Genomic DNA, 113655 nt, shown 5'->3' with positions numbered 1-113655 from the left:
CCATGCCTTCGGGACCAGCGAAGATGAAGGCCGCGCGCCGTTTCGGTTGCAGGCCCAGTGGCCTGGCGCCTGCCAGCTCACCGATCTTGTCGGCCCAGGCGCCTGCGGCGTTGATGATGATCGGGGCGCTGAACGTCTGGCCGTTGGTTTGCACCTGCCACATGCCTTCGGCATCACGGGTCAGACTCAGGACTTCGCAATCGGTATGCACCTCACCCTGATTGCGGCGGATACCGCGCAGGTACCCCTGGTGCAAGGCATCGGTGTCGATATCGCTGGCGGTCGGGTCGTAGATCGCGCCGTGGACTTTTTCCCGGCGCAGGATCGGCAGGCACGCGCAGGCTTCGTCGGCGTTGAGCAGTTGCATCTCCGGCACTGTAGCTTTGGCACTGAGGTATTGCTTGTTCAGTTCAGCCGGATCACCAGTGAAATCCACGGTCATCTCGCCGCGCGGGGTCAGCAGCGGGTGTTCGCAGAAACCGGCGGGTGGGGCGTCGAAGAACTCACGGCTGGCCTGGGTCAACGCTCGGACTTGAGGTGTGCCATAGGCTGCGGTGAACAAGGCAGCCGAGCGTCCGGTGGAATGGTAGGCCGGATGGGATTCGCGCTCGAGCACAATCACCCGGGCTTGCCGGGACAGCCAGAAGCCGGTGGAAGCGCCGGCAATCCCGCCGCCGATGATGATGTAGTCTGCCTGGCTCATGAACGTCTCCTGTCGAGCGCAAATGCCGATGGTGTCGGTGCCCCCTGTAGGAGCCGGCTTGCTGGCGATGCAGGCGCCGCGGTTTCCAGGTTAACCGCGGTGATGCTATCGCCAGCAAGCCGGCTCCTACAGGGGTTGGTGGTGTTAGGGATGCAGGTGGTAGATGGCGTTAGCCAGCGCAATGTCTTCCAGGCCCAGGCCAATGGAGCGGAAGAACACATGCCGGTCGTAGTCCGGGCGCTGGACTTTTCCGCTGAGCAGATCGGGCAGGTCGCCGACAATCGCGCGCTTGTCCCAGCCATGCCGTTCACCGGCAATCAGCATCTCGCCGGCAGCCCCCGGCGTGGTCAGGCGATAGTCGCAGAACACTTGCATGTCATTGAGGCTCTGCGGCGGCACTTCGTGCGCGCGTGGGGCGTTGGTGCTGATCGAAGTGATCAGCGCCGGCTTGCTCAACTCGCCAGGATCGATCACCGGACCTGCAGACGAGGTGCAGAGCAGGATGACATCGGCGTCCCGGACGGCCGCTTCGCGACTGTCGACGACAGTCAGCCGCGGGTCGAGGGCGCGCAGCGATGCCAATGCTTCGGCGTTCTTGCCGCCCAGGCTCGGCGAGTAGAGGCTGATGCTCTGCCAGTCGCGCAGGCCCTTGACGTAGTGCAGATGCGCCTGGGCCACCTTGCCGCTGCCGATAATCGCCAGGCGCTGCGCCTTGGGCGGCGCGAGGGCATCAACCGCCACGGCTGTCGTCGCCGCAGTGCGGGCAGTGGTCAGTTCGCCGGCATCGCACAGCAGCAATGGCTGGCCGGTCTGCATCGACATCAACAGTGTCCAGGCTGTCACCAGCGGACCTTGTTCACGCACGATGTAAGGCGAAGTCTTGACCCCGTAAACGCTATCTTCCGCCAGCACGCCCAGATAGTTGATGAAGTCGCCGGCACCCTGGGGAAACTCCACCAGTTGCTGCGCCGGCTGCACCGCTTGCCCGGCGGCCAGGTCGCGAAACAATTTACGCAGGATCTGTGGCACGTCGACCTGTGCCAGCAGTTCGCGGGCCTGATGTTGGGTGATCACGTAAGGCGTACTAGACATGGCAGGCTCCGCAGTGGATAAACTAATTTGTCCATTATGGACTTTTAGTTGTATCGAGCAAGCGCCTTTTGTAGGAGCGAGCTTGCTCGCGAAAAACTCAAGGACGCGGAGGGGCATCTGGTTTTACGCGTTATCGTTCACGACCATCGTCGGAACGCCGCCCGGAGCAAGCTCGCTCCTACAGTGATTTCGGGACGAAAAAAAAGCGCAGTCCGTTTCCGGCTGCGCCTTTTTTCAATGCGCCGCAGTTACTGACGCTTGCGCTCTACCGCTCGCAGCAGATGCGTCGGTGGCGTTTCACAGCTGATCTTGCGGCCCAGCAGCGCCTCGATGGACGGCAGCTGGTAGGAGTCGTCTTCACCGGCAAAACTGATGGAGACACCCTCGGCGCCGGCCCGACCGGTACGGCCGATGCGGTGCACGTAGTCGTCCGGGACTTCCGGCAAGGTGAAGTTGATCACATGGCTGATGCCGTCGATGTGAATGCCGCGACCGGCCACGTCGGTGGCGACCAGCACGCGGATCTTGCCTTCGCGGAAGCCTTCCAGGGTCTTGATGCGCTTGTGCTGCGGCACATCGCCGGACAACTGCGCGGCATTGACGCCATCGCGCACCAGGCGCTCTTCGATGCGTCGCACTTCATCCTTGCGGTTGGCGAACACCATCACCCGCTCCCAACCGTTGTCGTTGACCAGGTTGTAGAGCAGTTTGTACTTGTCGGCACCGGCTACGGCGTAGATGTGCTGTTCGACGTTTTCGCTGGCCACGTTCTGCGACTCGATCTCGACGATCGATGGGTCGGTGGTCCATTGCTTGGCCAGGTTCATCACGTCTTCGGTGAAGGTCGCGGAGAACAGCAGCGTCTGGCGTTCGTTCTTCGGCGGAGTCTGGCGAATGATCTGACGCACTTGTGGGATGAAACCCATGTCGAGCATCCGGTCGGCTTCATCCAGGACCATGACTTCGACCATGTCCAGGTGCACGTCGCCGCGCTGGTTGAAGTCCAGCAAACGGCCCGGAGTGGCGACGAGGATGTCGCAATGACGGGCTTCGAGATGCTTGAGCTGCTTGTCGAAGTCCATGCCGCCCACGAACGTCATGACGTTGAGGCCGGTGTATTTGGTCAGGTCGGCTGCGTCCTTGGCGATCTGCACCACCAGTTCCCGGGTCGGCGCGATGATCAGCGCCCGCGGCTCACCCATGTAGCGCTCTTTCGGCGGCGGGGTCTGCAGCAACTGGGTGATGATCGAAATCAGGAACGCGGCGGTTTTGCCTGTGCCGGTCTGGGCGCGACCGATGGCGTCTTTGCCTGCGAGGGTAAAGCCCAGTACCTGCGCCTGGATCGGCGTGCAATACGGGAAGCCCAGGTCCTGGATGGCATGCATCAGTTCGGGGGCGAGTTTGAAATCGTGGAAGCGGGTTTTGCCTTCCTGGGGTTCGACGGCGAAGTCTTCGAGTTTCCAGGGGATGACCGGTGCTTTCGGCTTGGGTTCGCGACGTGGTTTTGCAGGTTTCGCGGCTTCGCTGAGCGGTTCTTCGGCATCGACGGCCGGGGCGGGTTGGACGGCCGGCGTGGGCATCGGCGCGTGCTTCGGTACCGCTGCGGCTGCGGTCCGGCCAGGCTGATGACCGTCGGTGCGGTGGCTGGGGAGGTGAGACGGAGCGCTGGAGACTGGCGCGAGTTGCTCAGTCTCGCTTTTACCGAACATTTTCTTGAGTGCTTTGAGCACGGTCATCTCATCAATTGATTAAGGAATATACGCCGGCCAGTGTAATGCAAGAATCAGGCGCGGCGTAGGGGGATGGATCAATGGGCTGCTTTTCACATGAACGGTTAACGCAAACGCCCGGCGAGCCACACGCCGATGTCGCGAATCTCTTCGGGTAACACTTCGTGACCCATTGGGTATTCCTGCCATGTCACGGTGACACCACGCTGTTTCAAATGCTCGTAGGCGGTCCGGCCCATGGAATTCTGCACCACGTCATCGTACTGGCCATGCAAGGACAGCACGGGAATGCGCTGCTGGCTGGCGGAAAGCTCCAGTTCGTCGTTGAAGGTCGGTGCATAGGTCGAGAGGGCGAGTACGCCACCCAACGGCCCCTGCCATTTCACAAACGCGGTGTGCAAGACCACGGCACCGCCTTGGGAAAATCCGGCCAGAAAGATACGCGAGGCGTCTATTCCGCCAGCCTTCTGCTCTTCGATCAAATCAAAAACCCGTTGCGCGGACACTTCCAGCTGCTCGCGGCTGATCGCGCGCGCCGGGCTCATGGCCAATATGTCGTACCAGCTCGGCATCTCGTAACCGCCATTGATGGTGACGGCGCGGGTCGGTGCCTGGGGCAGAACGAAGCGGGTGCTCAGCAGTACTTCCTGAAGCGCTTCGGCCACCGGCAGGAAGTCATAGCGGTCGGCGCCCAGGCCGTGCAGCCAGATAACGCACGCGTCTGCGGGCTTGACGGGTTCAAGAATCAAGGGCTCGGTCATGGGTGCTCCATATATGTGCGTGCGCTCTCGATCAGTGCGAGATCCGGGGGCGCGTCTGGTTGATCAGTTAAGAAGATGTCGCAAGGCTACAAGTTTTGCTATTGACCTGTCGCTGAAGCGCTTTCTCGAGCGCTCTGGTACGGGCTTTGCTATGGGGAACCGGTGCAACCGATCCCGCGCCTGGCGGTAACACTATCAGTGTACTGCTGGCTGTGGGAGAGCAAAAAATCCGGTGATGGATGTTCGCCAGTGGCCGCTACGGGCTTCGCGAACGTGAAAGGGCTACAGCCCGTTCGGCCGATTGGTGAGAAGTGAGAGGTCCATGATGTGGATTTTCTCCTACTAGACTCATGGCGCAGGTCCGACGTCGCTTGACCCCAAAAAAAGCCAACACGGGTCTACAACGCCTCACAAGGGTGCGACAGGACTTACGCTCCGACACAACAAGAGCAAAACTGGAGGTTTGAATGAAGATGTTGAAATCCACCCTGGCCGTCGTGACTGCAGCCGCAGTGCTCGGCGTCAGTGGGTTCGCTCAGGCGGGTGCGACCCTGGATGCAGTGCAGAAAAAAGGTTTTGTACAGTGCGGTGTCAGTGACGGTCTGCCGGGCTTCTCGGTTCCAGACTCCACTGGCAAGATCATCGGGATCGACGCCGACGTCTGCCGTGCTGTGGCCGCTGCCGTATTCGGCGACGCGACCAAGGTCAAATTCAGCCAACTGAACGCCAAGGAGCGCTTCACCGCGCTGCAGTCCGGCGAAATCGACGTGCTGTCGCGCAACACCACCTGGACCAGCTCCCGTGATTCGGGCATGGGCCTGGTGTTTGCCGGCGTGACTTACTACGACGGCATCGGCTTCCTGGTGAACAACAAGCTGGGCGTGAAAAGTGCCAAAGAGCTCGACGGCGCCACCATCTGCATTCAAGCCGGTACCACCACTGAACTCAACGTTTCCGACTACTTCCGCGGCAACGGTCTGAAATACACCCCGATCACCTTCGACACCTCCGATGAAAGCGCCAAGTCGCTGGAATCCGGTCGTTGCGACGTGCTGACGTCCGACAAATCCCAGCTCTACGCACAACGCAGCAAGCTGGGCACGCCGACCGACTACGTCGTTCTGCCGGAAACCATCTCCAAGGAGCCTCTGGGCCCCGTCGTGCGTAAAGGCGACGAAGAATGGTTCAGCATTGTGAAGTGGACCCTGTTCGCCATGCTCAACGCTGAAGAAATGGGCATCACCCAGAAAAACGTCGAAGCGGAAGCCAAAGCCACCAAGAACCCGGACGTCGCTCGTCTGCTGGGCGCTGACGGTGAATACGGCAAAGACCTGAAAGTGAAGAAAGACTGGGTCGTGCAAATCGTCAAGCAAGTGGGCAACTACGGTGAAGTGTTCGAGAAAAACCTCGGCAAGAGCACGCCACTGGCCATCGACCGCGGGCTGAACGCCCTGTGGAACAACGGCGGCATTCAATACGCACCACCAGTGCGCTGATGGTTCTATCACCCGGTGGGCCAACCGCCGGGTGATGTTCTGTTCCATTCTTTGCGGGGCACTTCATGCAAAATTCAATCGGCGCACCAAAGCAGAGGCTGAGCCTCAGCGATCCAAAAGTGCGTGCGTGGCTATTTCAGATCATCACCATTGTGGCGGTGGTCTCGATGGGCTGGTACCTGTTCGACAATACGCAGACCAACCTTGAGCACCGGGGCATTACCTCCGGTTTCAGCTTCCTGGAGCGCAGTGCCGGTTTCGGTATCGCTCAACACCTGATCGACTACACCGAATCGGACAGCTATGCCCGGGTGTTTGTCATCGGCCTGCTCAATACGCTGCTGGTGACCTTCATCGGCGTGATCCTGGCGACGATCCTCGGGTTCATCGTCGGTGTGTCGCGGCTGTCGAAAAACTGGATCATTGCCAAGCTGGCGACGGTGTATGTCGAAGTTTTCCGTAACATTCCGCCGCTGCTGCAGATCCTGTTCTGGTACTTCGCGGTCTTCCTGACCATGCCGGGGCCGCGCAACAGCCATAACTTCGGCGACACCTTCTTTGTCAGCAGTCGCGGCCTGAACATGCCGGCGGCATTGGCGGCGGACGGTTTCTGGCCATTTGTGGCGAGCATTGGCGTGGCCATTGTCGCCATCGTGCTTGTGAACCGATGGGCCACCAAACGCTTCGAAGCGACCGGCGTGCCATTCCACAAGTTCTGGGCCAGCCTGGCGCTGTTTCTGCTGATCCCGGCGCTGTGCGCATTGATCTTCGGTGCGCCGGTGCATTGGGAAATGCCGCAGCTCAAGGGCTTCAACTTCGTCGGCGGCTGGGTGCTGATCCCGGAACTGCTGGCGCTGACCCTGGCCCTGACCGTATACACCGCGGCGTTCATCGCCGAGATCGTGCGTTCGGGCATCAAGTCGGTCAGCCACGGCCAGACCGAAGCGGCGCACTCGCTGGGTCTGCGCAACGGTCCGACCCTGCGCAAAGTGATCATCCCGCAAGCCCTGCGCGTGATCATTCCGCCGCTGACCAGCCAATACCTGAACCTGGCGAAGAACTCCTCGCTGGCGGCCGGTATCGGTTATCCGGAGATGGTCTCGCTGTTTGCCGGCACGGTACTGAACCAGACCGGGCAGGCGATCGAGGTGATTGCGATCACCATGAGTGTGTACCTGGCGATCAGTATCAGCATTTCCCTGCTGATGAACTGGTACAACAAGCGCATTGCGCTGATCGAGCGGTAAGGAAAAGCGCATGACGACTCATACTTTCAAACCTGACATGCCACCGCCGAACCGCAGTATCGGCGTGGTGGCGTGGATGCGCGCCAACATGTTCTCCAGTTGGCTCAACACCCTGTTGACCCTGTTCGCCTTCTATCTGATCTACCTGGTGGTCCCGCCGATCCTGGGCTGGGCGATTCTCGACGCCAACTGGGTCGGCACCAGCCAGGCCGACTGCACCAAGGACGGCGCTTGCTGGGTGTTCATCCAGCAACGCTTCGGCCAATTCATGTATGGCTACTACCCGGTGGACTTGCGCTGGCGCGTGGACCTGACCGTGTGGCTGGCGGTGATCGGCGTGGCCCCGTTGTTCATCTCGCGCTTCCCGCGTAAAGCGGTGTACGGGCTGAGCTTTCTGGTGCTGTACCCGATCATTGCCTGGTGCCTGCTGCACGGCGGCGTGTTCGGCCTTACCCAGGTGGCGACCAGCCAGTGGGGCGGCCTGATGCTGACCCTGGTGATCGCCACCGTAGGCATTGCCGGTGCATTGCCGCTGGGGATTGTGTTGGCGCTGGGGCGGCGTTCGAACATGCCGGCGATTCGGGTGGTCTGCGTGACTTTCATCGAATTCTGGCGCGGCGTGCCGTTGATCACGGTGCTGTTCATGTCCTCGGTGATGCTGCCGTTGTTCCTGCCCGAAGGCATGAACTTCGACAAACTGCTGCGGGCGCTGATCGGCGTGATCCTGTTCCAGTCGGCCTACGTGGCCGAAGTGGTGCGCGGCGGTCTGCAAGCGATTCCCAAAGGTCAGTACGAAGCGGCCGCGGCAATGGGCCTGGGTTACTGGCGCAGCATGGGCCTGGTGATCCTGCCGCAAGCCCTGAAGCTGGTGATCCCCGGCATCGTCAACACCTTCATCGCGCTGTTCAAGGACACCAGCCTGGTGATCATCATCGGCCTGTTCGACTTGCTCAACAGCGTCAAACAAGCCGCCGCCGACCCGAAATGGTTGGGCATGGCCACCGAAGGCTATGTGTTCGCGGCCCTGGTGTTCTGGATTTTCTGTTTTGGCATGTCCCGCTACTCCATGCATTTGGAACGTAAGCTGGACACTGGTCACAAGCGTTAGGAGCGTAGTTTATGAGTGAAGCGATCAAACAGCCTGTGAGCCCTGAAGGCATTATTCAGATGCAGGGCGTGAACAAGTGGTATGGCCAGTTCCATGTGTTGAAAGACATCAACCTCAACGTCAAGCAGGGCGAGCGAATCGTGCTGTGCGGACCGTCGGGCTCCGGCAAATCCACCACCATCCGCTGCCTCAACCGCCTGGAAGAACACCAGCAGGGCCGTATCGTGGTCGATGGCGTGGAACTGACCAACGATCTCAAGCAGATCGAATCGGTGCGCCGTGAAGTCGGTATGGTGTTCCAGCACTTCAACCTGTTCCCGCACCTGACCATCCTGCAGAACTGCACCCTGGCGCCGATGTGGGTACGCAAGATGCCCAAGCGCAAGGCCGAGGAAATCGCCATGCACTACCTGGAGCGCGTGCGCATTCCGGAGCAGGCGCATAAATACCCGGGGCAACTGTCCGGTGGTCAGCAGCAACGCGTGGCGATTGCCCGGGCGCTGTGCATGAAACCGAAAATCATGCTGTTCGACGAACCGACCTCGGCGCTCGACCCGGAAATGGTGAAAGAGGTACTGGACACCATGATCGGTTTGGCCGAAGACGGCATGACCATGCTCTGCGTGACCCACGAAATGGGCTTCGCCCGCACTGTGGCCAATCGCGTGATCTTCATGGACAAGGGTGAGATCGTCGAACAAGCGGCGCCGAACGACTTCTTCGATAACCCGCAGAATGACCGGACCAAGTTGTTCCTGAGCCAGATCCTGCATTGATCGGCGCTTGGCGGTGAAATAAACCCGGACCTGTTCCGGGTTTATTTTTGCCCGCAGAAACACGCATTTCCCCTTGTAGGAGCTGGCTTGCCAGCGAAGGCGATATTCCATCCAGCATCAACGGTGACTGATACACCGCTTTCACTGGCAAGCCAGCTCCTACAGGGGCCATGAAGCGCCGGGTTGCCCGAACGGGCAAAGCTGACTAACATGTCAGAAAATTCATCCTATGATTGGATGAAAGGGCGAATTCCATGTCAGACATGTCTCCATTAATCAAACGGTCCCTGGTCGATCAGGCGCTGGACCAGTTGCGTCAGCGCATCAATGCTGGCACCTGGACCATCGGCCAGCGCCTGCCCACCGAACCTGAGCTGTCTGCCGAACTGGGCATCAGCCGCAACACCGTGCGCGAAGCCATGCGTGTGTTGGCGTTTTCCGGTCTGATCGAGATCCGTCAGGGCGACGGCAGTTACCTGCGGGCAGTCATTGACCCGCTGGACACCATGAAAGCCCTGTCCCGCTGCTCCCCCGAGCAGGCGCGGGAGACCCGGCACATCCTGGAAGTCGAAGCCATTGGCCTGGCGGCGTTGCGCCGCACCGATGAAGACCTGGTGGCATTGCGCGATGCGCTAGGCGTCAGCGGCAGTCACTACCACGGTGATCTCGACACCTACATCGCCTGCGATCTGGTGTTCCACCGGCGTCTGGTGGATGCCGCCCACAACCCGACCCTCAGCGAGCTGTATCGCTATTTCTCCAGCATCGTCGGCGCGCAGTTGCGCCAGACCCTGAACATCTCACCCCGACGCCAGGCGGTGTTCGACCTTCATGTCGAACTGCTCGATGCCGTCGAGCAACGCGACCCGGAACGGGCCAAAGCCCTGTCGAGGCAGTTGATCAATGAACCTTGAAACCGAGAAACCCATGTCCTCCCGCCAGACCGGCAAAAGCAGTATTACCGAGCGCAAGCGTACGGCGGAGCTCGAAGAGCTGTTGATCGACGCCGAGGTCGATGACGAACAGGTTCAGCAAACACATCCTGTCCTGCGGCGGCCAGGGTTGTTGTTGCTCGGCCTGATTCTGGTGGCGCTGAATTTACGTCCAGCGTTGTCGAGCATGGCGCCGATGCTCAGCGAGGTCTCGAAAACCCTCGGGTTATCGGCTGCCCAGGCCGGTTTGCTGACGACCTTGCCAGTACTTTGCCTCGGTCTGTTCGCGCCCTTGGCGCCGCTGCTGGCACGACGTTTTGGTGCCGAGCGAGTGGTGCTGGGGATTCTTCTGATGCTGGCCGGCGGGATCATTTTGCGCAGCTCGTTCGGTGAAGTCGGTTTGTTCGCCGGCAGCGTGCTGGCCGGCGCCAGCATCGGGGTGATCGGCGTGCTGCTGCCCGGTATTGTCAAGCGCGACTTTCCGAAACAGGCCGGCACCATGACCGGCGTCTACACCATGGCTCTGTGCCTGGGCGCGGCCATGGCGGCTGGCGCGACCGTGCCCTTGAGCGAACATTTCGACAAAAGCTGGGCCTTGGGCCTCGGCTTCTGGGTAGTTCCAGCGTTGGTCGCGGCGATTTTCTGGCTGCCGCAAGTCGGTCAGAAACATGGCGCGCATCATGTTGCCTATCGGGTCCGAGGGTTGTTGCGGGATCCGCTGGCCTGGCAAGTGACCTTTTACATGGGCCTGCAATCGTCTTTGGCCTACATCGTGTTTGGCTGGCTGCCGTCGATACTGATCGGGCGCGGTCTGACGCCAACCCAGGCCGGTCTGGTGTTGTCGGGTTCGGTGCTTATCCAGTTGATCAGCTCGCTGGCAGCACCCTGGCTGGCAACGCGTGGCAAGGATCAGCGACTGGCGATCGTGATCGTGATGACCATGACCCTCGGCGGTTTGTTCGGTTGCCTGTATGCACCGCTCGATGGCTTGTGGGGCTGGGCAATCCTGCTGGGGTTGGGGCAAGGCGCTACGTTCAGCCTGGCATTGACCCTGATCGTGTTGCGTTCGCGGGACGCCCATGTCGCCGCCAACCTGTCGAGCATGGCCCAGGGCTTCGGTTACACCCTGGCTTCCATGGGGCCGTTCGCGGTGGGCATCGTGCATGACTGGACCGGCGGCTGGACCGCCCTGGGCTGGATTTTCGGCGTGATCGGCCTCGGCGCGATCATTGCCGGTCTCGGTGCCGGGCGTTCATTGTACGTCGGGGTGGTCAGCGAGAAGGTCTGACGCCCCGCGCACTATCGGTATTCGGCCCGCGAATGCCAATAGTGTTCTGCCCCCTGGCAGACTATGGTGCAGGCAATCTAACGTCGTCATCCTGCGAACCCGGGGAGCCTGCCCATGAGTGATGCCCATAACGCATTGATCACCCAGTTCTACCAAGCCTTTCAGCGGCTCGATGCCGAGGCCATGAGTGCCTGCTACACCGATGACGTGGTGTTCAGCGATCCGGCGTTCGGTGAGTTGCGCGGCCGTGATGCCGGTGACATGTGGCGCATGCTCACCACCCGGGCCAAGGATTTCTCCCTGACATTCGACAATGTCCGCAGCGATGAACTCACCGGCAACGCGCACTGGGTGGCGACCTACCTGTTCAGCCAGACCGGCAATACCGTGGTCAATGACATTCAGGCGCGTTTCGTGTTTCGCGACGGCAAGATTTGCGAGCATCACGACAGTTTCGATATATGGGCCTGGTCCCGACAGGCGCTGGGTTTCAAAGGACTGCTGCTGGGTTGGACGCCCGCGGTGAGAAACGCTGTTCGTGCGCAGGCGTTGAAGGGGCTGAAGGCATTCCAGGCCAGTCGCTGATAAGATCACTGCTTGTTTACTTTCCAGCCTTGATCGTTACATGACCAGCCTCAGCGAAAATCCTGTCGACGCCGATACCCCGGTGAGCAAATCCTGGTTCGTTTACCTCGTGCGCGCGGCCAACGGTTCGCTTTACTGCGGGGTCAGCGACGATCCGGTCCGCCGTTTTGCCACTCACCAGCGTGGCAAAGGCGCGCGGTTTTTCCTGTCCAGTCCGGCCGTGGCATTGGTGTACACCGAAGTATGCCGCGACAAAAGCGACGCTCTGCGGCAGGAGCGACTGATCAAAAAACTCAGGAAAAGCGCCAAGGAATGCCTGGTGGCGAGTGCCGCACGCGTACCCCTGTAGGAGCTGGCTTGTCGGATCCGACAAGCCGGCTCCTACAGGTCATCAATCTGACTGATAAGTTCTCATCAGGCAGATGGGTGGGCTGCGTGTGGATTGCGCGCTAAGCTGCGGACTCCATACCCGTGCGGCGGAGCCGAGCATGTCCGAGTTGATTCTTCATCATTACCCGACGTCCCCATTTTCCGAAAAGGCCCGCTTGTTGCTGGGCTTCAAGGGGCTGTCCTGGCGCTCGGTGAAGATTTCGCCGGTGATGCCGAAACCTGATCTGACGGCGTTGACCGGTGGCTATCGCAAGACGCCGGTGTTGCAGGTCGGCGCTGATATTTATTGCGACACTGCCCTGATCGCCCGCCGTCTGGAGCAGGAAAAAGCCTTGCCGGCGTTCTTTCCGGAAGGTCAGGAAATGATTGCCGCGACATTCGCGGCCTGGGCTGATTCGGTAGTATTCCAGCATGCGGTCAGCCTGGTGTTTCAACCGGAATCGATCGCCGTACGCTTCGGCAGCATGCCGCCGGAAGCGATCAAGGCATTCATCGCCGATCGCGCCGGGTTGTTCAGCGGTGGCAGCGCCACACGCTTGTCGGCCGAACAGGCCCGTCATCAATGGCCAACGATCATGGCGCGCCTGGAGCAGCAGCTGCAGCGCGAGCAGGGCGACTTCCTGTTCGGTGAGCCATCGATCGCCGACTTTGCCCTGGCGCATCCGTTGTGGTTCCTCAAGGCGACGCCCGTCACGTCACCCCTGGTCGATGCTTATCCGGTGGTCTCGGCGTGGCTGGGGCGCGTGCTGGGCTTCGGCCATGGTGCGTTCAGCGAGATGACGTCCGGGGAGGCATTGGAGATCGCGCGCAATGCCACGCCGGCGGCGTTGCCGGATGAGCAGTTTGATGAGCCGAACGGATTCGAGGCTGGCCAACAGGTCGTGATTGCCGCAACCGATTACGGCGTTGACCCGGTGGCCGGTGAATTGATGTTTGCGGGCTGCGAAGAATTGATCGTGCGTCGGGAAGATGACCGTGGCGGTGTGGTGCATGTGCACTTTCCACGGTTTGGATTCCGTATCGAAGCGCAGTAAGCGCCAACGCGGATCTCCGGCCCTGCACCGACCCCCTGTAGGAGCTGGCTTGCCAGCGAAGGCGTCCGTCCAGGCGATACATGTATCGACTGACCCACCGCTTTCGCTGGCAAGCCAGCTCCTACAGGGGGGGGCGGTGTCGTTCTTGAGGGTTATTTCAAGGCAGCAAGAATGGCATCCGGGTCATACCCGCGAATCAACGTCCCGTTCACATCGAGGATCGGAATCCCGCCGCCGCCCAGCGCCTCATAGGCCTTGCGCGCCTCGGCGTCCTTCTCGATATCGAATGCCTGGTATGGAATGCCTTTCTGATCGAGAAAGCGCCGGCTCAGCTTGCAGTAGCCACACCATTCGGTGGCATAGAGCACGACCTGGGCCTTGGCCTGAGTCTGCTCGGATACCACTTGTGACGGGTTGAACAGCCGCTCGATCTTGCCCGAGTGTTGGTACACCACAACCACCAGCAGGATCAGCAAACATTTCTTCAGGACCCCGGCCAGCATCAATTGCGGCGCTTGAGCTGGTCGGTGAGTTGGGTCGGCAGGCCTTTGATGATCAGCGTGCCGGCTTCTTCGTCGTATTCGATCTTCGAGCCCAGCAGGTGGGCTTCGAAGCTGATCGACAGGCCTTCGGCACGGCCCGTGAAGCGGCGGAACTGGTTCAGGGTGCGTTTATCCGCCGGGATTTCCGGGGACAGGCCGTAGTCCTTGTTGCGGATGTGATCGTAGAAGGCTTTCGGCCTTTCTTCGTCAATCAGCTCCGAGAGCTCTTCCAGGCCCATGGGTTCGCCCATTTTGGCCTGGCTGCTGGCGTAATCGACCAGGGTTTTGGTCTTCTCGCGAGCGGACTCTTCCGGCAGGTCTTCGCTTTCGACGAAGTCGCTGAACGCCTTGAGCAAGGTGCGGGTTTCGCCCGGACCGTCGACGCCTTCCTGGCAGCCGATGAAGTCGCGGAAATACTCCGAAACCTTTTTCCCGTTCTTGCCTTTGATGAACGAAATGTACTGCCTTGACTGCTTGTTGTTCTGCCACTCGGAGACGTTGATCCTCGCCGCCAGGTGCAACTGGCCCAGATCCAGGTGCCGGGACGGGGTCACGTCCAGCTGTTCGGTCACTGCGACGCCTTCACTGTGGTGCAGCAAGGCGATCGCCAGGTAATCGGTCATGCCTTGCTGGTAATGCGCGAACAGCACGTGGCCGCCCACGGAGAGGTTCGACTCTTCCATCAGCTTTTGCAGATGTTCCACCGCCACCCGGCTGAACGTCGTGAAATCCTTGCCGCCATCGAGGTACTCCTTCAGCCAGCCGCTGAACGGATGAGCCCCGGACTCGGCATGGAACAAACCCCAGGCCTTGCCTTGTTTGGCGTTGTAGCTCTCGTTGAGGTCGGCAAGCATGTTCTCGATGGCGCTCGACTCGGGCAGTTCTTCATTGCGGGCGTGGAGAACTGCAGGTGTGCCGTCGGGTTTTTTGTCGATCAGGTGGACGATGCAATGACGGATCGGCATGGGCTTCTCGGCTGATTGAAGAGGGGAGGGCGTGCTCCCCGAAAAAGCGCCCAGTGTACCGCAATCTCTGGTTTTGGCGCTGATACCCTGCCATGGCGCGCCCCCCTGCAGGAGCTGCCGAAGGCTGCGCCTACAGGGGGATGGAGGGCAATTGCGGGTCGTGGAACGGTGCTTATGCAGTTTTTTGCAGTTTTAGTGTAATAAAGCTGACCAAATGGGTAGCAAGAGGCGGATATTTCCCCGTCTCTGTGCTAGTTTTGCCCGGTCTTGCGCGAAGTCACTGCGTTAAGCGTGCATTCAGCATTTGTCAGGTCGAACCAAACCCTGATTTCGGTATCTATAACCCCGATCCCGTGGTTATTGGCCGAGGGTGCCAGATCCAGAAGATCGGGCTCGATGGCTGACACTGCACTCTGCAATCCATATGAATTTGATAGGGAAGGAACACTACATGGCTCTTACTAAAGACCAACTGATCGCCGACATCGCTGAAGCTATCGACGCGCCAAAAACCACCGCGCGTAACGCTCTGGACCAACTGGGCCAAATCGTTGCCGATCAGCTGGAAAACGGCGGCGAAATCACCTTGCCAGGTATCGGCAAGCTGAAAGTGACCGAGCGTCCTGCCCGTACTGGCCGCAACCCTTCGACTGGCGCTGCCATCGAAATCGCTGCCAAGAAAGTGATCAAGCTGGTTGTGGCCAAAGGCCTGACCGACGCTGTCAACAAGTAAGACTTGTTAAAAAACCGTGCATCGGAGCAATCCGGGCACGGTTTTTTTGTGTCTGCGATTTACGACTCACTCGCAAACACCTCCAAACCCACTGTGGGAGCGAGCCTGCTCGCGAAAGCGGTCTGACATTCAACAATGATTTTGAATGTTATGTCCCCTTCGCGAGCAGGCTCGCTCCCACAGTTGATCTGCGTCGATCTGTTGATCAGCTTTTGCGCGCCCAGCGTTCGCGCCAGACCTGTTGCTCGGATTTGGTCTGGAAGGTCCAGGCGACAAAGCGGCTTTGCTTCTGTCCCTGGGACATTTCCACCACCTGGCTTTCCAGTACGCCGGCCTTTTTCAGCGCGGTCTGGATCGCAGGCAGGTTTGAAGCCTTCGACACCAGTGTGCTGAACCAAAGCACTTTGTGCTGGAAGTGCGCGCTTTCGGCGATCAGTTGCGTCACGAAGCGTGCTTCGCCGCCTTCACACCACAATTCAGCCGACTGACCGCCAAAGTTCAGCACCGGCAACTTGCGTTTTGGATCGGCCCGGCCCAGCGCGCGCCATTTACGCTCGCTGCCCTTGGTAGCCTCGTCCATGGACGCGTGAAACGGTGGATTACACATCGTCAGGTCGAAGCGCTCGCCCGGCTCCAGCAGCCCCAGCAGAATGTGCTTTGGATTGCTTTGCTGACGCAGCTGGATAGCTTTGTTGAGCCCGTTCGATTGCACAATGGCCTTGGCGGCGGCTACGGCAGTCGGATCGATTTCCGAGCCGAGGAAGTGCCAGCGATAGTCGCTGTAGCCGATCAACGGATAGACGCAGTTGGCGCCCATGCCGATATCGAGCACCTTGACCGGCGCACCCCGAGGGATCTCGCCATCGTTGACGCTGGCCAACAGGTCGGCCAGGAAGTGTACATAGTCCGCGCGACCCGGAACCGGGGGGCAGAGGTAGTCGGCCGGGATGTCCCAATGGGCAATGCCGTAGAACGATTTGAGCAGCGCCCGGTTGAACACCCGCACCGCGTCGGGGCTGGCGAAGTCGATGCTTTCCTTGCCATACGGATTGATGATCACGAACTGCGCCAGTTCCGGCGTGGTCTTGATCAACGCCGGGAAGTCGTAACGACCCTGATGGCGGTTGCGCGGATGCAGGCTGGCCTTCTCGCGCGGTTCCACGGCTTTGGCTGGAGTCGCGGATTTGGGCTTGGTGCGCGGGGCTTTGGGTTTGCTAGGGGCGGTCATGGGATGTCGATTCAGGATTTGCTCAAATTGGCGGGTATTGTCCCACATATGAGCTCGTGGCGCGGTGGATCGAATTCACCCACACCAGGATAAGCGGCTTCCCCTGGCATTGTCAGGGCTCAATAGGTGGTACCTGAAAAGGGCTGACTACCGCAACTTTCGTTTGATGTCAGCCCTCGACATGTTGACAGAATTGTTGTGAAGATAAGCGATTGTTGTTTTACAGAGGTCTGTCAGATTTCATCTGGATGACTCAGGTAAGGCACATTGCGCTCCAGAATCTTCAGCTCAAAACGTAAGATACGTTGCCCTTCGAGCATGACTCTCTTGGGTTCGTTCCCCCAGACAAACTCGGTTTTCAATACTTTTCCGCTTCGGGTTTGCAGGCCTATCATTTCATTGTCTGTATCAAGATCATCAAGTGTCAGAATTTTTCCGTTTTCGTCGATGATATTGAAAGTCGTCGTATCGCTTGTAGTACTGGTTGTGAAAAAGTTATCGATTCGATCGATTGTTCTTCCGAAATGATCACCTTCAGAGCGTATATAGAGGGTGTAAGTGCTGCCTTCGCATCGGAAATACAAAACGTCTGCTACGCCATTGTTAGCTTGACCCCAAACCGGAACTGTATTGCCGGACCGTGAAATGATCGCCGCCGGTTTTCCGTAAAAGGTCAATGTTGCGAGAAATGATTTCTGTCGATTGGTGCTCATACTGTCAGTCCCTTGTCAGTGTTTTTCATATGCGTGTGGTTTTAACGTTGTTGCGGTAGACAGGCTATCGCTTTTAAATGAGAGGGTGGATATCCAATTGTTATTAGTTGTTTATAGCGAACGGCCTCAAGGTCAAATGTGATGCAGGTGTTGAAAACCAATCAATATTCAAACGTCAAATGAATATCCAAAAAAAACGCCCCGTTAATCGGAGCGTTTTGGTTTGCAACTAATTTTCAAGATTATTACAAGCTGGCAATCCGCGCATGTTGCTCGGCCAGTTTGCCCAAAGCCTGTTCCGCTTCAGCCAGTTTGGCGCGTTCCTTCTCAATGACTTCGGCCGGCGCCTTGTCAACGAAGCCGGCGTTGGACAGCTTGCCGCCGACGCGCTGAACTTCACCCTGCAGACGCAGGATTTCCTTGTCCAGACGAGCCAGTTCGGCGTCTTTGTCGATCAGGCCGGCCATCGGCACCAGCACTTCCATCTCGCCCACCAGTGCGGTGGCGGACAGCGGTGCTTCTTCGCCAGCCTTGAGAACGGTGATCGACTCCAGGCGCGCCAGCTTCTTCAGCAGCGCTTCGTTCTCGGTGAGGCGACGCTGATCTTCGGCACTGACGTTCTTCAGGAACAGGTTCAGCGGCTTGCCCGGACCGATGTTCATTTCGCCACGGATGTTACGCGTGCCGAGCATCAGGCCCTTGAGCCATTCGATGTCGTCTTCGGCGCCCTGGTCGATGCGTGCTTCGTTAGCCACTGGCCACGGTTGCAGCATGATCGTCTTGCCTTCGATACCGGCCAGCGGCGCGACGCGCTGCCAGATTTCCTCGGTAATGAACGGCATGAACGGGTGCGCCAGACGCAACGCGACTTCCAGTACGCGAACCAGCGTGCGGCGAGTGCCGCGCTGACGTTCGACCGGTGCATTTTCATCCCACAGCACAGGCTTGGACAATTCCAGGTACCAGTCGCAATACTGGTTCCAGATGAACTCGTACAAGGCTTGTGCCGCCAGGTCGAAGCGGAACTGGTCCAGCTGACGAGTCACTTCGGCTTCGGTACGTTGCAGCTGCGAAATGATCCAGCGATCCGCCAACGACAGCTCGTAGGCTTCGCCGTTCTGGCCGCAGTCTTCGCCCTTGTCCAGCACGTAGCGTGCAGCGTTCCAGATCTTGTTGCAGAAGTTGCGATAGCCTTCGACGCGGCCCATGTCGAACTTGATGTCGCGACCGGTGGAGGCCAGCGAGCAGAAGGTGAAACGCAGGGCGTCGGTGCCGTAGCTGGCGATGCCGTCGGCGAACTCGTCGCGGGTCTGCTTCTCGATCTTCTTCGCCAGCTTCGGCTGCATCATGCCGGAGGTGCGTTTCTGCACCAGCTCTTCCAGCTCGATGCCGTCGATGATGTCCAGCGGGTCAAGGACGTTGCCCTTGGACTTGGACATCTTCTGACCCTGGCCGTCGCGTACCAGGCCGTGCACGTAAACGGTCTTGAACGGAACCTGCGGCGTGCCGTCTTCGTTCTTCACCAGGTGCATGGTGAGCATGATCATCCGGGCAACCCAGAAGAAAATGATGTCGAAACCGGTCACCAGCACGTCGGTGGAGTGGAATTTCTTCAGGAATTCGGTCTGCTCCGGCCAGCCGAGGGTGGAGAAGGTCCACAGGCCCGAACTGAACCAGGTGTCGAGAACGTCATTGTCCTGTTGCAGCGCAACGTCCGGGCCGAGGTTGTTCTTGGCCCGTACTTCGGCTTCGTCGCGACCGACGTAGACCTTGCCCGACTCGTCGTACCACGCCGGAATCCGGTGGCCCCACCACAGCTGACGGCTGATGCACCAGTCCTGGATGTCGCGCATCCACGAGAAGTACATGTTTTCGTACTGTTTTGGCACGAACTGGATGCGGCCGTCTTCGACCGCTGCGATGGCCGGCTCGGCCAGTGGCTTGGTGGACACGTACCACTGGTCGGTCAGCCACGGCTCGATGATGGTGCCGGAGCGATCGCCTTTGGGCACTTTCAGGCCGTGATCGTCGACACTGACCAGCAGGCCGGCGGCTTCGAATGCTGCAACGATCTGTTTGCGTGCTTCGAAACGGTCCAGACCGGCGTATTCGGCCGGAAGCTTGCCGTCGACGTCGGTGTTCAGCGTGCCGTCCAGGTTGAACACCTGGGCTGCAGGCAGAACGTTGGCGTTCTTGTCGAAGATGTTCAGCAGCGGCAGGTTGTGGCGCTTGCCGACTTCGTAGTCGTTGAAATCGTGGGCCGGGGTGATTTTCACGCAGCCGGTGCCGAATTCGGGGTCGCAGTAATCGTCGGCGATGATCGGGATGCGGCGGCCAACCAGCGGCAGCTCGACAAATTGGCCGATCAGGGCCTTGTAGCGTTCATCGTTCGGGTTAACGGCCACGGCGGCGTCGCCGAGCATGGTTTCCGGGCGAGTGGTCGCGACGATCAGGTAATCATTGCCTTCAGCGGTCTTGGCGCCGTCGGCCAGCGGGTACTTCAGGTTCCACAGGAAGCCTTTCTCATCGTGGTTTTCCACTTCGAGGTCGGAAATCGCCGTGTGCAACTTGGTGTCCCAGTTGACCAGGCGCTTGCCGCGATAGATCAGGCCGTCTTCGTGCAGGCGCACGAACGCTTCTTTAACCGCTTCCGAGAGACCGTCGTCCATGGTGAAGCGCTCACGGCTCCAGTCCACCGACGAGCCGAGGCGGCGGATCTGACGGCTGATGTTGCCGCCGGACTGATCCTTCCATTCCCAGACTTTCTCGAGGAATTTCTCGCGGCCGAGGTCGTGACGGTTCTGGCCCTGGGCTTCGAGTTGACGCTCCACCAGCATTTGCGTGGCGATACCGGCGTGGTCGGTGCCCGGCTGCCACAGGGTGTTGCGACCCTGCATGCGGCGGAAGCGGATCAGGGCGTCCATGATCGCGTTGTTGAAGCCGTGACCCATGTGCAGGCTGCCGGTGACGTTCGGCGGCGGGATCATGATGGTGTAGGACTCGCCCGCGCCTTGCGGGGCGAAGTAATTTTCTGACTCCCAGGTGTTGTACCAGGAAGTTTCAATGGCGTGCGGCTGGTAGGTCTTATCCATGCGCGGCGGGACCCTATTGGCATTTATTCAGGAAAAGCCGGCAAGTATAGCGGGGCATGGGGCAGAGGGCGAGTTGATCACGGGGTGAGCTGACTATCAGCCATTGCACAAAAACAATGTGGGAGCCGGGCTTGCTCGCGAAGGCAGCCTGTCATCCAACACAAATGTTGAATGTCACTGCCTCTTCGCGAGCAAGTCGAATCGTCGCACCGCCGCTCCCACATTGGAATGGTGGTGTCTATTCGTATTGGCTGAGCAACCGATCCATCCGCGCAGCGAGCCGCCGTTTGATTTCGGTTTCGATGTGCGGGGCGAAGTCGTCGATCACGTCTTGCATGATCAGCATGGCGGCGGAGCGCAGTTCGCCATCCAGATGCAGCAGGGCGTCCTGGCCTTTATCGGCCGCAGGTGAGGGCTCGGCGGCCGGGGTGGGTGGTGTCGGTTCGGCCGCAGGCTGGGACGCGCTGACCGCATCGAACAACATCGGAATCTGTTCCCGGTCATCGTCCTCGACCGTATCGGTCAGCAGGGGCGGTTGTAGGTTGTCGTCGCCCAGCAGTTGCCGGATCGACTCGAGGTCGTCCAGCAGGTGCGCGGACTGTTGCTGTTTTGGAGTGTCCATCGGAATGCTCAGAGTCGCTGTAGACGGTGATCTTGCAGAGGATAGCCCTGTTCGCGGTAGAAGCGGAAACTCTCCCGCGCGGCCTGACGAATCGTCGGATCTTCAACCACCACTTCCGCCACGCGAGCGAATTGCCCGGCGAAGGTCGGGACTGTCAGGTCGAGGTTGAGCAGCAGATCCTGGTGCGGACCGCAGTCATCGCCCAGGCCCAGCACGATCACACCATCCGGCTCGCTTTCGGCGGGGCCGTGCGGCACGAAGCTTTCGCCCTTGAAAGCCCACAGGCGCGCATCGAGATCGTCACGCTGGGCGGCATCGCTGCAGTGCAGGTAGATGCGGTGGCCCATGCGCCAGGCTTTCTCGGTGAGCTTGCAGGCGAAATCCAGGCGCGCCGACGGATCGGCGCTGGGCAGGATATAGAAGTCGACTTTGGTCATTGCGGTTCCTGGAATCAACTTCCGCGGAATCTGCAGGAGCGAGCTTGCTCGCGAAGGTCGTCAACGATTACGCGGGAAACCAGGTTCATCGCGGTGATCTTGAGTTTTTCGCGAGCAAGCTCGCTCCTACAGTGGTCAGTGAGCGATATTCAGGCTTTGGCGCGGTCCAGCAGGTATTGGGTCAGCAGGGGAACCGGACGACCAGTGGCGCCCTTGTCCTTGCCGCCGCTGGTCCAGGCCGTGCCGGCGATGTCCAGGTGCGCCCAGTTCAGGTTCTTGGTGAAACGCGACAGGAAGCAGGCCGCGGTGATGGTGCCGGCTTTCGGACCGCCAATGTTGGCGATGTCAGCGAACGGGCTGTCCAGCTGTTCCTGGTACTCATCGAACAACGGCAGTTGCCAGGCGCGGTCGTCGGCGGACTGGCCGGCGCGCAATAGTTGGCCGATCAATTCGTCGTTGTTGCCCAGCAGGCCCGAGGTATGGGAGCCCAGAGCGACGACGCAGGCGCCGGTCAGGGTGGCGATGTCGATGACCGCTTGCGGCTTGAAACGCTCGGAGTAGGTCAGGGCATCGCACAGCACCAGACGGCCTTCGGCGTCGGTGTTGAGGATTTCCACGGTCTGGCCGCTCATAGTGGTGACGATGTCGCCAGGACGCGCAGCGTTGCCGCTCGGCATGTTCTCGGCGCAGGCCAGGATGCACACCAGGTTGATCGGCAGCTTCAGTTCGAGCACGGCACGCAGGGTGCCGAAGACGCTGGCGGCGCCGCCCATGTCGTACTTCATTTCATCCATGCCGGCACCGGGTTTCAGGCTGATGCCGCCGGTGTCGAAGGTGATGCCCTTGCCGACCAGTGCGTACGGTTTCTCGGATTTCTTTCCGCCGTTGTACTGCATGACGATCAGGCGCGGTGGCTGGGCACTGCCCTGGCCAACGGCATAGAACGAGCCCATGCCCAGGTCCTTGATCTTCTTCTCATCGAGGACTTCGACTTTCAGGCTCTTGAATTCCTTGCCCAGGCTCTTCGCCTGTTCACCGAGGAAGGTCGGGTGGCAAATGTTCGGCGGCAAGTTGCCCAGGTTGCGGGTAAACGCCATGCCATTGGCGATGGCGGTGGCATGGGCCACGGCGCGCTCGACTTCGGCCTGGGCTGCCTTGATGGTCACCAGGGTGACTTTCTTCAGGGCGCGGGGCTCGGCTTTCTGGCTCTTGAACTGATCGAAGGTATATTCGCCGTCCACCAGGGTTTCGGCCAGCAGGCGGGTCTTGCCATAGCTGTCGCGGCCCTTGACCACGATTTCATCCAGGGCGAGCACGGCATCGTTGCCGCCCAGGCCCTTGAGGGTGTTGAGAATGCCGGCGACGATTTTGCGGAACGGGCGGTCGCCCAGCTCTTCGTCCTTGCCCACGCCCACCAGCAACACACGCTCGGCCTTGAGGTTCGGCACGCTGTGCAACAACAGGCTCTGACCGACCTTGCCGGCCAGGTCGCCACGCTTGAGCACCGCGCTGATGGTGCCGCCGCTCAGTTCGTCGAGTTGGCGGGCGGTGGCGCCGAGCTTGCGGTCTTCGCCGACGGCGACCACCAGAGTGGCGGTCTTCAACGTTTCTGGGCTAACGCTTTTTACAACCAGTTCCATGTCCGGGTCCCTGAATGATGGGTCAACAACGCAAGCGTATGAACTTGCTTATAAATAGAAAGACGCAAGACGCGGTCTGCGACAAAGGCCGCAGTTTGAACCTCGCTACGGGCGCCTGACAACCCTTGGCCCTACGATTGTAGGAGCGAGCCTGCTCGCGAAAAAACCAAGACCGCCGTGGGGGGCCAGGAGGCCCGCGTTATCGTTGATGTCCATCGCGAGCGAGCTCGCTCCTACACGCACGACCGCACCATTGCGCCGTGACAGGCGCACCCAATCACAGGATAATGCGCCAACTTTTTCGGCGGCTCTGCCCTGCGGGCCGTCTGATACGTTTGCTTGTTTGGCCGCCTTAGCCTGACAACCCTGGAGTGTCTGGTTTGATTGTCTTTCGTTATCTGTCTCGAGAAGTCCTGTTGACCTTGAGCGCCGTCAGTGCGGTGCTGCTGGTCATCATCATGAGTGGACGCTTCATCAAATACCTCGCCCAGGCGGCTGCCGGCCTTCTGGATCCAGGCTCGCTGTTTCTGATCATGGGTTTTCGCCTGCCGGGTTTTTTGCAGTTGATTCTGCCGTTGGGCCTGTTCCTGGGGATTCTGCTGTCTTACGGTCGTTTGTACCTTGAAAGCGAAATGACCGTACTGTCGGCCACCGGCATGAGCCAGCAGCGGCTGTTGGCAATGACGTTGTTTCCGGCGACCCTGGTGGCATTGGTGGTGGCGTGGCTCAGCCTGAGCCTGGCGCCGCAAGGGGCCAATCAGTTCCAGTTGCTGCTGAACAAGCAGGATGCCCTGACCGAGTTCGATACCCTCGAGCCCGGCCGTTTCCAGGCGTTGCGCGACGGAACGCGGGTGACCTACACCGAAACGCTGTCGGATGACCGCATCAACCTCGGCGGCGTCTTCATTTCGCAGAAGAACATCTCGACGGAGAACAAGAAGGATCGCGGCATTTCCGTGCTGGTGGCCGAGAACGGGCGCCAGGAAATCCGCGCCGACGGCAACCGCTACCTGATTCTCGAAAACGGCTATCGCTATGACGGTAATCCGGGTCAGGCCGACTACCGGGCGATCAAGTATGACGAGTACGGCGTATTGCTGCCCAAGCCGGACGTCAGCGATGAAGTCACCGACCGTGACGCGATGCCCACCGGCTCCCTGCTGGGCAGCGACGACATTCGTTCCCGCACCGAATTGCAGTGGCGTCTGTCGTTGCCGTTGCTGGTGTTCATCGTGACCCTGATGGCCGTGCCGCTGTCCCGGGTCAATCCGCGCCAGGGGCGTTTCCTCAAGCTGCTGCCGGCGATTCTTCTTTATATGGCCTACCTGTCGATCCTGATTGCCGCTCGCGGCGCCCTCGAGAAGGGCAAGATACCGCCGGCGCTGGGGTTGTGGTGGGTGCATGCGATTTTCCTGGTCATCGGCCTGGGCCTGCTCTATTGGGAGCCACTGCGCTTGAAAATGGCAAGTCGCCGCAGCGCGCTGGAGGTGGCCCGTGGTTAAGCTCGATCGCTACATCGGCAGCAGTGTGTTCATGGCAATCCTGGCCGTGCTGGGGATCATTCTCGGCCTGGCGACGCTGTTCGCCTTTATCGACGAGATGAGTGACGTCAGCGATACCTACACTCTGGTCGATGTCTTGAGCTACGTGCTGCTGACCGCGCCGCGCCGTCTTTACGACATGTTGCCGATGGCGGCGTTGATCGGATGCCTGATCGGCCTCGGCAGCCTGGCCAGTCACAGCGAACTGACGATCATGCGCGCGGCGGGGGTGTCGGTCGGGCGGATCGTCTGGGCGGTCATGAAGCCGATGCTGGTGCTGATGGTCGTGGGACTGCTGATTGGCGAGTACGTCGCTCCGGCGACGGAAGTCACTGCCCAGGCCAATCGTTCCCTGGCCCAGGGCAGCGGCGATGCGCAAAGCGCCAAGCACGGCCTGTGGCACCGCCAGGGTGACGAGTTCATTCATGTCAACTCGGTGCAGCCCAACGGCCTGCTGTATGGCGTGACCCGTTATCGCTTCGATGATCAACGCCACATCCTGTCTTCGAGCTTCGCCAAGCGCGCGGAATTCGACAAGGATCACTGGCAGCTGAGCGACGTCACGACCACGTTGTTCCATGAAAAGAGCACCGAAGTGGTGACGGCCCCGGTCGAGCGCTGGAACGTGGCACTCAGCCCGCAATTGCTCAGCACGGTGGTGATGTCCCCCGATTCGCTGTCGATCACCGGCCTGTGGGGTTACATCCACTACCTGGCTGACCAGGGCCTGAACAATGGTCGTTATTGGCTGGCTTTTTGGGTCAAGGTATTGCAGCCGCTGGTCACCGCGGCCCTGGTGCTGATGGCGATTTCCTTCATCTTCGGTCCATTGCGTTCGGTGACCCTCGGTCAGCGGGTGTTCACCGGTGTGCTGGTGGGCTTTACCTTCCGCATCGTCCAGGATCTGCTGGGGCCTTCGAGCCTGGTGTTCGGTTTTCCGCCGCTCCTTGCGGTGCTGTTGCCGGCCAGTATTTGCGCCCTGGCCGGGCTCTGGCTGCTGCGCCGGGCCGGCTGATTGCGGGTATTTCCCGCGCTGGTCGATGACAAAAAAACGCCCCTGCCGCAAAGCCGGGGCGTTTTTGTACATGCCGTCCGACCTGCAAACGTGACGCTTGCGCCGTGGATCAGGTACAATTCCCGGCTATTTTTCGGCGGGCTATGCCTGCAGCCTTTTTGAGTGTTGATCCGTGAGTGATTTGAGTCATATCCGCAATTTCTCCATCATCGCCCACATTGACCATGGCAAGTCGACGCTGGCCGATCGCTTCATCCAGATGTGCGGCGGCCTTGCCGAGCGCGAAATGGAAGCCCAGGTACTGGACTCCATGGACCTGGAACGTGAACGCGGGATCACCATCAAGGCCCACAGCGTCACCCTGTACTACACCGCTCGCGATGGCATCAAGTATCAGCTGAACTTCATCGACACCCCGGGCCACGTCGACTTCACCTACGAAGTCAGCCGCTCGCTGGCGGCCTGTGAAGGTGCGTTGCTGGTGGTCGATGCCGGCCAGGGCGTGGAAGCGCAGTCGGTTGCCAACTGCTACACGGCGATCGAGCAGGGCCTGGAAGTCATGCCCGTGCTGAACAAGATCGACCTGCCGCAGGCCGACCCGGACCGCGTCAAGGAAGAAATCGAGAAGATCATCGGCATCGATGCCACCGATGCGGTCGAGTGCAGCGCCAAGACCGGCCTAGGCGTCGACGAAGTGCTCGAACGTCTGGTTCACACCATTCCCGCGCCGACCGGCAACTACGAAGATCCGCTGCAAGCGTTGATCATCGACTCCTGGTTCGACAACTACCTGGGCGTTGTGTCCCTGGTACGCGTGCGTCATGGCCGTGTGAAAAAGGGCGACAAGATTCTGGTCAAGTCCACCGGCAAGATCCACCTGGTGGACAGCGTCGGTGTGTTCAACCCGAAACACACCGCCACCGTCGACCTGAAGGCTGGCGAAGTGGGCTTCATCATCGCCGGCATCAAGGACATTCACGGTGCGCCGGTGGGTGACACCCTGACCTTGAGCTCCACCCCCGATGTTGACGTGCTGCCCGGCTTCAAACGCATTCAGCCGCAGGTTTACGCCGGCCTGTTCCCGGTCAGCTCCGACGACTTCGAAGACTTCCGCGAAGCCCTGCAAAAGCTCACGCTCAACGACTCGTCCCTGCAGTACACCCCGGAAAGCTCCGACGCCCTGGGCTTCGGCTTCCGTTGCGGGTTCCTCGGCATGTTGCACATGGAGATCATCCAGGAGCGCCTGGAGCGCGAGTACGACCTGGACCTGATCACCACGGCGCCGACGGTGATTTTCGAGCTGTTGCTGAAAACCGGTGAAACGATTTACGTCGATAACCCGTCCAAGCTCCCGGACCTGTCCTCGATCGAAGACATGCGTGAGCCGATCGTGCGGGCCAATATTCTTGTGCCGCAAGAGCACCTGGGCAACGTCATTACCCTGTGTATCGAAAAGCGTGGCGTGCAGCACGACATGCTGTTCCTCGGTACCCAGGTCCAGGTGACCTACGATCTGCCGATGAACGAAGTGGTGCTGGACTTCTTCGACCGTCTGAAATCCACCAGCCGCGGCTATGCTTCGCTGGACTACCATTTCGACCGTTATCAATCGGCTAATCTGGTGAAACTGGATGTGCTGATCAACGGTGACAAGGTCGACGCCCTGGCGCTGATCGTGCACAAGGATAACGCGCACTACAAAGGTCGCCAGTTGACCGAGAAGATGAAAGAACTGATTCCGCGCCAGATGTTCGACGTCGCGATCCAGGCCGCCATTGGTGGGCAGATCATTGCGCGGACATCGGTCAAGGCACTCAGAAAGAACGTATTGGCCAAATGCTACGGCGGTGACGTTAGCCGTAAGAAAAAACTGCTGGAGAAGCAGAAGGCCGGTAAGAAACGCATGAAGCAAGTCGGCAACGTGGAAATTCCACAAGAAGCCTTCCTTGCAGTGCTCAGGTTGGATAGTTAGGTCCTATGTCACTAAATTTCCCGCTGTTGCTGGTCATCGCCGTGTTCGTCTGCGGCCTGTTGGCGTTGCTCGATCTGGTTTTCCTGGCGCCGCGTCGGCGTGCGGCCATTGCCTCCTATCAGGGCAGCGTCAGCCAGCCTGACGGGTTGGTGGTCGAGAAACTGAACAAAGAGCCGCTGCTGGTCGAATACGGCAAGTCGTTCTTCCCGGTGTTGTTCATCGTGCTGGTACTGCGTTCGTTCCTGGTGGAACCGTTCCAGATTCCTTCCGGCTCGATGAAACCGACCCTGGACGTTGGCGACTTCATTCTGGTGAACAAGTTTTCCTACGGGATCCGCTTGCCGGTGATCGACAGGAAAATCATCGATGTCGGTGATCCGCAGCGCGGCGATGTGATGGTGTTCCGCTACCCTAGCGATCCGAACGTCAACTACATCAAGCGTGTCGTGGGCCTGCCGGGTGACCAGATTCGCTATACCGCCGACAAGCGCCTGTTCGTCAACGGCGAATCGATTGCCGAACAACTGGTCGGCTCCGAGCCGGGAACGCTGGGCAGCGCCGAGCTCTACAAGGAAAAACTCGGTGTCGCCGAGCATTTGATCCGCAAGGAGATGAGCCGCTACCGCGCTGCTCCGGACCATTCGTGGACCGTGCCCGCCGGCCACTACTTCATGATGGGCGACAACCGCGACAACTCGAACGACAGTCGCTTCTGGGATGATCCGAGCATTCCCAAGGATCTGCTGGGCATGGTTCCCGACAAGAATATCGTCGGCAAGGCCTTCGCGGTCTGGATGAGCTGGCCGGAACCCAAACTCAGTCACCTGCCGAATTTCTCGCGGGTCGGGCTGATCAAGTAATCACACACGGCGCTGTTGAACACAGCGCCGAATGCATTTCTGGAACCGGTACAATCGGCCCCCGAAGCATGAAAACAATGATATTCAGGACGTAATTTTTGAACACAGCGTTAATTGTCCCAAGCCTGCGCCGCACCCTGGCGATGGCGGTGGAATCCAGCCACGAACTCAGCGTGGGTACACCGTGAGCGTCTCCTTAAGCCGTCTCGAGCGTCAGCTCGGCTACACCTTCAAGGACCAGGAACTGATGGTCCTGGCCCTGACTCACCGCAGCTTTGCCGGGCGCAACAACGAACGTCTGGAATTCCTCGGTGATGCCATCCTCAACTTCGTCGCCGGCGAGGCGCTGTTCGATCGCTTCCCGCTGGCCCGCGAAGGCCAGCTGTCGCGTTTGCGCGCCCGCCTGGTGAAAGGCGAGACCCTGGCCGTGCTGGCCCGCGGTTTCGATCTGGGCGAGTACCTGCGCCTGGGTTCCGGCGAGTTGAAAAGCGGCGGATTCCGTCGTGAGTCGATTCTGGCCGATGCCCTGGAAGCGCTGATTGGCGCGATCTACCTGGACGCCGGCATGGAGATGGCGCGCGAGCGCGTACTGGCCTGGCTGGCCGGGGAGTTCGAAGGCCTGACGCTGGTCGATACCAACAAAGATCCGAAAACCCGCCTGCAGGAATTTCTGCAGTCCCGGGGTTGTGAGCTGCCGCGTTACGAAGTGGTGGATATCCAGGGTGAGCCGCATTGCCGGACGTTCTTCGTCGAATGTGAAATCACCTTACTGAATGAAAAAAGCCGAGGTCAGGGTGTGAGTCGTCGTATTGCCGAACAGGTAGCGGCCGCCGCAGCACTGATTGCCCTGGGTGTGGAGAATGGCAATGACTGATTCAAATGCAACTCGCTGTGGCTATGTTGCCATCGTCGGCCGTCCCAACGTGGGCAAGTCCACGCTGCTGAACCACATCCTCGGCCAGAAGCTCGCGATCACCTCGCGCAAGCCGCAGACCACCCGCCACAACATGCTCGGGATCAAGACCGAAGGCGACGTGCAAGCGATCTACGTTGACACCCCGGGCATGCACAAGGGTGGCGAAAAGGCGCTGAACCGCTACATGAACAAGACCGCTTCGGCGGCGTTGAAAGACGTTGACGTGGTGATCTTCGTGGTTGACCGCACCAAGTGGACCGATGAAGACCAGATGGTCCTCGAGCGCGTGCAGTACGTCACCGGCCCGCTGATCGTTGCGTTGAACAAGACCGATCGCATCGAAGACAAATCCGAGCTGATGCCGCACCTGACCTGGTTGCAGGAACAGCTGCCGAACGCGCAGATCATGCCGATCTCGGCCCAGCACGGGCACAATCTCGACGCGCTGGAGCGGGTGATTGCCGGTTACCTGCCGGAAAACGATCACTTCTTCCCGGAAGACCAGATCACCGACCGCAGCAGCCGCTTCCTTGCCGCCGAGCTGGTGCGCGAGAAAATCATGCGCCAGTTGGGCGCCGAGCTGCCGTACCAGATCACCGTGGAAATCGAAGAGTTCAAACAGCAGGGGAAAACCCTGCATATCCACGCGTTGATCCTCGTCGAACGTGACGGCCAGAAGAAGATCATCATTGGCGACAAGGGCGAGCGCATCAAGCGCATCGGCACCGAGGCGCGCAAGGACATGGAGCTGCTGTTCGACTCCAAGATCATGCTCAACCTGTGGGTCAAGGTTAAGGGCGGCTGGTCCGACGACGAGCGCGCTTTGCGTTCGCTGGGTTATGGCGACCTGTAACACCGGTTCCTGATACACCGAAGTACCCCTGTGGGAGCGAGCCTGCTCGCGATAGCGGCCTGACAGTCGACAGATATGTTGAATGTGGAGGCCTCATCGCGAGCAGGCTCGCTCCCACATTGGTTTTGGGTGGTTTATAAATCTGTGCTGACTCATTGAGAACGCTGACTTCCATGTCCCAAACCCCTCCCATCGGCCAACCCGCCTACGTCCTCCATAGCCGCGCCTACCGCGAAAGCAGCGCGCTGGTGGACTTCCTCACGCCGCAAGGTCGGCTGCGGGCGGTGTTGCGTAGCGCACGGGGCAAGGCCGGGACATTGGCGCGGCCTTTCGTGCCGCTGGAAGTCGAGTTCCGTGGCCGGGGCGAGTTGAAAAACGTCGGCCGCATGGAAAGCGCCGGTGTTTCCACCTGGCTCAACGGCGAGGCGCTGTTCAGCGGTCTCTACCTCAACGAATTGCTGATCCGTCTGCTGCCCGCTGAAGACCCTCATCCCGCGGTTTTCGATCACTACGCCGCGACCTTGCTCGCCCTGGCCGAAGGCCGTCCATTGGAGCCTTTGCTGCGCTCCTTCGAATGGCGTTTGCTCGACGACCTCGGTTATGGCTTTGCATTGAGCACCGACATCCACGGTGACCCCATCGCGCCGGATGGCCTCTACCGCTTGCAAGTGGATGCGGGCCTGGAGCGGGTCTACCTGCTACAACCGGGCCTGTTCAACGGCACTGAGTTGCTGGCCATGGCCGATGCCGACTGGTCCGCACCTGGTGCGCTGTCCGCTGCCAAGCGCTTGATGCGCCAGGCACTGGCCGTTCATCTGGGTGGTCGTCCGCTGGTCAGTCGTGAGTTGTTTCGCAAGCCGTAGGGTCTGTTGGCGCTCGATGGTGACCGCGACGGCGCCCGGCATGTCCACCACCAAACGTCAACAGACCCTGGCTCCCCGTGTATGCTGTGCACCGAACTTTCCCTTCTTCAGGAGCGCTTCCGTGACCACCAGCAATCGCATTCTTCTCGGCGTGAACATCGACCACGTTGCCACCCTGCGCCAGGCCCGGGGCACTCGTTATCCGGATCCGGTCAAGGCAGCACTCGACGCCGAAGAGGCGGGCGCTGACGGCATCACCGTGCACCTGCGCGAAGACCGCCGGCACATCCAGGAGCGCGACGTGCTGCTGCTCAAGGACGTGCTGCAAACCCGCATGAACTTCGAAATGGGCGTCACCGAAGAAATGATGGCGTTCGCCGAGCGCATCCGCCCGGCGCACATTTGCCTGGTTCCGGAAACCCGCCAGGAACTGACTACCGAGGGCGGTCTGGACGTAGCGGGGCAGGAAGCACGAATCAAGGCGGCGGTGGATCGCCTGGCGAAGATCGGCTGTGAAGTGTCGCTGTTCATCGATGCGGACGAGCGGCAGATCGAAGCGTCCCGTCGTGTGGGGGCGCCTGCCGTCGAGTTGCACACCGGTCGTTACGCGGATGCCGAGACGCCGACGCAAGTGGCTGAAGAATTGAAGCGCGTGGCCGATGGCGTTGCGTTTGGCCTGGCCCAGGGCCTGATCGTCAATGCCGGCCACGGTTTGCATTATCACAACGTCGAAGCGGTCGCGGCGATCAAGGGCATCAACGAACTGAACATCGGCCATGCGCTGGTGGCCCATGCGTTGTTCGTCGGGTTCAAGTCGGCGGTGTCGGAAATGAAAGCGCTGATCCTGGCTGCCGCAAAAGCTTAAACCGAGCAAAAAACCCTGTGGGAGCGAGCCTGCTCGCGAAAGCGGTGCAACAGTCAACGGAAATGTTGAATGTTGAACCGTATTCGCGAGCAGGCTCGCTCCCACATTGGTTTGTGGTGGCTTTTAGAGCGGCGGGGTTTCCTGGTTGGGCTTGGTCTTGTCGACCCCCGGCACATGCAGGCTGCCCTCGGCGACCTGGTCGCCTTCAAGCTGCGGCTGAGTGACCCAGGTCAGGATGTCGTAGTAGCGACGAATGTTCGCCACAAAGTGCACCGGCTCGCCACCCCTGGCGTAGCCGTAGCGGGTTTTGCTGTACCACTTCTTCTCGGACAGCCGCGGCAGGATCTTCTTCACGTCCAGCCACTTGTCGGGATTGAGCCCTTCCTTCGCCGCCAGTTTGCGCGCGTCATCCAGATGACCGCTGCCAACGTTATAGGCCGCCAGGGCAAACCAGGTGCGATCCGGCTCCTGGATCGAGCCGTCCAGCTGTTCCTTCATGTAGGCCAGGTACTTGGCGCCACCCATGATGCTCTGCTTGGGGTCGAGGCGATTGGATACCCCCATGGCCTGTGCGGTGTTCTGGGTCAGCATCATCAGCCCGCGCACACCGGTCTTGGAGGTGACGGCCGCCTGCCACAGCGATTCCTGGTAACCGACCGCGGCCAGCAGGCGCCAATCGACTTTCTCTTCCTTGGCGTAGGCCTTGAAGTGCTTCTCGTACTTGGGCAACCGTTGCTGCAAGTGCTGGGCGAAGGTGTAGGCGCCCACATAGCCGAGCACATCGACGTGCCCGTAATAGCGGTCCTTGAGACGTTGCAGGGTGCCGTTCTTCTTGACCTTGTCGAGGTAGCTGTTGATCTCGTTCAGCAGGCTGTTGTCGTCGCCAGCCGCTACGGCCCAGCTCTGGTTGCTGGCATTGCCGAGATCGAAGGCCACTCGCACGTTGGGGAAATAGACCTGGTTCATCGCGACTTCGTTGGAGTCGACCAGGGTCAGGTCGATCTGATCTTCGTCCACCATGCGTAGCAGGTCGACGACTTCAACGGCGTCGGACTCTTCGTATTCGATGCGGGGGTACTTCTTTTTCAGTTCCGCCAGCTGCTCGGCGTGGGTGCTGCCCTTGAGCACCATGATCTTCTTGCCCACCAGATCCTTCGCATCGGTTGGCCGCGATTGGCCGTTGCGGTAGATGATCTGAGGGGTGACTTCCAGGTAGGAGTGGGAAAACCGCACCTGTTTCTTGCGCTGCTCGCTGGCGACCAGGCCGGCGGCAGCCAGCACCGGGCCATTGGGCTTGCCCACCTGGTTGAACAGGTCGTCGAGGTTGTCGGCGGTTTCGATCTTGAGCTCCACCCCCAGATCGTCGGCGAAGCGCTTCACCAGCTCGTATTCGAAGCCGGTTTCACCGTTGCGATCCTGGAAGTAGGTGGCCGGGCTGTTTCGGGTAACCACCCGCAGCACGCCATCCTCCTTTACGCGCTCGAGTGTGTTGGGTTTATCAACACAGCCACTGAGCATCAGGAAGAGTCCGGTTGCGATCAGCCATTTGGCGTACCGCGGACGCAAAGCCGTTGGGGAAAACATCTGCGCAGTATACGCAAAGGACCACGAGCGCCATATCTCGACAGCGAAGGGCTAGTCTGCTAGAGGGTGAAAAACTCGCCATGAGCCCGCAGGAACGGGCTTTCTCGGCACTTCATGACACAAAAAATAACCCCTGGCGCCCCTCCCGGAGCGCCAGGGTTGCGGCGCCATGGAGGCGGCCCGACGTCCGGGTACGGCCGTGCGTACCGTTTCGAGTGATGTCGCGGCCTGTTTAGGCTAGAATGCACGGCCTCAAAGCACACCCCTTCCCGAGGCTGTCCCGAAGATGTTGATCCTGCGCGGCGCTCCTGCCCTTTCTGCCTTTCGCCACAGCAAACTCCTTGAGCAACTGAGCCAGAAAGTCCCGGCTGTCAGCGGCCTGTATGCTGAATTCGCTCACTTCGCCGAAGTTGCCGGCGTCCTGACCGGCGACGAACAGCAGGTGCTTGCGCGCCTTCTGAAGTACGGCCCAAGTGTTCCAGTACAGGAACCGACCGGTCGTCTGTTCCTGGTGTTGCCGCGTTTCGGCACCATTTCGCCATGGTCCAGTAAAGCCAGCGACATCGCTCGCAACTGTGGCCTGGGCAAGATCCAGCGCCTGGAGCGCGGCATCGCGTTCTACGTTGCCGGCCAGTTCAGCGATGCTGAAGCACAGCTGATCTCTGACGCATTGCACGACCGTATGACCCAGATCGTCCTCGCCAGCCTGGAACAGGCCGCCGGTCTGTTCAGCCACGCCGAGCCCAAGCCCCTGACCGCGATCGACGTGCTGGGTGGCGGCCGCGCCGCGCTGGAGAAAGCCAACACCGAGCTGGGCCTGGCCCTGGCCGAAGACGAGATCGACTACCTGGTCAACGCCTTCGTCGGCTTGAAGCGCAACCCGCACGACATCGAACTGATGATGTTTGCCCAGGCGAACTCCGAGCATTGCCGTCACAAGATCTTCAACGCCAGTTGGGATATCGACGGTCAGAGCCAGGAAAAAAGCCTGTTCGGCATGATCAAGAACACATACCAGATGCACAGCGAAGGCGTGCTGTCCGCTTACAAGGACAACGCTTCGGTGATCGTCGGCAACGTCGCCGGCCGTTTCTTCCCGGACCCTGAAACCCGCCAGTACGGTGCGGTGCAGGAACCGGTGCACATCCTGATGAAGGTCGAAACCCACAACCACCCGACCGCGATTGCCCCGTTCCCGGGCGCATCCACCGGCAGTGGTGGCGAGATTCGCGACGAAGGCGCAACCGGTCGCGGTGCCAAGCCAAAGGCTGGCCTGACCGGTTTCACCGTGTCCAACCTGCAAATCCCGGGCTTCGAACAGCCGTGGGAAGTGCCGTACGGCAAGCCTGAGCGCATCGTCACCGCGCTGGACATCATGATCGAAGGCCCACTGGGTGGTGCCGCGTTCAACAACGAATTCGGTCGTCCGGCCCTGACCGGTTACTTCCGTACCTTCGAACAGTCGATCACCACGCCCCGTGGCGACGAAGTTCGCGGTTACCACAAGCCGATCATGCTCGCCGGCGGCATGGGTAACATCCGTGCCGAACACGTGCAGAAAGGCGAGATCACCGTCGGCTCCAAGCTGATCGTGCTCGGCGGCCCGGCGATGTTGATCGGCCTGGGCGGCGGCGCGGCTTCCTCCATGGCCACCGGCACCAGCTCGGCCGACCTGGACTTCGCATCGGTACAGCGCGAAAACCCGGAAATGGAACGCCGCTGCCAGGAAGTCATCGACCGTTGCTGGCAGCTGGGCGACAAAAACCCGATCAGCTTCATTCACGACGTCGGCGCGGGCGGTCTGTCCAACGCCTTCCCGGAACTGGTCAACGACGGCAACCGTGGCGGTCGCTTCGAACTGCGCAATATTCCAAACGACGAGCCGGGCATGGCCCCGCACGAAATCTGGAGCAACGAATCCCAGGAACGCTACGTTCTGGCAGTCGGTCCTGCGGATTTCGAGCGCTTCCAGGCGATCTGCGAACGTGAGCGCTGCCCGTTTGCCGTGGTCGGCGAAGCCACTGCCGAACCGCAGCTGACGGTCACCGACAGCCACTTCGGTAACAGCCCGGTGGACATGCCCTTGGAAGTGCTGCTGGGCAAAGCTCCGCGCATGCACCGTTCGGCCGTTCGCGAAAACGAACTGGGCGACGATTTCGATCCGTCGACCCTGGAGATCGCAGACTGCGTCGAACGCGTCCTGCATCACCCGGCCGTGGCCAGCAAAAGTTTCCTGATCACCATTGGCGACCGCACCATCACCGGCCTCGTGGCCCGTGACCAGATGGTCGGCCCATGGCAGGTTCCGGTGGCCGACGTTGCCGTCACCGCCACCAGCTTCGACGTCTACACCGGTGAAGCCATGGCCATGGGCGAGCGCACTCCGCTGGCCCTGCTGGACGCTCCGGCGTCGGGCCGCATGGCCATCGGCGAAACCCTGACCAACATCGCCGCGTCTCGCATCAACAAGATCTCCGACATCAAGCTGTCGGCGAACTGGATGTCCGCGGCGGGTCACCCGGGTGAAGACGCCCGGCTGTACGACACCGTGAAAGCGGTCGGCATGGAGTTGTGCCCGGACCTGGGAATTACCATTCCGGTGGGCAAGGACTCCATGTCCATGGCCACGCGCTGGAACGATAACGGCGAAGACAAGACCGTGACCTCGCCGATGTCCCTGATCGTGACCGGTTTTGCGCCTGTGGCTGACATCCGTCAGACCCTGACCCCGGAACTGCGCATGGACAAGGGCACCACCGACCTGATCCTGATCGACCTGGGCCGTGGCCAGAACCGCATGGGGGCTTCGATCCTGGCCCAGGTTCACGGCAAGCTCGGCTCGCAAGCGCCGGACGTTGACGATGCCGAAGACCTCAAAGCCTTCTTCGCGGTGATCCAGGGCCTCAACGCCGATGGTCACCTGCTGGCGTACCACGACCGTTCCGACGGCGGTCTGCTGACCAGCGTGGTGGAAATGGCCTTCGCCGGCCACTGCGGCCTGAGCCTGAACCTCGACGGCCTGGCGGAAACCTTTGCCGACATCGCCGCGATCCTGTTCAACGAAGAACTGGGCGCGGTGATCCAGGTTCGCCAGGACGCCACCCCGGACATCCTCGCGCAGTTCAGTGCTGCCGGTCTGGGCGAGTGCGTGTCGGTAATCGGTCAGCCGATGAACAACGGCCAGATCAACATCACCTTCAACGGCGAAACCGTATTCGAAGGTCAGCGTCGTCTGCTGCAACGCCAGTGGGCTGAAACCAGTTACCAGATCCAGCGTCTGCGTGACAACGCCGATTGCGCCGAACAAGAGTTCGACGTGCTGCTGGAAGAAGACAACCCGGGCCTGAGCGTCAAGCTCAGCTACGACGTCAATCAGGACGTCGCCGCGCCTTACATCAAGAAAGGCATCCGCCCACAGGTTGCCGTGCTGCGTGAGCAGGGCGTCAATGGTCAGGTGGAAATGGCGGCAGCGTTCGACCGCGCCGGTTTCAACGCGATCGACGTGCACATGAGCGACATTCTGGCTGGCCGTGTCGACCTGAACGAGTTCAAGGGCCTGGTGGCCTGCGGTGGTTTCTCCTACGGCGACGTATTGGGTGCCGGTGAAGGCTGGGCCAAGTCCGCGTTGTTCAACAGCCGTGCGCGCGATGCCTTCCAGGGCTTCTTCGAACGCAACGACAGCTTCACCCTCGGCGTGTGCAACGGTTGCCAGATGATGTCCAACCTGCACGAGCTGATCCCGGGCAGCGAATTCTGGCCGCACTTCGTGCGTAACCGCTCCGAGCAGTTCGAAGCGCGCGTGGCGATGGTTCAGGTCCAGGAGTCGAATTCGATCTTCCTGCAAGGCATGGCCGGTTCGCGCATGCCGATCGCCATCGCCCACGGTGAAGGTCATGCCGAGTTCGCCAGCGAAGAAGCGTTGCTGGAAGCCGATCTGTCCGGTTGCGTGGCGATGCGTTTCGTCGACAACCACGGCAAGGTCACCGAAAACTACCCGGCCAACCCGAATGGCTCGCCGCGTGGCATTACCGGGCTGACCAGCCGTGACGGTCGCGTGACCATCATGATGCCGCACCCGGAGCGAGTATTCCGCGCCGTGCAGAACTCGTGGCGTTCGGAAGACTGGAACGAAGATGCACCGTGGATGCGCATGTTCCGTAATGCTCGGGTTTGGGTAAATTAAGAGCGGGTTAACTAAGCGCCGTGTACAAGCTCAGCTTTTTTGTTCCCGACAGTCATGTCGAGGGGGTCAAGAGCGCCGTATTCGCCGCCGGTGGCGGACGGATCGGGGCTTATGACCACTGCGCCTGGCAAGTGCTGGGCCTTGGCCAGTTTCGACCGTTGGATGGCAGTCAGCCATTTATTGGCGAAGCGGGGCATGTCGAGCAGGTTGAGGAATGGAAGGTTGAGCTGGTGGTGGCAGATGAGTTGATCGTGGCCGTGGTGGCTGCGTTGAAACTCAGCCATCCCTATGAGACGCCGGCTTATGAGGTGTGGCGGTTGGAGGATTTCTGATCTTCCTGGCCGCCGAAATGAAAAACCCGTTGATTCGTCAACGGGTTTTTTATTGCCTTTGGAATGTCATCTGGCCTTGCGGGTTTCGGTGTTTGTGGGCCCTCTTCGCGAGCAAGCCCGCTCCCACAGGGGCTCTGCGGCGAACGCAAATTCCGTGCGCGACAGTGATCAAATGTGGGAGCGGGCTTGCTCGCGAAGGCGGGCTACCGGGCGCCATCTCTCTAAACCTTTGCACTCACCTCACTGCAATTGACCAACCCCTCCTTCGCCACAAAAAGCCCCTGTTGCCAGAAGAGGATCGCTACGGACGGATTTCGATCATCGTGCCGTCCGGCACCAGGCCCCAGACTTCGCGCATGTCCATGTTGCGCATGGCGATGCAGCCGTCGGTCCAGTCCAGGGTGTGGAACAGGTCTTCGGGGTTGTCTTCGGTGTCCGGAGTACCGTGGATCATGATCATGCCGCCGGGTTCGACCCCTTCGCGCCGGGCGCGGGCGGCGTCGCTGATGTTCGGGTAGGAAATGTGCATCGACAGGTTGAAGCGGTCGCTGGTCTTGCGCCAGTCCAGCCAGTAGAAACCTTCAGGTGTGCGTTTGTCGCCTTCCATGAGTTTCGGACCGACGGGTCTTTTTCCCAAAGAAATGCGATAGGTCCTGAGCGGCTTGCCGTCGTTGATCAATTGCAGTTGGTGAGCGGATTTGAGAACCAGAACTTTTTCGACGACTTTGCCGTCCAGGGTTTCCGCTGTGGAAGCCTGGGAAACAGTGAGGAACGACAGACAAAACACGGCTAGCAACCAGCGCATTGAAACGATATCCCTGAAAGGTGTCGCGACTAATTTATTTATAGAAGGTTTTTTAACGGATGGCAGGCTGAACGAGCGGCGGGACCGATTCGGACCGTACGGGATAGCGCTCGATCCGCCGGTCTGCGAAGAAACATTCCAGGGTACGGCCTACCGTGCGAAAAGCCAGCTCGGACCAAGGGATGTCGGCCTCTTCGAACAGTGCCACTTCCAGGCTTTCCGGACCGGCGGAAAAATCCAGATCCGCCAGCTCCGCACGAAAGAATACATGCACCTGACTGATGTGCGGCACATCGATCAGCGTATAGATGCTCAAATTGCGCACCCGGGCACACGCCTCTTCAGCAGTCTCGCGAATCGCCGCCTGCTCGATGGTTTCGCCGTTCTCCATGAAGCCTGCGGGCAGCGTCCAGTAACCTAGACGTGGCTCGATGGCGCGTCGGCACAACAACACCTTCGTGCCCCAGACCGGCACGCAACCGGCGACGATATTGGGGTTCTGGTAATGAATCGTGTGACAGCTGTCGCAGACATATCGCAGGCGCGAATCGCCTTCTGGAATGCGCTGGGTCACCGGGTTGCCGCACTGACTGCAAAATTTCATGCTTGGGTTCCTGAATGCTGCGCCTATCTTGGCGTGCGGCGGTGTCTGTCGGCAAGTTGTCGTTTAGCGACATGCTGCGGTTATGGGCTTGGGCGGTCGGTTCGATTGGTGCATGATGCAAGGTAGCGAATAAGTCGAGAAGCCTCATGCTGGACGAGCTATTGCATCGAGTAAGCAACCATATCCCACGCACACTGGAAACCGACAAGCGTTTTCCCGAGGCCGCGGTCCTGGTGCCCATCACTCGCAATGATGAACCGGAACTGGTCCTGACCCTGCGCGCCAGCGGGCTCTCGACCCATGGCGGTGAAGTCGCGTTTCCCGGTGGTCGCCGTGACCCCGAAGACCCTGACCTGGTGTTCACCGCCCTGCGCGAAGCCGAAGAAGAGATCGGCCTGGCACCGGGGCTGGTCGAAGTCATCGGCCCGTTGAGCCCGCTGATTTCCTTGCACGGCATCAAGGTCACACCCTACGTCGGCGTGATTCCGGACTTCGTCGACTATCAGGCCAACGACGCCGAGATTGCCGCGGTGTTCAGCGTACCCCTGGAATTCTTCCGCAAGGATCCTCGCGAACATACCCATCGCATCGATTACCAGGGCCGAAGTTGGTACGTGCCGAGCTATCGTTATGGCGAATACAAGATCTGGGGCCTGACCGCGATCATGATCGTCGAGTTGATCAACCTGCTTTATGACGCCAAAATCAGCCTGCACCAACCCCCCAAGCGTTTTACCAACACCTGAAGCCATCGTTGGAAATGGCCTAACCTTTTTGCAAGTGAGCCTGCCTGAGCTCGAGGGAACATAGATGAAATATCGCTTGGGTGACGCCCGCGTCGAAACCCATCCACAGAGCTGGATCGCACCGAACGCCGTGCTGGTCGGCAAGGTCAGGCTGGAAGAAGGCGCCAACGTCTGGTTCAACGCCGTGCTGCGTGGCGATAACGAATTGATCCTGATCGGCAAGAACAGCAACGTACAGGATGGCACGGTGATGCACACCGACATGGGCTACCCGCTGACCATCGGCACCGGCGTGACCATTGGCCACAACGCCATGCTCCACGGGTGCACGATCGGTGATTACAGCCTGATCGGGATCAACGCGGTGATTCTCAATGGCGCGAAAATCGGCAAGAACTGCATCATCGGCGCCAACTCCCTGATTGGCGAAGGCAAGGAAATTCCGGACGGCTCGCTGGTCATGGGGTCGCCCGGCAAGGTGGTGCGCGAGTTGACCGAAGCGCAGAAGAAGATGCTGGAGGCCAGTGCCGCTCACTACGTGCATAACGCCCAGCGTTACGCCCGCGATCTGGCTGAGCAGGAACAATGAACACAGCCGAACGCCCGGTTCGATCGCCTTGTGTGAATATCTGTGCACTGGACGGCGATGACATTTGCACGGGCTGTCAGCGCACGGTGGACGAGATCACGCGCTGGAGCAGGATGGACAACGAGGAGCGGCGCAGGGTGCTGGGGCTGTGTCATGAGCGGGCGAAGTCCAGCGGAATTCTCTGGATGCTGCCTGCGAAATCCGATTCCTGAACCCTGTGTAGGAGCGAGCTTGCTCCGGGCGGCGTTCCGACGATGGTCGTTAACGATAACGCGTATTTGCTGTTAAACGCGGCGCTCTTGAATCCATCGCGAGCAAGCTCGCTCCTACACGTCGCTAGCTGAAGCCAAACCCTCTGGTTCATGTAAAATGCCGCGCTTCCATGGGAAGCGCGCAGGCTCTTATCGGTCAATCACGCCGCGACCCTCGACGATCCGCTCCATAGAGGACCTGAGATGACCCGTATCGGAACTCCATTGTCGCCAACCGCGACCCGCGTTTTGTTGTGTGGCAGTGGTGAGCTGGGCAAGGAGGTGGTGATCGAGCTGCAACGCCTGGGCGTTGAAGTGATTGCCGTGGATCGCTACGCCAATGCGCCGGCCATGCAGGTTGCGCATCGCAGCCACGTGATCGACATGCTCGACAGCGCTGCCCTGCGTGCCGTGATCGAGGCCGAAAAACCGCACTTCATCGTGCCGGAAATCGAAGCCATCGCCACCGCGACCCTGGTCGAGCTTGAAGCGCAAGGTTTCACCGTGATCCCGACCGCGCGCGCCACGCAGCTGACCATGAACCGCGAAGGCATCCGTCGCCTGGCCGCCGAAGAGCTGGACCTGCCAACCTCGCCGTATCACTTCGCCGACACCTTCGAGGATTACAGCAAGGCTATCGAGGATCTGGGTTTCCCGTGTGTGGTCAAGCCGGTGATGAGTTCCTCGGGCAAAGGCCAGAGCCTGCTGCGCAGCGTCGATGACGTGAAAACCGCGTGGGATTACGCTCAAGAAGGCGGCCGCGCGGGCAAAGGTCGGGTGATCATCGAGGGCTTCATCGATTTCGATTACGAAATCACCCTGTTGACCGTGCGTCACGTCGGCGGCACGACTTTCTGTGCGCCCGTCGGCCATCGCCAGGAGAAAGGCGACTACCAGGAATCCTGGCAGCCACAGGCCATGAGCCCGGTGGCTCTGGCAGAGTCCGAGCGCGTGGCCAAAGCGGTCACGGAGGCCTTGGGCGGTCGCGGTCTGTTTGGCGTCGAGCTGTTCATCAAAGGCGATCAGGTGTGGTTCAGCGAAGTGTCGCCGCGGCCCCATGATACCGGCCTGGTGACCCTGATTTCCCAGGACCTGTCGCAATTCGCCCTGCATGCGCGGGCGATCCTGGGCCTGCCGATTCCATTAATCCGTCAGTTCGGACCTTCGGCTTCGGCGGTGATCCTGGTGGAAGGGCAATCGACCCAGACCGCTTTCGCCAACCTCGGCGCTGCATTGAGCGAGCCGGATACGGCGTTGCGCCTGTTCGGCAAGCCTGAGGTGAACGGTCAGCGCCGGATGGGGGTGGCGTTGGCGCGGGATGAGTCGATCGAGGCGGCTCGTGCCAAGGCGACCCGCGCTTCCCAGGCTGTCGTAGTCGAGCTCTAAACCGAGGCGCGGCTATCGCGAGCAAGCTCGCTCCCACAGGGTTCTTGGTCGATCACAAATTTTGTGTACATCTGAGATCCTGTGGGAGCGGGCTTGCTTCGGGCGGCGATCCGACGATGGCGGTCTGTCAGGCAACCCTGTTCAGATCGTTGTTACGCGTCTCCTTCAGGCACAGCACCGCAATCAAACTCAACACCGCCGCCCCCGACACATACCCGCCGACATAACTCAGCCCTCCCATTGCCACAAGCTTCTGCGCGAAGAACGGTGCCGCCGAGGCCCCGACGATCCCGCCGAGGTTGTAGGCCGCTGACGCCCCGGTATAACGCACGTGGGTCGGAAACAGCTCCGGCAGCAACGCCCCCATCGGCGCGAAAGTCACACCCATCAGAAACAGCTCGATGCACAGGAACAGCGCGACGCTCCACGTCGATCCCTGGGTCAACAGCGGTTCCATCAGGAATCCGGACAGAACCGCCAGCACGCCACCGATGATCAGCACCGGTTTGCGCCCGTAACGGTCACTGGCCAAGGCCGACAACGGCGTGGCAGCGGCCATGAACAGCACGGCGAAGCACAACAGCGCGAGGAAGGTTTCGCGGGTGTAGCCGAGTGTCGACACGCCGTAGCTCAACGAAAACACCGTCGAGATGTAGAACAGCGCATAGCACACCACCATCGACCCGGCCCCCAACAGCATGGGCGCCCAGTACTGGCTGAACAGTTCCACCAGCGGGATCTTCACCCGTTCCTGGCGAGCCATGGCATTGGCGAACACCGGCGTTTCGTGGAGCTTGAGGCGTACGTACAGGCCGACCATCACCAGCGCGGCGCTGAGCAGGAACGGAATCCGCCAGCCCCACGAGCGGAACTGTTCGTCGTCCAGGGTCATGGCGAGGGTCAGGAACAGTCCGTTGGCCGCAAGAAAACCGATCGAAGGGCCAAGTTGCGGGAACATGCCGAACCAGGCGCGCTTGCCTTTGGGTGCGTTCTCCGTCGCCAGCAGCGCTGCGCCGCCCCATTCGCCACCTAGCCCAAGGCCTTGGCCGAAGCGCAACACGCACAGCAGGATCGGCGCCCAGGCCCCGATGCTGTCGTAGCCTGGCAACACACCGATCAGCGTGGTGCACACGCCCATCAGCAACAGGGAGGCCACCAGGGTCGATTTGCGCCCGATGCGGTCACCGAAGTGGCCAAATAGCGCCGAGCCCAGCGGTCGGGCAAGGAACGCGATGCCGAAGGTGAGGAACGCCGACAGCATCTGCGCGGTGCCGGAGGTCTGCGGAAAGAACACCGGCCCGATGACCAGCGCTGCCGCAGTGGCATAAACGTAGAAGTCGTAGAATTCGATGGCGGTACCGATGAAGCTCGCGGTGGCCACCCGGGTGGCGGAGTTCGTCGGTTGTGCGGGCGTGGTGTCGTTATAAGTCGTGCTGGTTGTCATGCGGTAATCCCTGACAGTCATGTGCTCCAGTGGAGCGAATTATTATGGTCGAACACCCAGGGATGTGGGTTTAACGCAGAGTGCGGGTAGCACAGGGGTAGGGCGGGGCTTGGGTAAGCGGCTCGATTATAGGAAGGTGGCTAACGATCAAACAAGGGGCCAAAGCCTTTCAATGGCTTTTGTGGCGAGGGAGCTTGCTCCCGCTCGGGCGCGCGGCGGCCGCAACAGGCCAGAACGCGTTTGACAGGATGATTTGTGGCGTTTGTGAGGGGGGCTGCTTCGCCCCCCAGCGGGAGCAAGCTCCCTCGCCACAGGGCTCTAGATGACGGCTGGAACCGAAGTGGTATGCCAGATCAGCACTCGCGTAACGCGGTTGTCTTCGGTTTCGAGGATTTCCAGCCGATACCGCCCGATCTTCAGGCACACCGCGCTCCCGGGAATCGTCTCCAGCGCCTCGGTGACCAGGCCGTTGAGGGTTTTCGGCCCGTCACTGGGCAGGTGCCAGCCCAGGCTTTTGTTCAGGTCGCGAATCGATGCCGCGCCATCAATGACCAGGCGCCCATCGGCCTGGGGATGGATATGCGGGTTATCCAGGCTGTGCTGGCTTTCGAACTCGCCGACGATTTCTTCGAGAATGTCTTCCAGGGTCACGATGCCGAGCACTTCGCCGTACTCGTCGACCACCATGCCCAGGCGTCGCTGCTGCTTGTGGAAATTGAGCAGTTGCAGTTGCAGCGGGGTGCTTTCAGGCACGAAGTACGGCTCATGACTGGCCGCCAGCAGCGATTCCATGGTCAGGCTGCCATCTGGCAGCAAGTGGCGGATCTGCCGGGTATTGAGCACCGCTTCGACCTGGTTGATATCGCTGTGGAACACCGGCAGGCGCGTGCGTTTGTTGTGGCGCAGTTGTTCGATGATCTCCGAAAGGGGGTCGTCGAGGTTGATGCCGTCGACGTCACTGCGCGGCACCAGAATGTCGTTGACCGTGATGTTGTCCAGCGCGTGGATGCCCGACAGAGGGTGCGGACGACAGACCGGCTGGTCGTGATCGTCGCGCCGCTCGCCCGGCGTCTCGTCTTCGCTTTGCTGCACCACTTTGGCTCTGCGGGCAAACGGCCGCATCAGCAACTGGCTGATGCCGTTGAGCAGCCAGGCGGCCGGGTAGATGATTTTCAGAGGGGCGCGGAGCAAGGTGTTGCCCAGGGCCAGGATCGCGTCCGGGTAGCGAACGGCGAGGGTGCGTGGCAGGTAGTCGGCGAACACCAGCAGGATCGCGCCGGCCCCGACGCAAGCGGCCCATGGACCGTTTTCAGCCCAGGCAAAAATCGCCAGCAAGGTGCTGATGACCACCACCAGTGCGCGGCACAGGGTGTTACAGAGGATCAGGCTGTTCAGCGGGAAACTCAGTTTCGCCACGGGTTTGTCACTGGAGCGCGAGGCCGTGCGCTGGGCCAGCAAGTGCTGTTGTGCCGCTTCGATGGCAGTAAACAACCCCGACCATAAAATCAGCAGGGCCATGACTGCAAGCATCGGCCCTATGGGTAATTCGTCCATTAATGCGGCCCGTCAGATGTGCAGGATGTATTCGCGGACCAGCTTGCTGCCGAAGTACGCCAGCATCAGCAGGCAGAAACCGGCGAGGGTCCAGCGAATGGCCTTGTGTCCGCGCCAGCCCAGGCGGTTGCGGCCCCAGAGCAGCACGCTGAAGACGATCCAGGCCAGGCACGCCAGCAAGGTCTTGTGTACCAGGTGCTGGGCGAACAGGTTGTCGACGAACAGCCAGCCGGAGACCAGCGACAACGACAACAGGGTCCATCCAGCCCAGAGGAAGCCGAACAGCAGGCTTTCCATGGTCTGCAGCGGCGGGAAGTTCTTGATCAGTCCGGACGGGTGCTTGTGCTTGAGTTGATGGTCCTGAACCAGCAACAGCAACGCCTGGAACACTGCAATGGTGAACATCCCGTAGGCGAGGATCGACAGCAGGATGTGGGCGAGGATGCCCGGCTCCTCGTCGATGATCTGCACCGTGCCGGCGGGGGCAACCTGCGCGAGGATCACGGTCGCGAGCCCCAGCGGGAACAGCAATATCAGCAGGTTCTCCACCGGAATCCGCGAGCAGGCCAGCAGCGTCAGGGCAATGACCGCCGCGGCGATCAGGCTGGCGGCACTGAAAAAATCCAGGCCCAGGCCGATCGGCGTCAACAGATGGGTGAACAGGCTGGCACTGTGAGCCAGCACGGCCAGCACGCCGAGCGTGACCAGCAGGCGCTTGTTGGCCTTGGCGCCGGTGGCCAGACGAGTGCCCTGATAGAGGGTCGCAGCGGCATACAAGCAGGCGGCGGCGAGGGTGGTGAGCAAACTGGGTGACAAGGGGAGCATAAATCCTGTTAGGCAAGCCCGAAAGGCGCTGAGTTTGGCATAGAACCCACACTGCACGAAAGTGCGAGGTGTCCGCCAGACGCAGTCTTCGCTATAATCCGCGACCTGCCCACGCCGCAGGCTCGCCGAGCACATGTTTAATCCGGTCTGGGCCGCCATTATCCCGGTCTACACAGGGCCTGAAAGGATCGCGCAATGTTTGAAAACTTAACCGACCGTCTCTCGCAGACGCTGCGCCATGTCACCGGCAAGGCCAAGCTGACCGAGGACAATATCAAAGACACCCTGCGTGAAGTGCGCATGGCGTTGCTCGAAGCCGACGTCGCCTTGCCGGTGGTGAAGGACTTCGTCAACTCGGTCAAGGAACGCGCCGTCGGCACCGAGGTGTCGCGCAGCCTGACGCCGGGCCAGGCCTTCGTGAAGATTGTCCAGGCCGAACTCGAAAGCCTGATGGGCGCGGCCAACGAAGACTTGAACCTGAGCGCCGTGCCGCCGGCGGTCATTCTGATGGCCGGTTTGCAGGGGGCGGGTAAAACCACCACCGCCGGCAAACTCGCGCGCTTCCTTAAAGAGCGCAAGAAGAAATCGGTCATGGTCGTGTCCGCGGACGTTTACCGTCCGGCGGCGATCAAGCAGCTGGAAATGCTTGCCGGTGAAGTCGGCGTGACCTTCTTTCCGTCCGACCTGAGCCAGAAGCCGGTCGCGATCGCGCAAGCGGCTATTAAAGAAGCCAGGCTCAAGTTCATTGATGTGGTCATCGTCGATACCGCCGGTCGCCTGCACATCGATGAAGAGATGATGGGCGAGATCAAGGCGCTGCATGCCGCGATCAACCCGGTCGAAACCCTGTTCGTGGTCGACGCCATGACCGGCCAGGATGCCGCCAACACGGCCAAGGCCTTTGGCGACGCGCTGCCGCTGACCGGTGTGATCCTGACCAAGGTCGACGGCGACGCCCGTGGCGGTGCCGCCCTGTCGGTGCGTGCCATCACCGGCAAGCCGATCAAGTTCATCGGTATGGGCGAGAAGAGCGAAGCGCTCGATCCGTTCCACCCTGAGCGTATCGCCTCGCGCATCCTCGGCATGGGCGACGTGCTCAGCCTGATCGAGCAGGCCGAGCAGACCCTCGACAAGGACAAGGCCGACAAGCTGGCCAAGAAGCTGAAGAAGGGCAAGGGCTTCGACCTCGAAGACTTCCGCGATCAGCTGCAACAGATGAAAAACATGGGCGGTCTCGGCGGCCTCATGGACAAGCTGCCGAACATCGGCGGTGTGAACCTGGCGCAGATGGGCAATGCCCAGGGTGCGGCAGAGAAGCAGTTCAAGCAGATGGAAGCCATCATCAATTCCATGACCCCGGCCGAGCGCCGCGACCCTGAGCTGATCAGCGGTTCGCGCAAACGCCGGATCGCCATGGGTTCCGGCACCCAGGTGCAGGACATCGGTCGCTTGATCAAGCAGCACAAGCAGATGCAGAAGATGATGAAGAAATTCTCCGCGAAAGGCGGAATGGCCAAAATGATGCGCGGCATGGGCGGTATGTTGCCCGGCGGCGGCATGCCAAAGATATAGTGTCCAGTCACGCCAATACTGCTCCATGTTGGCGGCGCCTGTTGACCTCATGCTGCGTTGCCGCTCCTCGCTATAGTCAGCTATGACTCGTCGCGGCGCCGTGCCTGAGATCAACAGTCACTCGCCAAAATGGAGCATTATTGGCGAGACTGGGCACAAGAATCCGCGCCGTCAGAGATGTCGGCGCAGTACCACAGAAATGTGGGAACTCCAGCAAACCCGCACTTGGCGGGAGCTGACTGGCCGTTTTAAACGACGGCTCTATAGCAAATCTTGATGGCGACCGGAAGGCCGCCGGAAAAAGACATTTGCAAAAGTCCGGATATTCCTTAGAATATGCGGCCTTTCGGGCACCTATGCCCGCTGTGCCTTTAGATTTGCAGCACCGACTACAGGAACGATGTTCACATGCTAACAATCCGTCTTGCCCTTGGCGGCTCCAAAAAGCGCCCGTTTTACCACTTGACCGTAACCGACAGCCGCAACCCGCGCGACGGTTCGCACAAGGAACAGGTTGGTTTCTTCAACCCTGTTGCCCGTGGTCAGGAAGTTCGTCTGTCCGTGAACCAAGAGCGCGTAGCCTACTGGCTGAGCGTTGGTGCACAACCTTCTGAGCGCGTTGCTCAGTTGTTGAAGGAATCTGCAAAGGCTGCGGCCTGAGCAATATGAACGCGACGCCAGCTGTTGCCGATGATTTGATCGTTATTGGCAAAATCTATTCTGTTCATGGCGTTCGCGGCGAAGTGAAGGTGTATTCCTTTACTGATCCAACCGAAAACCTGTTGCAGTACAAAACCTGGACGCTCAAGCGCGAAGGCAATGTCAAGCAGGTCGAGCTGGTCAGCGGACGCGGGAATGACAAATTCCTGGTCGCGAAGCTCAAGGGTCTCGATGATCGTGAAGAAGCACGTCTTCTGGCCGGTTATGAGATCTGCGTGCCGCGCAACCTGTTCCCTGAATTGACCGACGGCGAGTACTACTGGTACCAGCTGGAAGGTCTGAAGGTCATTGATCAACTCGGGCAATTGCTCGGGAAAATCGATCATCTTCTGGAAACCGGCGCCAATGATGTCATGGTGGTCAAGCCTTGCGCTGGCAGTCTGGATGATCGCGAACGCCTGTTGCCCTATACGGAGCAATGTGTGTTGGCCGTCGACCTTGCCGCAGGCGAGATGAAGGTGGAATGGGATGCGGACTTCTGAACGTGGCTAACCTGCGCGTAGAAGTGATCAGTTTGTTTCCCGAGATGTTCTCCGCCATCAGCGAGTACGGCATCACCAGTCGGGCGGTGAAACAGGGGCTGTTGCAGCTCACCTGTTGGAATCCGCGAGACTACACGACGGATCGACATCACACTGTGGACGATCGCCCGTTTGGCGGTGGTCCGGGCATGGTGATGAAGATCAAGCCCCTGGAAGATGCTCTGGTTCAGGCCAAGGCAGCAGCCGGGGAGGCGGCGAAGGTGATTTACCTGTCCCCCCAAGGCCGTCAACTGACTCAGTCGGCGGTACGCGAGTTGGCGAATCTGGATGCATTGATCCTGATTGCCGGCCGCTATGAAGGCATTGACGAGCGTTTCATTGAAGCTCATGTCGATGAAGAGTGGTCGATTGGCGACTATGTACTGTCTGGCGGTGAGCTGCCGGCGATGGTCTTGATCGATGCGGTTACACGACTGCTGCCTGGAGCTTTAGGGCATGCGGACTCCGCCGAGGAAGATTCCTTTACGGATGGTTTGCTGGATTGCCCGCACTACACCCGACCGGAGGTGTATGCGGATCAGCGTGTTCCCGACGTATTGCTAAGTGGCAATCACGCGCACATCCGGCGTTGGCGTTTACAGCAGTCCCTTGGTCGGACCTTTGAACGACGCGCCGATCTTCTGGAAAGCCGCTCGCTTTCTGGAGAAGAGAAGAAGCTGCTCGAGGAATACATCCGCGAGCGGGACGATAGTTAACAACGTATCGATGGTAAATCCGACGATTTACCTTAGGAGCACAGCATGACTAACAAAATCATCCTTGCACTCGAAGCAGAGCAGATGACCAAAGAGATCCCTACCTTTGCCCCGGGCGACACCATTGTCGTTCAGGTGAAAGTGAAGGAAGGCGACCGTTCGCGTCTGCAAGCGTTCGAAGGTGTTGTTATCGCCAAGCGTAACCGCGGCGTAAACAGTGCTTTCACCGTGCGTAAAATCTCCAACGGTGTTGGCGTAGAGCGTACTTTCCAGACCTACAGCCCGCAAATCGACAGCATGGCCGTTAAACGTCGCGGTGACGTACGTAAAGCCAAGCTGTACTACCTGCGTGACCTGTCCGGTAAAGCAGCTCGCATCAAGGAAAAACTGTCTTAAGTTCAGACAGCTTCCGATGCAGAAAAAAGCAGCCTACGGGCTGCTTTTTTGTTGCCCGCGATTTACCCCCGAATTTCGTTCCAGGCCCGCCTGGGTTTGCTAGCTGATCCGGAACCGAGTTGAGGCTTTCGCGAGCAAGCCCGCTCCCACACTGGATCTCCTGTGAGCGCGGTATGTGTGTGCACCCGAGATCAATGTGCGGGCTTGCTTGCGAATCGATCTGTCAGCCGCGGCTGTCATCAACTGATGCTGTAAAGCCCAGGCCGGCTATGAAAGACTTGCCGTCAGTTTTCCAGTTACCTGAGCCTCTATGCCCGCCATTGACCACCCACTGATAGACCAGTTCCTTGATGCCCTGTGGCTGGAGAAAGGCCTGTCCGACAACACCCGCGATGCCTATCGCAGCGACCTGGCCTTGTTCAACGGTTGGTTACAAGAGAAAGGACTGGAGTTGATCAACGCTGGCCGCGAATTGATCCTCGACCACCTTGCCTGGCGCCTGGAACAAAACTACAAACCCCGTTCAACGGCACGATTCCTCTCCGGCGTGCGTGGGTTTTATCGCTATTTATTGCGGGAAAAGCTGATTGCCGTCGATCCGACCTTGCGCGTCGATATGCCCCAGCTCGGCAGGCCATTGCCTAAATCCCTGTCGGAAGCCGATGTGGAGGCGCTGCTCAAGGCACCGGACTTGAGCGAAGCCATCGGTCAGCGTGACCGCGCCATGCTCGAAGTGCTGTATGCCTGTGGATTGCGAGTCACCGAGCTGATCAGCCTGACGCTGGAGCAGGTCAACCTGCGCCAGGGTGTGCTGCGGGTGATGGGCAAGGGCAGCAAGGAGCGACTGGTGCCGATGGGCGAAGAGGCGATCGTCTGGGTCGAACGCTACCTGCGCGATGGCCGCAATGAGCTGCTGGGTGGGCGTCCCAGCGATGTCATGTTCCCCAGCCAGCGCGGAGAACAGATGACCCGCCAGACCTTCTGGCACCGTATCAAGCACCAGGCCAAGGTCGCCGGAATCGGCAAGTCGCTGTCGCCGCACACGTTGCGCCACGCCTTCGCCACGCACTTGCTCAATCACGGTGCCGACCTGCGAGTCGTGCAGATGCTGCTGGGGCACAGCGATTTGTCGACCACCCAGATCTACACTCACGTTGCCCGGGCGCGCTTGCAAGACCTGCATGCCAAACACCACCCGCGCGGCTGAGTTGATCCCTTGTGGGAGCGGGCTTGCTCGCGAATGCGGTGGGTCAGGCGAAGATGATGTCAACTGACAAGCCGCCTTCGCGAGCAAGCCCGCTCCCACAATGAATTACGTTGCCGCAATGTCTTGCGTCAGGCGCATTCGGCCACAGGGGCCATATGTGGTAGGCTTTGCCGGTTTGCACGATGGGCGGTTATGACCCGGTGTTTCGGCACGGGCGTTCTGATCGTCCCATTTGTCCGCCCTCAGGAGTTCTCATGCGTCTGACCCAGATTTTCGCCGCCGCAGTCATTGCGTTGGTCAGCACCTTTGCCGTCGCCGATGACGCGGCCGACAAAGCCATTCGAAAAAGCCTGGAAAACCTCCAGCTCGAAGTTCCGGTTGAAACCATCACCGCCAGTCCATTGCCAGGGCTGTACGAAGTCAGGCTCAAGGGCAGCCGCGTGCTGTATGCCAGCGCCGACGGCCAATACGTGGTTCAGGGCTACATGTTCCAGCTCAAGGACGGCAAGCCGGTCAACCTGACCGAGAAGACCGAGCGCCTGGGCGTCTCGAAACTGGTCAATGCGATTCCGGTAGCGGACACCGTGGTTTACCCGGCGATCGGCGAAACCAAATCCCACATCACCGTGTTCACCGATACCACCTGCCCGTACTGCCACAAGCTGCACGCCGAAGTGCCCGAGCTGAACAAGCGCGGCATCGAAGTTCGTTACGTGGCGTTTCCGCGCCAGGGCCTGGGCTCGCCGGGTGACGAACAGCTGCAGGCGGTCTGGTGCTCGAAAGACAAGAAGGCCGCCATGGACAAGATGGTCGATGGCAAGGAAATCAAGGCCGCCAAGTGCGACAACCCGGTTTCCAGGCAGTTCGCCCTGGGTCAGTCGATCGGCGTGAACGGTACACCGGCCATCGTTTTGGCTGATGGTCAGGTCATTCCGGGCTACCAGCCAGCGCCACAAGTCGCCAAACTGGCGCTGGGTGCGAAATAAAGTTCGTATCGTCACGGTCAGCCTTTGACGATCATGGTAGGGCGGTCAATCGCCTGGCCATCAATAGAGAGCCGCGAGTATGCGGTTGTTTTCACGGCCGGCCTCGAGTCGGCCGTTTTATGGGGAGTTCACAGTGAAACCGGTCAAAGTAGGCATCTGTGGGTTAGGGACCGTCGGTGGCGGTACCTTCAACGTACTTCAGCGCAACGCCGAGGAAATTGCTCGTCGTGCCGGGCGTGGAATCGAAGTGGCACAAATTGCCACGCGCACGCCAAAGCCTCAGTTCCAGACGACCGGTATTGCGATTACCAACGATGTGTTCGAAGTGGCCACGAACCCTGAGATCGACATCGTCATAGAGCTGGTGGGCGGCTACACCGTTGCCCGCGAGCTGGTACTCAAGGCCATCGAGAATGGCAAGCATGTGGTCACCGCGAACAAGGCACTGATCGCCGTTCACGGTAATGAAATTTTCGCCAAGGCTCGCGAGAAGGGCGTCATCGTGGCGTTCGAAGCGGCCGTGGCCGGTGGCATCCCGGTGATAAAGGCGATCCGTGAAGGCCTGTCCGCCAACCGCATCAACTGGGTCGCCGGGATCATCAACGGCACCGGCAACTTCATCCTCACCGAAATGCGTGAGAAGGGTCGCACCTTCGAAGACGTACTGGCCGAGGCGCAAGCCCTGGGTTACGCCGAAGCGGATCCGACCTTCGACGTCGAAGGCATCGACGCCGCCCACAAGCTGACGATCCTGGCGTCCATTGCGTTCGGTATTCCGCTGCAATTCGATAAGGCTTACACCGAAGGCATCACCAAGCTGACCACCGCTGACGTGAATTACGCCGAAGCACTGGGCTATCGCATCAAGCACCTGGGCGTAGCGCGCAGCACCGCGGCCGGCATCGAATTGCGAGTGCACCCGACGCTGATCCCGGCCGATCGCCTGATCGCCAACGTCAATGGCGTGATGAATGCGGTCATGGTCAACGGCGACGCCGCCGGTTCGACCCTGTTCTACGGCGCGGGCGCCGGCATGGAGCCGACCGCTTCGTCGGTGATCGCCGACCTGGTGGACGTGGTTCGCGCCATGACCTCCGACCCGGAAAACCGCGTGCCGCACCTGGCTTTCCAGCCGGATTCGCTGTCGGCGCACCCGATCCTGCCGATCGAAGCCTGCAAAAGTGCCTACTACCTGCGTATCCAGGCCAAGGATCATCCTGGCGTACTGGCCCAGGTGGCGAGCATCCTGTCGGAACGTGGCATCAACATCGAATCGATCATGCAGAAGGAAGTCGAAGAACACGACGGCCTGGTGCCAATGATCATGCTGACGCACCGTGTGCTGGAACAGCACATGAACGATGCGATCACCGCCCTGGAGGCCTTGGAAGGCGTGGTGGGCCCGGTCGTACGGATCCGCGTCGAGCACCTGAACTAAACAAAAGCAGCGGCAAGCTGCAAGCTTCAAGCGGCAAGTAAAGGCAGTTTGGCTTTAACTTGTAGCCTGTAGCTTGAAGCTTGAAGCCCAAACCGAAGGTTTGCCCTTATGCGTTATATCAGTACCCGCGGCCAGGCACCGGCCCTGAATTTCGAAGACGTCCTGCTGGCCGGCCTCGCCACCGACGGCGGTTTGTACGTCCCGGAAAACCTGCCACGTTTTACCCAGGAAGAAATCGCTTCCTGGGCCGGCCTGCCATACCACGAACTGGCCTTCCGGGTGATGCGCCCGTTCGTCACCGGCAGCATTCCCGATGCCGATTTCAAAAAGATTCTTGAAGAAACCTATGGCGTGTTTTCCCACAACGCCGTGGCACCGTTGCGTCAGCTGAATGGCAACGAATGGGTGCTGGAGCTGTTCCACGGCCCGACCCTGGCGTTCAAGGACTTCGCCCTGCAACTGCTCGGTCGTCTGCTCGACTACGTGCTGGAAAAGCGCGGTGAGCGCGTGGTCATCGTTGGCGCCACTTCCGGTGACACCGGTTCGGCCGCCATCGAAGGCTGCAAGCACTGCGAAAACGTCGACATCTTCATCCTGCACCCGCACAACCGCGTGTCTGAAGTGCAGCGCCGGCAGATGACCACTATTTTCGGCGAGAACATCCACAACATCGCCATCGAAGGCAACTTCGATGACTGCCAGGAAATGGTCAAGGCCAGCTTCGCCGACCAGAGCTTCCTCAAGGGCACGCGCCTGGTGGCGGTGAACTCGATCAACTGGGCGCGGATCATGGCCCAGATTGTCTACTACTTCCACGCAGCCCTGCAGTTGGGCGGCCCGGCGCGTTCGGTATCGTTCTCGGTGCCCACCGGCAACTTCGGCGATATCTTCGCCGGTTACCTGGCACGCAACATGGGCCTGCCGATCAACCAGTTGATCGTCGCCACCAACCGCAACGACATCCTGCACCGCTTCATGAGCGGTAACCAGTACGTCAAGGAAACCCTGCACGCCACACTGTCGCCGTCCATGGACATCATGGTGTCGTCGAACTTCGAACGTCTGCTGTTCGACCTGCACGGTCGCAATGGCGCAGCGATTGCCGGCCTGATGGACAACTTCAAGCAAGGTGGCGGTTTCAGCGTCGAACAGGAACGCTGGACCGAAGCCCGCAAACTGTTCGACTCCCTTGCCGTGGACGATGCACAAACCTGCGAGACCATCGCCGAAGTCTTCGAGCAGACGGGCGAGCTGCTGGATCCGCATACGGCCATTGGCGTCAAGGCCGCGCGCGAATGCCGTCGCAGCCTGGATATTCCGATGGTGATCCTGGGCACGGCCCACCCGGTCAAATTCCCGGACGCCGTGGAAAAAGCCGGTGTAGGAAAAGCGCTTGAACTGCCTGTGCATCTTGCTGATTTGTTTGAGCGAGATGAGCGCTGCACGGTTTTGCCGAATGACCTGAAGGCCGTGCAGGCCTTTGTCAGCCAGCATGGCAACCGCGGCAAGCCTCTGTAACCGGCATAAGCTGTCACACATTGAAGCCCGTCTCCTGACGGGCTTTCTCGTTTTCGGATGTCACACTTGTCGTATTTCGAACATGAGGAATCGCCCTCAAGGACGTAATGCTGTTCAGTTAAGCGCAATGCGCTTTTCTGTAGGAGCGAGCTTGCTCGCGATGGGCTCAAGAGCGCCGCGTATAGCCAGTAAACACGCGTTATCGTTAACGACCATCGCGAGCAAGCTCGCTCCTACAATTTCCTAACTGATCAGCATTGCCTTCAAGGACGGGCGATTCGATGAACAGGGAAGTGACAATGCCATTTTTCAAAGGATTGAAACCCGCCGCCTGTTGGATGTGTTTACTTGGAGCCATGGGCGTCGCGCATTGGGTGATGGCGGCGTATTCGGCGACACCTGAATCCAAGGGCGCAATCGCTGGCACGACGATAAGACTCAATGCCCAGGAACTGCAATGGATCGCCGAGAACCCGCGAGTCATTGTCGCGTCCAAGCAGTATCCGCTGTATCTGTTCAAGGATGAGCAGGGTCAATGGAGCGGCTTGTACGCCGATGTGCTCACTCGCATCAGCGCCATGACCGGACTGCAGTTCGTGCATGAGGAGACGTTTTCCACCGAGCAGATGCTGGAGCAGCTCGAAAGTGGCTCGGCGAACATGAGTACGACCTTGTCGATGAATGACGAGCGCAAGGGGTTTCTGGATTTCAGCCACGCGTTCGGTGGCGCAGGTTGGGTATTGATCGGACGGGCAGGGGAGCCTCCGTTGAAATCCCTGGATCAACTGTCGAGGCGAGTGTTGGTGCTGCCGGCCCGGCACGCCCTCGAATCAATGATTCGCCGTGACTACCCGGCCATCCATTTGCATTCGGTCAAGACCTACGCCGAGGCCCGGGCGCTGGTCGAAATCGGTGAGGCCGATGCCACCATCTACTCCGAGATCGGAGCGCATGTTTACCCGTCGGGACAGCTCAGGGTCGGGAATGTGGTGGAGGGTAAATGGGACGCCGATTACCTGGCGTTAGGCAAGGGTCAGCCGCAGTTGTTGAGTATTCTCAACAAGGCGCTTGAAGCGTTTTCGCCTGCTGAGTTGCGCGCCATTCGCCTGAAATGGTCCAGTGGCAGCGCTCCGTTACAAGCGCCCGCTCCATGGCAACCACTGACAACGTGGGGCTGGGGGAGCGGGGGAGCTATCGGCATATTCGCACTTTCGATACTTTGGCATCGTCGGCTCAAGGCCATGACCCGGCAGCGTCGAGCGGCCGAAACAGACCTGCGTGAGCAACTGGCTTTTCAACATGCGTTGATGGACGCCATGCCCGATCCGATGTTTGTTCGTGATCTGGAAGGCCGGTTGGTCATGTGCAATAAAAGTTATGAAGAAAGCTTGTCGACTCGCTTCGACCAGGTTCAGGGGCGGCAGTTGATCGAACTCGATATCTTGCCCAGGGAGACCGCCGAACTGCTGCATGCCGAGGTCATGGCACACCTGGGTACTCGCAAGGCGAGCTTTTGTGAGCGTCGGTTGCTGTTCAAGAGTGGGCCCAGGGATATTTACCAGTGGGCGGTGCCGTTCTACAGCGCCGACGGAACTATGCGCGGACTGCTGGGTGGATGGTGCGATATCGGCAAGTATAAAAAGCAGGCGTAAAAAACAACTCCCTGCAGGGGCTGTCTCGCGAAGCGAGGCTGCGATCTTTTGATCTTGCCGTTGCTTTTCTTCGGCACTGGATCTAGCGCCTCTGTTTTATCCTTGTCATCTTTGCCATGCATGCTCCATCAACCAGAGACGCCGATGTCTGCGCTATCGGCATTCAGAACTTTCCTCCAGGGCCAGTGGTCATTTACAGTGGACACGCCCCAGGCACTATGTTTTCGGACTATTGAGTGGTGATCGAGATGGAAAGTATCAGTCTATTGCTCGGTGAGGCTCTGAGCCCGTATCAGGTAACGTTGACCCCGTCGGGACCCCAGGGCGAATGCCTGGTGACGCTGAAAAATTCGACTGGCGCCATTGTGGTCGAACGGGAATTCAACCAGGCACAGTTGACCGACAAGCGTCTGCTGACGGATGTGGTCGACGGATTGCATCGCGATGTGTTGATTGCCGAAGGGCGTCTGGAGCCCTGCGTGATCGCAGCGTTACGCAATGCTGCCCAGGGCAAGTCCCTGGCCAGCCGAAAATGAAATTGTCCTCTGTGGGAAACTTCCTGCTCCCGGGTCGGTCAGAGCATGTAACAGCAGGATCAAGCATTGTGCTCCGGTGCTTGTAGCTTGCTGTTACTGGTCTTTATGTAGGCCACGTTTAACCCCGAGTCGTCTCCCCACTTCTCGGGGTTTCTTTTTGTCCGCGATTTGTCATTGCCCGGCCTGCTCGCTGAAAAATGCCCTGCTGGCTTCGAGGTAGTCGCTTCGACTGTCGGGGTCCAGCCAGGCGGCATAAGCCTCGCTCAAGCGCTCGTGGCGCAGCGTGCGCAGCAGTTGGTTGATCTCGACGATGGCCTGGCGGCCCTGAGGGGTGTCAGTACAGCCGATATAACCGGACAGGTATTTGCTCGTGCCGTGGATCGGATAGAACTCCAATTCGTCCTCCGCGAGCCCCTGCTGCCGGGCCTGGTAGCGGATCTCCGAGCGGTAACCCAACAGCAGTCGCAAGCGTCCCAGGCGTTGCATCTGCAACAGGCTGCCCAGCGCGTCGTTGCCGTAGTGGAGCGTCAGCGCATGGGCCGGTGCCTGTTTTAGAAGGGCATCGAGATACTCGCCATAGTTGCGCTCGGCAATGACTCCCAGCTTCTCGCCGCCACTGGCCAGCAGGGCCGCCAGGTCCACTTCGCCATCCTTGAGAAAAGGTGTCAGCAGCGCCCGATCGACGCGCCGCACTGCCAGGCCATTGCTGATCGCCCGAAAGACCGGGATGGAAAACGCCATCCAGCTGGCGCGGTCTTCGCTCCAGTTCAGCGCCGCATCGCAGGTGAGGGAGGGCTCGCGGAGCATTTGCAAGCCGCGAGCGCGATTGACCCGCATCAGCGTGTGTTGGTACTGCGGCATGCGAGCGATCAGCAACGGCAGCAGTTGATCGATGACGCCCTGGCCTTTTTCCGGTCCTTCGAAAATCATCAGCGGCGGAAGGTCGCGCAACAGCCAGACCAGGGTTTCCTTGGGCTGCGCCGACGTCGCCTGAGCCTGACCGGCAAGCAAGAGGAAAACCGCGATTGCGCGCAGGGTTCGTCCGCCGCCCGCCAGGCAGTGGACGATGAGACGTGCCGGCAGGCGCTGCAGCTTAGATGGCGCCGTTTTCACGCAGCTTTGCGATCTGTTCCTTGTCATAACCAAGGTCGTTCAGTACCTGCGCATTGTGTTCGCCCAACTGCGGCCCGACCCATTCCGATGTGCCGGGTGTGTCCGAGAGTTTCGGAACGATTCCCGGCATCTTGAAATCCTTGCCATCCGGCAACTTGGCCTTGAGAAACATTTCCCTGGCCAGGTACTGCGGATCGCTGAACATGTCTTCGGCACTGAAGATCCGGCTCGCCGGTACGTCGGCCTGATTCAACTGGCTGATGATGGCATCCAGCGGCAGTGAGTTGACCCAGCGATCAATCACCCCATAAATCTCGTCGCGACGGCCGTCGCGCCCATCGTTGCTGGCCAATAGCGGGTCGTTGGCCAGGTCTTCCCGGCCGATGAGCAACATGAAGCGCTTGAAGATGGCATCGCCGTTGGCACCGATCTGCACATGTTTGCCGTCGGCGCTGGTGTGGATCGAAGAGGGCGTGATGCCGGGCATGATGTTGCCGGTGCGTTCGCGGATGAAACCGAACACGTCGAACTCCGGGACCATGCTTTCCATCATGGCGAAGATCGCTTCGTACAGCGCCACATCGACCACCTGGCCCAGGCCGCCGTTGACCTCGCGATGACGCAGAGCCATCAGTGCACCAATCACGCCCCAGAGTGCGGCAATCGAATCGCCGATGGAGATTCCGGTGCGCACCGGTGGCCGGTCTTCGAAACCGGTGATGTAGCGCAGGCCGCCCATGGATTCACCGACGGCGCCAAACCCTGGTTGATCCTTCATCGGTCCGGTCTGACCGAAGCCCGAAAGGCGCACCATCACCAGTTTCGGGTTCAGTGCGTGCAGGACTTCCCAGCCCAGGCCGAGTTTTTCCAGGACGCCCGGGCGAAAATTTTCGATCAGAATGTCCGCTTCGCCGAGCAGCTTTTTCAGAATCGCCAGGCCGTCCGGATGCTTGAGGTTCAGCGTCAGGGATTTTTTGTTGCGTGCCTGGACGAACCACCACAACGAGGTGCCTTCGTAAAGCTTGCGCCATTTGCGCAAGGGGTCGCCACCGTCCGGAGATTCAATCTTGATCACTTCGGCACCGAATTCACCACAAATGCGCGAGGCGAATGGCCCGGCGATCAAAGTGCCCAATTCGATGACTTTCAGGCCTGAGAGCGGTTTGGCGGTAAACGGCATGCTGGATCCTGTAGGACATAGGCTTAACGGGTAGAGCGTTTTAGCATAGCCCGGCGTCGGCCGCCCAAGGTTGATTCGCCTTCAATTCGTTGAATGCCGGTCGCATCGGTTAGACTTGCCGCCTTTCCACGTATCAAGAAGCCCGTTCATGGCCCAGCCGTCCACGACCTACAAGTTTGAACTGAACCTCACCGACCTCGATCGCAGCATCTACGAGAGCGTGAAGCAGACCATCGCCCGTCACCCGTCGGAAACCGAAGAGCGCATGACCGTGCGGCTGCTGGCCTACGCCTTCTGGTACAACGAGCAGCTGTCGTTCGGTCGCGGTCTGTCAGACGTCGATGAGCCAGCGCTGTGGGAAAAGAGCCTGGACGACCGTGTCCTGCACTGGATCGAAGTCGGCCAGCCGGACGCCGATCGTCTGACCTGGTGCTCGCGCCGCACCGAACGCACCAGCCTGCTGGCCTACGGCAGCCTGCGCGTCTGGGAAAGCAAAGTGATCCCGGCGATCAAGAACCTGAAAAACGTGCACATCGCCGCAGTACCCCAGGACGTCCTGGAGACCCTGGCCAAAGACATGCCACGCGTGATCAAGTGGGATGTGATGATCAGCGAAGGGACGATTTTCGTCACCGACGACCGTGGCCAACACGAAGTGCAGCTGCAGTGGCTGAGCGGCGAACGCGGCTGATCGATCTGCACGGCTCCGCACCCACCGGTTTTGTCCCACCTATCCAAGAGAAGCACCTGTCACCCCATGCGCATCGAACCTCGCCTGTTGCCCGACACCCTGCCATTCCTCGGTGATTTGCCGCCACTGCTGACCCGTCTGTACGCGGCGCGGGGCGTACAGTCCGAAGTCGAGCTGGACAAGAGCCTGGCGCGGCTGATTCCGTTCCAGCGGCTCAAAGGTATCGAGGGCGCGGTGGATTTGCTGGTCGCGGCGCTGGAGCAGCGCCAGCGGATTCTGATCGTTGGTGACTTCGACGCCGACGGGGCGACGGCCAGTACCGTGGGGATGCTGGGGTTGCAGCTGTTGGGCGCGGCTCACGTCGACTACCTGGTGCCGAACCGCTTCGAATACGGTTACGGCCTGACCCCGGAAATCGTCGAAGTCGCACTGACCCGCGACCCTCAACTGCTGATCACCGTGGATAACGGCATTTCCAGCGTCGAAGGCGTGGCGGCGGCGAAAAAGGCCGGGCTCAAGGTCCTGGTCACCGACCACCACTTGCCTGGTGACGAGCTGCCGCTGGCCGATGCCATCGTCAATCCCAACCAGCCGGGTTGTGAGTTCCCGAGCAAGGCGCTGGCCGGGGTCGGGGTTATTTTTTACGTACTGATGGCTTTGCGTGCGCGTCTGCGCAGCCTGGGCTGGTACGAACGCACGCCACAGCCGAATATCGGCGAGTTGCTGGACCTGGTGGCCCTGGGCAGCGTCGCCGACGTGGTGCCGCTGGATGCCAACAACCGGATTCTGGTGCACCAGGGCCTGGAGCGCATTCGCGCCGGGCGTGCACGACCGGGGATCAAGGCGATTCTCGAAGTGGCCAAGCGTGACCCTGCGCGCATTACCTCCACCGATCTGGGGTTCATTGTCGGACCACGGCTGAACGCGGCCGGGCGGCTGGATGACATGAGCCTGGGCATCGAATGCCTGCTCACCGAAGACGCCGGGCTTGCGCGTGAAATGGCGGCACAGCTCGACGGCATGAACCAGGATCGCAAATCCATCGAGCAGGGCATGCAGCGTGAGGCCCTGGCCCAGCTCAAGGATTTGCCTGTGGAGTCGATGCCGTTCGGTTTGTGCCTGTTCGATCCCGAGTGGCACCAGGGTGTCATCGGCATCCTCGCCTCGCGGATGAAAGAGCGCTATTTCCGTCCGACCATCGCCTTTGCCGATGCGGGCGATGGCCTGCTCAAGGGCTCGGGGCGTTCGGTCCAGGGGTTTCATATTCGCGATGCCTTGAGCGTGGTGGCGGCGCAGCATCCGAATCTGATCAGCAAATACGGCGGCCATGCCATGGCGGCGGGCCTGACACTGCCGGAAGCGAATTTTCCGTTGTTCGCCGAAGCCTTCGATGCCGAAGTCCGTCGGCAATTGCGCGAGGAAGACCTGACCGGTCGCCTGCTGTCGGACGGCACCCTGGCGGTTGAGGAATTCCACCTGGAACTGGCCCGTGCCCTGCGTCATGCCGGCCCTTGGGGGCAGCACTTTCCGGAGCCGCTGTTTCATGGGGTGTTCCAGTTGGTCGAGCAGCGCGTCGTTGGCGAGCGGCACCTCAAGGTGGTGCTGAGAAGCGAATGTGGCTCGGTGAAACTTGACGGTATTGCCTTTGGCATCGACCGCGACATCTGGCCGAATCCGACCATCAAATGGGTGGAACTGGCCTACAAGCTCGACCTCAACGAGTTTCGCGGGAATGAGACGGTGCAGTTGATGATTGTCCACATCGAACCGCGTTGACCCCGCCGCGAACAAGCTCGCTCCCACAGGGTTCACGCAAACCCTGTGGGAGCGAGCTTGCTCGCGATAGCGATCTCTCTGACACCGAATTCATCTGAACCCTCCCTCATCCTACGATGTCGACTAGGCTCTAAGCACTGCTTGATAATCCTTGTGACGTCTTGTCGAATTTTTTGCCCGCGGGGGCGGGTGCTGCAGCTTTTTTTCCTGTCACTCGTCGACTTTCAAACAGAACCCTGGAGCCTGACCACTGATTCGAGAGGTGCCCCATGAGTCTGCTGCTTGAACCCTATACCATTCGCCAATTGACCCTGCTCAACCGCATTGCGGTCTCGCCGATGTGCCAGTACTCAAGCGTGAATGGCCTGGCCAATGACTGGCACCTGGTCCACCTTGGCAGCCGCGCGGTCGGCGGCGCCGGCCTGGTGTTTACCGAAGCCACGGCGGTCACCGCCGATGGACGGATCACCGCCGATGACCTCGGTCTGTGGAACGACGAACAGATCGAACCCCTGCAACGCATCACCCGTTTCATCACCGCCCAGGGCGCCGTCGCCGGCATTCAACTGGCCCACGCCGGGCGCAAGGCCAGTACTCACAGGCCGTGGCTGGGCAAGCATGGCAGCGTCAAACCCGATGACGGTGGCTGGGTTCCGGTCGGGCCTTCGCAGATTGCTTTTGACCCCCAGCACACCCAACCCAGGCAGCTTGATGAAGGCCAGATCGCCGACGTCATCCAGGCTTTCGTCGAGTCGGCGAAAAGAGCGTTGACCGCCGGTTTCAAAGTGGTGGAAATACACGCCGCCCACGGTTATCTGTTGCACCAGTTCCTGTCGCCCTTGAGTAATCAGCGACGGGATCAATATGGCGGTTCGTTCGAGAATAGAATTCGGCTGGTGCTCCAAGTCACCGAGGCGGTGCGCGCGGTCTGGCCCGAGGAGCTGCCGCTGTTTGTACGGGTGTCGGCAACCGATTGGGTGGAAGACGGCTGGAACCCCGATGAAACCGTCGAGCTGGCGCGGCGCCTTCACGCGTTGGGCGTGGACCTGATTGACGTTTCGTCGGGTGGTACAGCGGTCAACGCCGAGATTCCCACAGGGCCGGGTTATCAGACCCGCTTCGCCGAGCGTGTGCGCAAGGAGTCAGGCATTGCCACCGGCACGGTAGGGATGATCACCGAACCTGCCCAGGCCGAGCACATATTGCGCACTTGCCAGGCCGACATCATCTTCCTGGCTCGGGAACTGCTGCGCGATCCATACTGGCCACTGCATGCCGATGACGACCTGGGTGGGCGCAAGGCCATCTGGCCGGCGCAGTATCAGCGGGCAACCCATCGGGAACAGCCGATTCATGAGTCGGATTTGCGTGACTGAATGGAGCTCTAGAACCAAAAAGCCCCGGTCGAGTTGACTGGGGCTTATGTTTTTCTGAGAGGAGTATTCAGTGTTTGTGCTGCCGTCTTCGCGAGCAAGTCGAAGGGGCCGGTTCAGACAACCCCTTCCTGTCAGGTGTACTTACGCTTCTCCGGCGCCGGCGGGAAGTACTGGTACAACCAGGTTTCACTCAAGGTCCGGTCATTGGTGCGAATGAACAACCGCAGCTCCACCGGGGCCACGCTGTCGTTGGTCGGGTACCAGTCGAACGTGATCCGATAGCCCTTGATGGCATCCAGCACCAGCACGTTGAAGTCTTTCACCTCGCCGTTCGAGCAGGTCACCACGGGCTCGATCCCCGCGCCTTCCGGCAAGCGATCAAGACCGCCGCCCGTGAAATCCACGGCAAACCGGCGTGCCCAGACTTCCGGGTAATGCTCGCCAGGTGCCCAGCCTTCGATGAAGCCGCCCATGCCCGAACGGGTTGCATTGACCCGTGCCAGTGGCGTACTCACCGGTGGCAGTGCGCTCCAGTAGAGCTTGTAGCCGTAATTCAGCGAGTCGCCTGCCGCCACCGGTTTTTTCGGAGTCCAGAAGGCGACGATGTTATCCAGGGTTTCGCCTGTCGTAGGAATTTCCAACAAATCGATCGAGCCTTCGCCCCATGCCGTCGTAGGTTCTACCCACAGGCTTGGACGCTTGCTGTACCAGTCGACGGTATCCTGGTAATTGGCGAACTCGTGGTCGGTCTGTACCAGACCGAAACCTTTTGGATCGGTGTCGGCAAAAGCGTTGAATTGCAGGGTGGCCGGATTGTTCAGGGGACGGCAGATCCATTCGCCATTGCCACGCCACATTGCCAGGCGATCGGAGTCGTGGATTTGTGGATGAATGGTGTCGCACATGCGGCGCTCATGGGTGCCGCAGCTGAACATGCTGGTCATCGGCGCGATGCCCAGCTGTTCGATGGCGGTGCGCGCATTGATGTGAGCATCGATGGCCATCACCACCCGTTCGGCCTGGCAATCGATGTCGAAACGGTAGGCGCCGGTAGCGCTCGGCGAATCCAGTAGCGCATAGACCACGAAGCGAGTGCTGTCCTTGTCCGGCGTCTCGAACCAGAACTTGGTGAAGTCCGGGAATTCCTCGCGCTTTTTGGCATAGGTATCGATCGCCAGGCCGCGGGCCGACAGACCGTACTGGCCAGAGGCATCTACCGCACGGAAATAACTGGCGCCGAGGAAGGACAACACGTCGTGCCTGTCCAATTCCGGGGCCTTGAACAGCTTGAACCCGGAAAAGCCCAGGTCGCCGGTCAATTGCTTGGTGTCGACCGTGGTTTTTTCATAGTTGAACAGGTTCGGGCGGAAATGCACCTCACGCGACTGCCGCGTCTTGGGGTCGACGCTGTACATGCGCACCGGCTGTTTGAAACCCATGCCGACGTGGAAAAACTGCACATCCAGTTGACCCTTCAGGTCTTTCCACAGGGAGTGGTTGCCGTCGTAGCGGATCGCGTTGAAGTTCTGCGGGGTCATGGTCGCCAGGGTCGGCGGCAATACCTGTTTGGTGTCCTGATAGCGGCTACCGGCCAGTTGCTTGGCCTGGATCTTCAAGGCTTCGAAGTCGAACGCCTGAGCCTCGCCATCGGCCGCTCCGTTACCGGCCCAGGCTCGAGCGGCCAGCAGGCCGGAGGCGGATAGACCGGTGTAAGCCGCGATGGCCATGGACGCTTTGAGCAAATTCCTGCGGTGCATAAGTACAACCTGTCGTGAACAATCCTGCACCGTTCCTGGCACGTTGGATCAAAAATGGAGGTTCGGACATGCCTTCGGCCAAACGCAACGGACTTTAAACAGATGCCAAATAGCTTAAACCGTTCGGTCCCGGAGAAAAAATGATTGATGGCCTGACAATAGCGCAGCAAGTGAAACAAGACATGTCAGTAAAAATTTCTGACAGCGATTTCTGATTTGCAGGGCATTTCTGCTTTTTTCGATTAATTACTCTAAAAATCGCTTTTCAGCCCGGATAACTTCCTATTCTATGGGCATGACCGGTTTCTGCCCTCAGGCCGGTGAGGTTCAGCTGGCACCAGGTGACCGCTGAAAAAAGGGTAGGGCGATGCGGCTTTTCAAGTTTTTCTCTGACGTATAGAAGGACATCGTCCATGTCGAAAGTACAAGGCATCACCGAAATGTTGGGAATCTTTCCGTGCCTGGTCTCCGGGCGGAGGAGGCGTCGGCTCAATTCCGAGGAAATGAAGCTGGTGGAGCGCTATCGCGAGTTGTCGGAGAGCGACCGGATAGCCATGCGCTATCTGGTGGACGCGATGCGGAGTGTTTCGCGGTTTTGAGCAGGACTGGATAGGGCCGTGGCACCGGTGCCACGGCCGGATCCTCTCATTGACCGGTGTTCAGGTAGCTATCATGTCGACAATCAAGAGCAATAAAGGCCAAGTCACGATTCCCGAGCCAATTCGGGATGAAGAAGACAAGGCGGGCGAGGCCGGTGTCTCTGATCGGCTCGAGGCCGTTCGGGGTAAAGCTGATATCAAAGGACGAACCGACGATTTGATGACGTTACTGCGAGGTGAAGACTGATGATGTGGGTCGACGCCGCTGAACGGTGTTTTCCTTGAAGCAGCGTTGAGGCTATCGCGAGCAAGCTTGCTCCTACGGGTTGGTGGCGTTCAGATGATTGGATACGCCATAAAACCTGGAGCGAGACCTGCCCGCGAAGCTTTTAATGCTTGAACATCACATGCCGCACCACCGTGTAATCCTCCAGCCCATACAAGGACATGTCCTTGCCATACCCCGACAACTTCTGCCCGCCATGGGGCATTTCGCTGACCAGCATGAAATGCGTGTTCACCCAAGTGCAGCCGTACTGCAAGCGTGCCGACAGGCGATGCGCACGACCGACGTCCGAGGTCCAGACCGAGGACGCCAGGCCGTAGTCCGAGTCGTTGGCCCAGCCCAGCACCTGCGCCTCATCGGTGAATCGGGTCACTGACACCACCGGCCCGAACACTTCGCGGCGGACGATTTCGTCGTCCTGCTGCGCGTCGGCCAGCACCGTCGGCTCGAAGAAGTAGCCATCGCCTTCCACAACCTTGCCTCCGGTGATCAAGCGGATGTGCGGCTGTGCCACGGCACGCGCGACGAATCCGGCCACGCGGTCGCGGTGTTGCGCGGTGATCAGCGGGCCCAGCTCGGTCGACGGATCATCCTGCACGCCATGCTTGATGCTGCTGACCGCCGCGCCGAGTTTCTCGACGAAGCTGTCGTAAATGCCTTCCTGCGCATAGATGCGGCACGCGGCGGTGCAGTCCTGGCCGGCGTTGTAGAAGCCGAAGGTGCGAATGCCTTCCACCGCGGCGTCGATGTCGGCGTCGTCGAAGATGATCACCGGCGCCTTGCCTCCCAATTCCATGTGCAGGCGTTTGACGCTGTCGGCGGTGCTGGAAATGATGTTCGAACCCGTCGCGATCGAACCGGTCAGCGACACCATGCGCACCTTCGGATGGTTGACCAGCGGGCTGCCGACCGTAGGACCACGGCCGAACACCAGGTTGAGCACACCGGCAGGTAAAATTTCCGACGCCAGTTGCGCCAGACGCATCGCGGTCAGCGGGGTTTGTTCCGACGGCTTGAGCACCACGGTATTACCGGCGGCCAAGGCTGGGGCGATTTTCCAGGCGACCATCATCAGGGGGTAGTTCCACGGTGCGATGGAGGCGATCACGCCCACGGGGTCGCGGCGGATCATCGACGTGTGCCCGGGCAGGTATTCACCGCCGGCCGAACCACTCATGCAGCGGCTGGCGCCGGCGAAGAAACGAAACACGTCGGCAATCGCCGGGATCTCGTCGTTCAACGCGGCAGTGTAGGGTTTGCCGCAGTTGTCCGATTCCAGTTTGGCCAGCTCCTCGCCGTGGGCTTCGATGGCGTCGGCCAGTTTGAGCAGCAACAGCGAGCGGTCTTTCGGCGAGGTTTGCGACCAGCTTTCGAAGGCGCTGTCGGCGGCGCGCACGGCAGCGTCGACCTGGGCTTCGCTGGCTTCGTTGATGTCCACCAGTAAGCGGCCCAGCGCCGGGTTGAACACCGGTTGGGCCGGGCCTTCGCCGTCGATCAGTTGGCCGTTGATCAGGAGTTGGGTTTGCATGGCTTTGTCCTCTTCGAATTCGAATCCATTGTTTTTCTGTGTGGAAACCGGTCACCTGTAGGAGCTGGCTTGCCGGCGAAAGCGGTATGTCAGCTACATTGATGCTGGCTGACCTGACGCCTTCGCTGGCAAGCCAGCTCCTAGAGTCTTCAGCGTCTACCTGAAATATGGGGTCAGCTATTTCCCGCCACTCCCCGCCACACTCTCCCCACCCCGGGTCAAGTAATACGCGCCGAGTATCGGCAGCATGGTCACCATCATCACCAGCATCGCGACGACGTTGGTCACCGGCACGTCCCGTGGGCGGCTGAGCTGGTTGAGCAGCCACAGCGGCAGGGTGCGTTCATGGCCTGCGGTGAAGGTGGTGACGATGATTTCGTCGAACGACAGCGCAAACGCGAGCATGCCGCCGGCCAGCAACGCCGAGCCGAGGTTGGGCAGGATGATGTAGCGGAATGTCTGCCAACCGTCGGCGCCAAGGTCCATCGACGCTTCGATCAAATTGTGCGAGGTGCGGCGCAACCGGGCGATGACGTTGTTGTAGACGATCACCACGCAGAAGGTCGCGTGGCCGACGATGATGGTGAACATGCCCGGCTCGATGCCCAGCGTCTTGAAGGTCGCCAACAGCGCGATACCGGTGATGATTCCGGGTAAGGCGATCGGCAGGATCAGCATCAGCGAGATGCCCTGCTTGCCGAAGAAGTCCCGCCGGTACAACGCCGCCGCCGCCAGCGTGCCCAAGACCAGTGCAATAAGTGTAGCAACGGCCGCAATCTGCAATGACAGCTTGATCGCTTCCAGCACGTCGGGCCGCGAGAACGCCACGCCGATCCATTTCAGGGTGAAGCCCCTGGGCGGGAAGCTGAACGCCGCGTCTTCGGTGTTGAAGGCATACAGGAAGATGATCATGATCGGGAAGTGCAAGAACACCAACCCGCCCCAGGCTGCGATGCGCAGTCCCAAAGAAGCCTTTTCAGAGTGCATCGAAAGCTCCCAGTCGCTTGACGATTGCAAGGTAGATGGCGATCAGCACGATCGGCACCAGCGTGAACGCCGCGGCCATGGGCATGTTGCCGATCGCGCCTTGCTGCGCATACACCATGCTGCCAACGAAGTAACCCGGCGGGCCCACCAGCTGCGGCACGATGAAATCGCCCAGGGTCAGGGAAAAGGTGAAGATGGAACCGGCGGCAATGCCCGGAATCGACAGTGGCAACGTCACTTGCATGAAGGTCTGGCGCGGAGTTGCCCCAAGGTCGGCCGAGGCTTGCAACAGCGATGGCGGCAGACGTTCAAGGGAGGCCTGGATCGGCAGGATCATGAACGGCAGCCAGATATAGACGAAGACCATGAAGCGCCCCAGGTGCGAGGTCGATAAAGTGCTGCCGCCTACGCCGGGAATGCCCAGCACCCACTGCAATGCCGGCTCCAGCCCCAGGTGTTGAACGAACCACTGCGCGACGCCGCCCTTGGCCAGCAGCAAGGTCCAGGCATACGCCTTGACGATGTAACTGGCCCACATCGGCATCATCACCGCGATGTAGAAAAACGCCTTGGTCTTGCCGCTGGTGTAGCGCGCCATGTAGTAGGCGATCGGGAAGGCCACGACGGCGCTGGCAATCGACACGACGACGGCCATGCTCAGCGTGCGCAGGATGATGTCGAAGTTCGACGGATGGAACAGTGCTGCGAAGTTCGCCAGGGTCAGGTCGGGGGTGACCGCCATGGTGAAGTCATCGAAGGTGTAGAAGCCTTGCCACAACAGCACCAGCAGCGAACCGAGATAGATCGCACCGAACCACAGCAGCGGCGGCACCAGCAGCAGCGACAGGTAAAAATTCGGTCGGCGATACAGCAGGTTGGAAAACCTGCGCAACGGCGAACCGCCCGACGGGGTTTGAGGGATGGCCACGCTGGTCATCTCACACCCCACCGACAATGTTGTCGTGCAGCGGGATCATCGCCTCGCGCGCCCAGCGTGCGCTGACGCGTTGCCCGGTCTGATGCTGGGCGCTGACGTCCAGCCATTGCACGTTGGCCTGGCTGATGTTCAGGGTCTGGCCGTTTTCCAGTTTCAGTTCATAGCGTGTGGCGCTGCCCTGGTACTGAATGTCGTGGAGCAAGCCGCTGACTTCAATCTCGTGGCTGGCCAGCGGCCCTTCGGCGAAACGCACGTGTTCCGGGCGAATCGAAAACGGCTGTGGATTGCCACTCAATTGCTTGGCCAGATCGCCGCGAATCACGTTGGAGGTACCGACGAATTCAGCGACGAATGTGGTGGCCGGTTTCATGTACAGGTTGCGCGGGGTGTCGACCTGCTCGATGCGACCCTTGTTGAACACCGCCACGCGGTCGGACATCGACAGCGCTTCGGTCTGGTCGTGGGTGACGAAGATGAAGGTGATGCCGAGCTGGCGTTGCAGCTTCTTCAACTCGCTCTGCATCTGTTCGCGCAGCTTCAAGTCGAGGGCGCCCAACGGCTCGTCGAGCAGCAGCACGCGAGGTCGATTGACCAGAGCGCGGGCCAGGGCCACACGCTGGCGCTGGCCGCCGGACAGTTGCACCGGCTTGCGCTCGCCGTAACCGTCGAGGGCGACCATGTCGAGGGCTTCTTCGGCGCGTTTCTGCCGTTCGGCTTTACCGACGCCTTTGACTTTCAAGCCATAGGCGACGTTGTCGAGCACGTTCATGTGCGGGAACAGCGCGTAATCCTGAAACACCGTATTGACGTCACGCTCATACGGCGGCAGCCCGGCGGCTTCTTCGCCATGAATTCGGATAGAGCCAGCGCTCGGTTGTTCGAAACCGGCGATCAGGCGCAAACAGGTGGTTTTGCCCGAGCCGGAAGGGCCCAGCATGGAGAAAAACTCGCCGTCCTGGATATCGATGGAAACCCGGTCAACCGCTTTCACTTCGCCGAATTGACGGGAAACGTTGGTGAACTGGACTGCAAGCGTCATGGTGCGGTGCTCCAAAAAGGCGAGGGCCGTCACAGCGGCCCTGCCTGGACTTCTGAAAAGTCTGAATCAATGATCGTTCCCATGCTCTGCGTGGGAATGCCGCCGGTGACGCTCTGCGTCATTTTTGCGCGAATGGACGCGGAGCGTCCGGTGATGCATTCCCACGCAGAGCGTGGGAACGATCAATCAGTGGCGGTGTGTTATCTGCCGCCCATGATCGCGATGTAATCCTGGGTCCAGCGGCTGTAAGGCACGAACTTGCCCCCTTCTGCCTGCGGGGTTTTCCAGAAAGCGATCTTCTCGAACTGGTCGAAACCGTTGGTCTTGCAACCTTCGGCGCCGAGCAATTCGCTCTCGTTGCACGCTGCAGGAACCGCCGGCAGCGAGCCGAACCACGCCGCGAGGTCACCCTGTACTTTCGGTTGCAGCGACCAGTCCATCCACTTGTAGGCACAATTGGGATGCTTGGCCTCGGCATGCAACATGGTGGTGTCGGCCCAGCCTGTTGCGCCTTCCTTGGGAATAACCGAGGCAATAGGCTGCTTGTCCGCCACCAGGCCATTGACCATGTAGCCCCAGGTGCTGGACGCCACGACACCTTCGTTCTTGACGTCGCTCATCTGCACGGTTGCGTCATGCCAGTAGCGGTGGATCAACGGCTGTTGCTTGCGCAGCAGGTCCAGTGCCGCCTTGTATTGTTCTTCGTTGAGCTGGTACGGGTCCTTGATTCCCAGTTCCGGCCGTGTTGCCTTGAGGTAGAGCGCCGCGTCGGCGATATAGATCGGACCATCGTAGGCCTGGACCCGGCCCTTGTTGGACTTGCCGTCCGGCAATGTCTGTTCCTCGAATACCACACTCCAGCTGTCGGGGGCGGTCTTGAACACGTTGGTGTTGTACATCAACACGTTCGGACCCCATTGGTATGGGGTGCCGTAGGTCTTTTTATCGACGACATACCACGGGCCATCCTTGAGACGAGGGTCAATGTTCTTCCAGTTCGCAATCAACGCCGTGTTGATCGGCTGCACACGCTTGCCGGCGACCAGGCGCAGGGACGCATCACCCGACGCGGTGACCAGGTCATAACCGCCCTTGGTCATCAGGCTGACCATCTCATCGGACGTGGCGGCCGTCTTGACGTTGACCTTGCACCCGGTTTCCTTCTCGAAACCGGTGACCCAGTCGTAGGCCTTGTCGCTCTCGCCACGTTCGATGTAGCCAGGCCAGGCCACGATATCCAGCTGGCCTTCACCGGCACCGACGGCCTTCAGCGGTTCGGCCGCCTGGATGCTGGCACTGGTCAGCAGTGCGGTGGTGATTGCACTGAGCAGTGCGGTCTTGTGCACGAACATGGTGTTTCCCTCTTCTTTAATTATGGTCGAGGCGGTTTCTGAACGTGGTGGAGCCATTGCCGGTACGGCTAATTGTTAGCGTAGTGCGCTTTTTATAAATGCTGTCCGTGGCGAGCCGGATTGCCGAACAACGCTGGGGCCGGGCGGCGATTCACCGGGCCTATCCTTGCCGCAGCCGGTGCGCTTGACGCCGCGCTGGATCAAGCAACATCTGGAAGCACTCTCGCACAGGGGTTTCGGGCACTTTCCATCTAGTCTGGTGGCCTTATTGATCCGGATAACCCCTTTTTGGAGGCGGAACATGAACACCCGTGGATTGCTCGATCAGCTACTCAAGTCCGGCCAGGACCTGTTGCAGAACAAGAGCGGCAGACCGCAGAACAAATCGTCTGCCGGTGGGCTGGGTGGTTTGCTCGGCGGTGCCGGTGGCTCGGGCGGCTTGGGCGGGATGCTCTCCGGCGCTGGCGGTGGCGCCCTGGCAGCCGGGGCCATGGGCCTGCTGCTGGGTAACAAGAAGGTGCGCAAGGTCGGCGGCAAGGTCGCGATCTACGGCGGCCTGGCGGCCCTGGGAGTGATTGCCTACAAGGCGTATGGCAATTGGCAGGCCCAGCAGGGCACGGCATCGAACACCGAACCCCAGACCATCGACCGCTTGCCGGCCGCCCAGGTCGAGCAGCACAGTCAGGCGATCCTCAAGGCACTGGTGGCGGCGGCCAAGGCTGACGGCCACGTCGATGCACGGGAGCGCGAATTGATCGAGGGCGAGTTCACCAAACTCGACAACGATCAGGAACTGCAGCACTGGCTGCACGCCGAGCTCAACAAACCCCTTGATCCCGCCGACGTCGCACGGGCCGCCAGCACCCCGGAAATGGCCGCCGAGATGTACATCGCCAGTGTGATGCTGGTAGACGAGGAGAACTTCATGGAGAAGTCCTACCTGGATGAACTGGCGCGTCAGCTGAAGCTGGAGCCGGGGTTGAAGGCCGAGCTGGAGAAGCAGGTGCGCCAGGCTTCGATGTAGGAGCCAGCCTGGCGAAAGGCCCCTGTAGGAGCTGGCTTGCCAGCGAAGGGGCCTTCAAGTCTTGCATCACTCCCCAGACCGCCATCGCTGGCAGCCATCTCCTGTAGGAGCCGGCTTGCCGGCGAAGAAGCCCTCAAGTCCTGCATCACCCTCCAGACCGTCGTCTTCGCTGGCAAGCCAGCTCCTACAGGGGGGATTCTCAGTCCAGGCACATCCTTGATTTGCCATTCTGAGACGTGCCCCGCATTCGTTTTAATATTGAAACACCTCCCTCGGCTATACTCCGCAGCATTTGGAAATACCTCGAGGACTGACTGTGAAGAACTGGACGTTGCGCCAACGGATCTTGGCGAGCTTTGCGGTAATAATCGCCATCATGCTGCTGATGGTCGTCGTCTCGTACTCACGGCTGTTGAAGATCGAGGAAAGCGAAGCCAGCGTTCGCGAAGACGCACTTCCCGGGGTGTATTACAGCTCGATGATCCGTGGCGCCTGGTCCGACAGCTATCTGCGGATCCAGGAAATGCTCGGTTTGAAAGAGGGGCAGGGCGTCAGTGCCGAGAATGTCGCTGACTTCAAATTATTCGAGTCTCGTCTGCAGGAACAGATAGGCAACTATCGCGGTACCGTCACTACGGATGAAGACAAGGTTGAGTTCGCCACCTTCGAGAAACACAACGAGAATTACCACAAGTCCCTGGCGGCGGTGCTCGACTTGCATCAGCGCAATGAGGAAGCGCAAGCCATCAAGCTGTTCAACGAGCAGCTAACCCCGATCTGGACCGCGGGGCGCATGAAACTCAATGACATATTGCGCGAAAACAAAGCGGTGGCGGACCTGGACATCGCAAACATCGATGACGCAGTGCTCACCGCAAAAATCGTCATGGGTATCTCCCTGTTGATTGCGGTCCTGGCCGCCGGCCTCTGCGGCCTGCTGTTGATGCGCGCCATCATGGCGCCGATGAACCGGATCGTTGAAATACTCGAAGTCATGCGCACCGGCGACCTCAGTCGTCGCCTGAACCTTGCCCGCAAGGACGAATTCGGCGCGGTGGAAACCGGCTTCAATGACATGATGGCCGAGCTGACATCCTTGGTGTCCCAGGCCCAGCGTTCCTCGGTGCAGGTCACCACCTCGGTGACCGAAATCGCCGCCACCTCCAAGCAACAACAAGCCACCGCCACCGAAACCGCTGCCACCACCACGGAAATCGGTGCGACTTCCCGGGAAATCGCCGCCACTTCCCGCGATCTGGTGCGCACCATGACCGAAGTCTCCACCGCCGCCGATCAGGCCTCGGTGCTCGCCGGTTCCGGGCAGCAAGGGTTGGCGCGGATGGAGGAGACCATGCACTCGGTCATGGGCGCGGCGGATCTGGTCAACGCCAAGCTGGCGATCCTCAACGAGAAGGCCGGCAATATCAATCAGGTGGTCGTGACCATCGTCAAGGTGGCCGACCAGACCAACCTGTTGTCGCTGAACGCCGCCATCGAAGCGGAAAAGGCCGGTGAATATGGCCGCGGGTTTGCCGTGGTGGCCACCGAAGTGCGCCGCCTGGCGGACCAGACCGCCGTCGCCACCTATGACATCGAACAGATGGTGCGCGAGATCCAGTCGGCCGTGTCGGCCGGGGTCATGGGCATGGACAAGTTCTCTGAAGAAGTGCGCCGCGGCATGTCAGAAGTGCAGCAAATCGGGGAGCAGCTGTCGCAGATCATTCATCAGGTCCAGGCGTTGGCGCCGCGGGTGTTGATGGTCAACGAAGGCATGCAGGCCCAGGCCACGGGCGCGGAACAAATCAACCATGCGCTGGTGCAACTGGGCGATGCCAGCAGCCAGACCGTCGAGTCGCTGCGCCAGGCCAGTTTCGCCATCGACGAATTGAGCCAGGTCGCTGTAGGGCTGCGTAGCGGCGTTTCGCGATTCAAAGTCTGATGAGCGAACTCACGGTCAAGCGCGCCGCCGTAAAACCGGCGGTGCAAGCGTTGTTCCTGGTGTTCCGCATCGGCAACGAGCGCTACGCCTTACAGGCCATCGAGGTGGTGGAAGTGCTGCCGCGCCTGCCGTTGAAACCGATAGCCAAGGCACCGGCCTGGGTGGCCGGGGTGTTCGCCCATCGCGGCTTGGTCGTGCCGGTGATCGACCTCAGTGCACTGACGTTCGGTGCCCCTGCCCAGGCTCGCACCAGCACACGATTGGTCCTGGTCAACTACCGTCCGGACGAGACCTTCAAGGCGCAGGTGCTAGGGCTGATCCTGGAACAGGCCACCGATACCTTGCGCTGCAATCCGGCCGATTTTCAGCCTTATGGCCTGGATAATCCCCAGGCCCCCTATCTCGGGCCTGTTCGAGAAGACGCGCAAGGGCTGCTGCAATGGGTCCGGGTCGCCGATCTGTTGAGCGAGCCAGTTCGTGCGCTGCTGTTTCCGTATCCGCCGCTGGATCCGGCGCTGCTCGAGGGGCGCCCATGAACAGTGATCAACGGTTCTTCGATTTCCTCAAGGAACGCATCGGCCTCGACGTCACCTCGGTGGGTCCGGCGATCATCGAGCGTGCGGTGCGCCAGCGCAGCACGACATCGAAGGCGCTGACGGCAGACGAGTATTGGCACATTTTGCAAGGCTCGCGGGATGAGCAGCAGGCGCTGATCGAAGCGGTGATCGTTCCTGAAACCTGGTTTTTCCGGTATCCGGAATCCTTCGCCACATTGGCGAAACTGGCCGCCAGGCGCCTGGCCGACCTCAATAACATGCGCGCCCTGCGGATTCTCAGCCTGCCGTGTTCCACCGGTGAAGAACCCTATTCCATCGCCATGGCGCTGCTCGATGCCGGGTTCAAGCCGCATCAGTTCAAGGTCGAGGGCATGGACGTCAGTCCGCTGTCGGTGGAAAAAGCCAAGCGTGCGGTGTACGGCAAGAATTCATTTCGTGGTCAGGATATCGAGTTTCGCGACCGGCATTTCACTGTCGAAAACGACGGCTATCGCCTCGACGAGCGGGTACGTGAGCAAGTGCGCTTGCAGGTCGGCAATCTGCTCGATCCAACCTTGCTCGCCAATGAGCCACCCTATGATTTCGTGTTCTGTCGCAACCTGTTGATCTATTTTGACCTGCCGACCCAACAGCAGGTTTTTGAAGTGCTCAAGCGTCTGACCCATGTTGATGGCGTGCTGTTCATCGGCCCTGCGGAGGGCAGTCTGCTGGGGCGCTTTGGCATGCGCTCGATCGGCATTGCGCAGTCCTTTGCATTCAGTCGCCATCACGAGGCCCAGCCGGTGTCAGCGACTTTCGTTCCAACGGCGCTACCCGTGCGCCAACCGGTGCGCAGCGTAACACCGCCGCCCGTACGCAGCCGCCCGTTCGCCACGGTGGCGCCACTACCGGTCATGGCCAGAACGGCCAACCCGGACTCTGCCGTGCTGCTGGCAAACATCGCCGCACTGGCTAACGAAGGCAAAAGTGCCGAGGCCCGTGCGGCCTGTGACAGCTATTTGCGCAATCACGAGCCGGTAGCCCAAGTGTTTTACTGGCTGGGGCTGCTCAGCGATGTCGCCGGCAGTGCCTTCGAAGCCCAGGGGTATTACCGCAAGGCCTTGTACCTCGAACCGCAACATTCCGACGCGTTGATGCACTTGGCCGCGTTGCTGCAATCCCAGGGCGACACGGCGGGTGCCCGGCGATTGCAGGACCGCGCCGCTCGCAGTGAGCGCACCGCTGACAGTGAGCGTAAACGATGATCGCCGCCGACAACTTTAGTCTCACCCATGAAGATGCCCAGGCCATCGACGACTGCTGGAACCGCATCGGTGTCCATGGCGACAAGTCCTGCCCGCTGCTGAGCGAACACATTCACTGCCGCAATTGCGCGGTGTATTCAGCGGCCGCGACGCGCCTGCTCGACCGCTATGCGTTGCAGCAGAAAGATCGCGGGCAAGTGTCGACAGCGGCCGAGAGCGAGGTGAAAACCCGTTCGCTGTTGATGTTCCGGCTTGGCGAAGAGTGGCTGGGCCTGGCCACCCGCAGCCTGGTGGAAGTCGCGCCACTGCAAGCGATTCACTCCTTGCCGCACCAGCGTTCCCGAGCCTTGCTCGGCGTGGCTAACGTGCGCGGTGCTCTGGTGGCATGCCTGTCCCTGGTCGAACTGCTCGGCCTCGATGGGACGGGTAGCGTGGCGTCCGACATGCGGGTCATGCCGCGGATGCTGATCATCGCCGCCCACGGCGGGCCGGTGGTGGTGCCGGTGGATGAAGTGGACGGCATTCATGCCATCGATGAACACATCCTCGAGGCGGCATCGCGCTCGGGGACCCAGGCCAGCGCTAAATTCACCCGTGGTGTGTTGCCATTCAAAGGCCGCAGCCTGCGTTGGCTGGATGAAGAGCAGTTGCTGTCCGCCGTGACCCGGAGCCTTACATGACCCCAGAGCAATTGCGCGACTCCTCGTTGCTGGAGCTGTTCAGCCTGGAAGCCGAAGCCCAGACCCAGGTGCTGAGCGCAGGTCTGCTGGCGCTGGAGCGCGATCCGACCCAGGCCGATCATCTCGAATCGTGCATGCGCGCGGCGCATTCGCTCAAGGGCGCCGCGCGGATCGTCGGTGTCGATGCCGGCGTCAGCGTGGCCCATGTGATGGAAGATTGCCTGGTCAGCGCCCAGGAAGGGCGCCTGTACCTGCGCCCCGAGCACATCGATGCGCTGTTGCAAGGCACCGATCTGCTGATGCACATCGCAACCCCCGACAACAATCCGGGCCCGGCGGATATCGAGGCCTATGTCGCCTTGATGGCTCGTTTGCTGGATCCGCTGGCGCTTGCCGTGCCGATCAGTACCCCCATCGCGCCGTTCATGGCCGAGGATCTGCTGCAAGCCACCGGGGTTGAGCTGACGATGCCGGTGCTGGAAGTCGAACCGCCACCCGATGCACCCGTCGAGCCAGCGCCCAGGGCCAGACGCTCCACGGATACCGGTGAGAGGGTCCTGCGGGTCACTGCCGAGCGGTTGAACAGCCTGCTCGACCTGTCGAGCAAATCCCTGGTGGAAACCCTGCGGCTCAAGCCGCACCTGGCCACCATGCAGCGGCTCAAGCGCCTGCAGAGCAACGGCCTGCGGGCCCTGGAAAACCTCAACGTCCATCTCAAGGAGCATGCCTTGAGCCTGGAGGCCCGGGAGGCCCTCGACGATGCCCGTCGGCTGCTGGCCGAATCCCAGCAATTGCTGGTGGAAAAAAACACCGAGCTGGATGAGTTCGCCTGGCAGGCCAGTCAACGGGCACAAGTCTTGTACGACACGGCGCTGGCCTGTCGCATGCGCCCGTTTGCCGATGTGTTGGGCGGGCAAGTGCGGATGGTCCGCGACCTTGGCCGTAGCCTGGGCAAGCAGGTGCGGCTGGAGATCGAGGGCGAGAAAACCCAGGTCGATCGCGACGTTTTGGAAAAACTCGAAGCGCCGCTGACGCACCTGCTGCGTAACGCCGTCGACCACGGCATCGAATCCCCGGAACAGCGCCTTCTGGCTGGCAAACCCGCTGAAGGCGTTATCCGTCTGCGCGCCTCGCACCAGGCCGGTCTGCTGGTACTGGAGTTGAGCGACGACGGCAACGGTGTCGATCTGGAAAAGGTCCGCCGTAGCATTGTCGAGCGGCAATTGTCCCCGGCTGAGACTGCCGCGCAACTGAGCGAAGAGGAACTGCTGACATTCCTGTTCCTGCCGGGTTTCAGCTTGCGGGACACAGTCACCGAAATCTCCGGGCGCGGTGTCGGGCTGGACGCGGTGCAACACATGGTCCGGCAGTTGCGCGGCGCGGTAGTGCTGGAGCAAGCGGCGGGCGAGGGCAGTCATTTCCACCTCGAAGTGCCGCTGACCCTGTCGGTGGTGCGCAGCCTGGTGGTGGAAGTCGGTAACGAGGCCTATGCGTTTCCACTGGCCCACATCGAGCGCATGTGCGACCTGGAGCCGGCGGACATCGTGCAGGTCGAGGGCCGTCAGCACTTCTGGCACGAGGGCCGGCACGTCGGGCTGGTCGCCGCCAGCCAGCTGTTGCAGCGCCCGGCGAGCCAGAGCGGTCAGCAGACCCTCAAGGTGGTGGTCATTCGTGAGCGCGAGGCCATCTACGGTGTGGCCGTCGAGCGTTTTATCGGCGAGCGGACGCTGGTCGTATTACCGCTGGACGAACGCCTGGGCAAGGTCCAGGACATTTCCGCCGGGGCCTTGCTCGACGACGGTTCGGTAGTGCTGATCGTCGACGTCGAAGATATGCTGCGCTCGGTTGACAAACTGCTCAACACCGGGCGTCTGGAGCGTATCGCGCGACAGGGCAGCCAGGTCGTCGAAGCCGCTCGCAAACGGATCCTGGTGGTCGACGACTCACTGACCGTTCGCGAGCTGCAGCGCAAGTTGTTGCTCAATCGCGGGTATGACGTGGCCGTGGCGGTGGACGGCATGGATGGCTGGAACGCCCTGCGTTCGGAGGATTTCGATTTGCTGATCACCGATATCGATATGCCGCGCATGGATGGCATCGAGCTGGTGTCTCTGTTGCGCCGGGACAATCGCCTGCAATCCCTGCCGGTCATGGTGGTGTCCTACAAGGATCGCGAAGAAGACCGCCGTCGTGGACTGGACGCCGGAGCCGACTATTATCTAGCCAAAGCCAGTTTTCATGACGACGCCCTGCTCGATGCAGTGGTGGAGCTCATAGGAGGAGCGCGGGCATGAAGATAGCTATCGTCAACGACATGCCCATGGCGGTTGAAGCACTGCGCCGCGCCCTGGCGTTCGAGCCGGCACATGAAGTGGTCTGGGTTGCCGGCAACGGCGCCGAGGCGGTGCAGCGTTGTGCCGAATTCACCCCGGACCTGATTCTGATGGACCTGATCATGCCGGTGATGGACGGCGTGGAAGCGACCCGGCGAATCATGGCCGAGACCCCTTGCGCGATCGTCATCGTCACGGTCGACCGCCAGCAGAATGTGCATCGAGTGTTCGAGGCCATGGGCCATGGCGCGCTGGATGTCGTCGACACCCCGGCTCTGGGTGCAGGGAACCCGCAGGATGCGGCCGCGCCGCTGCTGCGCAAGATCATCAACATCGGCTGGCTGATCGGTGACCGGGGCAATCGAGAGCGAGCGACCCCCAGCCCCTTGCGCAGTTCCGCTTCGCGTCAGCGCCTGATCGCCATTGGTTCGTCCGCGGGCGGGCCGGCGGCGCTGGAAATATTGCTCAAGGGCCTGCCGCAGAATTTTTCGGCTGCCATCGTGCTGGTGCAGCATGTCGACCAGGTATTCGCCGCCGGTATGGCCGAATGGCTGAGCAGCGCCAGCGGCCTGGACGTGCGCCTGGCCAGGGAAGGCGAGCCTCCGCAGCCCGGTACGGTGTTGCTGGCCGGCACCAATCACCATATCCGCTTGTTGAAAAACGGCACGCTGGCCTACACCGCCGAGCCGGTCAACGAGATCTATCGGCCCTCGATCGATGTGTTTTTCGAGAGCGTTGCCCAGTACTGGAGCGGCGATGCCGTGGGTATTTTGTTAACCGGAATGGGACGCGATGGCGCGCAGGGGCTTAAACTCATGCGCCAACAGGGCTACCTGACCATCGCGCAAGACCAGTCCAGCAGCGCGGTGTACGGCATGCCGAAGGCAGCTGCCGCCATTGACGCTGCCGTGGAAGTTCGTCCACTGCACCAGATCGCGCCACGGTTGCTGGAAATTTTCAGCAAATGACCCTCTTTAACAGCAATCCCGGCCCAGGCAGTACTCAGGTGACCGCACATGAATGACTTACAGCTCGACGGCTTCAAAACCGACGAAAACGCCGCCATGGTGTTGTTGGTGGACGATCAGGCGATGATCGGCGAAGCCGTGCGCCGCGGCTTGTCGAATGAAGACAATATAGACTTCCACTTTTGCGCCGATCCGCACCAGGCCATCGCCCACGCGATTCGCATCAAGCCGACGGTGATCCTGCAGGACCTGGTCATGCCCGGCCTCGACGGGCTGAGCCTGGTGCGCGAATACCGCAATCACCCGGCGACCAAGGACATTCCGATCATCGTCCTGTCGACCAAGGAAGATCCGCTGATCAAGAGTGCGGCCTTTGCGGCCGGGGCCAACGATTACCTGGTCAAACTGCCGGACAACATCGAGCTGGTCGCGCGCATCCGTTATCACTCGCGTTCCTACATGACCTTGCTGCAGCGAGACGCGGCGTACCGGGCGCTGCGGGTCAGCCAGCAGCAGTTGCTCGACACCAACCTGGTGCTGCAGCGATTGATGAACTCCGACGGCCTGACCGGGCTGTCGAACCGCCGGCATTTCGACGAATACCTGGAACTGGAGTGGCGACGCTCGCTGCGTGACCAGAGTCAACTGTCGTTGCTGATGATCGATGTCGACTATTTCAAATCCTTCAATGATAGTTTCGGCCACCTCGACGGCGATGAAGCCCTGCGCAAGGTGGCCACGGCGATCCGCGACGCCAGCTCCCGCCCGTCGGACCTGCCGGCCCGTTATGGTGGCGAAGAATTTGCCCTGGTCCTGCCCAACACTTCGCCGGGTGGCGCGCGGCTGGTGGCGGAAAAACTGCGCCAGTCCGTGGCGGCACTGAAGATTCCGCACATTTCCCCGGTCGAAGGTTCAAGCCTGACCATCAGCATCGGCCTGTCGACCATGACCCCGCAGCCGGGCGGCGACTGCCGTCAATTGATCCTGGCGGCGGACAAGGGGCTGTACCTGGCGAAGAACAATGGGCGTAATCAGGTGGGGATTGAATGAACCATGGGTTTCATTCGCCGCTAAAGCCGCCAGGCGGGCTGCCGTGACAGCCTGATTACGGTATACTCGCCGGCTTTCAAAAGTTCGCCAACGAGTGCTGCCCGCCATGGAAATCAACCCGATCCTTAACAGCATCAAGGACCTGTCCGAGCGCTCCGAAACTATTCGGGGGTATCTTTGACTACGATCAAAAGCATGAGCGTCTGACTGAAGTCAACCGCGAGCTTGAAGATCCGTCTGTCTGGAACAACCCGTCGTACGCTCAGGAACTGGGCCGCGAGCGCTCCCTGCTGGCCCAGATCGTCGAAACCCTCGACGAAATGCACAGTGGCCTGGCCGACGCCAAGGACCTGCTGCTGATGTCCGCCGAGGAAGAAGACCAGGCCGCCGTCGATGACGTCGCTGCCGAAGTCGAGCGTCTTCGCGAGTCCCTGGAAAAACTCGAATTCCGTCGCATGTTCAGCGGCGAGATGGATGCCAACAACGCCTACCTGGACATCCAGGCCGGCTCCGGCGGCACCGAGGCCCAGGACTGGGCCAACATCCTGCTGCGCATGTATCTGCGCTGGGCCGACAAGCGCGGCTTCGATGCAACCATCATGGAGCTGTCCGCCGGTGAAGTCGCAGGGATCAAGGGCGCTACCGTGCACATCAAGGGCGAATACGCCTTTGGCTGGTTGCGCACCGAAATCGGCGTGCACCGCCTGGTGCGCAAGAGCCCGTTCGACTCAGGCAACCGTCGCCACACCTCGTTCTCGGCGGTGTTCGTATCGCCGGAAATCGATGACAACATCGAAATCGACATCAACCCGTCGGACCTGCGCATCGATACCTACCGCTCCTCCGGTGCCGGTGGCCAGCACGTAAACACCACCGATTCGGCCGTACGTATCACCCACGTACCGACCAACACCGTGGTCAGCTGCCAGAACGAACGTTCCCAGCACGCCAACAAAGACACCGCGATGAAAATGTTGCGGGCGCGCTTGTACGAGCAGGAAGTGCAGAAACGCAACGCTGCCTCGCAGGCCCTGGAAGACACCAAGTCGGACATCGGCTGGGGTCACCAGATTCGCTCCTACGTGCTCGATGCGTCGCGGATCAAGGATTTGCGCACCAACATCGAACGCAGCGACTGCGACAAGGTGCTCGACGGCGACATCGACGACTACCTGATAGCAAGCTTGAAACAAGGGCTCTAAGGCACGCGCTACAGGATCGGCGGACTCCGCGATCCTGTAGGAGAGAGCGATGCGGCGACCCGACTTGCCCGCGAACCCTGCCGCCAGGCAGGGGCAACGAACCCGTGATGGAATATTTAAAGACATGAGCGACCTAGAACTCGACCCGCAAACCCTGCAACAGGAAGAAAACTCCCTGATCGCCCTGCGCAAGGAAAAGCTGGCTGCCGAGCGCGCCAAGGGCAATGCCTTCCCGAACGACTTCCGCCGTGACAACTACTGCGAAGACTTGCAGAAGCAATACGCGGACAAGACCAAGGAAGAGCTGGCAGAGGCTGCAATCCCGATCAAGGTTGCCGGTCGCATCATGCTCAACCGTGGCTCGTTCATGGTGATCCAGGACATGACCGGGCGGATTCAGGTTTACGTCAACCGTAAAACCCTGTCCGAAGAAACCCTGGCTGCGGTGAAAACCTGGGACATGGGCGACATCATTGCCGCTGAAGGTACCCTGGCCCGTTCCGGCAAAGGTGACCTGTACGTCGAAATGACCCAGGTGCGGCTGCTGACCAAATCCCTGCGTCCGCTGCCGGACAAGCACCACGGCCTGACCGACACCGAGCAGCGCTATCGCCAGCGCTACGTTGACCTGATCGTCAACGAAGAGGTGCGCCAGACGTTCCGCGTGCGTTCGCAAGTGATCGCTCACATCCGCAGCTTCCTGATGCAGCGTGACTTCCTCGAAGTAGAGACGCCGATGCTGCAAACCATTCCGGGTGGCGCGGCGGCCAAGCCGTTCGAAACTCACCACAATGCGCTGGACATGGAAATGTTCCTGCGCATCGCGCCGGAGCTGTACCTCAAGCGCCTGGTTGTCGGTGGTTTCGAGAAGGTGTTCGAGATCAACCGCAACTTCCGCAACGAAGGTGTTTCGACTCGGCACAACCCTGAATTCACCATGTTGGAGTTCTACCAGGCCTACGCCGACTACGAAGACAACATGGACCTGACCGAAGAACTGTTCCGCGAGCTGGCGCAGCTGGTCCTGGGCAGCACCGACGTGCCTTACGGCGACAAGGTGTTCCACTTCGGCGAACCCTTCGTGCGTCTGTCGGTATTCGACTCGATCCTCAAGTATAACCCTGAGTTGACCGCTGACGACCTGAACGACATCGACAAGGCCCGCGCCATCGCCAAGAAGGCCGGGGCCAAGGTGCTGGGATTCGAAGGCCTGGGCAAGCTGCAGGTGATGATTTTCGAAGAACTGGTCGAGCACAAGCTGGAGCAGCCGCACTTCATCACCCAGTACCCGTTCGAAGTGTCGCCACTGGCGCGCCGCAACGACGAGAACCCGAACGTCACCGACCGTTTCGAGCTGTTCATCGGCGGCCGTGAAATCGCCAACGCCTATTCCGAGCTGAACGACGCGGAAGACCAGGCCGAGCGCTTCATGGCCCAGGTAGCCGACAAGGACGCCGGCGACGACGAAGCCATGCACTACGACGCCGACTTCGTTCGTGCGCTGGAGTACGGCATGCCGCCAACGGCCGGCGAAGGGATCGGCATCGACCGCCTGGTGATGCTGCTGACCAACTCCCCGTCGATCCGCGACGTGATCCTGTTCCCGCACATGCGGCCGCAAGCGTAAGTGTTTCAATTAAAAAGCCGCCTGACATGGGCGGCTTTTTATTGCCTGTCTGGTACAAACGTATCAATTGGTTACTTTTGAAGTAAAAGAGGAATACCTGTCGTGAACCGTGCAATGGCTCAAGAGGGTGCAGTGGGTATCGCCACTGCGGTCGCTGAAAGTGTTCAGTACCAGGGTCGCAAGGCCAGCCGGCAGGGCAGTGAGCAGCGTCGACAGGACATACTCGATGCGGCGATGCGCATTGTCGTGCGCGATGGCGTGCGGGCTGTACGGCACCGCGCAGTGGCGGCCGAGGCCGGTGTGCCGCTGTCGGCCACCACTTACTATTTCAAGGATATCGATGACCTGCTGACCGATACCTTCGCCCAATATGTGGAACGCAGCGCGGCATTCATGGCCAAGTTGTGGGCCAACAATGAAGGTTTGCTGCGGGAGATGGTCGCCTATGGCGATGGCAGTGCCGCGTCCCGCTCGCAACTGGCAGACGACATTGCGCGGCTGACGTCCGACTATGTTCATCGTCAATTGCAGAACCGACGCGAACACTTGATGGCCGAGCAGGCATTCCGCCAAGAGGCGCTGTTGAACCCGCGCCTGGCGCAGTTGGTGCGCTCGCACCAGCAAATCCTGCTGCAGGGCACCTGCCATTTTTTCGAGGTGTTGGGTTCGCGCGAGCCGCAACAAGATGCCAAAGTGTTGACGGCGATTATCGGACGGATGGAATATCAGGGCCTGCTCAACGACGCCGAGCCTGCCGCCGAAGCCGAGATGCTCGGGATCCTCACGCGGTATATGCATTTGGTATTGGCGTCCGTGTAACCCCTTGAGGGAGCTCAACCCTGTGGGAGCGAGCTTGCTCGCGATAGCGGTGTGTCAGGCGACATAAACGTCGAATGTTAAACCGTCATCGCGAGCAAGCTCGCTCCCACAGGGGGGCTGTGTTTACTTGCGGGCGAAGCTTGTTCATAGGGAGTGTCGAATGAAAACCTGGCGTGTCGTTGTGATCGCCTTGTCGTTCCTGCTGCTCAGTGGCTGTCTGGTGACCTTCAAGGAGCCGCTGCCCGCCAGCGATCCCGCGCCCAAAGGGTTGCTCGGCAAATGGACCAGCACCAACGCCTGGGGCGAACCGATGAACCTGGAATTGACACGCATCGGTGGCAATCGCTATCAGGCGGTCAGCTACTTCAAGGGCAAGCCCCGGGAGCGCGAAGCCTATCCCTTCACGGTATCGCGCCATGGCAGCCGCTGGTATCTGTCAGCAAAAGTGCCGGCGCAATTCGGCGGACATTTCATCATCGCCGGGTTCGAACTCAACGATAAGCAGGAACTGGTGGTCTACAACCTCGACCTCGAGCAGATCAACCAGGCCCTGGGACAGAAAATCCTCAGCGGTGAAGGCTTCCAGACTGACGATGGCGATGGCGTGCTGATCAACACCGGCATGGACCAGGTGTTCGCCTACCTCGACGATCCGGCCAATTCCGACGTGTTCGTCGAGGCGGTGCGCTACCAGCGCCTGGCCAAAGCCAAAGCTACAGTCAAATAAATCCAGCACCTAACGGTTTTTCTACAGGAGTTTCGGGTGGACGATTACCAGCAGTCGATACGCATATTGTCCGATCGCATTGTGCTGGCGCAGACGCCGATTCGCGTCCTCGATGCGGTGAAGTGGGATGACACCATCCGCAAGGGTTTCATCAAGGCCAAGGGCAAGGAAATGCCGGCGGTGGATCGCGATTATTACTTGAACCGGCCGCTGTCCTTCGACTCCAGCAAAGTGAAGCTGGAATTCCAGAATATCGAACGCGACATCACCCGTCAGCTCGGCCAGTTCAACCCGGTCGGCCAGATCATGCGCCGCATGTGCAAGGAATACCGCATGGTGGTGCGCATGCTCGAAGCGCGTGGCACCGAGGATTTCGGCCTGATTTCCCAGGAACTGTACGGCGCCGCGTCCGACGCATTCCATGCGGGCGACCCGACCCTGTCCGACCTGGGCCTGATGCTCTCCGATTACCTGAACAACATCGACGGCCGCGGCGACCTCAAGGACGAACCGAAGCTCCTCACCGCCAAGGACGCCGTGGATCTATTGCAAACCCGGTTGAGCAAGGTATTTGGCGAGGCCGAGGACACCATTCGGGTGTTCGAGTCCGACGGTATCGTTGCCGATGCGGCAGCCGGCGCCGACTACATCAAGATCCGCACCGACGCGATGTTCAACGAGCGTGACGTGCGCGCCCTGGAAGTCCACGAAGGGCTGGTGCATGTGGGCACCACGCTCAATGGCCTGAACCAGCCGATCTGCACCTTCCTGTCCAAGGGCCCACCGTCGTCGACGGTGACCCAGGAAGGCTTGGCGATCCTGATGGAAATCATCACCTTCGCCTCTTACCCCAGTCGCCTGCGCAAACTCACCAACCGCACCCGTGCCATTCATATGGTGGAGGAGGGCGCCGACTTCCTGCAGATCTTCGAATTCTTCCGCGAGCAGGGCTTCGAGATGGCCGAAAGCTATGGCAACGCCAGTCGAGTGTTCCGCGGTTCGGTGCCGACCGGCCTGCCATTCACCAAGGACTTGTCCTACCTCAAGGGCTTTATCATGGTCTACAACTACATTCAGTTGGCCGTGCGTAAAGGCAAGCTGGAGCAGATACCGCTGTTGTTTTGCGGCAAGACCACGCTGGAAGACATGCGCACGTTGCGCCAGTTGGTGGATGAAGGCCTGGTCGTGCCGCCCAAATACCTGCCGGAGCAGTTCCGTGACATGAACGCGCTGTCGGCGTGGATGTGCTTCTCCAACTTCCTCAATCACCTGAGCCTGGACCGGATCGAGGCGGATTACTCCAACATCTTGTAAGGCAACACAACACCTGTAGGAGCTGGCTTGCCGGCGAATGCCTCACTGCGGTTCACCTGACACACTGCGTCATCGTTCTTCGCTGGCAAGCCAGCTCCTACAAAGGTTTCATCGGATGAGAATCCTCGGCATCGTCTGCCTTCTTCTGACCTTGAGCGGGTGCAGCTCCCTGCTGTTCTACCCCGAGCCAGGCCAGCTGTTCACCCCGGAAAAAGCCAGGCTCGAATTCCGCGATGTCACCTTGACCACCGCCGACGGCGTCAGGCTGCACGGCTGGTGGCTGCCGGCGAAAAACGGCGTCGAGGTCAAGGGCACGGTGCTGCACCTGCATGGCAACGGCGGCAATCTGCCCATGCATCTGGGGGGCAGTTGGTGGCTGCCGAAGCAGGGCTATCAGGTGCTGCTGGTGGACTATCGCGGTTACGGCCTGTCCGAAGGTGAGCCGTCGCTGCCGGCGATCTATCAGGACATCGATGCGGCGTTCAAATGGCTCGACCAGGCCCCCGAGGTCCAGGGCAAGCCGCTGATCCTGCTGGGCCAGAGCCTTGGCGGCTCGATGGCCGTGCATTACCTGGTTCAACACCCCGAACGCCAGAAGCAACTCAAGGCCGTGGTTCTCGACGGCGTGCCCGCCAGTTACCGCAGCGTCGGCCGGTTCGCCCTGAGCAATTCATGGCTGTTCTGGCCGTTCCAGGTGCCGCTGTCGTGGCTGGTGCCAGACGGCGACAGCGCCATCCACTCGATGGCCCAGCTCAATGGCGTGCCGAAACTGATCTACCACAGCATCGACGATCCGATCGTGCCTCTTTCCAACGGCATCCGACTGTATCAAGCTGCGCCGCCGCCCCGGGTGCTGCAATTGACCCGTGGCGGCCATGTGCAGACGTTCGCCGACCCGGTCTGGCGCAAAGTCATGCTTCGTTACCTCGACGATCCGCAGCATTTCAACGGCCTGCGCCGCCTGGGCGAGACACCGAATTACCCGGCACCCCCGAATTCCGAAGTTGAACCACCAGAGAGCCCGCAATGAGTGAAGAACGTAACGCCATCCCGCTGATCATCACCGGTATCTGCAGCATCCTCGGCACCGTCGGCGCCCTGTGGTGGTATGGCTACCTGCACTTTGCCAAACCGGAAGATGCGCTGCTGCTCAGCGACTTCACTCTGCTCAAGACCGTGCCTGGCGAAGACTACAAAATCTCCCTGGAGCCGGCCGCGCAAGTCGCTCAATGCATCGATGGCGTGCTGGTGATGTTCGACACCGAACAGAAAGGCCTGAGCGGTGTGCTGGTCAACAACAAGAAAAAGGCCGTGCGCTGCATCGGGCAGGAAACCCCGCAGAAGCTGGAGCCATAATTCAGTTCCGTGTTTACCAAAGATCCACTGTGGGAGCGGGCTTGCTCGCGAAGGCGATGTGTCAGACGACTGCGATGTTGAATGTCAAGCCGCCTTCGCGAGCAAGCCCGCTCCCACAGGGTTGAGTGTTAGCCCAAAAAAAGCCCCGCCTGATCAGACCAGGCGGGGCTTTTACGTTACAGCAGGTTCAACTCAGTTCGAGCTGACCGCCGAACGCGGGATCACCGGCTGGTTGTCGTTGGAAATGGTCACTTCCACCCGACGATTCATTGCACGACCCGAAACGCTGCCGTTTTCAGCAACCGGGTATTCCTTGCCATAGCCCTGGGCAACGATGCGCGCTGGATCAACGCCCATTTTCACCAAGGCCATGCGCACGGAACCGGCGCGGCGTTCGGACAACGACTGGTTATGCGAAGCCGTACCGGTGCTGTCGGTGTAACCTTCGACAATCACCTTGCGGTCCGGGTTTTCCTGAAGGAATTGCGCCAGTTTGTTGATATTGACCAGGCCGCTGGATTTCAGGTCAGCGCGGTCGGTGGCGAACAGCACATCACCGAAGGTCACCAGGGTGCCGCGATCGGTCTGCTTGGCGTTCAGGCTGTCCTGCAGCTGTTTGATCTGCTGGTCACGGGCATCCAGGCGGGCCTGGGCACGTTGCGCCGAAGCGTTCTTCAGGTTGGCTTCGGCGGTGCGCAGGGCGATGGTCTGCTTCGCCACTTCGACACGCTGGTTGGTCAAATAGGCAAGCTGGTCGACCTTGGCCTGGTCTTCCTTGTCCATGTAGGCCTTGTCGGCCTTGTCCAGGTACTCGCTGGCGTCTTTGGTTTCCAGTGCCGCCACTTTGCTCGCTTGCGGGTCGGCTTGCAGGCCGCTGTAGTTGGTGCGGGCCTGTTCCAGGTTAGCGTTGGGCGGCGTAGAGCAGGCAGCCAGTGCAACACTTGCAGCCAGCAGGGCAGGGATCATCAATTGTTTACGCATAATGGTTTCGTCCTTTTAGTCGAGTAAGAAGTACGTCGTGCCGCGCCGCTTATTGCACGGTGCGCTGGCTTTCCTGACGCATTTCCTGAACCCCTTTCTGAGAGTCCTTCACAGCCTGATCGGCTTTCATCGCCTGGGCTTTGCGCTCTGCTACGCGAGCGTCCCACTCGGCCTGTTCGGCCAGGATCTTGGCCTCGTCATACTTTTTGTCGTGCATGGCGATTTCGGCTTGCTTGAGCTTGTCCTGGGCGGACTTCATTTCCACGGCGGCGAATTCGGTACCGCCGGCGCTGACTGCACCGTTCACCGCGGATTGGGTCACGGCGAATTGTTCGGTCGGCGGGTTACCGGCGCAACCGGCCAGGACCAGGCTGCTGCCGATCGCCAGTGCGGCCAGTTTCAGGCTGCGCAGGGGGGTAGACGGGGATTGGGCAGTTCGGGTCTTCATGGTCTTCAACTCCATTGGAATAACTCCTGAAAAACGTAAAAATCCATCCTGGGCAAGGAGCCGCAACCGTCAATATCCGGGGTGTTCTGACACGGCCGTCCCAGGCGTGGTTACTGGGTGTGACCCGAGGCGTTTTTCAAAAGTTCAGAGAAGATGGCCTATCGCCCGAAAAAATATTGACCGGGTGGACAAGGCTCTGGAGCGGGAACCTGCGATCCGGGGCGGTATTCGCACACATTTGTAGGAGCGAGCTTGCTCCGGGCGGCGTTCCGACGGTGGACGTTAACGATGACGCGTTTATTCTGAATGCACGCGTCGCCTTCAATACAATCGCGAGCAAGCTTGCTCCTACAGGTACAGGTACAGGTACAGGTACAGGGATAAGGTGCTGATCAGTGTTTTGGTTCGTCTTTACCGCTCGACAAGTCTTGCAAATGCCGACGGGACAACGCGAGAAAACGCGGCGTAGGCCCTACATCTTCGTACAGCGGATCACCTTCTTCATCAGTGGCCACGACAGTCGAGCCCTTCACGTAGGGAAAGCTTTTCTCAAGTTCTTCCAGGGCCGCGCCGATCAGCTCGCCGAGCAGTTCTTCAGGGTGCCGCTTGGGGTACATCTCGACGATCGCAGCCAGGCGCGCGGCAGCCTCCACATCCAGGTGAATCTTGTAGCCGGTGTCGGTCAGGCGACCCTTGGCGTTTTCTTCCCAATGCTGGGCCAGCTCGCGGATTTTCATAGAGACCTCATTGCGCGCCTGCTCATGGCAGGCAGGGTGAGTGCCGGCTTTTGCCAGCGGCAGCCGTTGTACGGCTTACTCTTCAGATTAGCTATAACGCCCAAGGTTTAAAGTCCCTTCGTCGTCTTGCTTGTAAGAACCTGTCTGGAGCGGCACTCTTAAAGATCTGAGCTGCCCGGATTTTTCGCTGGAGAACTGCTGATGACCGATATCGATGCACGCTTGCGCGAGGACGTTCACCTGTTGGGTGAACTGTTGGGCAACACCATTCGTGAACAGTACGGGGACGGCTTTCTCGACAAGATCGAGCAGATCCGCAAGGGTGCCAAGGCCGACCGTCGCGGTTCGATGGATGCCGAGTTGAGCGCCAGCCTCAACCAGTTGAGCGAAGACGAGTTGCTGCCGGTCGCGCGGGCGTTCAACCAGTTTCTGAACCTGGCCAATATCGCCGAGCAGTATCAACTGATTCACCGTCGCGAAGAATCGCAGCCCGCACCGTTCGAAGCGCGGGTACTGCCGGAGCTGCTGGCGCGCCTGCGCGCCGAAGGTCATGGCGCCGAGTCCCTGGCGCGGCAGTTGGGCCGGCTGGAGATCGAACTGGTCCTTACGGCGCACCCGACCGAAGTGGCGCGGCGCACGTTGATCCAGAAATATGACGCCATCGCCGCGCAATTGGCTGCCCAGGACCATCGCGACCTGACCGGTGCCGAGCGCGAGCAGATTCACGCGAAATTGCAGCGCTTGATTGCCGAAGCCTGGCACACCGAAGAAATCCGCCGCACCCGGCCGACGCCCGTGGACGAGGCCAAGTGGGGCTTCGCCGTGATCGAGCATTCGTTGTGGCAGGCGATTCCCAATTATCTGCGCAAGGCGGACCAGGCCCTGTACACCGCCACTGGCCTGCACCTGCCGCTGGAGGCGGCGCCGATTCGCTTTGCCTCGTGGATGGGCGGCGACCGGGACGGCAACCCTAACGTGACCGCTGCCGTGACCCGTGAAGTCCTGCTGCTGGCGCGCTGGATGGCCGCTGATTTGTACGTGCGCGATGTCGATCAGCTGGCTGCCGAACTATCCATGCAGCAAGCCAGCGATGCATTGAGAGCCAAGGCCGGGAACAGCGCCGAGCCTTATCGCGCGGTGCTCAAACAGCTGCGCGAACGCCTGCGTGCCACCCGTAACTGGGCTCACGCCTCCTTGACCGCGATTACGCCGGCTCCGGCCGATGTACTGCAAAACAACCGGGACCTGCTCGATCCTCTGGAGCTGTGCTACCACTCGCTGCACGAGTGCGGCATGGGGGTGATTGCCGACGGCCCGTTGCTCGATTGCTTGCGCCGGGCCGTGACCTTCGGCCTGTTCCTGGTGCGCCTGGATGTGCGTCAGGATTCGACCCGGCATTCGGCGGCGATGACCGAAATCACCGATTACCTCGGTCTCGGTCGCTACGAAGACTGGAACGAGGAAGAGCGCATCACCTTCCTGATGCGCGAACTGAACAGCCGTCGGCCATTGCTGCCGGCGTACTTCAAACCGTCCGCCGACACCGCCGAAGTGTTGGCGACCTGCAGGGAAATCGCCTTGGCGCCGGCGGCTTCACTGGGTTCTTATGTGATTTCCATGGCCGGTGCCGCGTCCGACGTGCTGGCCGTGCAACTGCTGCTCAAGGAGGTCGGCGTGTTGCGACCCATGCGGGTCGTGCCACTGTTCGAAACCTTGGCCGACCTCGACAACGCCGGCCCGGTGATTGAGAAGCTGTTGCTGCTGCCGGGCTACCGCGCGCGCTTGCAAGGTCCGCAGGAAGTGATGATCGGTTACTCCGACTCGGCCAAGGACGCTGGTACCACCGCGGCGGCCTGGGCGCAGTATCGGGCGCAGGAGCGTCTGGTCGACATCTGCCGTGAACAGCAAGTGGAACTGCTGTTGTTCCACGGTCGCGGCGGCACCGTGGGCCGCGGTGGCGGTCCGGCTCACGCCGCCATCCTGTCGCAGCCGCCAGGTTCGGTGGCGGGGCGTTTCCGTACCACCGAGCAGGGGGAAATGATCCGTTTCAAGTTTGGCCTGCCGGACATCGCCGAACAGAACCTCAACCTGTACCTGGCGGCCGTGCTGGAAGCGACCTTGCTGCCACCGCCACCGCCAACACCCGAGTGGCGGCACTTGATGGACGATTTGGCCGCCGATGGGGTCAGCGCCTACCGCGCCGTGGTGCGGGAAAATCCACAGTTCGTGGAGTATTTCCGCCAGTCCACGCCGGAACAGGAGCTGGGGCGCTTGCCGTTGGGCAGTCGTCCGGCCAAGCGCCGCGCGGGCGGAATCGAAAGCCTGCGGGCGATCCCGTGGATCTTTGGCTGGACCCAGACACGCCTGATGCTGCCGGCCTGGCTCGGTTGGGAAGCTGCCCTGAGCAAGGCGCTGGAACGCGGCGAAGGTGAGTTGCTCGGACAGATGCGCGAACAGTGGCCATTCTTCCGTACTCGCATCGATATGCTGGAGATGGTCCTGGCCAAGGCCGATAGCGATATCGCCCGGTCCTACGACGAGCGTCTGGTCGAACCGGATCTGCTGCCTTTGGGTGCGCATTTACGCGACCTATTGTCGCAGGCCTGCTCGGTGGTACTGGGGCTGACCGGTCAGTCTCAGCTACTGGCACATAGCCCAGCCACCCTCGAATTCATCCGCTTGCGCAACACTTACCTCGATCCGCTTCATCTATTACAGGCCGAATTATTGGCGCGCTCCAGGCAACAGGAAGTGGCGCAGGACAGCCCGGTAGAACAGGCGCTGCTGGTGTCTGTGGCGGGGATTGCCGCCGGATTGCGAAATACCGGCTAAGGTTTTTACCGAGGGTCCAGGTACTCGATGCGGGCATCGGGTGCCTGCTGGCGGAGGATGAAAAAGTGCTGCCAGGCGACAGTTAATGACGGGGTTGCGACTAGGGCTACCCCGTCGCAAAGGTCACTTCGGGCGCGGGTTTCTCCGACTTTTGGCGGCTTGTGTGGTCAGGGCCTGCTGTGTATCTTGATCAGCCTTTGGCCGTTTGGGCGGTCACGATCCTTTTTTGAGATTGGCCCCACGAGGCGAATCTGACGTTATCTGTATATATAAAAAATTGAGGAGCACATCGATGCGCGTCATTCTGCTGGGAGCTCCCGGTGCCGGTAAAGGTACTCAGGCTAAGTTCATCACCGAGAAATTCGGCATTCCGCAAATCTCCACTGGCGACATGCTGCGTGCCGCGGTCAAGGCCGGCACCGAGCTGGGCCTGATCGCCAAGAGCGTCATGGACAGCGGTGGTCTGGTTTCCGATGACCTGATCATCAATCTGGTCAAGGAACGCATCAGCCAGGCCGATTGCGCAAAGGGTTTCCTGTTCGACGGTTTCCCGCGCACCATTCCGCAGGCTGAAGCCCTGGTGAAAGCCGGCGTCGAGCTGGATCACGTGGTCGAAATCGCCGTCGACGACGAAGAGATCGTGCAGCGTATCGCCGGGCGTCGCGTCCACGAGGCCAGCGGTCGCGTGTACCACACCGTCTACAACCCGCCTAAAGTCGCAGGTGTTGACGACGTCACCGGTGAAGCACTGGTGCAGCGCAAGGACGATACCGAAGAAACCGTTCGTCATCGCCTGTCGGTCTACCATTCCCAGACCAAGCCCCTGGTAGACTTCTACCAGAATCTGGCCGCTGATCAGGGCAAACCGAAATACAGTCACATTGCTGGCGTCGGTTCGGTTGAATCGATCACCGGCAAGGTGCTCGAAGCGCTGAGCTGAACCCCGCTTGATCTTCTACGGCCCGCTTGCGGGCCGTAGTTGTTTATACTGGCGGACTTTTTCTGACCTCTCTTACGGAAACATCGATGAGTACCTTGCTGGCCCTGGACACCGCGACTGAAGCTTGCTCCGTTGCCTTGCTGCATGATGGCAAGGTCACGAGCCATTACGAGGTGATCCCGCGCCTGCATGCGCAGAAGCTATTGCCGATGATTCAGCGGTTGCTGGCAGAGGCGGGGACTACTTTGCAGGCGGTCGATGCCATCGCCTTCGGCCGTGGGCCGGGTGCCTTTACCGGCGTGAGGATCGCCATTGGCGTGGTGCAGGGCCTGGCGTTTGCGCTGGATCGTCCAGTGTTGCCGGTGTCGAACCTGGCGGTGCTGGCGCAGCGGGCGTATCGCGAGCATGGCGTCAGCCAGGTGGCAGCCGCCATCGATGCGCGGATGGATGAGGTTTATTGGGGCTGCTACCAGGAAACGGCAGGTGAGATGCGCCTGGTGGGTCATGAGGCGGTGTTGCCGCCGGAAGCGGCAGCATTGCCGGCCGATGCCAGCGGCGAGTGGTTTGGCGCCGGCACTGGCTGGGGGTATGCCGAGCGCATTGCGGTCAGTCTGGCCGGGCAGGATGCGGGCATGTTGCCGCATGCTGAAGACCTGCTGACGCTTGCGCGATTTGCCTGGGAGCGGGGCGAGGCGATAGTGGCGGATGAGGCGCAGCCGGTTTATTTGCGAGATAAAGTGGCGACCCCCAAGGCGCGGTAATATCCGGGACCGAGTGGGTCCCATCGCGAGCAAGCTCGCTCCCACAGGTTCTGTGTCGAGCACTACATCAGAGCACACCTCAGAACCTGTGGGAGCGAGCTTGCTCGCGATGGTGGCCTACCAGCCAACGCCAACCGTCCGTTTTTAACCCGAGTTGTAAACCTTTCGTCGTTTCTGTGTTCTAGTGATCACTCGGCCGTTTGCGAAGTGGGATGTGCGCCACTAAACTGCCATCATCGAAACCGAGCCCCGCAATCATGCGTATAGACGGCCTGTCCTCCCAGTCCTACCCCATCAAGCGCCAGCCCCGTAAAGGCCGCGTGATCGAGGACGAATCCGTCGACATCGACGCAGAGCTGGCGTTTGCGTCCGAAGAGCAACTGGCCGCTCGCGCCGCCAAAGCCTCAGCGCAGCGTCTGAGCAATCTACCTGCCCGTCAGCAAGACATGGTGTACCACCGCGCCATGAGTAAAACCGTCTCCATGGCCCTGGCCAGCTACCTGAGCACCGCCGGATTTGTCGATTGGGATGCGGATGTGCTGGGTCTCGACCTGTACATCTGACGGTGCTGCCTTACTACCTCGGTTGCCCGTCCTGGAGTGAAAACGCCTGGCGCGACTACCTGTATCCGCAAGACGCCAGGCCCGCCGAATTTCTGAATCTGTATGCCCGGGTGTTCAACGCCGTGGAAGGCAATACCACTTTCTACGCCAGCCCCTCTGCCGCCACCGTGCAGCGCTGGGCCGACACCATGCCCGAACACTTTCGCATCACCGCCAAGTTTCCCGGCGACATCAGTCACAGCGGCGACCTGCGTGAACAACTGAAGGCAGCCGAAACCTTCGTGCAATTGCTCAGACCCTTGGGTGAGCGTGTTTCGCCGCTGTGGCTGCAATTGTCGAAAAGCTTCACGCCGCAACGACTGTCGGAACTGGCCGGTTTTATCCATGCCGTGGACCGCCCCCTGGCAGTCGAAGTGCGGCATGACGAATTCTTCGCCAAGGGCGATGCCGAGCGCAGACTCAATCGCCTGCTGCTGGATCGCGGCGTCGAACGCATCTGCCTCGATCCGCGCGCGCTGTTCAGCTGCACCTCGACCGACCCCTCAGTGCTCCACGCCCAAGCGAAAAAGCCCCGGGTTCCGCCACGTCCAGCGGCATTTACCCAATGCCCGCAAGTGCGCTTCATTGGCCATCCGCAGTTGGAAGCCAATGATCCGTTCCTGGTGCCCTGGGTCGAGAAAATCGCCCTGTGGATCGAAGAAGGCCGCACGCCTTATATTTTCCTGCACACCGCCGACAATCTGCTGGCCGCCAGGCTTGCTCAGCGTTTTCATGCACAACTGATGCTGCGTTTGCCTGGCCTGCCGCCGCTGCCTGAGCTATACAGAGAGCCCGCCGCGGAGCAACTTGGCCTGCTCTGAAGCGGATTCGTTCCCCTTTTCAGGAGCCTGCCAATGGATGCGCAAACCCTTCGAGCCCAGGCGTTCAAAGCCCTGCATGAACGCGACGGCGCTTTTGTGATTCCCAATCCGTGGGACGCCGGCTCGGCGATCATGCTCGCCAGCCTTGGCTTCGAGGCACTGGCGACCACCAGCGCCGGTTATGCCTTTTCCCAGGGCCGTCCCGACGGTGGACTGACCCTTGACCAGACCCTGGCGAACGTCCAGGCGATAGTCGCGGCCACCGATCTGCCGGTCGCGGTCGATCTGGAAAACGGATTCGCCGACGATCCTGCCGAATGTGCCCAAAGTATCTTGCGGGCCGCTGCAGCAGGCGCGGTCGGCGGCTCGATCGAAGATGCCACGGGTCGCGAAGACGGCCCGATCTACTGCTTCGATCATGCAGTAGCGCGCATCGAAGCCGCGGTCGCCGCCGCCCGTAGTCTGCCTTTCCCGTTCACGCTGACCGCCCGGGCGGAAAATTTTCTGCATGGCATACCTGACCTGGACGACACGATTCGCCGCTTGCAGGCGTTTGCCGAAGCTGGCGCAGACGTGGTGTATGCGCCGAGCCTGCGCAGCGCGGAGGAGGTGTTGGCGGTGGTGCGGGCGGTAGCGCCCACACCGGTCAACGTCTTGATGTCCGGCGGGCTCAAGCTGACGGTCGAGCAATTGAGTGAAATGGGCGTCAAGCGGATCAGCGTGGGTTCGGCGCTGGCCCTGGCGGCGTATGGCGAGTTCTTTCGTGCCGCGCAAGAGATCCGGCAGTCGGGCACCTTCGGGTTCACCTCGCGCTCCATGCCGTTCCAGCAGGCCAATCAATTGTTCAAAGGCTGAAGATGGCGGTGCTGCGGGTGTTGTTCGTGCTGCTGTTGATCATCGGCGCGGCGGCAGCGGTGAGCGTCTGGCGCGGCTGGGTTTCGCCGCCACCGCAATGGAACCCTTGGGCGCCGCTGGACGTGAAGGCTGCACCCAATTTTCTGACGCGCTATAAGCTGATGCGACTGCGCGATGATCCGCAGCTGTGCGACCAGGCCCTGGGCAGCTCCGGATTGCGCGTCTCCCGCCAGGCTGACAGCCCTGGCGCAACCTGCCCGTTGATCGACACCTTGCGTGTGCAAGGCGGTGAAGTGGGCCTGAGCAGCAGTTTCCTCGCCAGTTGCCGCCTGGCGGTGTCCTTCGCCCTGTTCGAGCATCACGCGTTGCAACCCGCGGCACAGGCGGTCTATGGCCAGCCTGTGACGCGCGTCGAGCATCTGGGCAGCTTTGCCTGTCGCAACGTTTATGGTCGCGAGAACGGCAGGCGCAGCCAGCACGCCAGCGCCAATGCGCTCGATATCGCCGGTTTCCGCCTGGCCGATGGCCGCTCCATCAGCGTGCTCAAGGATTGGCCGAAGGATAATCGTGATGCACGGTTTTTACGTCAGGTCCGCGATGGCGCCTGCGACCTGTTCAGTGGCGTATTGAGTCCGGACTACAACGCCGCCCACCGCGATCACTTTCACCTGGATGTCGGGCCATGGAGCGTATGTCGCTGAGTTTCAGGCGGCGATGCGCAGGTTCTGCAGCACGATCGGGCGCGCCCAGCCGATATCGAAATCGAAGTCTTTCTGTTGCTCCAGCAGCGCTTCTGGCGAGAACGGCGGGAAGGGTTTGTCCAGCAGATGGAGTTCGAACTCGGCGAGCGGCAAATGCAGCGCACGCGGTTGTGGTGCCGGGCCGGCTGGCGGTACAGGCTGACCGGCGGCCACCACGATCGGGCGAACCCAGGCGCTTTCGAAATCCTGCTGTTGCTGCTGCGCGATGATTGCCGCTTCCGGGAACGGCGGAAACGGTTTCTCCGCCAGGTCCATTTCGAACTCGGCAATCGGCAGGAACAACGGCTCGGGCGGGCGCACCTGGTTGTCCTTCACTTCACAGTCGCGCTGGGCAACGATGTGCGCCAGTAAATCGCTGCCAACAGTGGGCTCGATCGGGCTGTCGGGATCCACCGGTGGAAAGTTGAGCGACTCCGGCAGCGCCTCACCCGAATGATCGGCCAGTGCCCGGGCAAAAAAATCCTGCCACAGGTGACTGACACCGCTCAGTGCCTGGGTATTTTGCCGGCTGTAATCGCCGTAGGGCGAGATAAAGCCGGTTATGGAGGGTTGAAAGTCTGACATTTCTCTCGGTCGACGCTCAGCTCTGGCAAAATGCTCGATAGTTTTGTTATCGGCCGTTTTTGCCGATCATTAATTTTTTGAGCGTGTTTCCCCATGATTGAGCAACCTGCGGCCTGCCGCATCCACGTCGAGGCCTCGACCCCGGCCTTTCAGCCACAGGCCGAACAATGGGCCGAGCGCCTGGGCTTGCCGATGCAGGTGGCGGACGCCGAGTTCGCCTTGCAAGTGGGCGAGCAGGGATTGCAGCTGCAACAGCTGGGTGCCGATGCGCCGGGGCCGGTGCGGGTGGACTTTGTCGAGGGCGGCGCGGCCCATCGTCGGTTGTTCGGTGGCGGCACGGGGCAGATGATCGCCAAGGCCGTTGGCATTGCCCAGGGCGTGCGTCCACGGGTGCTGGATGCCACGGCCGGGCTGGGCAAGGATGCGTTCGTGCTGGCGAGCCTTGGCTGCGAGATGAACCTGATCGAGCGTCAGCCGTTGATCGGCGCCTTGCTTGAAGATGGCCTGGCCCGTGGCGCGGAGGATTTCGACGTGGCGCCGATCGTGGCGCGGATGAGGTTGCTCAAGGGCAATTCGATTGAAGTGATGCGCAACTGGGAAGGTGAGCCGCCGCAGGTGATCTACCTTGACCCGATGTTTCCCCATCGCGAGAAAACCGCGTTGGTGAAGAAGGAAATGCGTCTGTTCCGGCCATTGGTGGGGGATGATCCCGACGCGCCAGCACTGCTTGAGGCGGCCTTGGCGCTGGCCAGTCACCGGGTGGTGGTCAAGCGCCCGCGCAAGGCGCCGTGCATTGCGGGGCCCAAGCCCAGTCATGCGCTGGACGGGAAATCCAGTCGGTATGACATTTATCCGAAGAAAGCGCTCAAGCCCTGAGACCGAGTCGCACCCATCGCGAGCAAGCCCGCTCCCACATTGGATCTCCAGCGTTCACAAATTCCGTGAACGACACAGGTCAAATGTGGGAGCGGGCTTGCTCGCGAAGGCGTCAGTCCGGTCAATGAAGAAAATCAGACCGCCTGAGGTCGATAAGCCCGCATAAACAACCCCACCACTTCCCGCACATGGCTCTCGGCCGCCTCCCCGGTCAACGGCTCGCCACACCCATACAACACGCGAAAATTCCCCGCCCCCTTGAGCAGACAGAAAAAGTGCTCGGCCGCATTGCGCGGCTTGTCGATGCTCAGCTCACCGCTCTGATCGACCTTGCTCAGCAACCGTTCCATCCCATGCAGCATGCGCTCCGGTCCGGCCTCGAAGAAAATCTGCGAGAGCTTCGGGTCCTGGCTGCCCAGGGTCATCATCAGCCGGTGCAGGTTCACCGATTCGTCGCTGTTGATCAGCTGATGAAAGCCACGCGCGATGTTCAACAACACCGTTTCCAACGCGACGCCGTCTGGCAATTCGAAAAACAGCGTAGGCAATTGCTCTTCGCACTTGGCCATGACCGCAGCGGAAAACAGCCTTTCCTTGTCGTTGAAATGGCTATAGACCGTTAGCTTCGACACACCGGCTTCGGTCGCGACCGCGTCCATGCTGGTGTTGGCATAGCCATTACTCAGGAACAGAATTTTCGCCGCATCGAGGATCGCCTGGCGTTTGGCCAGATCCTTGGGACGGCCCGGACCGTTGGGTGCTGAAAGAGTGTTCGACATATTCGCTTTTAATACTGGACTGGTGAGTTTGCTATTAATAACATACTGGTCAGTATAATTATTCCAAGCACCATTAGCGAAAGGTCGTTCACCATGTTCCGCTATGCCTTGCCCCTCGCGTTGCCGGTCAGTCTGGCGTTATTCCTGTCTGCGTGTGGTCACGAAGAGGCGCCTCAAGTCAGCGTTCGACCGGCCATGGTGGTGCAGCCAGAGCCGTCGGCGCAGGCGATGGACAGCTTTCCCGGTGAAGTCCGTGCGCGCTTCGAGCCGGAGCTGGCGTTTCGCATTGGCGGCAAAGTCAGCCGACGACTGGTCGAGGAAGGGCAGCGAGTCAAGGCTGACCAACCGCTGGCGGAGCTCGACCCCCAGGACGTGCGCCTGCAGCTGGAAGCCACCCGCGCCCAGGTCGCCGCCGCCGAAGCCAATCTGAACCTGGTGCGTGCCGAGCGCGATCGCTACAAGACCTTGATGGACCGGCAGATGGTCAGTCGTTCGCAATACGACAATGCCGAAAACCTGTTCCGCTCCGGTGAAGCCCGCCTGAAGCAGATCAAGGCCGAGTTCAACGTCTCCACCAACCAGGCCAGCTACGCGGTGCTGCGTGCGCCCCAGGCCGGTGTGGTGGCCAAGCGAGCAGTGGAAGTCGGGCAGGTCGTGGCGGCGGGGCAGACCGTGTTCACCCTGGCCACCGATGGCGAGCGCGAAGTGTCGATCAGCCTGCCGGAGCATAGCTTCGGCCGTTTCAAGGTCGGCCAGCCGGTATCGGTGGAACTCTGGACCCAACCCGATCAACGTTTCGCCGGACGCATCCGTGAGTTATCCCCGGCAGCCGATCCGAAATCCCGCACCTTCGCCGCACGCATCTCATTCACAGAAGGCAAGGTTCCCGCCGAACTCGGCCAGAGTGCCCGGGTGTTCGTGCAGGCCGCCGACGCGGTGACGCTGTCCGTACCGCTTTCGGCGCTGACCGCGGAAAACGGCGCGACCTACGTCTGGGTCGTCAGTGCCGACAACACCTTGAAGAAGACCCCGGTGCGGGTCGGTGCCTTCGGCGAGAAAACCGTGCCCGTGCTCGAAGGCTTGAGCGCCAGTGACTGGGTGGTGGCGGCCGGTGTCCATGTGCTCCTCGAAGGGCAGCAGGTGCGCCCCGTGGATCGCTCCAACCGCGTGGTCAATCTGGCGCACAAGGAATAGTCCCGATGGGTTTCAATCTTTCCGCATGGGCGTTGCGTAATCGCCAGATCGTACTGTTCCTGATGGTGTTGCTGGCAGTCGTTGGAGCACTTTCCTACACCAAGCTCGGCCAGAGTGAAGACCCGCCATTCACCTTCAAGGCCATGGTGATCCGTACGCTCTGGCCGGGGGCGACAGCGCAGGAAGTGTCGCGCCAGGTCACCGAACGCATCGAAAAGAAGCTGATGGAAACCGGCGAATACGAGCGCATCGTCTCGTTCTCCCGCCCGGGCGAATCACAGGTGACGTTCATTGCCCGGGATTCCATGCATTCGGTGGAAATCCCCGAACTCTGGTATCAGGTCCGCAAGAAGACCAACGACATCCGCCACACCTTGCCACCGGGTGTTCAGGGGCCGTTCTTCAACGATGAATTCGGCACGACATTCGGCAACATCTACGCCCTGACCGGCGACGGCTTCGACTACGCGGTACTCAAGGATTACGCCGACCGCATCCAGATCCAGCTGCAGCGCGTCAAGGACGTGGGCAAGGTCGATCTGCTCGGGCTGCAGGACGAGAAAATCTGGATCGAGCTCTCCAACGTCAAGCTCGCCACCCTCGGCCTGCCCCTGGCGGCAGTGCAGCAAGCGCTCGAGGAGCAGAACGCGGTGTCCACCGCCGGCTTCTTCGAAACCACCAGCGAACGCTTGCAGCTACGGGTGTCGGGGAATTTCCAGACCGTCGACGAGATCAAGAACTTCCCGATCCGCGTGGGCGATCGCACCTTTCGCATTGCCGATGTAGCGAACGTGCGCCGTGGTTTCAATGACCCTCCCGCGCCACGCATGCGCTTTATGGCCGAAGATGCCATCGGTCTGGCCGTGGCCATGAAGGCGGGGGGCGACATTCTGGTGCTGGGCAAGGCGCTGGAAGTCGAGTTTGCCAGGATCCAGAAAAACCTTCCGGCCGGCATGCAGTTGCGCAAGGTCTCCGACCAACCCGCGGCGGTGAAAACCGGGGTCGGCGAGTTCGTTCAAGTATTGGTGGAAGCCTTGGCCATCGTGCTGTTGGTGAGCTTTTTCTCCCTCGGCGTACGCACCGGCATGGTGGTTGCCCTGGCGATTCCGCTGGTGTTGGCGATGACCTTCGCCTGCATGTACTACCTTGGCATCGGCCTGCACAAGATCTCCCTCGGTGCATTGGTGCTGGCGCTGGGCTTGCTGGTGGATGACGCGATCATCGCCGTGGAAATGATGGCGATCAAAATGGAGCAGGGCTTCGACCGGATCAAGGCCGCCAGCTATGCCTGGACCAGTACCGCTTTCCCGATGCTCACCGGCACGTTGATCACCGCGGCCGGCTTCCTGCCGATTGCCACGGCGCAATCGGGTACCGGCGAATACACCCGCTCGATCTTTCAGGTGGTGACCATTGCGTTGCTGGCGTCGTGGATCGCCGCCGTGGTGTTCGTGCCCTATCTGGGGGAAAAACTCCTGCCCGACCTGGCGAAAATTCATGCGGCCAAACACGGGACCGGCGACGGCCAGACCGACCCCTACGGGACGCCGTTCTATCAACGGGTCCGGCGCTTGGTGGAGTGGTGTGTGCGCTGGCGCAAGACCGTGATCCTGCTGACCGGGGTCCTGTTCATCGCCTCGATCGTGCTGTTCCGCTTTGTACCGCAGCAGTTTTTCCCCGCGTCCGGTCGTCTTGAGTTGATGGTCGACTTGAAACTGGCCGAAGGCGCCTCCCTGAGCAACACCGCCGACGAGGTCAAGCGCCTTGAAGCGCTGCTGAAGGATCACGTCGGAATCGACAATTACGTGGCCTACGTTGGCACCGGTTCGCCGCGCTTTTACCTGCCGCTGGATCAGCAACTGCCGGCGGCGAGCTTCGCCCAGTTTGTCGTCCTGGCCAAGACCATCGAGGACCGCGAACCCCTGCGTACCTGGCTGATCGAAACCCTCAACGAACAATTCCCGGCCCTGCGCTCGCGGGTCACGCGGCTGGAGAACGGCCCGCCGGTCGGCTATCCGGTGCAATTCCGGGTCACTGGCGAGCACATCGAGGAAGTCCGTGCGCTGGCGCGCAAAGTCGCCGCCAAGGTTCGTGAGAACCCCCACGTGGTCAACGTCCATCTGGATTGGGAAGAGCCGAGCAAAGTCGTGTACCTGAACATCGATCAGGACCGCGCCCGGGCGCTTGGCGTGAGCACGGCGAACCTGTCGAGGTTCCTGCAGAGCTCCCTGACCGGTTCCAGCGTCAGCCAGTACCGCGAAGACAACGAGTTGATCGAGATCCTGCTGCGCGGCACCGTGCATGAACGCACCGAACTGTCGTTGCTGCCGAGCCTGGCGGTGCCGACCGACAATGGCCGCAGCGTGGCGCTGTCGCAGATCGCGACCCTGGAATACGGCTTCGAAGAAGGCATCATCTGGCACCGTAACCGCCTGCCCAATGTGACGGTCCGCGCCGATATCTATGGCAAGGAACAGCCGGCGACCCTGGTGCAACAGATCATGCCGACCCTCGATCCGATCCGCGCCGAATTGCCGGACGGCTATCTGCTGGATGTCGGCGGCACCGTGGAAGATTCGGCCCGGGGGCAGGATTCGGTGAAGGCTGGGGTGCCGTTGTTCATTGTGGTGGTGCTGACCTTGCTGATGCTGCAACTGCGCAGTTTCTCGCGCACGGTGATGGTGTTTCTCACTGCGCCGCTGGGGCTGATCGGGGTGACTTTGTTTCTGATGGTGTTTCGTCAGCCGTTTGGTTTCGTTGCCATGCTCGGGACGATCGCCTTGTCCGGGATGATCATGCGTAACTCGGTGATTCTGGTGGATCAGATCGAGCAGGATATCGCTGCGGGGCTCAAGCCGTGGCAGGCGATCATCGAAGCTACGGTGCGGCGTTTCCGGCCGATCGTGTTGACGGCGCTCGCGGCGGTGCTGGCGATGATTCCGTTGTCACGCAGTGTGTTTTTCGGGCCGATGGCGGTGGCGATCATGGGGGGGTTGATTGTGGCTACGGCGTTGACGTTGCTGTTTCTTCCTGCGCTTTATGCGGCTTGGTTCAGGGTCAGGAAGGAGTCGGTTTGATGTTTTGATCTGTTGGACTTGGCGGCCTTTGGGCCGGCCAGGTTCTTGGTGGTTGAGTACATATCCGTTGCTGCGGTCACGGCCGCTTACGGTTTCGCCCTGACGGTCGACTCCCTTTGGCAAACGCCCCAAAGGAAGCAAAGGTCTCGCCCCAGCGTCCGGCCCCTCGCTAAGGCTCGGGGTTCCTTCGCTCCGGTGTCCATCCGGGGACACTGCCCGCAGGTTGGCTTCGCTACGACCTACATGCAGCGTGTTCGACTGCGTCGAACGGCGCTGCGCGCCACTCCCCGGATGAACACCTCCACTCAGCCTCCCGAAGGGGCGGGTGGATCAAGATCAAGAGCTGCAGGCGAGCTAACGCTCGGCCTGATGAGTGGTGAGAAGCGCCGGTGTACCCGGCCCCCTGTAGGAGCGAGCTTGCTCGCGATGGTCGTTAACGATAACGCGTGTTTACTGGTTAAACGCGGCGCTCTTGAGTCCATCGCGAGCAAGCTCGCTCCTACAATTTCCTGACCGGCATTGAGGCTTGCCCACCGCACTGATTTTCCGGATGTACACGAAACCCCTGTAGGAGCGAGGCTTGCCCGCGAAGGCGGCCTGACAGCCAACCTGATTTTACGAATGTACCCAGAACCCTTGTAGGAGCTGGCTTGCCAGCGAAGGCGGCCTCCCAGCCGACTTGATTCTGCAGATGTACCTAAAACCCTTGTAGGAGCTGGCTTGCCAGCGAAGGCGGCCTGACAGCCGACCAATCCCTCACAGGTATACCCGATCGAATTGTGGGAGCGAGCCTGCTCGCGAAGGCGGCCTCAAAGTCGACGATGTTTACCGCTCGATCACATGCTCAGAACTTTCCCACAAGATTTTCAGGTTGTCCGTGGGAAGTGCGACCTCTAGCCATTGATCGTCGCTGCAAAAAGAAGCGACCGGGTTTCGCAGCCCGGTTAAACTTCAGACGCACAGCGTCCACCATCCGAAAGCGGGCGCTTTTTTATGCCTGTGTTATGGCGGCTGTGCGCGGGATACCTTTGGGTATGCCGGGTTCCGCGTTATGAACCCTTGAGTGTCGAGCTGATTGCAGCGATGCATCGCGTCGGTGTGGAGGGAATCGATGACACGCAATATTCGCCGGGGGAATTCAGGGACAACGATGAAGTGGTGGTACAGGATGGCGAAGGCAATACTGTCCATGCGCCGCCTCCCGCAGCGGGGCTCGCTTCACGACTAGAGATGCTGGCGAAGTGGATCAACCAGCCGCACAGCGACCCCAATCACGCGGATTACCTTCATCCGCTGATCAAAGGCATCGCCCTGCATTTCGCGCTGGGCTACGAGCATCCTTTTCGCGATGGCAACGGCCGGGTCGCGCGCGCGTTATTTTACTGGTTCATGTTCAAGAATGATTTTTCGGCATTCCGTTACATCGCGATCAGCATTTTGCTGCGCAACGCGCCAGTGAAGTACGGTCGCTCGTATTTGAATACCGAAGCCGATGATCTTGACCTGACCTATTTCATCGATTTCCAGTGTTCGGTCATCCTGCGTGCTGCTCGCGAAAGCGCTGTCAGCAAAAAATGATGTGACTGACACGGCCCCCTCGCGAGCAGGCTCTCTCCCACAGGTGTCTTGTGCTGAAGCCTAGAGTGTACCGAAGACTTTCTTCGCCAAACTGGTCGCCGCCGCGGCAGGATTCTGGCGCAGGGTTTCTTCCTGTTTGCCGATCATCTCGAACAAACCGTTCAACGCCTGCTCGGTGACGTAGCTTTCGATGTTGGCATTCTTTGCATCCAGCACGCCCAGCGTTGCAGCCTGGCCTGCGAACGAGTTGTACTGCTTGGCCAGGCCAACCTGGTCGGTGGCTTGCTTGACGATCGGCAGGAACTTGACACGGATCTGTTCGCGGCTGGTTTTGCTCAGGTACTGCGTAGCCGAGTCATTTCCGCCGCTGAGAATGCCTTTGGCATCTTCCACGCTCATTTTTCTCACCGCATCGACCAGGATCGGCTGGGCCTGGGTAACGGCGGTTTCAGCGGCCTTGTTCATGCTGGTTTCCAGTTGATCGACCTGGGCGCCCATGCCGAACTGTTTCATTTTGCTGGCGACTTTTCCCAGTTTGCCCGGCAGTTCGATTTTCACCTCCGGGTTGTTGCTGAAGCCACCAGGCGTGCCGAGCTGCTTCACGGCCAGTTGCGCGCCCTGGGTCAGGGCATCTTTCAGGCCGCCGGTGGCGTCCTTTTGCGACAGGTCGCTGAGCGACAGCGCCAAGGCGCTGGCGCAGAACATCAAGCCTGCGCACAGGCCGGCGAGATGAAGAGTAGGGCGGAGCATGGTGGCTTCCTTGTTCGGATAAATTAGCGGACGGCGTGAACGCGGATTTTAAGCGATTCCGGGTCGCTGCCATCAAGTTGCACTACGTGCTGTTCGGTCGTGGTGAACTTCAGTTTGCCATCCACCTCGATTCGCGCGCTGATCGAATAAGTATGACCGGCCGTCACCTGGGCCGGATCGTAGTTCAGACGAAACGGCAGCGGTACCTGGCCTTCGACCTGGCCTTTCTGTTCATCGAGAACGACCGCTGGCGCATCGGCCAGGGACACATCCTGCAAACTGACGCTCAGGACCGCATTCGGTGGCAGGGCGCTGCGTTGCAGATAGAAGACTTCGCCGTCGAGGCTTCCTTTCGAGGCAGGTTGCATGAACTGGCAAGCGCTGAGTAAAACAGTCAGACCGAGGAGAGAAAGTTTTTTCATAAAGCGGATCCTTGTCATAGGCGGCCGAAGAAGATCGGCGCCAATGACAATCTAGCGGATTTTGCCGGTGGTATCGGCAAAGTTGCACTATCGGATCAGATCGGTGTGACCAGTTCGGCCGCATCTTCGCTGCGGTGCAACGCCACCTGACGGATCGATAAACGAATTTCCGCCGGCAATACCCGCTTCGCCGCGCCTTCGGCCAACTCGCCAAGCAGTTCGTGATAGCCCAGCTTGCCGGCTTGATCGCGCTTGAGCACGTCGAGGTCGAGCAGGGTCTGGATGAAGTGGCGGAACAGGCTCTTGTCGAAGAATTCCGGGGCGTTCAGGCCATGGAGGATCGACAGGCGCTGGGCCATGACCGTGCACAGGTCTTCCAGTTCTTCGGCCGTGATGCTGTGCTGGCCGCTGTTGAGCAGCAGAGAAACGGTCATGTAGAAGCGTTGCAGGGTCTGGGCGATGCTTTTCGACAGCAGCGTCAGCAGCACAAAATGCCGCGAACTCGGTGCCGGCCGCAAGTAGACGTCGTTCTCGAACCGCAGCAGGCCTTGCTCGACGAACGCCTCGAGCCACTGATTGATCACCGCCTCCAGTTCGTCCGGCGACCAGCGAATGAACAGCTCCGCTTGCAGGTACGGATACAGCGCGCGGGTGTAGCGCAGGATCTGTTCGCGGCTCATGCGCGACGCGCTCTGGAAGAAGCTCGCCAGCAATGATGGCAGGGCGAAAATGTGCAGCACGTTGTTGCGGTAGTAGGTCATCAGGACGGCATTCTGTTCGTCCAGATACAGAATCTTGCCCAGGGCATCGCTCTGCTCGGACAGCAGGTCCATGTCCTTCACGTGCTCGATCAGCGCCCGGCCGTCACCCTCCGGCAGGGTGGTGTGTGGCGAGTACGGGACTTTGCGCAGCAGTGCCAGGTACAGGTCGAGGACCCGCGCCATGGCGCGATCGTCCAGGGCCAGGCGACTGGTGGACAGCAGTGCCAGGGCCACCAGGTTGACCGGGTTGATCGCGGCGGCTTCGTTCAGATGCTGCGCGACTTTCTCTCCGAGACGGTGGGTGGTTTCGTTGAGCCAGGCCGGTTTGAACTGCGGGCCAAGCGCCTGCTGGCGCCAGTCCGGCTGTTCGCTGTCGAGAAATTCCGTCAGTTTGATCGGCTCGCCGAAGTTCACCGCCACCTGGCCGAAACGCTGCTTGAGCGCCCCGATGACCTTGAAAATATCGAAGATCGATTCCTTCTTCTTGCTCGCGCCACGCAGTTCGCCGAGATAGGTCCGGCCCTCCAGTACGCGCTCGTATCCGATGTACACCGGAATGAACACGATGGGCATCCGCGACGAGCGCAGGAAGCTGCGCAGGGTGATCGCGAGCATCCCGGTTTTCGGCTGCAGCATGCGCCCGGTGCGCGAACGGCCGCCCTCGACGAAGTATTCGACCGGGAAGCCTTTGGTGAACAGGGTGTGCAGGTACTCGTTGAACACCGAGGTGTACAGCGGGTTGCCCTTGAAGGTGCGGCGCATGAAGAACGCACCGCCACGGCGCAACAGGCCGCCGATCAGCGGCATGTTGAGGTTGATCCCGGCAGCGATGTGCGGCGGTGTCAGGCCATTGCGGAACAGCAGGTAGGACAGCAACAGATAGTCGATATGGCTGCGGTGACATGGCACGTAGATCACTTCGTGACCCTGGGCGACCTGTTGTACGCCTTCGATATTGTTGACCTTGATCCCGTCGTAGATCTTGTTCCAGAACCAGCTCAGCACCACTTCCAGAAAGCGGATCGCGGTGTAGGTGTAGTCCGAGGCGATCTCGTTGCCGTAGCGCAGGGCCTGGGCCTTGGCTTTCTCCGGGGAGATGTTTTCGCGCTCGGCTTCGTCGAGGATTGCCTGCTTGACCAATGGCTGGTTGAGCAGCCCCTTGACCAGGTTGCGCCGGTGGGAGATGTCCGGGCCGATAACCGCGGCTTTGAGGTTGCGGAAATGCACCCGCAGAATCCGCTGGGCCATGCGCACGGTGCGCTCGTGGCCCTTGTGGTGATCGATCAGCTCGCGCAGGTGGATCGGCGCCGAAAACTGCACGCGGGTCTTGCGGCCCAGCACGATGATGCTGAGCAACCGGCGCAGGCGGCCGGTGACCGCCCAGCTGTCGGCGAACAGCAGTTTCCAAGGGCTCGATTCGCTGTCCGGCGACTGACCCCAGAACACACTGACCGGGATGATTTGCGCGTCTTCGGCGGCGTTCTGGCTCAGGGCGCTGACCAGGCGGGTGAGGGTCGGTGGCGCCCCGCGTTTGTCTTGGCGTCCTAGCCAGTCGGGGGCTGGCGTCAGGTAGAAAAACGCCGCCGGTTCCACCAGGTTGCCCACCGAGACCGGCAGCACCGGGCGCGGCAGACCTGCCTTGCCGCACTCGGTATCGAGCACGGCGAGGTCGGTCAGCGAAGGATTTTGCAGGACGTAGAACACCGGACGGCTGCGGTCTAGGTTGAGGTAAAGCGAGGACTGGTTGATCGTCTCCGAGCGAACCCAGAGGTACAAGAGTCGGCGCAAGGTGCCAAACACAAGACGGCGGAGCGGGGAACGGGTCATACGGCTTCTGCGTGAGTGGTTGAAACCGAGCAAATGCTCGGGCGGCCGATAGTGTGCCGTATTCGCCGAAAATCGGCAAAAAAGCGGCTAAGTAAAGTTGAGTTGAGAGTTTTCGCGTCTGTCATATACTCGGCCGCTCAACAATAAAAAGAAGGGGACAGTTTTATGGCTACGCGTGAAACCGGCAATGTGAAGTGGTTCAACGATGCCAAGGGGTATGGCTTCATTCAGCGCGAGGACGGGGTGGATGTGTTCGTGCACTACCGTGCGATCCGCGGGGAGGGGCATCGCTCGCTGGCTGAAGGGCAGCAGGTTGAGTATGCGGTGGTGACTGGCGAGAAGGGGTTGCAGGCCGAAGACGTCGTCGGCCTGTAATTCGGTCCCCTGTAGGAGCTGGCTTGTCGGATCGCCGCACCGCAACGAATGCGGTGTGTCAGACATCCCGCGTTGTCTGGTTTGCCGGCAAGCCGGCTCCTACAGGTTCACGATGTCCGTCAGGGTCAAGCGGTTTTCCAGGTGATCTCTTCTTCACCATCGGCGCTGATGCGCATCCAGCGATCCGCCGTCTCTTCACCTTCTTCCTCGACCCAACTGCCCGGTGCGCAACGTACTTCGACGTTCAGCGCGACAAAGGCTGCGCGGGCGCAGGCGATGTCGTCTTCCCATGGGGTCTGGTCGCTTTCCAGGTAGAGGCTGTTCCATTTGCCGACAGCTTTCGGCAGCCAGGTCACCGGTACATTGCCGGCCTTGCACTTGTAAGTCTGGCCTTTCTGGACCCAATCGGTGCATGGGCCTAAAGCCGCGCCGAGCCAGGCCGCGACGGCCTTGTAGTCTACGTCGGCGTCTTTCAGGTAAATCTCGATATCAGGTTGGCGCATGGATGTCCTCACTGTGGGTCTGAAAAATCCATTCGCGGATTTAGCCGGCCTCGAGCCGTTGCTCAAGACCAAAATTATTGAAGTACGAAGTAATCGTAGCGCATCGAAACAGTGACCTCGAAAGGCTCCGCTTGCTCAATGACCGCCGCCCGGCGTTCGGCACTGGCGCGCCAGCCGTGAGGCGTCATCGCCAGCAGGTTCGCGCGGTCCTGACCCTTTTCCAGGGTCAGCTTGAACGCCAGTGTTTCACTGTGTCGAAGCGTCATGCCTTCCGGCACCAGGGCCAGGTGCTTGTCATCCGTGTACTCACGGACCTCGTCGTACAGGCGCTCGCGCAATTCCATCAGATGGCCGCTGGTTGGCCCGACCTTCATCAAGCCGCCGCCGGGGCTGAGCAGGCGCTTGGCTTCTTCCCAGTCCAGCGGGCTGAAGACGCTGGCGAGAAACTGGCAACTGCCAGAGGCCAACGGCACCCGCGCCATGCTGGCGATCAACCAGGTCAGGGCAGGGTTGCGCTTGCAGGCGCGTTTGACCGCTTCCCGGGAGATATCCAGCGCATAACCATCGGCGTGAGGCAAGGCCTCGGCGATTTGCGCGGTGTAGTAACCCTCGCCACAGCCGATGTCCAGCCAGCGCTGGGGCGCGTACCCGGCAGCCAGTTCCGCCAGGCGCTTGGCCACCGGTGCGTAATGACCGGCGTTCAAGAAGTCGCGGCGGGCTTCGACCATCGCCAGGTTGTCACCGGGGTCGCGGCTGTTCTTGTGCTGCACCGGCAACAGGTTCAGGTAACCCTGGCGCGCGCGGTCGAAACGATGCCCGGCGGGGCAGGCCACGCCGTTGTCCACCGCATTCAGCGGTTCGCTGCAGATCGGGCAGGCCAGCATCAGGCGAGCAACTTGATCAGGGTCTGGTAGTAAATGTCGGTCAGCACGTCGAGGTCGGCAGCCAGCACCCGTTCGTTGACCTGATGGATCGTTGCGTTGACCGGGCCCAGCTCAACCACTTGCGTGCCCATGGTCGCGATGAAACGCCCGTCGGAGGTGCCACCGCTGGTAGAGGCTTTGGTTTCGCGACCGGTGACGTCCTTGATGCTCGATGCAACGGCATCCAGCAATGCGCCCGGTTCGGTCAGGAACGGCAGGCCGGACAGCGCCCAGTCGATGTGCCAGTCCAGGCCATGCTTGTCGAGGATGTCGGCGACGCGCTTTTGCAGGCCTTCGACGGTGGACTCGGTGGAGAAGCGGAAATTGAACACGGCCACCAGGTCACCGGGGATCACGTTGGTCGCGCCGGTGCCGGAATTGACGTTGGAGATCTGGAAGCTGGTGGGCGGGAAGAAGTCGTTGCCGTGGTCCCAGTGTTCGGCGGCCAGTTCGGCCAGTGCCGGCGCGGCGAGGTGGATCGGATTCTTCGCCAGGTGCGGATACGCCACGTGACCTTGCACGCCGCGCACGGTCAGTTTGGCGCCGAGGGAGCCGCGACGACCGTTCTTGACCACATCACCGACCAGCGTGGTGCTCGACGGCTCGCCGACGATGCACCAGTCCAGGCGTTCCTTGCGGGCGGCGAGACGTTCGACCACCGCCTTGGTGCCGTGATGCGCCGGGCCTTCTTCGTCGCTGGTGATCAGGAAAGCCACCTTGCCCTTGTGGTCCGGATAGTCGGCGACGAAGCGCTCGGCTGCCACGGTCATGGCGGCAAGGCTGCCTTTCATGTCCGCCGCGCCGCGGCCGCAGAGCATGCCGTGTTCGTCGATCAGCGCGTTGAACGGGTCGATCTGCCAGGCGGTGACCGGGCCGGTCGGGACGACGTCGGTGTGGCCGGCGAAGCACAGCACCGGGCCGTCGTGTTTGCCGTGGGTCGCCCAGAAGTTATCCACATCTTCGATGCGCATCGGTTCCAGCGTGAAACCGGCATCGCCCAGGCGCTGCATCATCTGCTTCTGGCAATCGGCGTCGATCGGCGTCACGGAGGGGCGGCGGATCAGGTCGATGGCGAGTTGAAGGGTCGGCGAAAGGTCGGCATGGGCCGTCATGGAAAACTCCGGAAAACTTGAATATGGGCAAGAGCCAATGTGGGAGCGGGGGTTCACGCGAAACATTTATAGGGAGTGTTTTAGCCATAGCCAGGAACCCCCCGCCCCCCCGTAATGTTTTAGGCCGGTAAAACCAAATACCCCCAGCCCC

General features: G+C 60.5%; 103 protein-coding genes and 1 pseudogene (1 of these 104 only partly in view). 67 read left to right on the top strand and 37 right to left on the bottom strand.

Features of this window, described 5'->3' with window-relative positions; all coding sequences use genetic code 11:
- The 4 genes from J2W17_RS21360 to J2W17_RS21345 form a co-directional block, all read right to left on the bottom strand.
- On the bottom strand, positions 1-703 hold the 5' portion of the coding sequence (locus tag J2W17_RS21360; protein WP_307338867.1) for an NAD(P)/FAD-dependent oxidoreductase. The gene continues 425 nt to the left of window position 1, outside the view; only the first 703 of its 1128 coding nucleotides appear in the window; the start codon lies at positions 701-703; its stop codon lies beyond the left edge, outside the window.
- 144 nt (positions 704-847) lie between these two features.
- Positions 848-1795: an ornithine cyclodeaminase family protein gene (locus J2W17_RS21355; RefSeq protein ID WP_307338864.1), complete on the bottom strand. Its 948-nt coding sequence runs from the start codon at positions 1793-1795 to the stop codon at positions 848-850.
- A 248-nt stretch (positions 1796-2043) separates the two neighbouring features.
- Positions 2044-3531, bottom strand: a complete 1488-nt coding sequence (gene rhlB / locus J2W17_RS21350; protein WP_307338861.1) for an ATP-dependent RNA helicase RhlB — start codon at positions 3529-3531, stop codon at positions 2044-2046.
- A 98-nt stretch (positions 3532-3629) separates the two neighbouring features.
- Positions 3630-4286 (bottom strand): alpha/beta hydrolase, encoded by a 657-nt coding sequence (locus J2W17_RS21345; RefSeq protein ID WP_307338858.1) that lies wholly within the window; start codon positions 4284-4286, stop codon positions 3630-3632.
- A 467-nt stretch (positions 4287-4753) separates the two neighbouring features.
- On the opposite strand from J2W17_RS21345, the gene J2W17_RS21340 reads away from it, so the two are divergent.
- The 9 genes from J2W17_RS21340 to J2W17_RS21300 all read left to right on the top strand — a co-directional run bounded on the left by J2W17_RS21340 (position 4754) and on the right by J2W17_RS21300 (position 13142).
- Positions 4754-5782 (top strand): amino acid ABC transporter substrate-binding protein, encoded by a 1029-nt coding sequence (locus J2W17_RS21340; RefSeq protein ID WP_307338855.1) that lies wholly within the window; start codon positions 4754-4756, stop codon positions 5780-5782.
- A 65-nt stretch (positions 5783-5847) separates the two neighbouring features.
- Positions 5848-7029: an amino acid ABC transporter permease gene (locus tag J2W17_RS21335; protein WP_307338852.1), complete on the top strand. Its 1182-nt coding sequence runs from the start codon at positions 5848-5850 to the stop codon at positions 7027-7029.
- Between the two features lie 10 nt (positions 7030-7039).
- Complete coding sequence (locus tag J2W17_RS21330) at positions 7040-8137, top strand: amino acid ABC transporter permease (RefSeq protein ID WP_154978554.1); 1098 nt, start codon at positions 7040-7042, stop codon at positions 8135-8137.
- An 11-nt stretch (positions 8138-8148) separates the two neighbouring features.
- Positions 8149-8913 carry an amino acid ABC transporter ATP-binding protein gene (locus J2W17_RS21325; RefSeq protein ID WP_064676004.1) on the top strand — a complete coding sequence of 255 codons (765 nt, stop codon included), beginning with the start codon at positions 8149-8151 and terminating at the stop codon, positions 8911-8913.
- A 254-nt stretch (positions 8914-9167) separates the two neighbouring features.
- Positions 9168-9827 (top strand): FadR/GntR family transcriptional regulator, encoded by a 660-nt coding sequence (locus tag J2W17_RS21320; RefSeq protein WP_307338845.1) that lies wholly within the window; start codon positions 9168-9170, stop codon positions 9825-9827.
- The gene (locus J2W17_RS21315) at positions 9817-11133 is read left to right on the top strand and encodes a CynX/NimT family MFS transporter (protein ID WP_307338842.1); all 1317 of its coding nucleotides are present in this window, start codon (positions 9817-9819) and stop codon (positions 11131-11133) included. The genes J2W17_RS21320 and J2W17_RS21315 overlap by 11 nt, the downstream gene beginning before the upstream one ends.
- Positions 11134-11247: 114 nt before the next feature.
- Positions 11248-11718: a nuclear transport factor 2 family protein gene (locus J2W17_RS21310; protein ID WP_307338839.1), complete on the top strand. Its 471-nt coding sequence runs from the start codon at positions 11248-11250 to the stop codon at positions 11716-11718.
- Positions 11719-11758: 40 nt separating this feature from the next.
- Positions 11759-12067, top strand: coding sequence for a GIY-YIG nuclease family protein (locus J2W17_RS21305; protein ID WP_307338837.1), 309 nt, complete (start codon positions 11759-11761; stop codon positions 12065-12067).
- Between the two features lie 139 nt (positions 12068-12206).
- Positions 12207-13142: a glutathione S-transferase family protein gene (locus J2W17_RS21300; protein WP_307338834.1), complete on the top strand. Its 936-nt coding sequence runs from the start codon at positions 12207-12209 to the stop codon at positions 13140-13142.
- 152 nt (positions 13143-13294) lie between these two features.
- Here the strand turns inward: J2W17_RS21300 and J2W17_RS21295 are convergent, their stop codons facing one another.
- Complete coding sequence (locus J2W17_RS21295) at positions 13295-13645, bottom strand: glutaredoxin family protein (protein WP_307338831.1); 351 nt, start codon at positions 13643-13645, stop codon at positions 13295-13297.
- Positions 13645-14649: a nucleoid-associated protein YejK gene (yejK, locus tag J2W17_RS21290; protein ID WP_307338828.1), complete on the bottom strand. Its 1005-nt coding sequence runs from the start codon at positions 14647-14649 to the stop codon at positions 13645-13647. The genes J2W17_RS21295 and yejK overlap by 1 nt, the downstream gene beginning before the upstream one ends.
- A 451-nt stretch (positions 14650-15100) precedes the next feature.
- On the opposite strand from yejK, the gene J2W17_RS21285 reads away from it, so the two are divergent.
- Positions 15101-15382 (top strand): HU family DNA-binding protein, encoded by a 282-nt coding sequence (locus tag J2W17_RS21285; protein WP_007905514.1) that lies wholly within the window; start codon positions 15101-15103, stop codon positions 15380-15382.
- 205 nt (positions 15383-15587) lie between these two features.
- On the opposite strand, the gene rlmF is transcribed toward J2W17_RS21285, so the two are convergent.
- From rlmF to J2W17_RS21255, 6 genes are all read right to left on the bottom strand, one after another.
- On the bottom strand, positions 15588-16610 hold the full coding sequence (gene rlmF / locus J2W17_RS21280) for a 23S rRNA (adenine(1618)-N(6))-methyltransferase RlmF (RefSeq protein WP_307338824.1): 1023 nt from the start codon (positions 16608-16610) through the stop codon (positions 15588-15590).
- A 233-nt stretch (positions 16611-16843) separates the two neighbouring features.
- Positions 16844-17323: a hypothetical protein gene (locus tag J2W17_RS21275; protein WP_307338821.1), complete on the bottom strand. Its 480-nt coding sequence runs from the start codon at positions 17321-17323 to the stop codon at positions 16844-16846.
- A 245-nt stretch (positions 17324-17568) separates the two neighbouring features.
- A complete protein-coding gene (locus J2W17_RS21270; RefSeq protein ID WP_307338817.1) occupies positions 17569-20415 on the bottom strand; it encodes a valine--tRNA ligase in 2847 nt (948 codons plus the stop codon).
- 238 nt (positions 20416-20653) lie between these two features.
- A complete protein-coding gene (locus tag J2W17_RS21265) occupies positions 20654-21037 on the bottom strand; it encodes a DNA polymerase III subunit chi (RefSeq protein WP_307338814.1) in 384 nt (127 codons plus the stop codon).
- 8 nt (positions 21038-21045) lie between these two features.
- The gene (locus J2W17_RS21260) at positions 21046-21474 is read right to left on the bottom strand and encodes a DNA polymerase III subunit chi (protein WP_307338811.1); all 429 of its coding nucleotides are present in this window, start codon (positions 21472-21474) and stop codon (positions 21046-21048) included.
- Between the two features lie 149 nt (positions 21475-21623).
- Positions 21624-23114 (bottom strand): leucyl aminopeptidase, encoded by a 1491-nt coding sequence (locus J2W17_RS21255; protein WP_307338808.1) that lies wholly within the window; start codon positions 23112-23114, stop codon positions 21624-21626.
- Positions 23115-23494: 380 nt separating this feature from the next.
- On the opposite strand from J2W17_RS21255, the gene lptF reads away from it, so the two are divergent.
- The 8 genes from lptF to pdxJ all read left to right on the top strand — a co-directional run bounded on the left by lptF (position 23495) and on the right by pdxJ (position 31999).
- A complete protein-coding gene (gene lptF / locus J2W17_RS21250; RefSeq protein WP_307338804.1) occupies positions 23495-24616 on the top strand; it encodes an LPS export ABC transporter permease LptF in 1122 nt (373 codons plus the stop codon).
- Positions 24609-25670 (top strand): LPS export ABC transporter permease LptG, encoded by a 1062-nt coding sequence (gene lptG, locus J2W17_RS21245; RefSeq protein ID WP_307338801.1) that lies wholly within the window; start codon positions 24609-24611, stop codon positions 25668-25670. Before lptF ends, lptG begins: the two co-directional genes overlap by 8 nt.
- A gap of 172 nt (positions 25671-25842) precedes the next feature.
- Complete coding sequence (lepA, locus tag J2W17_RS21240; protein WP_042932348.1) at positions 25843-27642, top strand: translation elongation factor 4; 1800 nt, start codon at positions 25843-25845, stop codon at positions 27640-27642.
- A gap of 5 nt (positions 27643-27647) precedes the next feature.
- On the top strand, positions 27648-28502 hold the full coding sequence (lepB, locus tag J2W17_RS21235; RefSeq protein ID WP_307338795.1) for a signal peptidase I: 855 nt from the start codon (positions 27648-27650) through the stop codon (positions 28500-28502).
- Between the two features lie 184 nt (positions 28503-28686).
- Positions 28687-29376, top strand: a complete 690-nt coding sequence (gene rnc / locus J2W17_RS21230) for a ribonuclease III (RefSeq protein WP_150746886.1) — start codon at positions 28687-28689, stop codon at positions 29374-29376.
- Positions 29369-30271 (top strand): GTPase Era, encoded by a 903-nt coding sequence (gene era, locus J2W17_RS21225; protein WP_307338791.1) that lies wholly within the window; start codon positions 29369-29371, stop codon positions 30269-30271. The genes rnc and era overlap by 8 nt, the downstream gene beginning before the upstream one ends.
- 173 nt (positions 30272-30444) lie before the next feature.
- Positions 30445-31134 carry a DNA repair protein RecO gene (gene recO / locus J2W17_RS21220; RefSeq protein WP_307338788.1) on the top strand — a complete coding sequence of 230 codons (690 nt, stop codon included), beginning with the start codon at positions 30445-30447 and terminating at the stop codon, positions 31132-31134.
- 121 nt (positions 31135-31255) lie between these two features.
- A complete protein-coding gene (gene pdxJ, locus J2W17_RS21215) occupies positions 31256-31999 on the top strand; it encodes a pyridoxine 5'-phosphate synthase (RefSeq protein ID WP_307338785.1) in 744 nt (247 codons plus the stop codon).
- Positions 32000-32122: 123 nt separating this feature from the next.
- On the opposite strand, the gene mltF is transcribed toward pdxJ, so the two are convergent.
- Positions 32123-33583 carry a membrane-bound lytic murein transglycosylase MltF gene (mltF, locus tag J2W17_RS21210; RefSeq protein ID WP_307338783.1) on the bottom strand — a complete coding sequence of 487 codons (1461 nt, stop codon included), beginning with the start codon at positions 33581-33583 and terminating at the stop codon, positions 32123-32125.
- Between the two features lie 286 nt (positions 33584-33869).
- Between mltF and purL the strand changes: the two genes are divergently transcribed.
- Together purL and J2W17_RS21200 are read left to right on the top strand one after the other, a co-directional pair.
- The gene (gene purL, locus J2W17_RS21205) at positions 33870-37766 is read left to right on the top strand and encodes a phosphoribosylformylglycinamidine synthase (RefSeq protein ID WP_307338781.1); all 3897 of its coding nucleotides are present in this window, start codon (positions 33870-33872) and stop codon (positions 37764-37766) included.
- Positions 37767-37786: 20 nt separating this feature from the next.
- The gene (locus J2W17_RS21200; protein ID WP_307338777.1) at positions 37787-38098 is read left to right on the top strand and encodes a Nif3-like dinuclear metal center hexameric protein; all 312 of its coding nucleotides are present in this window, start codon (positions 37787-37789) and stop codon (positions 38096-38098) included.
- Positions 38099-38399: 301 nt separating this feature from the next.
- Here J2W17_RS21200 and J2W17_RS21195 read toward each other — a convergent pair whose 3' ends face one another.
- Positions 38400-38903 carry a L,D-transpeptidase family protein gene (locus J2W17_RS21195; protein ID WP_307338774.1) on the bottom strand — a complete coding sequence of 168 codons (504 nt, stop codon included), beginning with the start codon at positions 38901-38903 and terminating at the stop codon, positions 38400-38402.
- Positions 38904-38955: 52 nt separating this feature from the next.
- Positions 38956-39507 (bottom strand): NUDIX hydrolase, encoded by a 552-nt coding sequence (locus tag J2W17_RS21190; RefSeq protein ID WP_307338771.1) that lies wholly within the window; start codon positions 39505-39507, stop codon positions 38956-38958.
- Positions 39508-39653: 146 nt separating this feature from the next.
- Here J2W17_RS21190 and J2W17_RS21185 point away from each other — a divergent pair, with 146 nt between their 5' ends.
- From J2W17_RS21185 to purT, 4 genes are all read left to right on the top strand, one after another.
- Complete coding sequence (locus J2W17_RS21185; protein WP_307338768.1) at positions 39654-40253, top strand: CoA pyrophosphatase; 600 nt, start codon at positions 39654-39656, stop codon at positions 40251-40253.
- Between the two features lie 64 nt (positions 40254-40317).
- Entirely contained in the window at positions 40318-40842 is a 525-nt protein-coding gene (locus J2W17_RS21180; protein WP_307338765.1) for a gamma carbonic anhydrase family protein, read from the top strand.
- A complete protein-coding gene (locus J2W17_RS21175; RefSeq protein WP_307338762.1) occupies positions 40839-41054 on the top strand; it encodes a DUF1289 domain-containing protein in 216 nt (71 codons plus the stop codon). Before J2W17_RS21180 ends, J2W17_RS21175 begins: the two co-directional genes overlap by 4 nt.
- Before the next feature lie 243 nt (positions 41055-41297).
- Complete coding sequence (gene purT / locus J2W17_RS21170; protein ID WP_307338759.1) at positions 41298-42479, top strand: formate-dependent phosphoribosylglycinamide formyltransferase; 1182 nt, start codon at positions 41298-41300, stop codon at positions 42477-42479.
- 127 nt (positions 42480-42606) lie between these two features.
- On the opposite strand, the gene J2W17_RS21165 is transcribed toward purT, so the two are convergent.
- From J2W17_RS21165 to J2W17_RS21155, 3 genes are all read right to left on the bottom strand, one after another.
- A complete protein-coding gene (locus tag J2W17_RS21165) occupies positions 42607-43923 on the bottom strand; it encodes an MFS transporter (protein ID WP_307338756.1) in 1317 nt (438 codons plus the stop codon).
- Positions 43924-44241: 318 nt separating this feature from the next.
- Entirely contained in the window at positions 44242-45477 is a 1236-nt protein-coding gene (locus J2W17_RS21160) for a transporter associated domain-containing protein (protein WP_307338752.1), read from the bottom strand.
- 12 nt (positions 45478-45489) lie between these two features.
- Entirely contained in the window at positions 45490-46302 is an 813-nt protein-coding gene (locus J2W17_RS21155; RefSeq protein WP_307338749.1) for a cytochrome C assembly family protein, read from the bottom strand.
- 195 nt (positions 46303-46497) lie between these two features.
- On the opposite strand from J2W17_RS21155, the gene ffh reads away from it, so the two are divergent.
- From ffh to J2W17_RS21100, 11 genes are all read left to right on the top strand, one after another.
- Positions 46498-47874 (top strand): signal recognition particle protein, encoded by a 1377-nt coding sequence (gene ffh / locus J2W17_RS21150; RefSeq protein ID WP_307338746.1) that lies wholly within the window; start codon positions 46498-46500, stop codon positions 47872-47874.
- Between the two features lie 408 nt (positions 47875-48282).
- A complete protein-coding gene (rpsP, locus tag J2W17_RS21145) occupies positions 48283-48534 on the top strand; it encodes a 30S ribosomal protein S16 (RefSeq protein ID WP_003198088.1) in 252 nt (83 codons plus the stop codon).
- Between the two features lie 5 nt (positions 48535-48539).
- Positions 48540-49076 (top strand): ribosome maturation factor RimM, encoded by a 537-nt coding sequence (gene rimM / locus J2W17_RS21140; RefSeq protein ID WP_008014731.1) that lies wholly within the window; start codon positions 48540-48542, stop codon positions 49074-49076.
- Complete coding sequence (trmD, locus tag J2W17_RS21135) at positions 49058-49831, top strand: tRNA (guanosine(37)-N1)-methyltransferase TrmD (RefSeq protein ID WP_191626332.1); 774 nt, start codon at positions 49058-49060, stop codon at positions 49829-49831. Before rimM ends, trmD begins: the two co-directional genes overlap by 19 nt.
- Positions 49832-49876: 45 nt before the next feature.
- Entirely contained in the window at positions 49877-50227 is a 351-nt protein-coding gene (gene rplS / locus J2W17_RS21130; RefSeq protein WP_055103485.1) for a 50S ribosomal protein L19, read from the top strand.
- 310 nt (positions 50228-50537) lie between these two features.
- Positions 50538-51434 carry a site-specific tyrosine recombinase XerD gene (gene xerD / locus J2W17_RS21125; protein ID WP_150746864.1) on the top strand — a complete coding sequence of 299 codons (897 nt, stop codon included), beginning with the start codon at positions 50538-50540 and terminating at the stop codon, positions 51432-51434.
- 254 nt (positions 51435-51688) lie between these two features.
- A complete protein-coding gene (dsbC, locus tag J2W17_RS21120) occupies positions 51689-52420 on the top strand; it encodes a bifunctional protein-disulfide isomerase/oxidoreductase DsbC (RefSeq protein WP_307338728.1) in 732 nt (243 codons plus the stop codon).
- Positions 52421-52553: 133 nt separating this feature from the next.
- Positions 52554-53858, top strand: a complete 1305-nt coding sequence (locus J2W17_RS21115) for a homoserine dehydrogenase (RefSeq protein ID WP_307338725.1) — start codon at positions 52554-52556, stop codon at positions 53856-53858.
- Positions 53859-53966: 108 nt separating this feature from the next.
- A complete protein-coding gene (gene thrC, locus J2W17_RS21110) occupies positions 53967-55376 on the top strand; it encodes a threonine synthase (protein ID WP_307338722.1) in 1410 nt (469 codons plus the stop codon).
- Between the two features lie 299 nt (positions 55377-55675).
- Positions 55676-57028, top strand: coding sequence for a transporter substrate-binding domain-containing protein (locus J2W17_RS21105; RefSeq protein WP_307338719.1), 1353 nt, complete (start codon positions 55676-55678; stop codon positions 57026-57028).
- A 248-nt stretch (positions 57029-57276) separates the two neighbouring features.
- Positions 57277-57564: a DUF3509 domain-containing protein gene (locus J2W17_RS21100; protein WP_307338715.1), complete on the top strand. Its 288-nt coding sequence runs from the start codon at positions 57277-57279 to the stop codon at positions 57562-57564.
- Between the two features lie 171 nt (positions 57565-57735).
- Here J2W17_RS21100 and J2W17_RS21095 read toward each other — a convergent pair whose 3' ends face one another.
- Together J2W17_RS21095 and J2W17_RS21090 are read right to left on the bottom strand one after the other, a co-directional pair.
- Positions 57736-58677, bottom strand: a complete 942-nt coding sequence (locus J2W17_RS21095; RefSeq protein WP_373460015.1) for a TIGR02285 family protein — start codon at positions 58675-58677, stop codon at positions 57736-57738.
- Positions 58658-59857 carry a CaiB/BaiF CoA transferase family protein gene (locus J2W17_RS21090; protein ID WP_307338708.1) on the bottom strand — a complete coding sequence of 400 codons (1200 nt, stop codon included), beginning with the start codon at positions 59855-59857 and terminating at the stop codon, positions 58658-58660. The genes J2W17_RS21095 and J2W17_RS21090 overlap by 20 nt, the downstream gene beginning before the upstream one ends.
- 148 nt (positions 59858-60005) lie before the next feature.
- On the opposite strand from J2W17_RS21090, the gene J2W17_RS21085 reads away from it, so the two are divergent.
- From J2W17_RS21085 to J2W17_RS21075, 3 genes are all read left to right on the top strand, one after another.
- Entirely contained in the window at positions 60006-60548 is a 543-nt protein-coding gene (locus tag J2W17_RS21085) for a YaeQ family protein (RefSeq protein WP_307338705.1), read from the top strand.
- Positions 60549-60614: 66 nt separating this feature from the next.
- Entirely contained in the window at positions 60615-62324 is a 1710-nt protein-coding gene (gene recJ / locus J2W17_RS21080) for a single-stranded-DNA-specific exonuclease RecJ (protein ID WP_307338701.1), read from the top strand.
- 269 nt (positions 62325-62593) lie between these two features.
- Positions 62594-63700, top strand: coding sequence for an NADH:flavin oxidoreductase/NADH oxidase (locus J2W17_RS21075; protein WP_307338698.1), 1107 nt, complete (start codon positions 62594-62596; stop codon positions 63698-63700).
- A 131-nt stretch (positions 63701-63831) separates the two neighbouring features.
- Here J2W17_RS21075 and J2W17_RS21070 read toward each other — a convergent pair whose 3' ends face one another.
- Positions 63832-65457, bottom strand: a complete 1626-nt coding sequence (locus J2W17_RS21070; protein WP_307338693.1) for a glucan biosynthesis protein D — start codon at positions 65455-65457, stop codon at positions 63832-63834.
- 413 nt (positions 65458-65870) lie between these two features.
- Here J2W17_RS21070 and J2W17_RS21065 point away from each other — a divergent pair, with 413 nt between their 5' ends.
- Entirely contained in the window at positions 65871-66056 is a 186-nt protein-coding gene (locus tag J2W17_RS21065) for a hypothetical protein (RefSeq protein ID WP_150765962.1), read from the top strand.
- Positions 66057-66129: 73 nt separating this feature from the next.
- Complete coding sequence (locus J2W17_RS21060) at positions 66130-66303, top strand: AbrB family transcriptional regulator (protein ID WP_307338688.1); 174 nt, start codon at positions 66130-66132, stop codon at positions 66301-66303.
- Positions 66304-66445: 142 nt separating this feature from the next.
- Here the strand turns inward: J2W17_RS21060 and J2W17_RS21055 are convergent, their stop codons facing one another.
- The 5 genes from J2W17_RS21055 to ydcS all read right to left on the bottom strand — a co-directional run bounded on the left by J2W17_RS21055 (position 66446) and on the right by ydcS (position 72185).
- Positions 66446-67870 carry a gamma-aminobutyraldehyde dehydrogenase gene (locus tag J2W17_RS21055; protein WP_307338685.1) on the bottom strand — a complete coding sequence of 475 codons (1425 nt, stop codon included), beginning with the start codon at positions 67868-67870 and terminating at the stop codon, positions 66446-66448.
- Between the two features lie 177 nt (positions 67871-68047).
- Positions 68048-68857 (bottom strand): ABC transporter permease, encoded by an 810-nt coding sequence (locus tag J2W17_RS21050; protein ID WP_307338682.1) that lies wholly within the window; start codon positions 68855-68857, stop codon positions 68048-68050.
- Complete coding sequence (locus tag J2W17_RS21045; RefSeq protein WP_307338679.1) at positions 68847-69794, bottom strand: ABC transporter permease; 948 nt, start codon at positions 69792-69794, stop codon at positions 68847-68849. Before J2W17_RS21045 ends, J2W17_RS21050 begins: the two co-directional genes overlap by 11 nt.
- A 1-nt stretch (position 69795) precedes the next feature.
- Positions 69796-70833 (bottom strand): ABC transporter ATP-binding protein, encoded by a 1038-nt coding sequence (locus J2W17_RS21040; RefSeq protein ID WP_307338676.1) that lies wholly within the window; start codon positions 70831-70833, stop codon positions 69796-69798.
- Between the two features lie 200 nt (positions 70834-71033).
- On the bottom strand, positions 71034-72185 hold the full coding sequence (ydcS, locus tag J2W17_RS21035; RefSeq protein ID WP_307338673.1) for a putative ABC transporter substrate-binding protein YdcS: 1152 nt from the start codon (positions 72183-72185) through the stop codon (positions 71034-71036).
- A 301-nt stretch (positions 72186-72486) separates the two neighbouring features.
- Between ydcS and J2W17_RS21030 the strand changes: the two genes are divergently transcribed.
- The 15 genes from J2W17_RS21030 to J2W17_RS20960 all read left to right on the top strand — a co-directional run bounded on the left by J2W17_RS21030 (position 72487) and on the right by J2W17_RS20960 (position 89025).
- Positions 72487-73209, top strand: a complete 723-nt coding sequence (locus J2W17_RS21030) for a tellurite resistance TerB family protein (RefSeq protein WP_307338671.1) — start codon at positions 72487-72489, stop codon at positions 73207-73209.
- 316 nt (positions 73210-73525) lie between these two features.
- Positions 73526-75148: a methyl-accepting chemotaxis protein gene (locus J2W17_RS21025; RefSeq protein ID WP_307338669.1), complete on the top strand. Its 1623-nt coding sequence runs from the start codon at positions 73526-73528 to the stop codon at positions 75146-75148.
- On the top strand, positions 75148-75684 hold the full coding sequence (locus J2W17_RS21020) for a chemotaxis protein CheW (protein ID WP_307338666.1): 537 nt from the start codon (positions 75148-75150) through the stop codon (positions 75682-75684). The genes J2W17_RS21025 and J2W17_RS21020 overlap by 1 nt, the downstream gene beginning before the upstream one ends.
- Complete coding sequence (locus J2W17_RS21015; RefSeq protein ID WP_307338662.1) at positions 75681-76949, top strand: CheR family methyltransferase; 1269 nt, start codon at positions 75681-75683, stop codon at positions 76947-76949. The genes J2W17_RS21020 and J2W17_RS21015 overlap by 4 nt, the downstream gene beginning before the upstream one ends.
- Complete coding sequence (locus J2W17_RS21010; RefSeq protein WP_307338659.1) at positions 76946-77629, top strand: chemotaxis protein CheW; 684 nt, start codon at positions 76946-76948, stop codon at positions 77627-77629. Before J2W17_RS21015 ends, J2W17_RS21010 begins: the two co-directional genes overlap by 4 nt.
- Positions 77626-79923, top strand: coding sequence for a hybrid sensor histidine kinase/response regulator (locus J2W17_RS21005; protein WP_307338656.1), 2298 nt, complete (start codon positions 77626-77628; stop codon positions 79921-79923). The genes J2W17_RS21010 and J2W17_RS21005 overlap by 4 nt, the downstream gene beginning before the upstream one ends.
- On the top strand, positions 79920-80930 hold the full coding sequence (locus J2W17_RS21000; protein ID WP_307338651.1) for a chemotaxis response regulator protein-glutamate methylesterase: 1011 nt from the start codon (positions 79920-79922) through the stop codon (positions 80928-80930). The genes J2W17_RS21005 and J2W17_RS21000 overlap by 4 nt, the downstream gene beginning before the upstream one ends.
- A 48-nt stretch (positions 80931-80978) precedes the next feature.
- Positions 80979-81980 (top strand): diguanylate cyclase domain-containing protein, encoded by a 1002-nt coding sequence (locus tag J2W17_RS20995; RefSeq protein ID WP_307338648.1) that lies wholly within the window; start codon positions 80979-80981, stop codon positions 81978-81980.
- A 106-nt stretch (positions 81981-82086) separates the two neighbouring features.
- A protein-coding gene (gene prfB / locus J2W17_RS20990; RefSeq protein WP_307338644.1) for a peptide chain release factor 2 occupies positions 82087-83182 on the top strand; the annotation gives its coding sequence in 2 pieces (ribosomal slippage) (positions 82087-82158 and positions 82160-83182; 1095 coding nt in all).
- A 124-nt stretch (positions 83183-83306) separates the two neighbouring features.
- A complete protein-coding gene (gene lysS, locus J2W17_RS20985) occupies positions 83307-84809 on the top strand; it encodes a lysine--tRNA ligase (RefSeq protein WP_307338641.1) in 1503 nt (500 codons plus the stop codon).
- A gap of 102 nt (positions 84810-84911) precedes the next feature.
- On the top strand, positions 84912-85628 hold the full coding sequence (locus J2W17_RS20980) for a TetR/AcrR family transcriptional regulator (protein ID WP_307338637.1): 717 nt from the start codon (positions 84912-84914) through the stop codon (positions 85626-85628).
- 160 nt (positions 85629-85788) lie between these two features.
- Positions 85789-86355, top strand: a complete 567-nt coding sequence (locus tag J2W17_RS20975; protein WP_307338634.1) for a hypothetical protein — start codon at positions 85789-85791, stop codon at positions 86353-86355.
- A gap of 36 nt (positions 86356-86391) precedes the next feature.
- Positions 86392-87669, top strand: a complete 1278-nt coding sequence (locus J2W17_RS20970; RefSeq protein WP_307338631.1) for a flavohemoglobin expression-modulating QEGLA motif protein — start codon at positions 86392-86394, stop codon at positions 87667-87669.
- A 115-nt stretch (positions 87670-87784) separates the two neighbouring features.
- Positions 87785-88699: an alpha/beta hydrolase gene (locus J2W17_RS20965; RefSeq protein ID WP_307338628.1), complete on the top strand. Its 915-nt coding sequence runs from the start codon at positions 87785-87787 to the stop codon at positions 88697-88699.
- Positions 88696-89025 carry a hypothetical protein gene (locus J2W17_RS20960; RefSeq protein ID WP_307338625.1) on the top strand — a complete coding sequence of 110 codons (330 nt, stop codon included), beginning with the start codon at positions 88696-88698 and terminating at the stop codon, positions 89023-89025. Before J2W17_RS20965 ends, J2W17_RS20960 begins: the two co-directional genes overlap by 4 nt.
- 192 nt (positions 89026-89217) lie before the next feature.
- Here the strand turns inward: J2W17_RS20960 and J2W17_RS20955 are convergent, their stop codons facing one another.
- The 3 genes from J2W17_RS20955 to J2W17_RS20945 form a co-directional block, all read right to left on the bottom strand.
- Positions 89218-90006, bottom strand: coding sequence for an OmpA family protein (locus tag J2W17_RS20955; protein WP_307338622.1), 789 nt, complete (start codon positions 90004-90006; stop codon positions 89218-89220).
- A gap of 49 nt (positions 90007-90055) precedes the next feature.
- The gene (locus J2W17_RS20950) at positions 90056-90469 is read right to left on the bottom strand and encodes a DUF4398 domain-containing protein (protein WP_307338619.1); all 414 of its coding nucleotides are present in this window, start codon (positions 90467-90469) and stop codon (positions 90056-90058) included.
- A 377-nt stretch (positions 90470-90846) separates the two neighbouring features.
- On the bottom strand, positions 90847-91191 hold the full coding sequence (locus J2W17_RS20945; RefSeq protein ID WP_150765988.1) for a pilin assembly protein: 345 nt from the start codon (positions 91189-91191) through the stop codon (positions 90847-90849).
- Between the two features lie 201 nt (positions 91192-91392).
- On the opposite strand from J2W17_RS20945, the gene ppc reads away from it, so the two are divergent.
- From ppc to J2W17_RS20910, 7 genes are all read left to right on the top strand, one after another.
- Positions 91393-94023 (top strand): phosphoenolpyruvate carboxylase, encoded by a 2631-nt coding sequence (gene ppc / locus J2W17_RS20940; RefSeq protein WP_307338613.1) that lies wholly within the window; start codon positions 91393-91395, stop codon positions 94021-94023.
- A 292-nt stretch (positions 94024-94315) separates the two neighbouring features.
- Positions 94316-94963 (top strand): adenylate kinase, encoded by a 648-nt coding sequence (adk, locus tag J2W17_RS20935; RefSeq protein WP_307338610.1) that lies wholly within the window; start codon positions 94316-94318, stop codon positions 94961-94963.
- Positions 94964-95049: 86 nt separating this feature from the next.
- Positions 95050-95724: a tRNA (adenosine(37)-N6)-threonylcarbamoyltransferase complex dimerization subunit type 1 TsaB gene (gene tsaB / locus J2W17_RS20930; RefSeq protein ID WP_307338606.1), complete on the top strand. Its 675-nt coding sequence runs from the start codon at positions 95050-95052 to the stop codon at positions 95722-95724.
- Positions 95725-95981: 257 nt separating this feature from the next.
- Positions 95982-96287: a hypothetical protein gene (locus tag J2W17_RS20925; protein WP_307338603.1), complete on the top strand. Its 306-nt coding sequence runs from the start codon at positions 95982-95984 to the stop codon at positions 96285-96287.
- 2 nt (positions 96288-96289) lie between these two features.
- Positions 96290-97147 carry a DUF72 domain-containing protein gene (locus tag J2W17_RS20920; RefSeq protein ID WP_307338601.1) on the top strand — a complete coding sequence of 286 codons (858 nt, stop codon included), beginning with the start codon at positions 96290-96292 and terminating at the stop codon, positions 97145-97147.
- Between the two features lie 33 nt (positions 97148-97180).
- On the top strand, positions 97181-98002 hold the full coding sequence (locus J2W17_RS20915; RefSeq protein ID WP_307338598.1) for an isocitrate lyase/PEP mutase family protein: 822 nt from the start codon (positions 97181-97183) through the stop codon (positions 98000-98002).
- 2 nt (positions 98003-98004) lie between these two features.
- Positions 98005-98703, top strand: a complete 699-nt coding sequence (locus J2W17_RS20910) for an extensin-like domain-containing protein (protein ID WP_307338596.1) — start codon at positions 98005-98007, stop codon at positions 98701-98703.
- A gap of 3 nt (positions 98704-98706) precedes the next feature.
- Here the strand turns inward: J2W17_RS20910 and J2W17_RS20905 are convergent, their stop codons facing one another.
- Positions 98707-99327, bottom strand: coding sequence for an energy transducer TonB (locus J2W17_RS20905; protein WP_307338593.1), 621 nt, complete (start codon positions 99325-99327; stop codon positions 98707-98709).
- 93 nt (positions 99328-99420) lie between these two features.
- On the opposite strand from J2W17_RS20905, the gene J2W17_RS20900 reads away from it, so the two are divergent.
- Positions 99421-100203 carry a class I SAM-dependent methyltransferase gene (locus J2W17_RS20900; RefSeq protein WP_154978456.1) on the top strand — a complete coding sequence of 261 codons (783 nt, stop codon included), beginning with the start codon at positions 99421-99423 and terminating at the stop codon, positions 100201-100203.
- 134 nt (positions 100204-100337) lie between these two features.
- Here the strand turns inward: J2W17_RS20900 and J2W17_RS20895 are convergent, their stop codons facing one another.
- A complete protein-coding gene (locus J2W17_RS20895; protein ID WP_307338591.1) occupies positions 100338-100982 on the bottom strand; it encodes a TetR/AcrR family transcriptional regulator in 645 nt (214 codons plus the stop codon).
- A gap of 93 nt (positions 100983-101075) precedes the next feature.
- Here J2W17_RS20895 and J2W17_RS20890 point away from each other — a divergent pair, with 93 nt between their 5' ends.
- The 3 genes and pseudogenes from J2W17_RS20890 to J2W17_RS20880 all read left to right on the top strand — a co-directional run.
- Entirely contained in the window at positions 101076-102176 is a 1101-nt protein-coding gene (locus tag J2W17_RS20890; RefSeq protein ID WP_307338589.1) for an efflux RND transporter periplasmic adaptor subunit, read from the top strand.
- Between the two features lie 5 nt (positions 102177-102181).
- A complete protein-coding gene (locus J2W17_RS20885; RefSeq protein WP_307338586.1) occupies positions 102182-105253 on the top strand; it encodes an efflux RND transporter permease subunit in 3072 nt (1023 codons plus the stop codon).
- A 1047-nt stretch (positions 105254-106300) separates the two neighbouring features.
- Positions 106301-106801 (top strand): annotated as a pseudogene (locus J2W17_RS20880) (Fic family protein); the annotation flags it as partial.
- 90 nt (positions 106802-106891) lie between these two features.
- On the opposite strand, the gene J2W17_RS20875 reads toward J2W17_RS20880, so the two are convergent.
- The 3 genes from J2W17_RS20875 to plsB all read right to left on the bottom strand — a co-directional run bounded on the left by J2W17_RS20875 (position 106892) and on the right by plsB (position 110591).
- Positions 106892-107581 (bottom strand): DUF4197 domain-containing protein, encoded by a 690-nt coding sequence (locus J2W17_RS20875; protein WP_307338583.1) that lies wholly within the window; start codon positions 107579-107581, stop codon positions 106892-106894.
- Between the two features lie 23 nt (positions 107582-107604).
- On the bottom strand, positions 107605-108003 hold the full coding sequence (locus tag J2W17_RS20870) for a YbaY family lipoprotein (RefSeq protein ID WP_307338580.1): 399 nt from the start codon (positions 108001-108003) through the stop codon (positions 107605-107607).
- Positions 108004-108098: 95 nt separating this feature from the next.
- Positions 108099-110591 (bottom strand): glycerol-3-phosphate 1-O-acyltransferase PlsB, encoded by a 2493-nt coding sequence (gene plsB / locus J2W17_RS20865; RefSeq protein WP_307338577.1) that lies wholly within the window; start codon positions 110589-110591, stop codon positions 108099-108101.
- Between the two features lie 165 nt (positions 110592-110756).
- Here plsB and J2W17_RS20860 point away from each other — a divergent pair, with 165 nt between their 5' ends.
- Positions 110757-110966: a cold-shock protein gene (locus J2W17_RS20860; protein ID WP_010462862.1), complete on the top strand. Its 210-nt coding sequence runs from the start codon at positions 110757-110759 to the stop codon at positions 110964-110966.
- A gap of 125 nt (positions 110967-111091) precedes the next feature.
- Here J2W17_RS20860 and J2W17_RS20855 read toward each other — a convergent pair whose 3' ends face one another.
- The 3 genes from J2W17_RS20855 to dapE all read right to left on the bottom strand — a co-directional run bounded on the left by J2W17_RS20855 (position 111092) and on the right by dapE (position 113504).
- A complete protein-coding gene (locus tag J2W17_RS20855) occupies positions 111092-111469 on the bottom strand; it encodes a hypothetical protein (RefSeq protein ID WP_307338572.1) in 378 nt (125 codons plus the stop codon).
- Between the two features lie 74 nt (positions 111470-111543).
- Complete coding sequence (locus J2W17_RS20850; RefSeq protein ID WP_307338569.1) at positions 111544-112353, bottom strand: putative RNA methyltransferase; 810 nt, start codon at positions 112351-112353, stop codon at positions 111544-111546.
- Positions 112353-113504: a succinyl-diaminopimelate desuccinylase gene (gene dapE / locus J2W17_RS20845; RefSeq protein WP_307338566.1), complete on the bottom strand. Its 1152-nt coding sequence runs from the start codon at positions 113502-113504 to the stop codon at positions 112353-112355. Before dapE ends, J2W17_RS20850 begins: the two co-directional genes overlap by 1 nt.
- Between the last annotated feature and the right edge of the window lie 151 nt (positions 113505-113655).

It is taken from the genome of Pseudomonas lini (assembly GCF_030812475.1).
GTDB classification, from domain to species: Bacteria; Pseudomonadota; Gammaproteobacteria; order Pseudomonadales; family Pseudomonadaceae; genus Aquipseudomonas; species Aquipseudomonas lini_A.
This window is presented reverse-complemented; position numbering and strand designations above follow the sequence as displayed.

Excerpts from the sequence above, each read along its gene's own strand:
- J2W17_RS21355 (WP_307338864.1), bottom strand. The coding sequence starts at position 1,795 with ATGTCTAGTACGCCTTACGTGATCACCCAACATCAGGCCCGCGAACTG.
- rhlB (WP_307338861.1), bottom strand. The coding sequence starts at position 3,531 with ATGACCGTGCTCAAAGCACTCAAGAAAATGTTCGGTAAAAGCGAGACT.
- J2W17_RS21345 (WP_307338858.1), bottom strand. The coding sequence starts at position 4,286 with ATGACCGAGCCCTTGATTCTTGAACCCGTCAAGCCCGCAGACGCGTGC.
- J2W17_RS21340 (WP_307338855.1), top strand. The coding sequence starts at position 4,754 with ATGAAGATGTTGAAATCCACCCTGGCCGTCGTGACTGCAGCCGCAGTG.
- J2W17_RS21335 (WP_307338852.1), top strand. The coding sequence starts at position 5,848 with ATGCAAAATTCAATCGGCGCACCAAAGCAGAGGCTGAGCCTCAGCGAT.
- J2W17_RS21330 (WP_154978554.1), top strand. The coding sequence starts at position 7,040 with ATGACGACTCATACTTTCAAACCTGACATGCCACCGCCGAACCGCAGT.
- J2W17_RS21325 (WP_064676004.1), top strand. The coding sequence starts at position 8,149 with ATGAGTGAAGCGATCAAACAGCCTGTGAGCCCTGAAGGCATTATTCAG.
- J2W17_RS21320 (WP_307338845.1), top strand. The coding sequence starts at position 9,168 with ATGTCAGACATGTCTCCATTAATCAAACGGTCCCTGGTCGATCAGGCG.
- J2W17_RS21315 (WP_307338842.1), top strand. The coding sequence starts at position 9,817 with ATGAACCTTGAAACCGAGAAACCCATGTCCTCCCGCCAGACCGGCAAA.
- J2W17_RS21310 (WP_307338839.1), top strand. The coding sequence starts at position 11,248 with ATGAGTGATGCCCATAACGCATTGATCACCCAGTTCTACCAAGCCTTT.
- J2W17_RS21305 (WP_307338837.1), top strand. The coding sequence starts at position 11,759 with ATGACCAGCCTCAGCGAAAATCCTGTCGACGCCGATACCCCGGTGAGC.
- J2W17_RS21300 (WP_307338834.1), top strand. The coding sequence starts at position 12,207 with ATGTCCGAGTTGATTCTTCATCATTACCCGACGTCCCCATTTTCCGAA.
- J2W17_RS21295 (WP_307338831.1), bottom strand. The coding sequence starts at position 13,645 with ATGCTGGCCGGGGTCCTGAAGAAATGTTTGCTGATCCTGCTGGTGGTT.
- yejK (WP_307338828.1), bottom strand. The coding sequence starts at position 14,649 with ATGCCGATCCGTCATTGCATCGTCCACCTGATCGACAAAAAACCCGAC.
- J2W17_RS21285 (WP_007905514.1), top strand. The coding sequence starts at position 15,101 with ATGGCTCTTACTAAAGACCAACTGATCGCCGACATCGCTGAAGCTATC.
- rlmF (WP_307338824.1), bottom strand. The coding sequence starts at position 16,610 with ATGACCGCCCCTAGCAAACCCAAAGCCCCGCGCACCAAGCCCAAATCC.
- J2W17_RS21275 (WP_307338821.1), bottom strand. The coding sequence starts at position 17,323 with ATGAGCACCAATCGACAGAAATCATTTCTCGCAACATTGACCTTTTAC.
- J2W17_RS21270 (WP_307338817.1), bottom strand. The coding sequence starts at position 20,415 with ATGGATAAGACCTACCAGCCGCACGCCATTGAAACTTCCTGGTACAAC.
- J2W17_RS21265 (WP_307338814.1), bottom strand. The coding sequence starts at position 21,037 with ATGGACACTCCAAAACAGCAACAGTCCGCGCACCTGCTGGACGACCTC.
- J2W17_RS21260 (WP_307338811.1), bottom strand. The coding sequence starts at position 21,474 with ATGACCAAAGTCGACTTCTATATCCTGCCCAGCGCCGATCCGTCGGCG.
- J2W17_RS21255 (WP_307338808.1), bottom strand. The coding sequence starts at position 23,114 with ATGGAACTGGTTGTAAAAAGCGTTAGCCCAGAAACGTTGAAGACCGCC.
- lepB (WP_307338795.1), top strand. The coding sequence starts at position 27,648 with ATGTCACTAAATTTCCCGCTGTTGCTGGTCATCGCCGTGTTCGTCTGC.
- era (WP_307338791.1), top strand. The coding sequence starts at position 29,369 with ATGACTGATTCAAATGCAACTCGCTGTGGCTATGTTGCCATCGTCGGC.
- recO (WP_307338788.1), top strand. The coding sequence starts at position 30,445 with ATGTCCCAAACCCCTCCCATCGGCCAACCCGCCTACGTCCTCCATAGC.
- mltF (WP_307338783.1), bottom strand. The coding sequence starts at position 33,583 with ATGTTTTCCCCAACGGCTTTGCGTCCGCGGTACGCCAAATGGCTGATC.
- purL (WP_307338781.1), top strand. The coding sequence starts at position 33,870 with ATGTTGATCCTGCGCGGCGCTCCTGCCCTTTCTGCCTTTCGCCACAGC.
- J2W17_RS21195 (WP_307338774.1), bottom strand. The coding sequence starts at position 38,903 with ATGCGCTGGTTGCTAGCCGTGTTTTGTCTGTCGTTCCTCACTGTTTCC.
- J2W17_RS21190 (WP_307338771.1), bottom strand. The coding sequence starts at position 39,507 with ATGAAATTTTGCAGTCAGTGCGGCAACCCGGTGACCCAGCGCATTCCA.
- J2W17_RS21185 (WP_307338768.1), top strand. The coding sequence starts at position 39,654 with ATGCTGGACGAGCTATTGCATCGAGTAAGCAACCATATCCCACGCACA.
- J2W17_RS21180 (WP_307338765.1), top strand. The coding sequence starts at position 40,318 with ATGAAATATCGCTTGGGTGACGCCCGCGTCGAAACCCATCCACAGAGC.
- J2W17_RS21175 (WP_307338762.1), top strand. The coding sequence starts at position 40,839 with ATGAACACAGCCGAACGCCCGGTTCGATCGCCTTGTGTGAATATCTGT.
- purT (WP_307338759.1), top strand. The coding sequence starts at position 41,298 with ATGACCCGTATCGGAACTCCATTGTCGCCAACCGCGACCCGCGTTTTG.
- J2W17_RS21165 (WP_307338756.1), bottom strand. The coding sequence starts at position 43,923 with ATGACAACCAGCACGACTTATAACGACACCACGCCCGCACAACCGACG.
- J2W17_RS21160 (WP_307338752.1), bottom strand. The coding sequence starts at position 45,477 with ATGGACGAATTACCCATAGGGCCGATGCTTGCAGTCATGGCCCTGCTG.
- J2W17_RS21155 (WP_307338749.1), bottom strand. The coding sequence starts at position 46,302 with ATGCTCCCCTTGTCACCCAGTTTGCTCACCACCCTCGCCGCCGCCTGC.
- ffh (WP_307338746.1), top strand. The coding sequence starts at position 46,498 with ATGTTTGAAAACTTAACCGACCGTCTCTCGCAGACGCTGCGCCATGTC.
- rpsP (WP_003198088.1), top strand. The coding sequence starts at position 48,283 with ATGCTAACAATCCGTCTTGCCCTTGGCGGCTCCAAAAAGCGCCCGTTT.
- rimM (WP_008014731.1), top strand. The coding sequence starts at position 48,540 with ATGAACGCGACGCCAGCTGTTGCCGATGATTTGATCGTTATTGGCAAA.
- trmD (WP_191626332.1), top strand. The coding sequence starts at position 49,058 with ATGGGATGCGGACTTCTGAACGTGGCTAACCTGCGCGTAGAAGTGATC.
- rplS (WP_055103485.1), top strand. The coding sequence starts at position 49,877 with ATGACTAACAAAATCATCCTTGCACTCGAAGCAGAGCAGATGACCAAA.
- xerD (WP_150746864.1), top strand. The coding sequence starts at position 50,538 with ATGCCCGCCATTGACCACCCACTGATAGACCAGTTCCTTGATGCCCTG.
- dsbC (WP_307338728.1), top strand. The coding sequence starts at position 51,689 with ATGCGTCTGACCCAGATTTTCGCCGCCGCAGTCATTGCGTTGGTCAGC.
- thrC (WP_307338722.1), top strand. The coding sequence starts at position 53,967 with ATGCGTTATATCAGTACCCGCGGCCAGGCACCGGCCCTGAATTTCGAA.
- J2W17_RS21105 (WP_307338719.1), top strand. The coding sequence starts at position 55,676 with ATGCCATTTTTCAAAGGATTGAAACCCGCCGCCTGTTGGATGTGTTTA.
- J2W17_RS21100 (WP_307338715.1), top strand. The coding sequence starts at position 57,277 with ATGGAAAGTATCAGTCTATTGCTCGGTGAGGCTCTGAGCCCGTATCAG.
- J2W17_RS21090 (WP_307338708.1), bottom strand. The coding sequence starts at position 59,857 with ATGCCGTTTACCGCCAAACCGCTCTCAGGCCTGAAAGTCATCGAATTG.
- J2W17_RS21085 (WP_307338705.1), top strand. The coding sequence starts at position 60,006 with ATGGCCCAGCCGTCCACGACCTACAAGTTTGAACTGAACCTCACCGAC.
- recJ (WP_307338701.1), top strand. The coding sequence starts at position 60,615 with ATGCGCATCGAACCTCGCCTGTTGCCCGACACCCTGCCATTCCTCGGT.
- J2W17_RS21075 (WP_307338698.1), top strand. The coding sequence starts at position 62,594 with ATGAGTCTGCTGCTTGAACCCTATACCATTCGCCAATTGACCCTGCTC.
- J2W17_RS21070 (WP_307338693.1), bottom strand. The coding sequence starts at position 65,457 with ATGCACCGCAGGAATTTGCTCAAAGCGTCCATGGCCATCGCGGCTTAC.
- J2W17_RS21065 (WP_150765962.1), top strand. The coding sequence starts at position 65,871 with ATGTCGAAAGTACAAGGCATCACCGAAATGTTGGGAATCTTTCCGTGC.
- J2W17_RS21060 (WP_307338688.1), top strand. The coding sequence starts at position 66,130 with ATGTCGACAATCAAGAGCAATAAAGGCCAAGTCACGATTCCCGAGCCA.
- J2W17_RS21055 (WP_307338685.1), bottom strand. The coding sequence starts at position 67,870 with ATGCAAACCCAACTCCTGATCAACGGCCAACTGATCGACGGCGAAGGC.
- J2W17_RS21050 (WP_307338682.1), bottom strand. The coding sequence starts at position 68,857 with ATGCACTCTGAAAAGGCTTCTTTGGGACTGCGCATCGCAGCCTGGGGC.
- J2W17_RS21045 (WP_307338679.1), bottom strand. The coding sequence starts at position 69,794 with ATGACCAGCGTGGCCATCCCTCAAACCCCGTCGGGCGGTTCGCCGTTG.
- J2W17_RS21040 (WP_307338676.1), bottom strand. The coding sequence starts at position 70,833 with ATGACGCTTGCAGTCCAGTTCACCAACGTTTCCCGTCAATTCGGCGAA.
- ydcS (WP_307338673.1), bottom strand. The coding sequence starts at position 72,185 with ATGTTCGTGCACAAGACCGCACTGCTCAGTGCAATCACCACCGCACTG.
- J2W17_RS21030 (WP_307338671.1), top strand. The coding sequence starts at position 72,487 with ATGAACACCCGTGGATTGCTCGATCAGCTACTCAAGTCCGGCCAGGAC.
- J2W17_RS21020 (WP_307338666.1), top strand. The coding sequence starts at position 75,148 with ATGAGCGAACTCACGGTCAAGCGCGCCGCCGTAAAACCGGCGGTGCAA.
- J2W17_RS21015 (WP_307338662.1), top strand. The coding sequence starts at position 75,681 with ATGAACAGTGATCAACGGTTCTTCGATTTCCTCAAGGAACGCATCGGC.
- J2W17_RS21010 (WP_307338659.1), top strand. The coding sequence starts at position 76,946 with ATGATCGCCGCCGACAACTTTAGTCTCACCCATGAAGATGCCCAGGCC.
- J2W17_RS21005 (WP_307338656.1), top strand. The coding sequence starts at position 77,626 with ATGACCCCAGAGCAATTGCGCGACTCCTCGTTGCTGGAGCTGTTCAGC.
- J2W17_RS21000 (WP_307338651.1), top strand. The coding sequence starts at position 79,920 with ATGAAGATAGCTATCGTCAACGACATGCCCATGGCGGTTGAAGCACTG.
- J2W17_RS20995 (WP_307338648.1), top strand. The coding sequence starts at position 80,979 with ATGAATGACTTACAGCTCGACGGCTTCAAAACCGACGAAAACGCCGCC.
- lysS (WP_307338641.1), top strand. The coding sequence starts at position 83,307 with ATGAGCGACCTAGAACTCGACCCGCAAACCCTGCAACAGGAAGAAAAC.
- J2W17_RS20975 (WP_307338634.1), top strand. The coding sequence starts at position 85,789 with ATGAAAACCTGGCGTGTCGTTGTGATCGCCTTGTCGTTCCTGCTGCTC.
- J2W17_RS20965 (WP_307338628.1), top strand. The coding sequence starts at position 87,785 with ATGAGAATCCTCGGCATCGTCTGCCTTCTTCTGACCTTGAGCGGGTGC.
- J2W17_RS20960 (WP_307338625.1), top strand. The coding sequence starts at position 88,696 with ATGAGTGAAGAACGTAACGCCATCCCGCTGATCATCACCGGTATCTGC.
- J2W17_RS20955 (WP_307338622.1), bottom strand. The coding sequence starts at position 90,006 with ATGCGTAAACAATTGATGATCCCTGCCCTGCTGGCTGCAAGTGTTGCA.
- J2W17_RS20950 (WP_307338619.1), bottom strand. The coding sequence starts at position 90,469 with ATGGAGTTGAAGACCATGAAGACCCGAACTGCCCAATCCCCGTCTACC.
- J2W17_RS20945 (WP_150765988.1), bottom strand. The coding sequence starts at position 91,191 with ATGAAAATCCGCGAGCTGGCCCAGCATTGGGAAGAAAACGCCAAGGGT.
- ppc (WP_307338613.1), top strand. The coding sequence starts at position 91,393 with ATGACCGATATCGATGCACGCTTGCGCGAGGACGTTCACCTGTTGGGT.
- adk (WP_307338610.1), top strand. The coding sequence starts at position 94,316 with ATGCGCGTCATTCTGCTGGGAGCTCCCGGTGCCGGTAAAGGTACTCAG.
- tsaB (WP_307338606.1), top strand. The coding sequence starts at position 95,050 with ATGAGTACCTTGCTGGCCCTGGACACCGCGACTGAAGCTTGCTCCGTT.
- J2W17_RS20925 (WP_307338603.1), top strand. The coding sequence starts at position 95,982 with ATGCGTATAGACGGCCTGTCCTCCCAGTCCTACCCCATCAAGCGCCAG.
- J2W17_RS20915 (WP_307338598.1), top strand. The coding sequence starts at position 97,181 with ATGGATGCGCAAACCCTTCGAGCCCAGGCGTTCAAAGCCCTGCATGAA.
- J2W17_RS20910 (WP_307338596.1), top strand. The coding sequence starts at position 98,005 with ATGGCGGTGCTGCGGGTGTTGTTCGTGCTGCTGTTGATCATCGGCGCG.
- J2W17_RS20905 (WP_307338593.1), bottom strand. The coding sequence starts at position 99,327 with ATGTCAGACTTTCAACCCTCCATAACCGGCTTTATCTCGCCCTACGGC.
- J2W17_RS20900 (WP_154978456.1), top strand. The coding sequence starts at position 99,421 with ATGATTGAGCAACCTGCGGCCTGCCGCATCCACGTCGAGGCCTCGACC.
- J2W17_RS20895 (WP_307338591.1), bottom strand. The coding sequence starts at position 100,982 with ATGTCGAACACTCTTTCAGCACCCAACGGTCCGGGCCGTCCCAAGGAT.
- J2W17_RS20890 (WP_307338589.1), top strand. The coding sequence starts at position 101,076 with ATGTTCCGCTATGCCTTGCCCCTCGCGTTGCCGGTCAGTCTGGCGTTA.
- J2W17_RS20885 (WP_307338586.1), top strand. The coding sequence starts at position 102,182 with ATGGGTTTCAATCTTTCCGCATGGGCGTTGCGTAATCGCCAGATCGTA.
- J2W17_RS20875 (WP_307338583.1), bottom strand. The coding sequence starts at position 107,581 with ATGCTCCGCCCTACTCTTCATCTCGCCGGCCTGTGCGCAGGCTTGATG.
- J2W17_RS20870 (WP_307338580.1), bottom strand. The coding sequence starts at position 108,003 with ATGAAAAAACTTTCTCTCCTCGGTCTGACTGTTTTACTCAGCGCTTGC.
- plsB (WP_307338577.1), bottom strand. The coding sequence starts at position 110,591 with ATGACCCGTTCCCCGCTCCGCCGTCTTGTGTTTGGCACCTTGCGCCGA.
- J2W17_RS20860 (WP_010462862.1), top strand. The coding sequence starts at position 110,757 with ATGGCTACGCGTGAAACCGGCAATGTGAAGTGGTTCAACGATGCCAAG.
- J2W17_RS20855 (WP_307338572.1), bottom strand. The coding sequence starts at position 111,469 with ATGCGCCAACCTGATATCGAGATTTACCTGAAAGACGCCGACGTAGAC.
- J2W17_RS20850 (WP_307338569.1), bottom strand. The coding sequence starts at position 112,353 with ATGCTGGCCTGCCCGATCTGCAGCGAACCGCTGAATGCGGTGGACAAC.
- dapE (WP_307338566.1), bottom strand. The coding sequence starts at position 113,504 with ATGACGGCCCATGCCGACCTTTCGCCGACCCTTCAACTCGCCATCGAC.